107 protein-coding genes, 2 tRNA genes and 1 pseudogene are annotated in these 108954 nt (G+C 61.7%); 41 read left to right on the forward strand and 69 right to left on the reverse strand.

The window, feature by feature from the left end:
• Positions 1-124 precede the first annotated feature (124 nt).
• The 10 genes from JWQ90_RS17950 to ccmA all read right to left on the reverse strand — a co-directional run bounded on the left by JWQ90_RS17950 (position 125) and on the right by ccmA (position 8210).
• Entirely contained in the window at positions 125-976 is an 852-nt protein-coding gene (locus tag JWQ90_RS17950) for a MaoC/PaaZ C-terminal domain-containing protein (protein ID WP_299696376.1), read from the reverse strand.
• Positions 977-1035: 59 nt separating this feature from the next.
• A complete protein-coding gene (gene ccmI / locus JWQ90_RS17955; protein WP_299696377.1) occupies positions 1036-2295 on the reverse strand; it encodes a c-type cytochrome biogenesis protein CcmI in 1260 nt (419 codons plus the stop codon).
• Positions 2295-2726, reverse strand: coding sequence for a cytochrome c-type biogenesis protein (locus JWQ90_RS17960; protein ID WP_299696378.1), 432 nt, complete (start codon positions 2724-2726; stop codon positions 2295-2297). Before JWQ90_RS17960 ends, ccmI begins: the two co-directional genes overlap by 1 nt.
• A gap of 32 nt (positions 2727-2758) precedes the next feature.
• Positions 2759-3280 (reverse strand): DsbE family thiol:disulfide interchange protein, encoded by a 522-nt coding sequence (locus tag JWQ90_RS17965; protein ID WP_299696379.1) that lies wholly within the window; start codon positions 3278-3280, stop codon positions 2759-2761.
• A gap of 3 nt (positions 3281-3283) precedes the next feature.
• Positions 3284-5254, reverse strand: coding sequence for a heme lyase CcmF/NrfE family subunit (locus JWQ90_RS17970; protein WP_299696380.1), 1971 nt, complete (start codon positions 5252-5254; stop codon positions 3284-3286).
• A gap of 284 nt (positions 5255-5538) precedes the next feature.
• Positions 5539-6024, reverse strand: a complete 486-nt coding sequence (gene ccmE / locus JWQ90_RS17975) for a cytochrome c maturation protein CcmE (RefSeq protein WP_299696381.1) — start codon at positions 6022-6024, stop codon at positions 5539-5541.
• The gene (ccmD, locus tag JWQ90_RS17980) at positions 6021-6185 is read right to left on the reverse strand and encodes a heme exporter protein CcmD (RefSeq protein WP_299696382.1); all 165 of its coding nucleotides are present in this window, start codon (positions 6183-6185) and stop codon (positions 6021-6023) included. The genes ccmE and ccmD overlap by 4 nt, the downstream gene beginning before the upstream one ends.
• Positions 6178-6933, reverse strand: coding sequence for a heme ABC transporter permease (locus JWQ90_RS17985; RefSeq protein ID WP_299696383.1), 756 nt, complete (start codon positions 6931-6933; stop codon positions 6178-6180). The genes ccmD and JWQ90_RS17985 overlap by 8 nt, the downstream gene beginning before the upstream one ends.
• A 21-nt stretch (positions 6934-6954) precedes the next feature.
• On the reverse strand, positions 6955-7623 hold the full coding sequence (gene ccmB, locus JWQ90_RS17990; RefSeq protein WP_299696384.1) for a heme exporter protein CcmB: 669 nt from the start codon (positions 7621-7623) through the stop codon (positions 6955-6957).
• Positions 7623-8210, reverse strand: a complete 588-nt coding sequence (gene ccmA, locus JWQ90_RS17995) for a heme ABC exporter ATP-binding protein CcmA (protein ID WP_299696385.1) — start codon at positions 8208-8210, stop codon at positions 7623-7625. Before ccmA ends, ccmB begins: the two co-directional genes overlap by 1 nt.
• 268 nt (positions 8211-8478) lie before the next feature.
• Here ccmA and JWQ90_RS18000 point away from each other — a divergent pair, with 268 nt between their 5' ends.
• The 3 genes from JWQ90_RS18000 to JWQ90_RS18010 all read left to right on the forward strand — a co-directional run bounded on the left by JWQ90_RS18000 (position 8479) and on the right by JWQ90_RS18010 (position 10543).
• Positions 8479-9813: a site-specific integrase gene (locus tag JWQ90_RS18000; protein WP_299696386.1), complete on the forward strand. Its 1335-nt coding sequence runs from the start codon at positions 8479-8481 to the stop codon at positions 9811-9813.
• A 74-nt stretch (positions 9814-9887) separates the two neighbouring features.
• Entirely contained in the window at positions 9888-10211 is a 324-nt protein-coding gene (locus JWQ90_RS18005; RefSeq protein ID WP_299696387.1) for a type II toxin-antitoxin system RelE/ParE family toxin, read from the forward strand.
• Positions 10208-10543 (forward strand): addiction module antidote protein, encoded by a 336-nt coding sequence (locus tag JWQ90_RS18010; protein ID WP_299696388.1) that lies wholly within the window; start codon positions 10208-10210, stop codon positions 10541-10543. Before JWQ90_RS18005 ends, JWQ90_RS18010 begins: the two co-directional genes overlap by 4 nt.
• A 14-nt stretch (positions 10544-10557) precedes the next feature.
• Here JWQ90_RS18010 and qatD read toward each other — a convergent pair whose 3' ends face one another.
• The 13 genes from qatD to JWQ90_RS18075 all read right to left on the reverse strand — a co-directional run bounded on the left by qatD (position 10558) and on the right by JWQ90_RS18075 (position 22745).
• Positions 10558-11301 carry a Qat anti-phage system TatD family nuclease QatD gene (gene qatD, locus JWQ90_RS18015; protein WP_299696389.1) on the reverse strand — a complete coding sequence of 248 codons (744 nt, stop codon included), beginning with the start codon at positions 11299-11301 and terminating at the stop codon, positions 10558-10560.
• Positions 11298-12575: a Qat anti-phage system QueC-like protein QatC gene (gene qatC, locus JWQ90_RS18020; protein WP_299696390.1), complete on the reverse strand. Its 1278-nt coding sequence runs from the start codon at positions 12573-12575 to the stop codon at positions 11298-11300. Before qatC ends, qatD begins: the two co-directional genes overlap by 4 nt.
• Positions 12572-13534: a Qat anti-phage system associated protein QatB gene (gene qatB, locus JWQ90_RS29235; protein WP_366919540.1), complete on the reverse strand. Its 963-nt coding sequence runs from the start codon at positions 13532-13534 to the stop codon at positions 12572-12574. The genes qatC and qatB overlap by 4 nt, the downstream gene beginning before the upstream one ends.
• A complete protein-coding gene (locus JWQ90_RS18030; protein WP_299696392.1) occupies positions 13419-15317 on the reverse strand; it encodes a P-loop NTPase fold protein in 1899 nt (632 codons plus the stop codon). Before JWQ90_RS18030 ends, qatB begins: the two co-directional genes overlap by 116 nt.
• Positions 15318-15341: 24 nt before the next feature.
• Positions 15342-16274, reverse strand: coding sequence for a restriction endonuclease (locus JWQ90_RS18035; RefSeq protein WP_299696393.1), 933 nt, complete (start codon positions 16272-16274; stop codon positions 15342-15344).
• Positions 16275-16299: 25 nt separating this feature from the next.
• Positions 16300-16875, reverse strand: a complete 576-nt coding sequence (locus JWQ90_RS18040; RefSeq protein ID WP_299696394.1) for a PIN domain-containing protein — start codon at positions 16873-16875, stop codon at positions 16300-16302.
• Entirely contained in the window at positions 16872-17339 is a 468-nt protein-coding gene (locus JWQ90_RS18045) for a helix-turn-helix domain-containing protein (protein ID WP_299696395.1), read from the reverse strand. The genes JWQ90_RS18040 and JWQ90_RS18045 overlap by 4 nt, the downstream gene beginning before the upstream one ends.
• Positions 17340-17576: 237 nt before the next feature.
• Positions 17577-18206, reverse strand: a complete 630-nt coding sequence (locus JWQ90_RS18050) for a hypothetical protein (protein ID WP_299696396.1) — start codon at positions 18204-18206, stop codon at positions 17577-17579.
• 33 nt (positions 18207-18239) lie between these two features.
• Complete coding sequence (locus tag JWQ90_RS18055; RefSeq protein ID WP_299696397.1) at positions 18240-19517, reverse strand: DUF4417 domain-containing protein; 1278 nt, start codon at positions 19515-19517, stop codon at positions 18240-18242.
• Complete coding sequence (locus tag JWQ90_RS18060; protein WP_299696398.1) at positions 19514-19867, reverse strand: hypothetical protein; 354 nt, start codon at positions 19865-19867, stop codon at positions 19514-19516. Before JWQ90_RS18060 ends, JWQ90_RS18055 begins: the two co-directional genes overlap by 4 nt.
• A complete protein-coding gene (locus tag JWQ90_RS18065) occupies positions 19867-20436 on the reverse strand; it encodes a hypothetical protein (RefSeq protein ID WP_299696399.1) in 570 nt (189 codons plus the stop codon). The genes JWQ90_RS18060 and JWQ90_RS18065 overlap by 1 nt, the downstream gene beginning before the upstream one ends.
• A 138-nt stretch (positions 20437-20574) precedes the next feature.
• Entirely contained in the window at positions 20575-21882 is a 1308-nt protein-coding gene (locus tag JWQ90_RS18070) for a hypothetical protein (protein ID WP_299696400.1), read from the reverse strand.
• 77 nt (positions 21883-21959) lie between these two features.
• Positions 21960-22745 (reverse strand): HNH endonuclease signature motif containing protein, encoded by a 786-nt coding sequence (locus tag JWQ90_RS18075; RefSeq protein ID WP_299696401.1) that lies wholly within the window; start codon positions 22743-22745, stop codon positions 21960-21962.
• 426 nt (positions 22746-23171) lie between these two features.
• Here JWQ90_RS18075 and radC point away from each other — a divergent pair, with 426 nt between their 5' ends.
• The 5 genes from radC to JWQ90_RS18100 all read left to right on the forward strand — a co-directional run bounded on the left by radC (position 23172) and on the right by JWQ90_RS18100 (position 27854).
• Positions 23172-23681 carry a DNA repair protein RadC gene (gene radC, locus JWQ90_RS18080; protein WP_299696402.1) on the forward strand — a complete coding sequence of 170 codons (510 nt, stop codon included), beginning with the start codon at positions 23172-23174 and terminating at the stop codon, positions 23679-23681.
• A 385-nt stretch (positions 23682-24066) separates the two neighbouring features.
• Positions 24067-25947: a ParB/RepB/Spo0J family partition protein gene (locus JWQ90_RS18085; protein ID WP_299696403.1), complete on the forward strand. Its 1881-nt coding sequence runs from the start codon at positions 24067-24069 to the stop codon at positions 25945-25947.
• A gap of 598 nt (positions 25948-26545) precedes the next feature.
• Entirely contained in the window at positions 26546-26851 is a 306-nt protein-coding gene (locus tag JWQ90_RS18090) for a DUF736 domain-containing protein (RefSeq protein ID WP_299696404.1), read from the forward strand.
• Between the two features lie 12 nt (positions 26852-26863).
• Complete coding sequence (locus tag JWQ90_RS18095) at positions 26864-27157, forward strand: hypothetical protein (protein WP_299696405.1); 294 nt, start codon at positions 26864-26866, stop codon at positions 27155-27157.
• 349 nt (positions 27158-27506) lie between these two features.
• Positions 27507-27854, forward strand: coding sequence for a DUF2958 domain-containing protein (locus JWQ90_RS18100; protein ID WP_299696406.1), 348 nt, complete (start codon positions 27507-27509; stop codon positions 27852-27854).
• 66 nt (positions 27855-27920) lie between these two features.
• On the opposite strand, the gene JWQ90_RS18105 is transcribed toward JWQ90_RS18100, so the two are convergent.
• Both JWQ90_RS18105 and JWQ90_RS18110 read right to left on the reverse strand, forming a co-directional pair.
• Complete coding sequence (locus JWQ90_RS18105; protein ID WP_299696407.1) at positions 27921-28313, reverse strand: HU family DNA-binding protein; 393 nt, start codon at positions 28311-28313, stop codon at positions 27921-27923.
• Between the two features lie 112 nt (positions 28314-28425).
• Complete coding sequence (locus tag JWQ90_RS18110) at positions 28426-28734, reverse strand: helix-turn-helix transcriptional regulator (protein ID WP_299696408.1); 309 nt, start codon at positions 28732-28734, stop codon at positions 28426-28428.
• Between the two features lie 284 nt (positions 28735-29018).
• Between JWQ90_RS18110 and JWQ90_RS18115 the strand changes: the two genes are divergently transcribed.
• From JWQ90_RS18115 to JWQ90_RS18155, 9 genes are all read left to right on the forward strand, one after another.
• Positions 29019-29369, forward strand: a complete 351-nt coding sequence (locus JWQ90_RS18115; RefSeq protein ID WP_299696409.1) for a DUF2958 domain-containing protein — start codon at positions 29019-29021, stop codon at positions 29367-29369.
• Between the two features lie 263 nt (positions 29370-29632).
• Entirely contained in the window at positions 29633-30388 is a 756-nt protein-coding gene (locus JWQ90_RS18120) for a DUF2285 domain-containing protein (protein ID WP_299696410.1), read from the forward strand.
• A gap of 116 nt (positions 30389-30504) precedes the next feature.
• A complete protein-coding gene (locus JWQ90_RS18125; protein ID WP_299696411.1) occupies positions 30505-30765 on the forward strand; it encodes a helix-turn-helix domain-containing protein in 261 nt (86 codons plus the stop codon).
• A gap of 15 nt (positions 30766-30780) precedes the next feature.
• Complete coding sequence (locus JWQ90_RS18130) at positions 30781-31635, forward strand: replication initiator protein A (RefSeq protein ID WP_299696412.1); 855 nt, start codon at positions 30781-30783, stop codon at positions 31633-31635.
• A gap of 199 nt (positions 31636-31834) precedes the next feature.
• Positions 31835-32473 (forward strand): ParA family partition ATPase, encoded by a 639-nt coding sequence (parA, locus tag JWQ90_RS18135; protein WP_299696413.1) that lies wholly within the window; start codon positions 31835-31837, stop codon positions 32471-32473.
• On the forward strand, positions 32470-32715 hold the full coding sequence (locus JWQ90_RS18140) for a chromosome partitioning protein ParB (protein ID WP_299696414.1): 246 nt from the start codon (positions 32470-32472) through the stop codon (positions 32713-32715). The genes parA and JWQ90_RS18140 overlap by 4 nt, the downstream gene beginning before the upstream one ends.
• Positions 32712-33254, forward strand: coding sequence for a DUF2840 domain-containing protein (locus JWQ90_RS18145; protein ID WP_299696415.1), 543 nt, complete (start codon positions 32712-32714; stop codon positions 33252-33254). Before JWQ90_RS18140 ends, JWQ90_RS18145 begins: the two co-directional genes overlap by 4 nt.
• Complete coding sequence (locus JWQ90_RS18150) at positions 33251-33775, forward strand: S26 family signal peptidase (protein ID WP_299696416.1); 525 nt, start codon at positions 33251-33253, stop codon at positions 33773-33775. Before JWQ90_RS18145 ends, JWQ90_RS18150 begins: the two co-directional genes overlap by 4 nt.
• 307 nt (positions 33776-34082) lie before the next feature.
• Entirely contained in the window at positions 34083-36032 is a 1950-nt protein-coding gene (locus JWQ90_RS18155) for a relaxase/mobilization nuclease and DUF3363 domain-containing protein (protein WP_299696417.1), read from the forward strand.
• A gap of 302 nt (positions 36033-36334) precedes the next feature.
• Here the strand turns inward: JWQ90_RS18155 and JWQ90_RS18160 are convergent, their stop codons facing one another.
• Genes JWQ90_RS18160 through JWQ90_RS18180 form a run of 5 tightly spaced genes read right to left on the reverse strand, consistent with a single transcriptional unit; the run spans position 36335 to position 41344 of the window.
• On the reverse strand, positions 36335-37117 hold the full coding sequence (locus JWQ90_RS18160; protein WP_299696418.1) for a glucose 1-dehydrogenase: 783 nt from the start codon (positions 37115-37117) through the stop codon (positions 36335-36337).
• A gap of 31 nt (positions 37118-37148) precedes the next feature.
• Positions 37149-38306, reverse strand: a complete 1158-nt coding sequence (locus JWQ90_RS18165) for an iron-containing alcohol dehydrogenase (RefSeq protein ID WP_299696419.1) — start codon at positions 38304-38306, stop codon at positions 37149-37151.
• A gap of 41 nt (positions 38307-38347) precedes the next feature.
• Positions 38348-39229 (reverse strand): MBL fold metallo-hydrolase, encoded by an 882-nt coding sequence (locus JWQ90_RS18170; RefSeq protein ID WP_299696420.1) that lies wholly within the window; start codon positions 39227-39229, stop codon positions 38348-38350.
• 59 nt (positions 39230-39288) lie between these two features.
• Positions 39289-40608, reverse strand: coding sequence for a thiolase family protein (locus JWQ90_RS18175; protein ID WP_299696421.1), 1320 nt, complete (start codon positions 40606-40608; stop codon positions 39289-39291).
• Positions 40553-41344: an enoyl-CoA hydratase/isomerase family protein gene (locus JWQ90_RS18180; RefSeq protein ID WP_299696422.1), complete on the reverse strand. Its 792-nt coding sequence runs from the start codon at positions 41342-41344 to the stop codon at positions 40553-40555. Before JWQ90_RS18180 ends, JWQ90_RS18175 begins: the two co-directional genes overlap by 56 nt.
• A gap of 160 nt (positions 41345-41504) precedes the next feature.
• Between JWQ90_RS18180 and JWQ90_RS18185 the strand changes: the two genes are divergently transcribed.
• Positions 41505-42290, forward strand: a complete 786-nt coding sequence (locus tag JWQ90_RS18185; RefSeq protein ID WP_299696423.1) for an SDR family NAD(P)-dependent oxidoreductase — start codon at positions 41505-41507, stop codon at positions 42288-42290.
• Positions 42291-43145: 855 nt separating this feature from the next.
• Here the strand turns inward: JWQ90_RS18185 and JWQ90_RS18190 are convergent.
• From JWQ90_RS18190 to JWQ90_RS18215, 6 genes are all read right to left on the reverse strand, one after another.
• Positions 43146-43445: a DUF1330 domain-containing protein gene (locus JWQ90_RS18190; RefSeq protein WP_299696424.1), complete on the reverse strand. Its 300-nt coding sequence runs from the start codon at positions 43443-43445 to the stop codon at positions 43146-43148.
• A 6-nt stretch (positions 43446-43451) separates the two neighbouring features.
• Positions 43452-44510 carry an NADP-dependent oxidoreductase gene (locus tag JWQ90_RS18195; protein WP_299696425.1) on the reverse strand — a complete coding sequence of 353 codons (1059 nt, stop codon included), beginning with the start codon at positions 44508-44510 and terminating at the stop codon, positions 43452-43454.
• A 206-nt stretch (positions 44511-44716) separates the two neighbouring features.
• Positions 44717-45625, reverse strand: coding sequence for a LysR family transcriptional regulator (locus tag JWQ90_RS18200; protein ID WP_299696426.1), 909 nt, complete (start codon positions 45623-45625; stop codon positions 44717-44719).
• A 101-nt stretch (positions 45626-45726) separates the two neighbouring features.
• The gene (locus tag JWQ90_RS18205; protein WP_299696427.1) at positions 45727-45978 is read right to left on the reverse strand and encodes an SDR family NAD(P)-dependent oxidoreductase; all 252 of its coding nucleotides are present in this window, start codon (positions 45976-45978) and stop codon (positions 45727-45729) included.
• On the reverse strand, positions 45975-46361 hold the full coding sequence (locus JWQ90_RS18210; RefSeq protein WP_299696428.1) for an SDR family NAD(P)-dependent oxidoreductase: 387 nt from the start codon (positions 46359-46361) through the stop codon (positions 45975-45977). Before JWQ90_RS18210 ends, JWQ90_RS18205 begins: the two co-directional genes overlap by 4 nt.
• Positions 46348-47301, reverse strand: a complete 954-nt coding sequence (locus JWQ90_RS18215) for an AraC family transcriptional regulator (RefSeq protein ID WP_299696429.1) — start codon at positions 47299-47301, stop codon at positions 46348-46350. Before JWQ90_RS18215 ends, JWQ90_RS18210 begins: the two co-directional genes overlap by 14 nt.
• Positions 47302-47546: 245 nt before the next feature.
• Between JWQ90_RS18215 and JWQ90_RS18220 the strand changes: the two genes are divergently transcribed.
• Positions 47547-48380: an oxidoreductase gene (locus JWQ90_RS18220; RefSeq protein WP_299696430.1), complete on the forward strand. Its 834-nt coding sequence runs from the start codon at positions 47547-47549 to the stop codon at positions 48378-48380.
• A gap of 137 nt (positions 48381-48517) precedes the next feature.
• Here the strand turns inward: JWQ90_RS18220 and JWQ90_RS18225 are convergent, their stop codons facing one another.
• Positions 48518-49660 (reverse strand): NADH:flavin oxidoreductase/NADH oxidase, encoded by a 1143-nt coding sequence (locus JWQ90_RS18225; protein ID WP_299696431.1) that lies wholly within the window; start codon positions 49658-49660, stop codon positions 48518-48520.
• A gap of 651 nt (positions 49661-50311) precedes the next feature.
• Positions 50312-51130 carry an enoyl-CoA hydratase/isomerase family protein gene (locus tag JWQ90_RS18230; protein WP_299696432.1) on the reverse strand — a complete coding sequence of 273 codons (819 nt, stop codon included), beginning with the start codon at positions 51128-51130 and terminating at the stop codon, positions 50312-50314.
• Between the two features lie 329 nt (positions 51131-51459).
• Between JWQ90_RS18230 and JWQ90_RS18235 the strand changes: the two genes are divergently transcribed.
• The 3 genes from JWQ90_RS18235 to JWQ90_RS18245 all read left to right on the forward strand — a co-directional run bounded on the left by JWQ90_RS18235 (position 51460) and on the right by JWQ90_RS18245 (position 53532).
• Complete coding sequence (locus tag JWQ90_RS18235; RefSeq protein ID WP_299696433.1) at positions 51460-51795, forward strand: muconolactone Delta-isomerase family protein; 336 nt, start codon at positions 51460-51462, stop codon at positions 51793-51795.
• 447 nt (positions 51796-52242) lie between these two features.
• Positions 52243-53088 (forward strand): AraC family transcriptional regulator, encoded by an 846-nt coding sequence (locus tag JWQ90_RS18240; RefSeq protein WP_299696434.1) that lies wholly within the window; start codon positions 52243-52245, stop codon positions 53086-53088.
• 33 nt (positions 53089-53121) lie between these two features.
• Positions 53122-53532: a DUF2000 domain-containing protein gene (locus JWQ90_RS18245; protein WP_299696435.1), complete on the forward strand. Its 411-nt coding sequence runs from the start codon at positions 53122-53124 to the stop codon at positions 53530-53532.
• 58 nt (positions 53533-53590) lie between these two features.
• On the opposite strand, the gene JWQ90_RS18250 is transcribed toward JWQ90_RS18245, so the two are convergent.
• The 15 genes from JWQ90_RS18250 to JWQ90_RS18320 form a co-directional block, all read right to left on the reverse strand.
• Positions 53591-54091, reverse strand: coding sequence for a DUF2867 domain-containing protein (locus tag JWQ90_RS18250; protein ID WP_299696436.1), 501 nt, complete (start codon positions 54089-54091; stop codon positions 53591-53593).
• Between the two features lie 126 nt (positions 54092-54217).
• On the reverse strand, positions 54218-54871 hold the full coding sequence (locus JWQ90_RS18255) for a TetR/AcrR family transcriptional regulator (RefSeq protein WP_299696437.1): 654 nt from the start codon (positions 54869-54871) through the stop codon (positions 54218-54220).
• Positions 54871-56034 (reverse strand): saccharopine dehydrogenase NADP-binding domain-containing protein, encoded by a 1164-nt coding sequence (locus JWQ90_RS18260; RefSeq protein WP_299696438.1) that lies wholly within the window; start codon positions 56032-56034, stop codon positions 54871-54873. The genes JWQ90_RS18255 and JWQ90_RS18260 overlap by 1 nt, the downstream gene beginning before the upstream one ends.
• Before the next feature lie 34 nt (positions 56035-56068).
• Positions 56069-57868, reverse strand: a complete 1800-nt coding sequence (locus JWQ90_RS18265) for an acyl-CoA dehydrogenase (protein WP_299696439.1) — start codon at positions 57866-57868, stop codon at positions 56069-56071.
• Between the two features lie 27 nt (positions 57869-57895).
• Positions 57896-59917 carry an NADPH-dependent 2,4-dienoyl-CoA reductase gene (locus JWQ90_RS18270; protein ID WP_299696440.1) on the reverse strand — a complete coding sequence of 674 codons (2022 nt, stop codon included), beginning with the start codon at positions 59915-59917 and terminating at the stop codon, positions 57896-57898.
• 114 nt (positions 59918-60031) lie between these two features.
• Entirely contained in the window at positions 60032-61252 is a 1221-nt protein-coding gene (locus tag JWQ90_RS18275) for an acyl-CoA dehydrogenase family protein (RefSeq protein ID WP_299696441.1), read from the reverse strand.
• A 58-nt stretch (positions 61253-61310) separates the two neighbouring features.
• On the reverse strand, positions 61311-62393 hold the full coding sequence (locus JWQ90_RS18280) for a phosphotransferase (RefSeq protein ID WP_299696442.1): 1083 nt from the start codon (positions 62391-62393) through the stop codon (positions 61311-61313).
• A 7-nt stretch (positions 62394-62400) separates the two neighbouring features.
• Positions 62401-63588, reverse strand: coding sequence for an acetyl-CoA C-acyltransferase family protein (locus JWQ90_RS18285; RefSeq protein ID WP_299696443.1), 1188 nt, complete (start codon positions 63586-63588; stop codon positions 62401-62403).
• Between the two features lie 40 nt (positions 63589-63628).
• The gene (locus JWQ90_RS18290; RefSeq protein WP_299696444.1) at positions 63629-65182 is read right to left on the reverse strand and encodes an AMP-binding protein; all 1554 of its coding nucleotides are present in this window, start codon (positions 65180-65182) and stop codon (positions 63629-63631) included.
• 165 nt (positions 65183-65347) lie between these two features.
• A complete protein-coding gene (locus JWQ90_RS18295) occupies positions 65348-66514 on the reverse strand; it encodes a CaiB/BaiF CoA-transferase family protein (protein ID WP_299696445.1) in 1167 nt (388 codons plus the stop codon).
• Between the two features lie 60 nt (positions 66515-66574).
• Positions 66575-69004 (reverse strand): MMPL family transporter, encoded by a 2430-nt coding sequence (locus JWQ90_RS18300; protein ID WP_299696446.1) that lies wholly within the window; start codon positions 69002-69004, stop codon positions 66575-66577.
• 88 nt (positions 69005-69092) lie between these two features.
• On the reverse strand, positions 69093-70217 hold the full coding sequence (locus JWQ90_RS18305; RefSeq protein ID WP_299696447.1) for a YCF48-related protein: 1125 nt from the start codon (positions 70215-70217) through the stop codon (positions 69093-69095).
• Between the two features lie 69 nt (positions 70218-70286).
• Positions 70287-71672, reverse strand: a complete 1386-nt coding sequence (locus JWQ90_RS18310; protein WP_299696448.1) for a DUF1329 domain-containing protein — start codon at positions 71670-71672, stop codon at positions 70287-70289.
• Positions 71673-71704: 32 nt separating this feature from the next.
• On the reverse strand, positions 71705-73390 hold the full coding sequence (locus tag JWQ90_RS18315) for a DUF1302 family protein (RefSeq protein ID WP_299696449.1): 1686 nt from the start codon (positions 73388-73390) through the stop codon (positions 71705-71707).
• Between the two features lie 311 nt (positions 73391-73701).
• Entirely contained in the window at positions 73702-74526 is an 825-nt protein-coding gene (locus JWQ90_RS18320; RefSeq protein ID WP_299696450.1) for a TetR/AcrR family transcriptional regulator, read from the reverse strand.
• 292 nt (positions 74527-74818) lie between these two features.
• On the opposite strand from JWQ90_RS18320, the gene JWQ90_RS18325 reads away from it, so the two are divergent.
• The 16 genes and pseudogenes from JWQ90_RS18325 (at position 74819) to JWQ90_RS18400 (ending at position 90464) form a co-directional block, all read left to right on the forward strand.
• Positions 74819-75949: an acyl-CoA dehydrogenase family protein gene (locus JWQ90_RS18325; protein ID WP_299696451.1), complete on the forward strand. Its 1131-nt coding sequence runs from the start codon at positions 74819-74821 to the stop codon at positions 75947-75949.
• A complete protein-coding gene (locus tag JWQ90_RS18330; protein WP_299696452.1) occupies positions 75946-76722 on the forward strand; it encodes an SDR family NAD(P)-dependent oxidoreductase in 777 nt (258 codons plus the stop codon). Before JWQ90_RS18325 ends, JWQ90_RS18330 begins: the two co-directional genes overlap by 4 nt.
• Positions 76723-76735: 13 nt before the next feature.
• Positions 76736-77602: an alpha/beta hydrolase gene (locus JWQ90_RS18335; RefSeq protein WP_299696453.1), complete on the forward strand. Its 867-nt coding sequence runs from the start codon at positions 76736-76738 to the stop codon at positions 77600-77602.
• Positions 77603-78504: 902 nt separating this feature from the next.
• The gene (locus JWQ90_RS18340; RefSeq protein WP_299696454.1) at positions 78505-80490 is read left to right on the forward strand and encodes a conjugal transfer protein TraG; all 1986 of its coding nucleotides are present in this window, start codon (positions 78505-78507) and stop codon (positions 80488-80490) included.
• On the forward strand, positions 80487-80957 hold the full coding sequence (locus JWQ90_RS18345) for a CopG family transcriptional regulator (protein WP_299696455.1): 471 nt from the start codon (positions 80487-80489) through the stop codon (positions 80955-80957). The genes JWQ90_RS18340 and JWQ90_RS18345 overlap by 4 nt, the downstream gene beginning before the upstream one ends.
• Positions 80954-81946: a P-type conjugative transfer ATPase TrbB gene (gene trbB / locus JWQ90_RS18350; RefSeq protein WP_366919541.1), complete on the forward strand. Its 993-nt coding sequence runs from the start codon at positions 80954-80956 to the stop codon at positions 81944-81946. The genes JWQ90_RS18345 and trbB overlap by 4 nt, the downstream gene beginning before the upstream one ends.
• 65 nt (positions 81947-82011) lie before the next feature.
• Positions 82012-82272: pseudogene (locus tag JWQ90_RS18355) on the forward strand (TrbC/VirB2 family protein); the annotation flags it as partial.
• Positions 82269-82523 carry a VirB3 family type IV secretion system protein gene (locus JWQ90_RS18360; RefSeq protein ID WP_299696457.1) on the forward strand — a complete coding sequence of 85 codons (255 nt, stop codon included), beginning with the start codon at positions 82269-82271 and terminating at the stop codon, positions 82521-82523. The pseudogene JWQ90_RS18355 and the gene JWQ90_RS18360, both read left to right, overlap by 4 nt.
• A 7-nt stretch (positions 82524-82530) precedes the next feature.
• Complete coding sequence (gene trbE / locus JWQ90_RS18365; RefSeq protein ID WP_299696458.1) at positions 82531-84951, forward strand: conjugal transfer protein TrbE; 2421 nt, start codon at positions 82531-82533, stop codon at positions 84949-84951.
• Complete coding sequence (gene trbJ, locus JWQ90_RS18370; protein ID WP_299696459.1) at positions 84948-85667, forward strand: P-type conjugative transfer protein TrbJ; 720 nt, start codon at positions 84948-84950, stop codon at positions 85665-85667. The genes trbE and trbJ overlap by 4 nt, the downstream gene beginning before the upstream one ends.
• 10 nt (positions 85668-85677) lie before the next feature.
• A complete protein-coding gene (locus JWQ90_RS18375) occupies positions 85678-85926 on the forward strand; it encodes an EexN family lipoprotein (protein WP_299696460.1) in 249 nt (82 codons plus the stop codon).
• A 6-nt stretch (positions 85927-85932) separates the two neighbouring features.
• Entirely contained in the window at positions 85933-87255 is a 1323-nt protein-coding gene (gene trbL, locus JWQ90_RS18380; RefSeq protein WP_299696461.1) for a P-type conjugative transfer protein TrbL, read from the forward strand.
• A 2-nt stretch (positions 87256-87257) separates the two neighbouring features.
• A complete protein-coding gene (trbF, locus tag JWQ90_RS18385) occupies positions 87258-87962 on the forward strand; it encodes a conjugal transfer protein TrbF (protein ID WP_299696462.1) in 705 nt (234 codons plus the stop codon).
• Positions 87959-88936, forward strand: a complete 978-nt coding sequence (gene trbG / locus JWQ90_RS18390; protein ID WP_299696463.1) for a P-type conjugative transfer protein TrbG — start codon at positions 87959-87961, stop codon at positions 88934-88936. The genes trbF and trbG overlap by 4 nt, the downstream gene beginning before the upstream one ends.
• Positions 88933-90204 (forward strand): TrbI/VirB10 family protein, encoded by a 1272-nt coding sequence (locus JWQ90_RS18395; protein WP_299696464.1) that lies wholly within the window; start codon positions 88933-88935, stop codon positions 90202-90204. Before trbG ends, JWQ90_RS18395 begins: the two co-directional genes overlap by 4 nt.
• Positions 90201-90464, forward strand: a complete 264-nt coding sequence (locus JWQ90_RS18400; protein ID WP_299696465.1) for a DUF2274 domain-containing protein — start codon at positions 90201-90203, stop codon at positions 90462-90464. Before JWQ90_RS18395 ends, JWQ90_RS18400 begins: the two co-directional genes overlap by 4 nt.
• A 762-nt stretch (positions 90465-91226) precedes the next feature.
• Here JWQ90_RS18400 and JWQ90_RS18405 read toward each other — a convergent pair.
• From JWQ90_RS18405 to JWQ90_RS18465, 13 genes are all read right to left on the reverse strand, one after another.
• A tRNA-Cys gene (locus tag JWQ90_RS18405) sits at positions 91227-91300 on the reverse strand.
• 77 nt (positions 91301-91377) lie between these two features.
• A tRNA-Gly gene (locus JWQ90_RS18410) sits at positions 91378-91453 on the reverse strand.
• Between the two features lie 80 nt (positions 91454-91533).
• Positions 91534-92103 carry a CDP-diacylglycerol--glycerol-3-phosphate 3-phosphatidyltransferase gene (pgsA, locus tag JWQ90_RS18415; RefSeq protein WP_366919542.1) on the reverse strand — a complete coding sequence of 190 codons (570 nt, stop codon included), beginning with the start codon at positions 92101-92103 and terminating at the stop codon, positions 91534-91536.
• 64 nt (positions 92104-92167) lie between these two features.
• Positions 92168-93988: an excinuclease ABC subunit UvrC gene (gene uvrC, locus JWQ90_RS18420; protein ID WP_299696467.1), complete on the reverse strand. Its 1821-nt coding sequence runs from the start codon at positions 93986-93988 to the stop codon at positions 92168-92170.
• Positions 93989-94110: 122 nt separating this feature from the next.
• A complete protein-coding gene (uvrY, locus tag JWQ90_RS18425; protein ID WP_299696468.1) occupies positions 94111-94767 on the reverse strand; it encodes a UvrY/SirA/GacA family response regulator transcription factor in 657 nt (218 codons plus the stop codon).
• A 62-nt stretch (positions 94768-94829) separates the two neighbouring features.
• A complete protein-coding gene (locus JWQ90_RS18430) occupies positions 94830-95852 on the reverse strand; it encodes an SRPBCC family protein (protein WP_299696469.1) in 1023 nt (340 codons plus the stop codon).
• 146 nt (positions 95853-95998) lie between these two features.
• Positions 95999-97306, reverse strand: a complete 1308-nt coding sequence (gene aceA / locus JWQ90_RS18435) for an isocitrate lyase (RefSeq protein WP_299696470.1) — start codon at positions 97304-97306, stop codon at positions 95999-96001.
• 205 nt (positions 97307-97511) lie between these two features.
• Positions 97512-98774 carry an RNA polymerase sigma factor gene (locus JWQ90_RS18440; protein WP_299696471.1) on the reverse strand — a complete coding sequence of 421 codons (1263 nt, stop codon included), beginning with the start codon at positions 98772-98774 and terminating at the stop codon, positions 97512-97514.
• Positions 98775-98798: 24 nt separating this feature from the next.
• Positions 98799-99149, reverse strand: a complete 351-nt coding sequence (locus tag JWQ90_RS18445; protein ID WP_366919543.1) for a YciI family protein — start codon at positions 99147-99149, stop codon at positions 98799-98801.
• 96 nt (positions 99150-99245) lie between these two features.
• Positions 99246-100622, reverse strand: coding sequence for an MATE family efflux transporter (locus tag JWQ90_RS18450; RefSeq protein WP_299696473.1), 1377 nt, complete (start codon positions 100620-100622; stop codon positions 99246-99248).
• 12 nt (positions 100623-100634) lie between these two features.
• Positions 100635-101117 (reverse strand): ribonuclease E activity regulator RraA, encoded by a 483-nt coding sequence (gene rraA, locus JWQ90_RS18455; RefSeq protein WP_299696474.1) that lies wholly within the window; start codon positions 101115-101117, stop codon positions 100635-100637.
• Between the two features lie 15 nt (positions 101118-101132).
• Complete coding sequence (locus JWQ90_RS18460; protein ID WP_299696475.1) at positions 101133-101651, reverse strand: disulfide bond formation protein B; 519 nt, start codon at positions 101649-101651, stop codon at positions 101133-101135.
• A gap of 107 nt (positions 101652-101758) precedes the next feature.
• The gene (locus JWQ90_RS18465) at positions 101759-103279 is read right to left on the reverse strand and encodes a fumarate hydratase (RefSeq protein WP_299696476.1); all 1521 of its coding nucleotides are present in this window, start codon (positions 103277-103279) and stop codon (positions 101759-101761) included.
• Positions 103280-103462: 183 nt separating this feature from the next.
• Here JWQ90_RS18465 and JWQ90_RS18470 point away from each other — a divergent pair, with 183 nt between their 5' ends.
• From JWQ90_RS18470 to JWQ90_RS18480, 3 genes are all read left to right on the forward strand, one after another.
• The gene (locus tag JWQ90_RS18470; protein WP_299696477.1) at positions 103463-104731 is read left to right on the forward strand and encodes an alkaline phosphatase family protein; all 1269 of its coding nucleotides are present in this window, start codon (positions 103463-103465) and stop codon (positions 104729-104731) included.
• Entirely contained in the window at positions 104728-105942 is a 1215-nt protein-coding gene (locus tag JWQ90_RS18475) for a cytochrome c peroxidase (protein ID WP_299696478.1), read from the forward strand. Before JWQ90_RS18470 ends, JWQ90_RS18475 begins: the two co-directional genes overlap by 4 nt.
• A 502-nt stretch (positions 105943-106444) precedes the next feature.
• The gene (locus tag JWQ90_RS18480) at positions 106445-107311 is read left to right on the forward strand and encodes a hypothetical protein (protein ID WP_299696479.1); all 867 of its coding nucleotides are present in this window, start codon (positions 106445-106447) and stop codon (positions 107309-107311) included.
• Positions 107312-107369: 58 nt separating this feature from the next.
• Here JWQ90_RS18480 and JWQ90_RS18485 read toward each other — a convergent pair whose 3' ends face one another.
• The 3 genes from JWQ90_RS18485 to JWQ90_RS18495 all read right to left on the reverse strand — a co-directional run bounded on the left by JWQ90_RS18485 (position 107370) and on the right by JWQ90_RS18495 (position 108769).
• Positions 107370-107672, reverse strand: a complete 303-nt coding sequence (locus JWQ90_RS18485; protein WP_299696480.1) for a type II toxin-antitoxin system RelE/ParE family toxin — start codon at positions 107670-107672, stop codon at positions 107370-107372.
• Entirely contained in the window at positions 107672-107911 is a 240-nt protein-coding gene (locus JWQ90_RS18490) for an addiction module protein (RefSeq protein WP_299696481.1), read from the reverse strand. Before JWQ90_RS18490 ends, JWQ90_RS18485 begins: the two co-directional genes overlap by 1 nt.
• A 675-nt stretch (positions 107912-108586) precedes the next feature.
• The gene (locus tag JWQ90_RS18495; RefSeq protein ID WP_299696482.1) at positions 108587-108769 is read right to left on the reverse strand and encodes a transposase; all 183 of its coding nucleotides are present in this window, start codon (positions 108767-108769) and stop codon (positions 108587-108589) included.
• Positions 108770-108954: the final 185 nt, after the last annotated feature.

Genomic DNA, 108954 nt, shown 5'->3' on the forward strand with positions numbered 1-108954 from the left:
TCCGGGCCGTGTGCGATGCAAGGAAGAAAGCACAGCAATAGTGGTGACTATTGCGAGCATTTCTGACGCAGCAGCGTGCGCGGAACGGGCGGTCGGGCACATCTGATTTCTCCGATTCAGCGGACTAACGGATCAGCCCGCTCAGATACGTGCGTTCCTTGTTCGCCGCGAGCATCAGGAATTCGTGTCCCTTGCTGGTCACGGAGCGCTTTACCACCGCCTTGGCCGGCAGCATCAGCGGCGCGCGGTACTGCACCTGCAGTTCCCTGGGCGCGCCGTCGAGATCGCCTTCCAGCAGCGCCGCGCAACGCGCGACCGTCCACATACCGTGCGCAATCGCCTGCTTGAAACCGAACAGGCGCGCGGTCAGCGGGAACAGGTGGATCGGGTTGTAGTCCTGCGATACCGCCGCGTAACGGCGGCCCGTGTTGGCCGGTGCATCGATCGGCTTGTAATCGGCAAGGCCGGCCAGCACCGGCTCGGGCATCTTGCCCTTGGGCATGTCGGTCTTCAGCCGCACCAGCGGCGTGGTCACCGACTTGTAGACCACCTCGCCGCTGGCATCGGTGAACTCGGCGAGCAGGTCGAAGATGATGGCGTTGGGGATGCGCCGCGCCGGGCCGACGCTGGCGGTGACCTCGTAGACGCCGTCGATCGGCAGGCCGTGGGTCTGTTCGATCTTGTTGCGCAGATGGACCAGGCCGAGCAGCGAGAACGGGAAATCGGGCTGGGTCATCAGCCACAGGTGCAGCGAAGTCGCCAGCACCTGCGGATAGGTAATCGGCATCGCGCTGGACTCGGCAAAACCGCAGACCGCGCGATAGCGGTCGACCAGCGCAGCGTCGGCCCTGACGCCGGAAACCTTGACCGACAGCGGCGGGATCTTGGCGTCGGCGCCGGGCTTGCGGCTGATCGTGCCCAGCGCTTTCAGCAGCAGCGGGCGGGCGTCCGGCAGTTTGGGCAGCGTTTGCATCATGCGGGCATTCCTGTACGGCCGTCAGGCGGCTCTTCCAATGGGTAAATTGATTGCGGACCTCAGGGCACGACCTGGTCGATCGTCAGCGCCAGTGGTTCGCCGGCCTCGGCCCGCGTCACCACCCGACTGCCCTGCAGATCACCGCTCTGTGCCTTTGCCTGGCCGCTGCCGCTGAGCCTGGCCGTCACGACCCAGCTGTCGAACTGCGACAGCTTCATCGTCGGCATCACCGCCATGCTGTCGTCAAGCCGCACATCCGCCGGCAATACCGGCGCGGGTCCGCGATTGACGGCGACCGGCATGGGCGGCCCGCTCTGGGCACGGGCGAAGACGATCAGGACCGCATCCTTCGGCGCTTTGTTACGCAGTTCTGGTGCCAGGCTCAAATGTACCTGCAACGCAACCGTCGACGGTGTGGCCTGCGCGGGCGCGGATTCTGGCGCAGCGGCCAAGCCGGGCGGCGCCGTGTCGGCCGGCGCGTCGCCGAGTTCCTGCAGGCGCTGCGCGATCACCGTGCGCAATTCGTCGGGGAGTTGCTGCGCCAGCAAGACACTCCAATGCTGACGCGCCAGTGCGGCGTCGCCCGCCTGGGCGGCCGCGAGCCCCGCATACCACAGGCTCTTGCCGTGCATCGGCTCGATCGCCAGCGCCTGGTCGAAAAGCTCGCGCGGACGACCGCTGAGATCGCGGTTGCCGGCCAGTGCCAGTGCCTCGCCTTCGCTGGTCAGTGCATCCGGGTTGCGGTGGTCGGTGATGCGATTGACCTGTGCATACGCGCGCGCCGAATCGGCGTAGCGCTGCAGCACGAAGTACGAGCGGCCGAGCATCGCCCAGCCATCGGCATCTTCGGGAGTCGATTCGAGTTGGCTCGCCAGCGTCGCGACCGCCTGTTCCATCGCCTCGGCGCTCATCGCCTCGGGCTTGGCTTCGCCGCTGACCAGGCGCTGCAGCTGCCAGCTGCCTTGCCAGTAGTAGTAACCGCCGGCAAACACGCCCAGCAGCAGCAACAGGATCAAGGCGGCGCGACGCGGCGGCGACGCAGTGCTGATCGGAGTGGCGGCGGCATCGACGGCGCCGACATCGTCGAGCAGCCGGCCGCCGGCTTCATCGCGCATCGCGGGCGCGGCATCGGCGGCGATCAGCCCGGCGGCGACCTCGTTGTCGATCTCGGTCAGGCGATGGCGATAGGCCTCGACATTGCTGGCGCGGCGCTGGGCCTCGGGGCTCGCGTGGCGCTGCCACCAGGGGCGCGACAGGCTCACAGCGGTGACGATGGTCAGCAGCGTCATCAGTGCAACCAACAGCATCGTTCCCGACATCAACGACCATCCTCTTCCGACAGCAGGCGTTGCAGCGCCTGCTGATCAACCGCAACCGGCACCGGCCGGCGGCGCGAACGGCGCGTGAAAATCACCGCGGTAATCAAAGCCAGGGCCAGCAATACGAACGGGCCGAACCACAGCAGGATCGTGCGCGGTTTCAGCTGCGGCTTGTACAGCACGAAATCGCCATAGCGATCGGTCATGTACTGGCGGATCTGCGCATCGCTGCGGCCTTCGGCGATCTGCCGATGAACCTGCTCGCGCAGATCCAGCGCCAGCGGCGCGGTCGAATCGGCAATAGTCTGGTTCTGGCACACCAGACAGCGCAGCTGGCTGATCAGCTGCTGATAGTGCTCCTGCTGCGCCCCGCTCAACGGCGGCAGCGGATCAATGGCGGCGGCGAACGAAACCGAAACCGCCAGGCTCATCAACAGGGCCGCAACGAGGGACGCAACGCGCATCATGAAGCGCGGCCCGCCGTCATCAGCGGCGCGATGTGCTCACGCCAGGCCTCGAGGGTCATCGGCCCGATCTGCTTGTACAGGATGCGGCCGTCGGCGCCGAGCACGAAGGTCTCCGGCACGCCGTAAACACCCCAGTCGAGGCCGGCCGTGCCCTGCTGATCGGCGATCACGCTGCGATACGGCAGGCCGTGACGGTCCAGCCATTGCTGTGCGGCCTCCTGCGTGTCCTTGTAATCCATGCCGACGATTTCGACGCCGTATTCGTGCGCCAGCTGCATCAACACCGGATGCTCGACCTGGCAGCCGGCGCACCAGCTGGCGAAGAAGTTCACCAGCACCGGCCGGCCCCGCAGATCCAGCGGCGTGACGCGTGCGCTGCCCTGCAGATTCGGCAGATCGAAAGCCGGCGCCGGCTTGCCGATCAGCGGGCTCGGCACCACCCGCGGATCGAGCCTGAGCCCGTAACCGAGCAGCGCCAGCAGGCCGACGAGAACCACGATCGGAATGGCAAAACGCATCGTTCAGACCGCGGCTGTCGCGTCGCTTGCGGCGGCCGCGCGGGCATGACGCGCCAGGCGATAACGGCGATCGCTTGCAGCGAAGATGCCGCCGATGAACATCAGCACGCCGCCGAACCAGACCATGCGGATGAAGGGCTTGTAGTAGAGCCGCAAAGCCCAGTCCTGATCCCCGATCGGCTCGCCGAGCGCGACATACAGATCGCGGCGCGGATTGTGGTCGACCGCGGATTCGGTCATCACGCTGCCCTGCGAGGGATATAGCCGTTTTTCGGGCTGCAGCTTGGAGATCAACCGCCCGTTGCGCTCGACGATCACGCTGCCGGTGTCGGCGCGATAATTGACGCCTTCACTGTGCTGCGTACCCTGAAAAGTGAACGTGTAAGCGCCGATTTCGGCAGCCTGCCCCGGTGCCAGGCGCACGTCTTTTTCGACGCTGAACAAGCTCGCGTAGGTCACGCCGAAGATCCAGAAGCCGAGCCCCAGATGCGCCAGCGTCATGCCCCAGGTTCCGGACGGAATGGAACGCAGGCCCTGCCAGCGATCACGCCTGGCGCGGACACGATGCACGACGTCGAGTAGCGCGCCGATCATCACCCACACTGCAAGCGCAGTGCCGAGTATCGCCATCCAGGCCCAGGAGCGTTCCAGCACGAACGGCAGCAGCACGGCGCAGATCACCGAGCCCAGCGCGATCCAGCGCAGGCTCCAAAGCGCGTCACGCAGGCGCGCTTGTTTCCAGCCGACGCGTGCCGACATGCCGACCAGCACGGCCAGCGGCATCATCAGCGGCAAAAAGATCGAATTGAAATACGGCGGCCCGACCGAGATCTTGCCGATGCCGAGCGCGTCGACGACCAGCGGATAAAGCGTGCCGATCAGCACCGCAGCCGCTGCCGCGACCAGGAACACGTTGTTCAGCAGCAACAGGCCTTCACGCGACATCAGCTCGACCGCGCCGTCCGACACCAGCTTCGGCGCGCGGATCGCATACAACAGCAGCGCCGAGCCCAGCACCACCGTCAGGAACGCCAGGATGAACACGCCGCGCGCCGGGTCGGTTGCGAAGGCATGCACCGACACCAGCACGCCCGAGCGCACCAGGAAGGTCCCAAGCAGCGACAGCGAGAACGCGAGGATCGCCAGCAGCACGGTCCAGGACTTGAGCACGCCGCGCTTCTCGGTCACCGCCAGCGAATGGATCAGCGCGGTGCCGACCAGCCAGGGCATGAAGGACGCATTCTCGACCGGGTCCCAGAACCACCAGCCGCCCCAGCCGAGCTCGTTGTAGGCCCACCAGGAACCCAGCGTGATGCCCATCGTCAGGAACAGCCAGGCGGTCGTCGTCCACGGCCGTGTCCAGCGCGCCCAGGCGACGTCGAGCTTGCCGGTGATCAGGGCCGCGATCGCGAACGAGAACGCGACCGACAGCCCGACATAGCCCATGTACAGCGTCGGCGGATGGATGATCAGACCCGGGTCCTGCAGCAACGGATTGAGGTCGTGGCCTTCCAGCGGCACCGGGAACTGGCGCTCGAACGGATTGCTGGTGAACAGCATGAACAGCAGGAAGCCGACGCTGATCGAGCCCATTGTCGCCAGCACCAGCGCCGCGATGTCCGCCGGCAAACGGCGGCTAGACAGCGACACTGCGAAACCCCAGCCGGTCAGCATCAGCACCCAAAGCAGTAACGAACCTTCGTGCGCGCCCCAGACCGCGGACAGCCGATAGATCAGCGGCAGCGCTGAATGCGAATTGGCCTCGACGTACTTCAGCGAAAAATCGTTGTAGATGAAGGCCAGCGTCAGTGCGGCGTACGCGAGCACGATCAGGCCGAACTGCGTCTGCGCGCCGCTGACGCCGATCGCCAGCCAGCGCGAATCACGGCGCAGGTAGCCGATCACCGGCAGCACGGTCTGGGCGATCGCAACGCCCAGCGCGAGTATCAGGGCGAAGTGTCCGATCTCAGCCATGGCTCAGCGCGCGCCGGCGGTCACAGCGAGACGAGTAGGTTGGGGTGAGCGCAGCGAACCCCAACATTGGCGCCGCGACGAGCGTTGGGGTTCCTGGAAAGCCCCGTGTTCCTTGTCCTTGCAGACCTGCTCACGGACCCTGAACCCCTGCGTAGGCTGGGATGGAGCGAAGCGCAATCCCAGCGCTGCGGCCCGAATCCAGCGCTGGGTTTCCGCTCCGCTGCAACCCAGCCTACGGGTGGGTCGGGCTCTCGATTCATGGAGAGGGAAAACGCCGACCCGCCTCATTCGACAACCCCGGCACTCGCCACATTGCCGTTCACTGACTTGAACGGCGCACAGGAATGCTTGCCGTCCACGGTTTTCAGCGAGCTGGCGAGTTCCGGCGGCATGTAGTTCTCGTCGTGCTTGGCCAACACTTCGTCGGCCCTGAACGAGCCATCGTCGGCCACCATGCCGGTCGCGACGATGCCCTGCCCTTCACGGAACAGATCCGGAAGAATGCCCTCGTAGCGCACTTGCACTTTTTGCGCGCAATCGGCCAGCGTGAAATTGATCAGCAGACCGTCGCCGCGCTTTACGCTGCCGCGCTCGACCAGACCGCCGAGCCGCAGGCGCGCGTGCTTCGGCGCGGTCTGTGCGACCAGGTCACTGGGTGTGTAGAAATACATCATGTTCTTGCGCAGCGCGGTAAAGCCGAGCGCCGCCGCCAGCGCGATACCCGCCAGCAGAGCCCCGATCCACATCATCCTGCCCTGGCGCTTTGTCACTCGTGTTCTCCGGCCGTGTCTTCGTCTTCCGTCAGCTTACGCATCACGCCGGCGCGCGCGATGCCCGGCGTCAATACGTTCCAGATCACCACCGCGGCGAATACGCCGAAGCTGCCCCAGACGTAGGGCGCATAACCGCCCATGGCAATGAACTCAGACATTCCCGGCCGCCTCGCGTTCAAGCCGCCAGTTTCGCACCCAGGCGCTGCGGCGTTCGCGGATCAGCAGCTCGTTCTGTACGCGCTGCAACACCGCCCAGGCAAAGAACGCCATGCAGCCGAAAGTCATCGCCAGCAGCGGCCACAGCATCGCTGGCACGATCGACGGCTTGCCGATCCGGGAGATGGTCGGCCCCTGGTGCAGGCTGTTCCACCACTCCACCGAGTAATGCACGATCGGCACGTTGACCACGCCGACCAGCGCCAGCAGGCCGCAGGCGCGTGCGCCGGCGCGCGGATCTTCGAACGCCTGGTTCAGGCCGATCACGCCGAGGTACAGGAACAGCAGCACCAGCTCCGCGGTCAGGCGCGCGTCCCAGACCCAGTACGCGCCCCACATCGGCTTGCCCCAGAGCATTCCGGTGACCAGGGCCATCGCAGTGAAACTGGCACCGACCGGTGCGATCGCCACGACCACGCACTCGGCCAGCTTGATCCGCCAGATGATCGCGACCACCGCGGCGGCAGCCATCGCAACGTAGCCCGACAGCGACAGCCAAGCCGCCGGCACGTGCACGTAGATGATCCGGAACGCATCGCCCTGCTGGTAGTCCGCCGGCGCCAGCACCAGGCCGCCAACCAGGCCGTAACCGATCAGCAGCGCCGCGATCACCGCCAGCCAGGGCGAAAAGCGATCAGCCAGACGATAGAACGTCGGCGGCGAAGCAAGCCGATGAAACCAGGTCCACATGGAATAGTTGATCGGGTGGGTTCAGTCGAAGCTGTTACGCAAAGCCGCGGTTGCGGCGAGGGGCAAAAGACAGAGCCCGAGGACGAGCAGCGATGCCAGCAAGTATAACGGACCGGCCGCATCCAGACCCGCGGCGGCGGCGCGTGCGGCGCCGGCACCGAAGATCACCACCGGCCCGATCAGGGGCAGCACCAGAACCGGCAGCAGCACCGCGGCGCGCGGCAGCCCGACCGTCAATGCCGCCGCGAAGCCGCCGATCAGGCTGAGCATCGGCGTGCCGAGCAACAGGCCGGCCAGCAGGCTGCCCAGCACCGCGCTCGGAACGCCCAGCTGCAGCGCCAGCGGCATCGCCAGCAGCGCCAGCGGCAGTCCGCCTAGCAGCCAGTGGCCGCTGAGCTTGGCGTAGACCACGGCAATCGGGCCATGCGGCGCCAGGAACATCTGCTCCAGCGTGCCGTCGTCGAAATCGGCGCGGAACAAACGATCCAGGTTCAACAAGGCCGACAGCAGCGCGCCGACCCAGAGCACCGCCGGCGCGAACGCGGCCAGCTGGGGATCATTGGGTTTGCCGCCGAGCGCGAACAGCGTGACCACGATCAGATAAAACAGCGGCGGCAGCAGCCAGTCGCCCTTGTGGCGGGCCGCGACGCGCAGCTCGCGGCGCAGCGCCGCGGCGAAGGCGCGCAACATCAGCCGATCTCCAGCAACTGCAGGCGATCACGGCCCACCGGCAGCGCCTGATGGCTGGTGACCAGCGCCCCGCCGTCGCGCTGCAAATGTTCATCCAGCATCTGCCCGACATAAGCGAGGCCTTCGGCGTCGAGCGCGGCCAGCGGCTCGTCCAGCAGCCACAAGGGACGCGGCGCGATCAGCAGGCGTACCAGCGCCGCCCGGCGTTTCTGCCCAGCCGACAGCGTGCGGCACGGACGATGCCGCAGCTTCGCCAGGCCGAGCCGCTCGAGCGCACCGGCGATGGCCGAAGCATCGCAGTGCTGCAGCGCGCACCAGAACTGCAGGTTCTCCAGCACGCTCAGATCGCCGTTCAGCGCGTTCTTGTGCCCGAGCCAGTGCAGCCCGCCCGCCGTCCGTTCGACTTTGCCGGAAACCGGGGATCGCAGGCCTGCCAGAACCTCAAGCAACGAAGTCTTGCCAGTGCCGTTGCGACCGCGCAGGTGCACCAGCTGGCCGCAGCCGACCGCGATCGTCAGCTCACGCAGCAGCACGCGATCACCGCGGCCGACGCTGAGACTCTCCGTTCGCAGCAGCAGGTCGCTCAAGATCGTCGAGTGGATCGAAAGAAGTGGAAGAAACGCTATGGTGCCCGAGGCCGGAATCGAACCGGCATAACCGCGAGGTCGAGGGATTTTAAGCAGGAGCATGAGGTCAGCGCCAAAGTACGCTGACCTGCGAAAAAGCCCGCCACAGCTGGTTTCTCGGGGGTTTATCAGCAGACATTATACGCAGGCGCCCGATCGAATCCGCCCCGATTCTCTCTCGCCTGGCTCCTAGCTGGCTCCTGGAATCCGGGCTTTCTCAGGAGCATTTATGGCCAAGGTCAAGCTGACAAAAACAGTCGTCGATGCGGCACAAGCCCAATCCACGGACATTGAATTGCGCGACTCAATGGTCCCAGGTTTCCTGTGCAAAGTGACGCCGTCGGGCCGCAAAGTTTTCATGATTCAGTATCGCACGAACGCCGGCGTGCGCCGTAAACCGGCGCTCGGGCAGTTCGGCGAATTGACCGTGGAACAGGCCCGGGTGCTCGCGCAGGATTGGCTGGCCCAGGTTCGCCGCGGTGGTGACCCCGGCGGTCTGAAAGCAAAGGAACGCAAGGCGCCGACCGTCAAGGAGCTGTGCACCCAGTTCATGGAGGACTACTCGAAGACCCGCAACAAGCCGAGCACCCAGCGCTCCAACCAGTTCCAGATCGATCGCTACATCATTCCTGCGTTCGGCAGCACCAAGGTCCATGAAGTCACGCGAACGGACATAACCTCGTTGATGAAGCGCATGGAGAAAGCGCCGAGCAGCGCCAACCATGCGCTCGCCTGCCTCCGCAAGATGTTCAACCTGGCCGAGCTATGGGGCTACCGGCCCGATGGCTCCAATCCCTGCCGCCATGTCCCGAAATACCCGGAAAGGGGAACGACCCGTCTGATCACCGATGAACAGATGGGAAAGCTGTTCGCCTATCTCGACCAGGCCGACGCCGAGGGGCTGGAGAATCCTTCGCTGACGCTGGCGATCCGCCTGCAGTTCGAATTTGCGGCGCGCATGTCCGAAATCCTGCTGCTGGAATGGGATTGGGTCGATCTTGTCCACCGGCGCGTAGTCTGGCCTGACAGCAAGACGGGCGACATGTCCAAGCCCATCAACGAGGAAGCCCACCGGCTGCTCTCGGCGGCACCACACTATAAGGACAGCCGCTACGTTTGCCCGTCGCTGTTCAATCGCCAGCGCCCCATGACCGGCCACGGCTACTACAGCGGCTGGCGACGCATCCTCGGCCGTGCCGGGGTACCGCATGTCGGCACTCACGGTGTCCGCCATCGGGCGACGACGGACATCGCTAACTCGGGCATTCCGGTAAAAGTCGGCATGGCGTTGACCGCACACAAGACCGTTACGATGTTCATGCGCTATGTCCACACCGAAGACGACCCGGTGCGGGCGGCGGCCGAACTGGTGGCCAACCGGCGCAAAACGGTTGTCGAGAACCGTAAGCCCGCTTCTCCAGAGTTCATCGGGTCTGATGCGGACCGGCCCATCAAGGCCGTAATCCCTTACCGTCCCCGACAGCGCCGAAATAGAGGAACGCAGCCGCGCTCATCCGGCAGCCAACATGCAACCGGCACTTCAGCCGAGTCTGCCGAGCCGTGACTGTTCGGCCGCGTCTCACTGTGGCCTCGCGGCCTTGATGCCTGTGAATTATAAGTTACAATGGAGACTGCACCATGATTGACGTGCGCCGGTATCAGCGCCTTGATGGCGTGATACCGCTGACTGAATGGCTGGCTGGATTGCGTGATGCGCGGGCCAGAGCCAAGCTAGAAATCCGCTTCCGGCGGGTGTCGATGGGCATCTTCGGCGACATCAAGCCGGCAGGCGAAGGCGTACTGGAATTGCGTGAAGACATCGGCCCCGGCTACCGCGCCTATCTGGGCCGGCATGGCGCAACGCTGGTCATCTTGCTCTGCGGTGGCGACAAGCGCACTCAGGATGCGGACATTAAACGGGCCAAGGAGTATTGGCTCGATTGGAAACGGAGAAACACATGAGCAAACACAAACACGCCGCTTCGGTTCCTCACTCGGAGGCAACCATCGCCGAGCTGCGTGCTGATCGGGCGTTTGCCGTTGAGTACCTGAAATCAGCTCTGGAAGAGCTGGACGATCCGGAGCACCGTGCGGTCGGCTTGCTCGCCCTGCGTGATGTCGCTGAGGCTCGTGGCGGACTGGCGGCTATCGCTCAAGAAGCAGGGATTACTCGTGAAGCGCTATATCGGGCGCTGTCGCCGAGTGGTAATCCAACGCTCAAGACTTTACTGGCGGTACTACATGCCGTTGGCATGCGGCTGTCTGTGTCGCCGGCCGAGGCGGCGCCAGTTTAAGGCTGAAGCTGGTATCAGCTCGCCATGCTCCCGGTACCAACCAACCTGCGCAGATTTGCATGCAGCAGTCGGTCCGCATCAGAGATGGACATGCCCCAGAGTTCTGCTAGCCCCTCGGTCGCTCGGTGCGCATCCCAGGGCTTGGCCGCAACACCGTCAATCTGGGCAAACGGGCCATCAGTTTCCGTTAGAACTCGCTCTGTCGGCATGTCGCGCACCAGGCCACGACTCTTTTCCGCAACCAACATTGCTGGTCCAACGCTGAACCAACAGCCCAAAGCTACAGCCCGCTCAAGCTCCCGCTTGCTTCCCGAAAACCAATGCAGGATAGGCGTGCCGGCCTCCGAATTTCCTTCAAGATGATCGAGCACTGCAGCGCTGGCCCGGCGGCTATGTATCGACATGATTCGACCACCAGCAGATTGACACGCCTTTAATATATGGTCAAAGACAGCCACCTGCGTCTGCCAATATCGCTTGTAGTCGGGCGCACCATCGAGGCCGATTTCCCCGACATACATCGATTCATTCAAATATTCGTCGAATAGAGGCAACTCGCCAGACCGCAGATGCGCTAGCTGCGGGTGAAGGCCTAGCGCGGTTCGAATCCGTGCGCCCGGCCCAACAAGCGCTGAAGTACCCTTCCAAGCGCTTGGCGTCGTGGTCACCGACAGGACGTACATCCCTCGCTCGACGACCTCCCGGACCACCGAGGCCGGATCAGGATAGAGATCCAGATGGGCATGAAAATCGATCACCGAACACCCAAAGCTAGCATCAGCGACTCAATTTCGGCCAACCCTCGCTCGACCGTGCTTGCAAGCAGGGGCTTGTCGGCGACGAGACCCGAACTGAGGGTGGAGCCGAGCCACCGCGCCGTCCCCGCTTCCTTACGCTCGGCGATAGCGATCAACGCCGAACGAACATCGTCGAATCCTGCGTGCTCCTCGTTATCAATGGCTAAATTGCCGTACACGTAGTTCGTGTCGTCTCGTCCGTTCCATGAATGGAAAGCTGCGCGTCTAACCAAGCACGGAACACATCGACCGCAGTGTTTATAGCCGAAGTGCTTAAAGCGGCCGCAGCTCGTTGTGCTCCATGCGTACGAAGCTAGCAGCGCTTGATCCAAGCATTCATGCAGCATCTCCCCCTTGGTCTTGAATCTGTAGGGATTGACGATTCGAACTCGTAATCCGGCTGCATCGAGCACCTTCTGGAGCAATGAAAGGACTACAGGATGCGTCGTTCGAGTGCTGAGACTGCCGAGCCTGCCGCCTGTCAGCGGGGGATTAAGCGCGATGAACCCGTTTTCACAGATGTACAACGTCACCTCTTCTCCGGCGTGATACCGAGCAAGCGTGGTGGCTATGAACACACCGTATGCGATGAAAATTATCGACCTTGCTCGCTGCGAGGGAGGGTTCTCAGGGTCCGGGACAACGGCATTGTGGTTCGCCTGAAAATGCCGCAAGCCACCACCAATCTTAGCTGCGAATGTGATCTGCTTGTCCCCATCTCCGCGCACCATCTGGCTTACAGCAAGCGGCTTTTTGCCCTGAGCTGCCAGATCGACTGTACCGATGTAACTATCCAGTCCGCCTGACAACAGGACGATGCAGTCTTCTGTCGGGTGTTCTGGCTTGCGAGTAGGTTGAGGAAGAATGCCGCCCTCAATAAATCGCAGCGTCCAACGGTCGGTGCTGAGGTACGCAAGGAACTGCTGTAGCACGGCAGCGTTTGCGTTCCAGAATGGAGCATCGACTACAGAAACCGTGAGGTCGAATTCTCGTGTCCACCCGTCAGGGCTTCGTTCGCGGTGTCCTGCAAAATCTGAAGATACTACTGCCAATGCCAGGGACAAAAGGTCCCATGCTCGTGCCGCAGGAGAAACCTTTTCCTGCATTATGGCGTGCTTTAACGCCACACCAACTGATCCGCGCGTAGGAATGCCAGAATTTCCGAAGAGAACAATGTCCAAATCACTTGGTGTTCCCGAAAAATCGAAATCGGAAAGCGCGCAGGTGATCTTCATTCGGCATACCCCTCGAACACCTGATAGGTCTCGCGGATTGCGCTCTGCACGATCTGCGTAATTCGCCGGGTCGCCAATGACTGCCCAGCTTCGCGCAATCGACGGAACGAAGCAGAAATCGCTTCCCGAACATACTCTCGGACTTCCTTGAGCCGTCCCATGCCGATAACCGCGTTCGGAGCTTTCTCGCGAATTGTCTTCCCGATATCCAAATCGATTCGGCGAAACACATCGCCCGCGACAAACCGCTCGATCGCCAAATCACGCTGCTCTTGTTGGAGATTCAGAAGGTCCGCATCTGGGTATTGATTCAGAACGTCGGCCAACGCGTCTTTTATGGAAGTCCGGCTGGCTTCAGCATCTTGCGTTCCGTCCACGGGACGCACTGCTTCCACCACAGCATCCATGATCTCGTTTGCGGATCGTCCGGCCGTCAATACTGGGTCTAGCGGACCGCCAGCTTCCGAGTAAGAGCTAGCCTCTCCTCCAGAGAGCGCTGAGTACAACGCTTGCGCGGTCTGAACGGTGCCGCCCATTCTTCGGGTTGCGGTCCCGCTCCCTCCGTATCCCTTTTTGACGTATTGTCCGAGACCGCGCTGCATATTCGCGCGATCACCGCTTCGCGCGTACTCGCCCAAGTTCCTATTCGCCCCTGAAAATCGACGCGCCGGTGCGACTGGAATGGGCTGACGGGGCTCCGTGTTCGGCGCGGATGTCGTGTCCTGATCAGGCGCAGCCTCTGGAGGAGCGCCTTCGCCGGCATCCGGCTCGGCGGGAGGCGAAGCAGGAAGAGGCAGGTCCGGCACCCACGGTGGCACCATGGGAACGCCAGATGGCGAGCCGTTACTTGACTGTGAGGTTCCCATGTCCCTTCCTCGCCTTGATCGCGCTCTTGACCGGCTTACTAATTTGATCGTCATCGTCCCAGACGGCAAAAACTCCCTTCGCCCATGGCTCATCCGCAATCTTCGGGACGATGCTGGCCTTGATCTGCAAAGCAGGACGTTCTTGTAGGAAACCTGCCAGGCGTTGACCCTGCGGCGGGTCCGCAGCTACAACGACCATGCACGCTTCCAGAATGGCTGGGGTTCCCCATTCCTGCTCTTGCCGTGCCCGTCCGAGCAATCTATCCATGATCACCGACATTTCAGGTCGTGCCAGCGCAACAAGCCGATCCTTGATGCTCGCGGCCATGTCGGGATGCTCCAAAAGCCCTTCCAGCAAATCCGCAGCCTCGGCTGAAAGACGATCCTCCGGCGTAATCAAAGGGGCGTGCTCTCGACTCACGTAAAGCGCGCCGCGTAAGTCACTGCCACCCAGTAGCGGCGGCAGACGGAGCCATTCGGCGATGAAAGGATCATCCCAAGGCGCCTTGAGGTCCAACTTCTCACCAGAGACTGCTTTCTGCTCCCACTGGGAAAGGAGGTTTGGCTTGCCATCGTCCGCCTCCGTAACCGATTTAATGAGCTCTGCGTAGGCCTTTGGATTCCCGCACCGCTCAAACAGCAGCACCTTGGCGAGTTCAGACTCATCGACGCCGACACCTTGCGCGCGCGACATCGCCATTCGGATCGAGAGCGCATTCAGGAATCGCTTAATCAGTCTTGGATTGCCGGCGATACCGGTTGCAGTCGTCATCAGCGGAGCTAGGCGATCGGCAACGTCGAGACGCGCGACCAGTTCGGCCGGCAAGGTGTCGTGCAAACTTCGCAAGAACTTGAGGTCTACGCGCTTGCCTTGCCAGGTCTTTCCGAGCTGTAAGCAAACACCAGCTCGGAGCACTTCTTTCGTTTCGGGTTTGAGGCCGCTGTTCTCAATAAACAGCAACATCATGTACGCGCGAACCTCTTGCGTTCCCAACGGTGGGACGCGAATGGGAAACTGGATGAGCTTGTCGAAATAGTTGGTGACAAGGTCGTCTTCGACACCTTGAAAGTGCCGCTTGACCGCGTGCTTGATCATCTGATCATCGGCGGCGATCACGAAGGCGGTGTGCTTGAGAAACAGAAGCAGTCTGATCGCCTCCAACGTCGAAATGGTCGTTTCCGGCAAGCATCGATCGAGGTCGTCAATCAACACGATCAAAGTCACGCCCATTTCATCGAGAGCGCCTTCGAAGCTTTCGCGCAAGGCTTCAATCTCTTTTGGCGGAGAAAATGCCTGTTTATCTTTAATCAGCCCTTGGGCAGATTCACCAACCTTGCCTGCTGCTGCATCTACAGTCGTGATTGCCTCCTGATCGATGCCCCCGTTGAATACTTTTCTGCCAACGCCCAACAGCTCACCCAGTAACCCTGCTGGAGGCAACCCCAGTGCGAGCGATGCTGCGGACCCAGCCGTCAACTTAATCGCCCGAAACCAGTTGACTCGTCTCAACAAGTCCTTTGTCCTTTCAACTCCGGTCTTGCGTTTCTCCGCCTCAGTCGCGAGGGCGGATGTGACGACATCAATCAACGCAGCGCGCGCGTCGTCATAACCTTGATAGAGCCATGCATTGAACTCGACAAAAATGAATTTTTTCTCTGTGGACTCAGTATCGGAGCTTGTATGCTCCTTGGCTTTGGCTCGATCTTTTAGCTCACTTCGGATCAGTTTGATCATCGAGGACTTACCTACGCCCCAAGCCCCCGAGACGCCGATTGAGATCGGGCGGGATTGAGCCTGCTCGATGACTTCGGCGACCGTCCGAGCGACGCTACTGAAGTTCAAGAAGTCTTGCGCTGTCTCGTTATCGGTCCACATCGTGCTTCTCTCCGTCGCGCTGGATCAGGCCTTTTTTTCTGCACCCGATATCGGATGCACGTAGATGAGCCCCTTCGTTTGTGCCGCTTTTACTTTTCGGTCCATCATGTCGCGAAAGCTCAGATGCCCTTCCAGGATCAGGATCAGATCTTCGCCATCAACGAAGAGCGTCTGAATCTCCTTGCCTATGACGAGGCTGCGGACGACTTCCGAGCTGAATCCGTTGACTGAGATGAACAGGCCGCGCCCGTAAAGCTTTCCACCGACCTTGCTGGCAAACTGATAGACCGGCTCGTTACTCGCTGATTTCTCCTGCCATTTGGCTTCTATGAGGTAATGTTCTCCGTCGAACTTAACGGCGCCGTCGATCTGCTCGCCATTGACGCGAAACGCTTCCGTCGTTTCCAGACGCGAGAGCCGCGCAAGTTCGGCCAGAATGCGCTCCAGCGCGTAGCCTCTTTGTTGCCTCGATATCTTGTGGGCTAGCAGATCGAGGTACTCGACGTGTAGTTCGTCCAGCGTCGTCGTCGGCTGCTGACGCGCCGCCTCATGATTTGCTCGACGCTCTCGGTCCACTTTGATCTTGGCATCGCGGATTTCCTGCAGTTGCTTCAGATGATCGAGATTTCTGGTCGCCGCGGCGCGGTCCAATTTACGTAGCGCGTCGAAGTAATAGGGATCAAAGTGTGCCCACGCCAGCAGCGACTGCAGCATGGCCCTGAATGGTCCTAGCCCATTGTCTGGGCGAACGTCCAGCTTTCCAAACAGCACATCAATAATCTCGTGCCGCTTGAGCCCATTCTCCCCTTCGATCTGCAGGCTGCTTAGTTCTGCTTTTGTGCATCCGTGCTTCTCAAAAAAGCCGACTATGTCCTTGCGCGGCCAGAACAAGGACAAGATGCAATCCTTCATGCAGCCCTTGATGTCCGCCGGAAAACTCGTTGCATACTCCTTCATTCGGGGATCACGTCGAATATCTGGTTTATAGAACCAGACGATAGGTAGCTAGCAATTTACTAGTCTGCACGAGACCTTGTCGCAGCAAGATGTCGAGGTAGCGGTCTACATCGATCGGTGGATTCTTGAGCTGCCGCCGCTGGCGCTGCGCGGCTGCCACGACGGCCGCTTGATCGAGATCAAATAGATACTCGGTAAAGACGTCGGGATGCTGACAATCGATGCCGAAGGTCGCGAGCACCTCGGCAGGAAAATCCTTTTCGTTGAATGTCACGATCACGCTGGCGTTGCAGCGGATCGCGGCGGCCAGCACGTGGCGATCATCCGGGTCTGGCAGGATCAGCCCGGCAATCAGATGCTCATGCCCGGTCACCAGAGCATCTGGAATCGCCAGATCCATGAGCGATGACGTGCGATCAAGCTGCTCCGCCGTCAGGTCGAGCCGGTTCGCGAGGAGGTTGCGTTTCCACTCATCATGGATCTGCTGGCTCCATCGCGCCCGGAACCGACCCGTTAAGCCCAACCACATCAGGAAATCGCGAAGGGGCGCGGGATACAGGACGCAGGCGTCATAGACGGCTGTGAATGGCGAATGCCTCATTCGTATCCCATGCCCAGCTCCTGAGCCTGTTTGGTCAGCCCCTCCATCGCCTGCTCGCTAGCGCGGTCGCGCTCCGATTTGAAACTCATCAAATCAGCGAAGCGCACGCGCCGGTGCTTGCCAGTCTTGTGGAACGGCAATGAGTTTGCCTCTAGCAGCTTTACCAAGTGCGGCCGCGAAACATTGAGCAGGTCGGCTGCTTCTTGGGTGGTCAGCTCCGCATGGATCGGTACGACTTGAACGGCATTGCCGTCCGCTAGCTCGGCAAGGATGTCCACCAACAGACGCAGCGCACTAGTCGGTAACTCGACCTGATGCGCCTGATTTTTGTCGTCCAAGATTTGGATGCGCTGGGTTTCAAACTGGGTGGTCAGATACGCGGCCAAGGCTCGCTGGCTCTCGACCGCCGCCTGCACCTCGCGTGCAACGGGGAGATTCATAACGGTTAGGGAGGCATTGCTCATGACGAACTCCGAGGGCTTTAGACGACTCAGGAGAAGCACTTTAAACGAAATAAACGAAAATCGCAATAAACGAAACGCCAATTCCCGTGGGACTTTCCGCCCTCGCCTCCGACATTGAACTGATTGGCAAATTCGGAAGAGTTACAGGACACTCCAGTGTATTGATTCGCAGCCGTTTTTTCATAGCGTTCGGCCGAGGTAGTCCGGATGAAGGGAGAGGGGCAGGATTTTCATTCGCTAGTTGGCGACTTTGCGGGCGCCGATGACCTGCTGTGGGCCGCTCAAACCGGGGAACTGCAAGCCGTCGGAAAAGTCGTGCTTTCGCGGTCGGGCCGCATCGGTCCGCTCGTAGAACTGGAAATGGCTCGACGAGCGTATTCGTCGATCTACTCGGATGTCGTTGTCGCACCGCCTTTCGCGAAGCTCATTCGTGCCGCGATGACCGCTGCCGCCATCAGCGGCACCCATCGTGACGCACGAATAGGCGTGTTCCCTCTCGGAGTTCTTGGACGCGACGGCGATACAACAGATCAATGGACGCTCTGGGCAAGTCGAGCAGATCAAGCGGCAATTTATGCTGGATTTCCCCCGAAAGTGGCAGCCGAAATCGTCGGCGCTTTGGGGGAATTGCAAGACAATATCTTCCGCCATAGCTCCGCATATGAGAGCGGCCTTGTCGCCTTTGCTGCCTCTCGGAACACATTCGAAGTCGTCGCTAGTGATGCCGGAATCGGGGTGCGCGCGAGCCTTCATCAATGTCCCGAATACGCTAACGTTGAAGACGCGGGTGCCGCGTTGAAAGTGGCCGTCATGGACGGCGAGTCCAGGTTCGGTCGCAATAGCGGCTGTGGCTTCGGTATGGGACAAATGTTTCGAGCACTCGCCAATCATGACGGGGAGCTACGATTCCGAAGCGGCGATCACGCCCTTCAAATCTATGGGCACAGCCCCAGCTTGCAGGGACGCCTCGAATTGCTTCACAAAGCTTCTCTGCCAGGGTTGACGATCAGCGTCTTGTGTCGGGCGCCGGGGAGCACGGAAAGCACGCTCTAAAACCACAGGGGCCGCGGAGGTGATTTGACTCAGCACCTCGCGCCGCGTCGCAATGTTGTGCATCAGAAGATCATCGATGGGCGCGTCCCGTGGTGTCTGCGTTTGCACCCAACGCAGGCGTCCGGTTGCCGTTACCGTCGCGCGGCGACGTTTGAGCGTCCGAGCAAACGAGTCCGTGTCGATCAGGATCACGCGCGCGAAATGCTTTCGCAATTGATGTAGGACGTGGACTCCGCCGCGTACCACCAGCGTCAGATTACGCTCGACATTATCTGCAAGCTGGCAAAGCTGCTCGACATGCCAATTGATCCGGCCTGGGTAGCCAGCACCTGTCCCGAATTCGAAGGCAATGCTTTCGACCTCGGCTCGGTCCGCCACAAAGCGCGCCCAGCGGGCATAGTCGTGCTCGGTGCGCGCATTGACATGCAGCGCGGCAGGAATTCCGGCCGACATCAATTGAGCCCAACTCAGGGCAATGCGCTTCATGCCGTGCAGATTGTCCGGCCTCGGCACGTTCGTAAACAGGCTGAAGTTGGGCGTCGTAACGAGCGCAACACCGAGATGGCGCAGCGTCTTGAGAATATTCTGCCGATTCGCCAACGCCCACCAGGCTTCGATCTTGACGTCCCGATCGACGCCCGACACCACGAGTACGGCATCGCGCCGAATGAGAAAGCGATCGGCCAGCTCTTCGCGATTTCGTACCAGCGGCTCGCCCGTGCCCCGGTGAAACAGGTCGAATAGGGATACGGCGACTACTGGCTCCAGAAGTGTCGCCTTGCGGCTGTGCTTGTGGTCGATGAGCGGCACGAAAACCGGTAACGCAGCTGCAGCTACGGACGAGACGCGGGGAACCGTGTCCAGTTCGAAGCCCCCCACTTCCATGAAGCGCTCGAAGAAGGTAACCGGCTTGTTGCGACAGACCATGTCGCAGAGGTCTGGATTGGCGCAGGAACACAGGTCATTGCAGTCATAGACGTCGGCATCGATATTCAGGCCGCCGCAGACCTTGAAGTCAGGGCACGAAGGACAGCCCAGGCACTTCGAATTGCGCGTCGCGTCGTTAAGCAATTTGTGTGACGGGGAAAACTCCCGTGTCGGTTCGTGAGCGGGACGTGCGTTCATTTGAGCCTGAGTTCCACCGTCTGGCCCAAGCCACCGACCCGCTCCACGACAGCCTGGATCATCCCGTGGTGCTGCGTGACATTCGCAGTCACCCCTGCAGGCGGAGCCGCGATACGGGCGACCGCCTTCAGTCCGTCGTAAATAAGGAGATCGCCGGCACCCGTCGCCTGAACCAGAACGGTGACGCCGGTTTTGGGTGCGCCGCCTGGTGTGAGCACCGCCGTGATTGTGCGACTCTCGCCGGCCAGTTCCATCCCGATTAGCTGAGGGCTCTTGGTCCGGTCGAGGCCGTCCGCCCACCGCTTCGCGTACGGCTTACCGCCTCTGCTCCGAATGAATTCGATACCCACTACGTCGCCTCCAGGACAGGAGAAAAGGTCTTCGTCTTGCCGCCGCGTCGCTCCATCAATAAGCCCCGAGCGGCAAGGAACGCCAGCCGGTTATTCCATGCCGTCGGGCTTACCGCGGCGCCTTCAGTGCTTTGAGCGGCCAAGGTTGGGGCGCTGGCCGAACCCAGCTTGATCACCATCTCAAAGGTCATCCGGTGCGCTTCATCCAACTCGCCGAGCAATCGGGGTTCGTTGAGGGCGCCGTGCTTGTCGAGTCGGCAACTCCAAATCGCATCCTTGCGGTGGCGCAGGAAGAAATCGAGTTCTTCTGTGACGCTCGCCGATGCATTTGCGACAACCGGAAAGAGCGCTGGCAACGTAGATCGTGTGTAGTCGCGGAATGCGACGACGCTCTCGCGCAGGAACGAGGCGGTCGCGACAGTCACGCCTGCGAAATCAAGAAAGACAGGCGCCGGCTCGCCGCCCTGCGGCGCAGCAGCAGCGATCAGCTTCGAAAACAGATTCCTGCCCGATTGCGCGCCAGAGAGAATTGCCAAGTTTTCCGTCAGCGCATGGATCTGCAACCGCATCTTCATATCCTCATTGAGTTCAGTGAGGATATTCCCGGCCGTACCCGACGTCAACCCCCGGCTATCTAGCCCCGGCAGTACAAGCGGACAAAGACGGATCGTTTGCCCTTCCGCTGCTCAGGACGTTGGGTGAATTTCCTAGGATTGCGCTAGGCGTTGAACGACCAGAGACACTAAAGCCTCCGCCTCCGCAGGAAGGATCGAGTGAGGTGAATGAGCGCTGGGAATGATGACCTTCGCCAATTCCTCCGGGCTGACGAAACCGTAGCTATCGGTCGGTGTACAGCCAAGCAGTTCAGACACTTCCAGCTTGAGGCTCATCAGTGTCGAGCCGCAGTGATTGCAGATCGTGCTCGCATTGACCCATTTTCCAAATCCCCTGTTGGTTTGGAGATAGAAGCTGATTTTGTTCTTCTCTCCCACATAGGTGGTTTCTTGCTTCGAGCGTCTGCAAATTGGACAGCGCCAATTCTCTGAGACTGAGTTCCATGTTCGGGCACGGGCTTCTTCTGAGCGCAGCATTGCAAGAAAATTGTCCGGCAATGCTTTGCCTGGCTTCGGCACTGTGGTGCGCCAACGCGACAGGTTGCGCGCCGAGGCCGCTTTCCCAGGACCCAGCGCTCTATATAACGCTTCGCCCGATACCCACTGCTGGATCGTGCGATCGCTGCTGCGGTAGATCACTGAATCGCCGTATCCAAAGACCGGAATGGCGCTTGTGCGACGAGGGTATGGTTCGTACCAGTGGGCGTCCGTGGCTGCGGCATGGCCAACAGCCCGGATCAGCTTCATCCTTAGTTCGTATGCCGGCTTCGCCTCCTGCCAGATTTGTTGAGCCATCGTCGCATCGACCTGGTGCGGCTGGTGATCACCGCACCGGATGAATCGCTTGATCTGACCGGGAGAAAACGAGAAGAACAACGGTGACTCGACGAGCTTTTTAGCTTCGGTGTCGGCGTTGTTGCAGTCCTCGCAGATCAGCACTTCCTCGTAAGCCGCGAACGCGCTGCCCATGCGTTCAACGAGCCGTAAGCCCTCAACCTGTTCCACGCTTGTTCCAGCTTTCTCGAAGGCGGCATGAAATACCGCTTCCAGCGCTCCTCCCATGTGGTCGTGGTGAACGACTAATTTGGCCAGAATTTGGCGCTTCTTCCCGACGCGGGCAATCTGGAACTTCGATCTGGAGCAGCATGGGCACATCCAGTCTTGCGACGAGCCGATCCAGTTGGAGTTCATCTCGAAGTTGGCGAGTTGATGATGCGCCTTGATCTTCTTCGACAGTGGGGTATCGATGCCGTCCAGGCTGATGATCTCCCCGGCATTGATGGATTCCACCAGGACGCTGAGGGCCTCCCGTCTCAGCGCTTGCTCTTCGTCATATTTGAGCGGGGCATGCTCGGTACACCAACGGAAGAATCGGCTTTGAAGAAACAGATCATCGGTCATATGCACTCCACGGGCCTGCAGCGAGCATCGCGATTGATCTGCTACTTCCCTCGGATGGTGGGGAACCCACTACGAGTTCAGTCTTCCTGCTCATCGCCTGCCAAGAACTCTTCGTAGCTGCGGAAGGATCGATGCGCCTTTCCTTGGTTGATCCTCGCTTGACGGGTTCTTGCGATGCGGTTCTGAAGATAGTCGAACACGGCGCCCGCTCTTTCGATCGGGAGCAGCTTCCACTGCGAGCCGAAGGTGGTTTCGATGTTTTTCGAGATCGCGCCGTAGCTGAAGCTCGTCTTACGCGTCGGATCATCGGCGCCAAACTTGTTGTAGCGATTGATCAGATATTGAACGTACCGACTCGCCTGCAGATCGGCACCGATCGATCCCGGTGGCGAATTCAGGACTACCTTCTTCTTGCTGGTCTTGACGTTGACGGTATGTCCCTGGATGGCGCCGGGGCTGTTGATGGCGACATTTCCGGAATTGTTCTTGACGACGATCTTCCGGTAATCGTTGATGAGCAGCGACGCGAAGAAGCCATCCTGCTCACGTTCCGGGCGACCCAGCACATTTTCATGGATGGATTTGATTTGCCGGAGCGCCTCCACGGTGTAGACATCCGGCTGAGCATCAACCACCTTATGGTGCCGGCGACACAGCAGAATCAGATTGTCGAAACCATGCCGCTCCGCTTCGGTTTGTGCCGGATCGAACCGAGGTCCGCCGGGGCTGCGGGCTTTGATATGGCACATCTCACCAGTCACGACGCCGCTGTCTTCAAAGATCGGCAGTTGGCAGGACGGGAATGCGCAGCGATTGCCTGAGAGGGCAAACAACCTTTTGACTGTTTTATCGTTAGGTTCCATCGTCACCCCTGAAGTGTCTCTCCGCACCGAGACTGATCCCGCATCAGTATCGGCGATCAAAGCGGGCCGAGTAATTATCGATATTGGCTAGCGTCAAATATCGCAGCAGTGAACAAGGGCGTCCCGGCGTTCCGCCGCTGGGCTCGCGGGCTGCGCCCCGCGACTCGCTGAGTCGCGGCCATCCGGCTTTGATCCCTGACGCCTTCGGCAGCCTCGCTGCCTGCGCGCTCCGCTTGCCGTGGGTTGCAGGGTGGGCGGCTTTGCCTGTCCGTTTCACCGTATCACGTCGTTCTCGCCGTCAAGACGCTGCGTTGCTCGCTGCGCTCCTCTACTCGCCGGGTGGCCGCTGGCCAGTCTGTGACGGCTGCGCTGCGGCGTGAGGGCTCCGGCCTTGGGCAATCCGCCTGAGACCACCGGAGTACGACCATGTCGAACCATCCTTCTCTCGACGCTTCCGCTGAACTGTTCGTTCGCGATGCCGGCGGGGAATACCGCACCGCCACGGGTGATGAGGTGCTGCACCGCGCCCGCAGGGTGCTCAGCCATCGTGTAAGGCGTGGAACCGCATTCAGTTCGCCCCAGGTCTCCCGGGATTACCTGAGCTTGCGATTGGGCTCTCTTGAGCATGAGGTTTTCGTTGTCGTGATGCTAGACACGCAGCATCGGCTGATCGAGGTGCTGGAGATGTTTCGCGGCACCATCGACGGGGCGGCGGTGTATCCACGCGAGGTGGTGAAGGAAGCGCTGGCGCGCAATGCGGCGGCGGTGATCTTCGCGCACTGTCATCCGTCGGGGGTCGCCGAGCCGAGCGCGGCGGATCGGCTGCTGACGGATCGCTTGAAGGCAGCGTTGGCGCTGGTTGAAGTACGGGTGCTAGACCATCTGGTCGTGGGCGGCGACACCATCGTGTCATTTTCCGAACGTGGACTACTTTGATATGTGAAATAGCGACGAGGGGGGCCAAAAGGCCCCCTTTCTTTTTGCTTCGCGTACCGGCGCTCAATCGATCGTTTTCTTCTCCGGCGGCCGGGTGCCCCGGCCGCCTGCGCGCCGCTGAGCGGCTTGCGTGGCCTCTGCGGGCGCTCCTTCCGTCAAGGGTCGCACGAGCCCCCGTGTCCTCGCCTGCGGCTGCGGGCCGCGCCAGGGCTCGTGCTTGTTCCCTTGACGGCGCGCCCGCGCCGGCCGGCGGTTGGCCATGGCCGCGAAGGTCTTCGCGGCCATGGCGAAGGCCCGACTGCCCAAGGAGGACGCCATGCCCTGATCCGTTTCGCTTCTCGATTTCGAGTTCGCTTTTCCTTTTGCTTCCATATGGAGATTCACCATGAACATGCACACCACGATCACCGCTTCCCAAGAACTGCTGTTGATTCCGATGTCGCAGTTGCGGCCTTCGGCCCGCAATGTACGCAAGACCGGCGGCACGTCGATTCCCGAACTGGCATCGAGCATCGCCCGCGTCGGCCTGCTGCAAAACCTCACCGTCATCGCCTGCGACGATGGCGAGCATTACGAAGTCGTGGCTGGCGCTCGACGGCTGGCGGCATTGAAGCTGCTGGCGAAGAAGAAGCGGCTGCCGAGCGCGCACGAAGTGCCTTGCCTCGTCGTACCGGATGCGGCGGCTCGCACGGCCAGCCTTACCGAGAACGTACAACGCGAGGCGATGCATCCGGCCGATCAATTTGAGGCATTCCAGGCGCTGATCGAGGAAGGCCGGCCCATTGAGGACATCGCCGCCGACTTCGGCGTGACACCGCCGGTGGTGCAGCGGCGCCTGAAACTCGCCAACGTCTCGCCTCGCTTGCTGGCGGACTACCGGGCCGATGCGGTCACGCTCGATCAACTGATGGCGCTGGCCATCACCGACGATCACGCGGCGCAGGAGACGGCGTTCTACGAGTCACCGGAGTGGCAGCGCAGTCCGCATGCGCTGCGCGAGCATCTGACCGAACGCGACATTGACGGCCTGCGCGATCCGCTGGCGCGTTTCGTCGGCGTGGCAGCGTATGAAGCCGCAGGCGGCACGGTGCGCCGCGACCTGTTTTCGGAAGATGCGGAGCAGGCGTATCTGACGGATGCCGAACTGCTCGACCGGCTGGCGCGGGAGAAGCTCGCGGCATCGGCCGACGACGTGCGCGCCGAAGGCTGGGCCTGGGTGGACGTGGTGCCGCGTATCATGCCGGCCGATCTGTCCGTGCTGCACCGGGTACGCCCGGATCGGCGCAAGCCAAATGCGAAGGAAGCCAAGCGCATCGCCAAGCTGGAAGCACGGCAGCAGGCCATCGAAGACAAGCTGGAAGGCGGCGATGCGGCCGAGATTGCCGAGGGAAAAGCGCAGACGCTGTGCGACGAGAGCGACAAGCTCGACGCTGAGTTGGAAGCCATTGAGCAGTCGCTGATGGTCTTCTCACCCGACGTGCTGTCGGTGGCGGGCGCCGTCGTCACCGTCGATCATGCCGGCGAAATCGCCGTGCATCGCGGGCTGCTGCGGGAGGCCGATACCGAGGCATTACGGCAAGTGCAGGAGCAAGGCCGGCACACGGATGGCGCGGTCGTGCCGAAGACGCAGACTATGGCGGACCGAACGGTGTCGGCCAAGCTGGCGCGGCAGTTGAGTGCGCATCGCACGGCGGCGTTGCAGGCGGAGCTGGCGCGCCAGCCGGGCGTGGCGCTGGTCGCCGTCGTTCATCGTCTGGTACTGCACACCTTCTACGACGATCGCCACACGGACACGGCGCTGCAAGTGTCCTGCACGCCGCAAGATGCGCTCGACCGCTGCGCGCCCGATCTGCCTGAATCGCGGGCCGTCACGGCATTGGCAGATGCCCGGCAGGTTTGGATGGACGAGCTGCCTGTGAAAACGGAAGGACTGTTCGCCGCGCTGCAAGCGCTTTCGCAGGACGACCTGCTTTCTCTGCTGGCGGTCTGCGTTGCCGGCTGCATCGATGCAGTCAGCCCGCATGAGACGGACGGCAAGGCCAACGAACTGGCATCGGCGCTGGGCCTCGATATGGCGAAGTGGTGGACGGCGACGGCGGCCGGCTACTTCGCTCAGGTGTCCAAGGCCCGCGTGCTCGAAGCGGTGCAGTGCATCGCGCCGGATCAGGTGCGCGCACTCGGCTTGAGCAAGAAGCCGGAACTCGTCGCCGCCGCCGAGCGGCTGGCGGCGGGCACCGGCTGGTTGCCGGCGATGTTGCGGTCGTAGGCAAGGAAAGCCGGCGGCGATGCCTCATGCATCGCCGCCGGATCACTTACCACCAAAAAACGCGCCCCGCCGTCAGGCGGGGCGCCGAACTGCGCTGGAACTCGCCGCGCTGGGTTGTCGGATGTGTTGCCGTCCCCGACGCTGACGGCCGGGTCGCCAGGAACGAGGGGCAGCTCACCGACAGAGCCGTTGTCATGCCGAGCATCTTCCACGCAGCGCCGATCAAGCCCGCGCAGAAGCCGGGCGCCTTCAAGGCTATCGGCCGGCGCCGGCCTTGTCTGCGTCAGAACCATGCCGATCAAGCCGTCCGTGCGGCATGCCGAAGTCATGGTTCCTTTCGGCAAGGATCGTCCATTGCGGCCATGGCTTGTCGTAAATCCTGGCGACGAACCGGCTGCGCCTCGGGCTATCGGCTGCAACCCTGCGGCGCAAAGATTTTCCCCGGCGCGATGCGCCTTCCTCGCGGAACAAATTCTTTGCGCCTCCGGGTCCTCCGCTGCGCTGCGGTCGCAGGCGATGCAACCCGCCCGTCCGTCGCCCCTTCGGATTCCGACAAGGCCGCAAAGGGCGACCTTGCAACCACAAAAGGAGATTCACCATGACCACCATCGGCACCTTCACCGCTCAGAACGACGGCTTCAACGGCACGGTTCGCACCCTGACGCACAACGTCAAGGTCAAGATCACGCCGGCCGACAAGGAAAGCGAGAACGCCCCTGACTTCCGCATCTACGCGGGCAACTACGAGATCGGCGCGGCCTGGAAGAAAGTCTCGCGGGCGGACCGGCCCTATCTGTCGGTGACCCTCGACGACCCCTCGTTCCCGGCGACCCTCTACGCCCGTCTGGTCGAAAGCGAGGACGGCACGCACAACCTGATCTGGTCGCGAGCCAAGGGCGATTAATCGCCCGCCTCAGTGCCCCGCCTGACGGCGGGGCGCTTTTCTTGCAAGCTCTCCGATGCCAACGGCTACTTCGACAGCTCGGGCAAGCAATCCGTGAAGTCGTGCGGAATTCTGCTCGCAGGGTTGGCGATGCTCACTTCGCCGGTCAGGATCGACAGCGTCATGCTGGGATCGTATGAGGGGTCTTTCTTTTCCGGCTACTTCTGCACGGATGAGCGATGGGCGTCTCCCGAAACTCCGGGCCGCGCTGTCGTGCTGCGCATCGAGCCGCCGATGGCGTCTCGCCCCTCCGGCATCCATCGCTGACGCTTAATCGTTCCATCTGAAGCGTCGGCTGCGTATCGACCGGAATCCGCTTCTGCTGATTTCAGGATTTCCCCAAAAGCGCATCGGCTGATCTGTGTTCTTGCGGATCAGCGGGTTTGTGCGAAGCCGGGCGCCGCGAATCCATCGCGGCAGTGCTGCCGATCCTGGTCGCTTCCCGGCATCACTCCACGTCGAACAGAGTCGCGAGCCTGGCGCACGCCGCTTGCCGTCAACCCCGGTCCGTTCCGGACCCCGCACACCCGTGTCCGGGGTATGACGGCCGCGCTCGATGCGTGCGCCCCCGTCGCCTCGCTCCGCCGTGGAGCGAACCCTCAAAAAGGAAGCGACCATGAAGACTCTGATCACCAACGAACAACGCGCACAGTTGCTCGCCAACTGGGCCGCGAGCAGCCTCGACGAAAACCACGATCCGATGCCGGTTGTGAAGCTGTTTACGCCGGATGCAGGCGCGACTTGGCTCCTGACTGAGCTGAAGCCGGAAGACGGCGATACGGCCTTCGGCCTATGCGACCTTGGATTCGGCACGCCCGAACTCGGCTACGTGCGGCTTTCGGATCTGGCGACGATACGCGGGCCGATGAGGCTACCGGTCGAGCGCGATCTGCATTTCGTTCCGAAGCGGACACTTTCGGAATATGCCCGACTGGCGCGGGCCGACGGATCAATCAAGGACTGATCCGTCGTTATGGATGGCTCGCCGCCGGCGAGCCATCTTTTTGCTGCCGCCCGCTGCGGTGCGATATCAGGCCGCGGCGTCCTTCAACTTCTTCAGCGCGCGGACCTTCACCTTCAACGAGGCCGGCTTCGCTGCGAACACCTGTTCCAGACCGGTAAACCGGTTGATGCCCTTGCGCTTGGGCTTCGCGGCGACCTTCGTGGCGCTGACCTTGAAAAAGCCCGGCAGCACGAAGGCGCCCGCGCCTTTCTTGCTGACCGATGCAACGATGGCGCCTTCGAGACCGGCGATCACTTTCCGCACGAGCTTGGCATCGACGCCGCTGCTATCGGCGACGTGCGCGATCAGACCGGTCTTGCCCAAAGTCTCCTTGATCGGTTTGACGGTCGCCGTTTTGGCGACAGCCTTGCTCGGGGCTTTCTTCGTCGCCGCTTTCTTGGACACTTTCTTGGTTGCCATTATTTTTCAGGTGCTCGGTAGAGGGTTGAGTGCCCCGATACGGGAGAGGCAGGCGGAATGTAGGGCAATCGCAGCGTGACGCCAACTTGTCACCGGCGAGAGCCGGCGCCTTTCAGGTTTTTCCGGCCGCCGGTTGCCAGGTCTTCGGCAACAGCGCTTCGGTCGCGAGCATCAGATCGGCCGAGCTGCAGCCCAGCGCTTTGGCGATCTTGAGCACGAGCGCGAGCGTCGGCATATGCTCGCCGCGCTCGATCTTCCCCATGTGGGAGCGCTCGATGCCGGCGCGATGCGCCAACAGCTCCTGGGCGACGCCGAGTTCCGTTCGTGCCGCGCGTACCGCGGCGCCGAACGCCAGCGCGGGCTCGACGTCGAAGGTCATTGCGCCCTTCGGTCGGCCTCGCTGGATGGTGCGCTTCTGCATGGACAAAAGCGTCGGCGACCACCACAATTAAAACCACGTTATCTTTAACTCATTCAGGCGGATCAGGACGCTGCCCGAGAACCTGTAGGAACATTCTGGCAGCCTGAAACCCGCATTCGCGTAAGCCCCTGTTTCTGGCTTTGCGAATCGGCGGTTCCAGGTTCTTGCGGGGATGCGGATTTACGTCTTTACGGATAGGGGCAGACGCGGGTTTCATCATCGGCGCAATGGCACATACCCACTTTTCCAAGTTTTCGGATCGGCGACGTTCCGCAGCTATTCAAATGATCATGACACTGCTTACCGACGAACAACGCCAGCAACTGCTCGCCAACGGTGCGCTTACCGCCCGTGGCGAGCCGCACGACCCGGTGCCGGTAGTGAAGCTCTACACGCCGGACGCGCACGCAACCTGGCTGCTGACCGAACTCGATCCGCGGGACGGCGACACTGCTTACGGGCTCTGCGATGCCGGGCTCGGCAATCCTGAGCTGGCCCATGTGCGAATCTCCGATCTGGAAAGCATCCGTGGCCCGCTCGAACATCGGGTCGTACGCGATCTGCACTTCAAACCCAGCAGCACCCTGTCCGAATACGTCCGACTGGCGCAGTCGGACGGCTCGATCAACGACTGAACCAAATTCGAAATTCTATCGTCACACCAGTGACGCGCACGCCGCCCTCAGGGATGATCGAAGTATCGAAGTGCTGCGATCCCGAATCGATCTGCATTTCGAAGCGGCGAGTCTCACACTGAAGGCCGATTCCTCAACATTTGGTGAGATTCCGCATTTTCGGTGAATCGTTGATACTGAAAACCTGAGTTCGTCCGAGCTCAGCAGCGCCGGCCAGTGTCCCGTGGCGATCCACTCCTGCCGTTGTAGAGGAAGGATTTGGTATGAGTGTCTTGCATGCGCACTGGATTCCCATCGCGGGCTATCTCCACATCCTGTTGCTCGACGGGCCGTCACTCGCTTGGGAATATCTGCGGCGCAACCCGGAATATCGCAGGGACTGGCAACGCTATCTCCGCCGTCCAGACGCCTTGCTTCCTGAACGCTGGGGACTTCGGCTGTTTGAAGACCCGGCGAGTGATGCACGCCGGGTGCAGCCGGCTTGGCTACCTGACCCCGATGGACTCGTGCCATTGCACGCCGACGACAACCCGGGCGCGGAAGCGCCGCCGTTTCGGCTATGGGGAATTCCAGGCCGCAAGCAAATGACCCATGACGGCCGGCGGCTGGTATTGGCAAGCTTTCTCGGCAACCAAGTCATCCGCCTAGCGATTGCGCGCGAGCTGCGGGACGGCATGCCCTACAGCTATGCAGTACGAGCCGGGCTGGATGCGCGCAGCCGCTGGCGCGCCGTCGAAGCACAGCTGGCATTGCTCGATTCCGGATCGGCCGAGCCTGCGGTTCCACGGCCGACGCGGGTGCTGATGGCTCACATGCGCTCCATCCAGGCCCTCGATGGCGTCCAGGCCGGCGCTTCGCAGCGCGAAGTCGCCGAAGCCCTGTTTGGCGCTGACGAAGTTGCGGATCGCTGGCACGCCGACGGCGAGTTGCGCGCCCAAGTACGACATCTGATTGGGCGCGGTCGCGAGTTCATGACGAATGGATACCGCCGCCTGTTGCGGCTTCGCAGTCATCCATAGGGAGGCGAGCACCGGCCTGCCGAATCTCCCTGAGCAATGCGCCGTCGCGCTCGGACACTTCCTTCACCCGGCTGCGCTTCGCCTGCCGGCGATCTCCATGGATGGAGGAAGACCGAATGTCCGCACTTGGATTGCAGCCCCCTCAGCTTGTCACCAAACAGCCGAGCCGCTACCTGACCAACGACGAGGCCGCAGAGTTCCTGCGGCTCTCGCCACGCACGATGGAGAAGCAGCGCGTCATCGGCGGTGGACCGCGCTTTAGGAAGTTCGGCCGGCGCGTGCTCTATGCCATAGAAGACCTCGAAGCCTGGGCCAGCTCCCGGTCCTTCGAGATGACGTCCGATCCGGAGTACATCGACACCGTCGCTGGCCGCTGACGCGGACATCGCGCCATGTCGCTCATCGACCCTCGCGATGCCAAGCGCGAGCAGCTGGAGTTGTTCAACGCCCTGCCGGGCGACATGGCGCCGCGCGATGCGCAGGACCTGATGACCTGGCCGTTCTTCTCGCTGGCGAAGTCCCGGCGCACCGTCCCGATCGATTTCGGTTCCGGTAGCGTCACGGTCCGCGTCGAGGGCACGGTCGAACATGGCCTGGCGACGATCTGGGACGCCGACGTGCTGATCTGGGCCGCGAGCCAGATCGTCGAAGCTCGCGACGTTGGCATTCGCACGTCGCGCCTGATGCGCGCGACGCCGCATGAAATCCTGACCTTCATCGGTCGCGGCACTTCGGTGCGCGACTATCTGCGATTGAAGGCCTCGCTGGACCGGCTGCAATCGACCAGCATCGCCACGTCGATCCGCCAGGCCGCGGGCCGGCGCCTGCACCGCTTCTCCTGGATCAACGAGTGGAAAGAGCTCGCTGACGCAACAGGCCGGCCGCTCGGCATCGAGCTGATCCTGCCGGACTGGTTCTATGCCGGCGTGATCGAAGAAGCGCTGGTGCTGACGATCGATCCGGCCTATTTCCGGCTCACCGGCGGCATCGAGCGCTGGCTCTACCGCTTGGTGCGCAAGCACGGCGGCCGGCAGCGGCAAGGCTGGCAGTTCGACTTCGAGCACCTGTATGCGAAGTCGGGAAGCATGGCGCGCTTCTCCGACTTTGCGTTCGACATTCGTCGCATCGCGACACGACAGACCCTGCCCGGCTACCAGCTCGCGGTGAGCCGTGCCTTCGGCGGCACGGAAGTGTTGTGGTTCCGCGCGAAGTCCTCCATCGGTGCAATCGCTGGGGGCAAGCTGTGAATCCGGTCGTGCTATCAGGCGCACGAAGGCACGTGCCATCAGGCGCATTTCACTCGTGCTATCAGGCGCACGAAACCTCGAATGCCTCTTTCGATTCAATTCACTGCGCGACCGCTAACTTATATAACAAGAAAAGAATAACGATTAGTAGAAGGCTCCGGCGCTGTGGAAAACCCCGTCTAATCGGGTTTTCAACGCCATGATCATCGCCTTGCTCAACCAGAAAGGCGGTGTCGGTAAAACGACGCTCGCCACGCACATCGCCGGCGATCTGGCACTTTCAGGCAGCAGCGTGCTGCTCGTCGACGCCGATCCCCAAGGGTCGGCACTCGACTGGACGCAGCGGCGCCAGCAGACGGGCTCGCGGCGATTGTTCGGTGCGGTTGGACTCGCACGCGAGACGTTGCACCAGGAAGTTCCCGAACTCGCCAGGAGAGTCGATCACCTCGTCATCGACGGACCGCCTCGCATTGCGGCGCTCGCGCGTTCTGCGCTGCTGGCGGCTGATCTGGTGCTGGTTCCGGTACAGCCGAGCCCCTACGACATTTGGGCTAGCGCCGAGATGGTGGCCTTGATCCGCGAAGCACAGATCTTCCGGCCGTCGCTGCGCGCGGCCTTCGTCATCAATCGCCGCGTCAGCACCACGCTGATCGGACGCGAGGCCCGCAGCGCCCTCGCCGACCAACCGCTGCCCGCGCTGCTGTCGGAGGTCCGGCAGCGCATCGTCTTCGCCGACAGCGTCGCCGCAGGCCAGCTTGCACGCGAACTCGATGCTGAAGGCCTCGCAGCCGGAGAGATCGCAGCGCTGACGACCGAAGTCTTGAAGCTCGCACCATGAGCAGCGGCAAGCGCGTTGCCATCGGTGGTCGTCCGCCTGCGAACCCGCAGGCCGAGGCCTGGGTGCGGCAAGGTGACGGTGCCGACATCAGCAAAGCGGATCTCTACACCGCTCGACTGACCATCGACGTGATGCCGGCGCTGCGCGCCCGCATCAAAGTAGTGGCGTTCACGCAGGGCCTGACGGTTGCCGAAATGTTGCGTGAACTACTGGAGCGCGAGTTCCCGGAGAAGCACCCGTGAACACGCACTCCATGCCGACACCGGCGGCAGCGCCGGCTTCGCCAGCCCCACCGCAGCTGCTTTCAGACGCATCGGCGTACACGCCGACTACACGGGTTCTGCTCGCCTATGTCGAGCAGCGCATCAACCTCTACTTGCGCTTCGGTCATCCGGTTCGTGAGCAGCGCCTCGATCGCCAACGGCGCATAGCATGGTTCACGCCGACGGCGGTGTTCTGTCGAATCCGCTGGGAAGCGAACGATTACGGAACGACCCGATGGCAGCTGATGGTGCTGCAAGCCGGAGCCGTACTCGATGCCGTTCAACGCATCCCGGGCATTGCGCCGGGCGCGTCGCTGCTGCTGCGCGCAGAAGGTGAGCGACAGGTGCAGCCGGTGTTGCAGCTGATCGACGGCATCGAAGCGCGCGGCATCGATCCTGCGGCGGTGTCGCCTGCTTACTGGCGCACGCTGTGCAACCGGCTTGCTGCGCGCATGCCGCTACCGATCTACACCGCGGAACGCCACGCGGCGCATCTGGCAGGAGCGGTGTTCCGATGAATGCTTCTGCGCGCAAAGCCCGCTTGCTGTTCTGGTCATTCTGCGGCGTTGCGGCACTCGCCCTGCCACTCTTGGTGACACCCACCGCACTGGTCATTTACAACCCCTCGGACAGCGTGCCGAGAGGTTGGTATCGCGTGACGCAGGCAGCATCGCTACACGTCGGCGACTACGCCGTTGCCGCGCTTCCGCCGGATGCAGCCGCACTGGCAGCACAGCGCGGCTACCTTCCTGCGCACATCCCGGTCATCAAGCGCATCGGTGCTATGCCGCCGCAATGGGTGTGCGTGTCCGACGGCGTGGTCAGCATCGACGGCGCGGCGGTCGCCGCCACTCTCGCTGCTGATCCCCGAGGCCGCACCCTGCTCGCCTGGCGGCAATGCCGGCGGCTGATCGATGACGAGCTGTTCCTTCTGAGTGCGACGAACCCGGATTCATTCGACAGCCGATACTTTGGCCCGATCAAGGCATCATCGGTATTCGGCCAAGCGTTGCCGCTTTGGACGAGTGACGCCCCATGACCATGCACTCCGACGTGCAGACCCGCTGCACTTCGATTGCGTCGCCGGCTGCACACGCGGCGCCTCCTTTGTGCAGACCACCGCAGCGCGGACGTCGAAGCCAGACGCGAAAGCGGATGGCGAAGACGGAGGGCAAGATAAAAGGGCGCGGCACGGTAGTGCGCGCAAAGCCTGGTCTGCACATGGGGGAGCGCGGCACGCGCCTGGGGTGGCGACGTGCTGCTGATGGCGCTAAGTCTCCGTCCGACTTGCGGGTTTCGGGTGCCTTGTTTGCTGGAGTTGGCGGGTGTTCGCTGGAGCGCACGGCATGAGTGCCCGCGACGACGACCGCTTCCGTGTGCGTCCCGGGGCTCCGAAGAATCGTCAGCAGAAGTTCGTTTCCCAAGTGATCAGGCAACTCGGCAAGGCCGGTGGACAATCAGCCGGCAAGGTTGGCGCGCAGCCCGGCGCACGTCTCGGACGCGGCCACGTCGCAGCGCAGTTCGCTGGCCGCTCGCTATCTCCGAACGCACGGCGCGTCACCATCAAGACCCGGCTGGTGAATCTCAAGCAGGCCGGGCCGCGGTCGGTCGCCAGGCATCTGCGCTACATCGAGCGCGACGGTGTCGGGCGTCAGGATGAGCCGGGGCAGGCATACGGACCTACGGCGGACCATGCCGACCTGACTGCCTTCGAGGTACGCGGCCGGGAGGATCGTCACCAGTTCCGTTTCATCGTCTCACCGGAGGACGCGGAACATCTCGAAGACCTGCGCGGCTACACCCGCCAGCTGATGAGCCGCATGGAGGCCGACCTGGGCACGAACCTGGATTGGGTGGCAGTCGATCACTGGAACACCGACAACCCGCACACGCACATCGTGTTGCGCGGCAAGGTCGACAGCGGCCGGGATCTGATCATTTCCCGCGATTACATCGCCAGGGGCATGCGGGAGCGCGCTGCGGGACTGGCAACCGAATGGCTCGGGCCACGTACGGCGCGAGAAATCCAGCGGAGCCTACAGCGCGAGGTCGATCAGGAGCGGTGGACGAGCTTGGATCGCAGGCTGCAGCGCGAAGCGCAGGCCGGCGTGATCCGGCTGCAGCCGCCGGCGCGGGATGTCGAGACACGGCAGCAACGCTCGCTGCTGCTCGGGCGTCTGCAGCGCCTGCAGCAGATGGGGCTGGCGCAGGAATCATCACCTGGCGCGTGGAACCTGCAGGCCGACGCCGAACCGGTTCTGCGAACGATGGGCGAGCGCGGCGACATCGTGCGCACGATGCAGCGGGCGATGCGCGGACTGCGGCGCGAGTTCGCGGTATTCGAGGCGAACGAGAACGCCCACCCGGTGGTCGGCCGGGTGGCGGCCAAGGGCTTGGCCGACGAGCTGTACGACCGCGGCTATTTGGTGATCGATGGCATCGACGGAAAAGCGCACTACTTGGCTCTCAATGCCAAGGCAGAGCTGGGGCAATATCCGGTCGGGTCCGTCGTCGAAGCCTGCGGCTCAACCGAGATCCGCACAGCGGACAAGAACATCGTAGCGCTGGCTGTTGATGGCGTGTACCGGGTCGACCATCACCTGGCATTGGCGCGGGGACAGCCAACTCCGAATCGCAACCCGAAAGAAGTTGTTGATGCGCATGTGCGCCGGCTGGAAGCGTTGCGCCGAGCCGGCCTCGTGGAGCGTATTGCCGAAGGTGTCTGGCGAGTGCCTACGGATTTGCCCGAGCGCGGCCGGCAATACGATGCTCAGCGCTTGGGCGGCGTGTCGGTGGAACTGCGCTCACACCTGCCGATCGAGCGGCAGGCGCGCGTCATCGGAGCGACCTGGCTGGACCAGCAGTTGATCCGCGGCGCCACGGGCATCGGCGATCAGGGTTTTGGCGGCGAGGTGCGCGCAGCGCTGCGCCTACGTTCGGATTTCCTGATCGAACAAGGGCTGGCCGAGCGGCGCGGACAACGCGTGATCGTTGCGCGCAACCTGTTGGCGACGCTGCGCGACCGCGAAGCTGTAGCAGCGGCGCAAGACATCGCCTCAGAGACTGGATTGGTGCATCGGCTGGTGACCGACGGAAATCGGGTCAGCGGCGTCTATAGGCGCAGCGTGATGTTGGCTAGCGGGCGCTTCGCCATGCTTGATGACGGCACCACGCTAAGCCTTGTACCCTGGAAGCCGGTCATCGAGCACAGGCTAGGACAGGCGATGACTGCAATGGTACGAGGCAATAGTGTGAGCTGGGAGTTCGGACGACAGCGAGGCCTGCCTACTCAATAGAAACCGCCGCCCTGCAATATCGTCATCCTGTCCGATAACACGTCGTATCCTTTGCCAAATCGACCGCGATGGTTGTAGCGTCTTTGATCATGACCGCTCTCCTGAGATTGGAATCATCAGACAGCCGCAAAAAGACCGGGGCGAGAGCCATTTCATCACTCGCACGCATCGGCTTGGCACAACCGTGTTCATTGACACTCAGAGCGGCCGCGGCTGTGGCTCTGCAGCACCACAGTGGCATCGACAAGCGGGCCTTTTTTGCCAGGGACGAGACGCTCCTGACTACGAGGCTCGCCTGAGTTCTAAATCACCGAGACCGATAGACCGCCATCGACCACGAGATCTGCGCCGGTCATATAAGAGCTCAGCGGAGAGCAAAGGAACAGGATCGTACGGGCAATCTCCTCGGGGGCACCGAATCGACCCAGCGGCGTCTTATTGATCATTCGCTCTGCCGCCTGCCCTTCGAATGCATCGGCCAGCTTCGTCAGGATGACTCCGGGCGACACCGTATTGACTCGGACTCCGCTGGCTCCGTATTCGAGCGCGAAAGATCGACTCATGCCGATCGTTGCGGTCTTCAGAGTCGAATACAGACTGAGCATTCTCTCGGGGTGCCAACCTGCGATCGAGGACACATTGACGATGGAACCGCCGCCTCGCGGCCGCATCAGCCGAACAGCGGCGGCCGATATGTACCAGTTCCCCTTGAGGTTGACTTCCACGGCCTTGTCGAACAACGGCACATCGGTGTCGTCGATGCTGCGCCATGGGCTCAGAACCGCGTTGTTCACGAGGATATCGAGTCCGCCATGCGCTTCGTTCAAATGCTGCTGCATTGCTGCGATGTCTTCGCTACGACCGATATGACATGCGCGAGCTTCAGCGCTCAATCCCGATGCTTTGAACTCTGCCACCACCCGCTCGCATTCGGCCTGTTTCCGGCTGCTGATCACAACGTGCGCGCCGGCCTCGGCGAGCATTCGGGCAGTCGCCTGCCCGATGCCGCCCGTAGAGCCCGTCACCAGTGCGATCTTTCCCTTGAGCGTGATCAGATCGAGCAATGCGGCATCTTGTTTCGTCATGGGACTAGCGGCCTGAAAGGTAGCTCGACGATCACCATGCGAGCTCAAGGATTTCTTCGACTTCGCGGGGGGAACTGATCTTTCTCGCGTTGCCTCGGGTGCTGTGGTGTTCCAGCATCGGCATGGAGTATTCGGCGACCTGTGAAAGTTGAGAGCGCTGAACACCTGCCTCGGACAATCGTTTGGGCTGCCCCAGTCTGGTCAAAAGCTCGCGCACGGCGTCCGAAAGACTGGCGGAAGGACCTCCGAGCGCCTGGAGCAGTTTCTGTTGTCGTGCGGCGGCAATCGGCTCGGCAGCATTCCACTTCAGAACCGCCGGCAGCAGCAGGGCCGACGTCTGGCCATGAGCCACATTTGCAAGCGCACCGAGGACTCGCCCTATCGCGTGGCTTGCGCCGACGGGCACACCCGCCGCCGGGCCCGAGATTGCCATCCAGGCTGCCGTCTGCAGATTCATGCACGTCTGCAATGTGGCGCGTCCACTTGCCACCTCGGATAGGCCATGTACCAGCAGCTTCAAACCTTCGGATGCCAGCGCATCGAAGTATGGGCTCGCCTCGCTCGAGCAGAACGTTTCGACGCAGTGATCGATCGCCCGAACGCCCGTCATCACAACCAGTTCCGGCGGAGCATCGGCGAGCGCCTGCGGGTCCAGAATCACGAATCGCGGAACCATCAATGGGTGCTCGAACGGTTCCTTGCGCCCCGTTGCTGAAAGGGTCATCCCGGCGAATGGGGTGAACTCTGCAGCCGAAAGCGTCGTGGGAATCGCGATCATCCGCAGACGACATGCGGCGGGATCCACCGCCGCACCTTTCGGGCCAACGACGTTATCGAGGTCGTCTACCTTGTGGATACCCGCCCAGATCGTGAGCTGCATCACCTTGGCAGCGTCGATCACCGAACCTCCGCCGACCGCCACGATGATGTTCGCCTCGGCCTTTCGGATTTCGTCTGCACCGTCAATGACGCATTCCCGAGGAGAATGTGGTGTCACTCCTGCAAAGACGCCCACGCAACCTTCGCCAAGGCGAGACTGGATGCCTTGAACCAGAGCACTACCGGCAACCGATTTCGACGTGACCAGGAAAATCCTGTCCAACCCGTGCGCCGACGCAAGGTCGGCGACGGCTTTTGCCGCCGGCACCCCCAGGACCAGTTGGTCCTGAAGCTGGAATTTATGGCTCATCGCTCTGACGTCTCCGGATTGCTCGACGACGCTCGGCGCGGTCACGCCTCCTCCACGCGCCAGACATCGCCATGCGGCGTGACGCGTACCCCGGTAGGTTCAGCGAAGTGAGTCCCGAGGACGACCGCGGACGTGCCGCTGTATTTTCCGAGAAAGCTCTTGCGAGTGCGGCGCGCTTGGTCTTGGTCTGCGCAGAAAGTGCTGCAGACGTCAGGCTCACAGATCTGCACCGGGTGATGCATCATGTCGCCGGTGATGAGCGCTTCCTGGCCCTTCGAGCTGATGTGGATGCAGCAGTGGCCCGCCGTATGGCCCGGCGTCGAATCGATCCACACTTCGTCGTTGATGTGATGGTCGAACTCGACCAGCGTGACCAAGCCCGCATCGACGACCGGCTTGATTGAATCGAGGTACGTGGCTTCCGCTTCGGGACCCTTGTCGACTTTGGCGTTCTCGTACTCCACGCGGGCGAAAAGGTATCGCGCATTGGGGAAAGTCGGAACCCACTTTCCCTCCACCAGACGCGTGCTCCAGCCGACATGGTCCACGTGCAAATGGGTGCACAGCACGATATCGATCGACTCCGGTGGGAAACCGGCCTGCGTCAGATGCTCGAGAAACGGCCCCTTGTGCATGGCGAAGAGCGGGCTCTCACGTGGCTTGTCGTTGCCGATGCAAGGATCCACCATGATCTTCAACCCACCGGCTTCGATGATGAACGCCTGAATGTTGACGATGATCTGCCCTTCTTCTGTCGCGAAGTTAGGCTTGAGCCAAGCGTGTTTCTTCACCGTCTCGACGTCGGTCTTGAGCAACCACTCCGGCGCTATAGTGAGCGGGTCCATCTCCAGAACGCGGGTCACGGTCACATCGCCGACCTGCCACTTCTTGAACGTTAGTGTCGTCGCCTTGTTGTTGGTCATCTGTACTCCTCCACCTATATCAACTGGGTTTGAACAACGCTTACTCGATCTTTCCTGCCCTATCGCCCGAGAATCGTGACGGCGGCGACTGCTTCCTCGACCCCTTGAAAACCACCTCCGTTCTCTGCCAAGGCGAATCTCGATCCGCTGACCTGCCGGGCACCGGCGATGCCGCGCAGATGAAGAGCAAGCTCATAGATTTGCCCCAGCCCGCTTGCAGCAATCGGATGCCCTTTCGATTCAAGCCCACCTGAAGGGTTGATCGGAATGCTGCCGCCGAGACTCGTCTCACCACGTTCGGCGAACCAGCCGCCTTGGCCCAGCTCACAAAAGCCGAGGTTCTCGGTCTGAATGATTTCGCCGAAGGAAGACGCGTCATGGACCTCGGCTACTGAAATGTCTTTCGGGCCAATTCCGGCCAGGTCGTAAGCTTTGTTCGCTGCATTGCGGCACAGGTGATTGCCGAAGTCGCTCCAATCGCGATCACTGCCACTGACTAGTACGGAGGCAAGTACTCGTAGCGCGCGCGACTTGGAAAAGCGCTCGAGTGCCGAGCGCGTACAAACGATGGCCGCGGAGGCGCCGTCACTGATAGGTGAGCACATCGGCAACGTCAGTGGCCAACAGATCAGCGGTCCGGCCAGCACTTCTTCGACCGACATGCTCTTCTGATACTGGGAGAGTGGATTCATCGTGGAATGCTGATGATTCTTCGAGGCCACGATGGCCAACTGGCGTTCCGTCGTGCCGAACCGAGCCATGTGGCCGCGGGTTATGGATGCGTAGAGCTCCATGAAAGGACTCTTGACACCCGATTCCTTGCCTGCCGGCACCGGCATTCCGTTACCGATGGAGCCGAGCGCCTCTGCAACTGCACCGGTCTCATGAACATCCCAGGCTCCATCGAAGATGGCTGTGGACTTTCTCTTGTCCGGATCCACCATTTTTTCGACGCCGACCGCGAGAGCGACATCGGCGAGGCCGGCCTTCAAATACGCTATTGCCTGGTGCAGAGCGGTTGCACCGCCTGCGCAGGCGTTCTCGACATTGATGATCGGGATGTTTTGAAAGCCCATCGAGCGAAGCGCCATCTGCCCGCGAACCGAGTGCTGGCCATCGATGATGGCCTGCGTGCTGTTGGCATAGAACGCGACACCGACATCCGGGATGGTCGCGTCCGCATCGGACAGAGCGTCGCCGACCGTTTGGGCAACCAGTGACTTCACTGATCGATCGAGCAGCTTGCCGAACGGCGTCATCGACACGCCAATTAGAAAAATATCATCCCGCATAAATAGTCGTCCTGGATCGCTAGAAATGGGTTCAACATCCAGTGAAAATCGGGCGGCGCTTTTCGTTGAAGGCTGCGATGCCTTCATTACGGTCCCGACTCGTGGTGTGCAGCTGGGAGACCAACTGTTCTAGGCGAATGCTGGCTGCCATGGGCTGGTCAAGACTGCTTACCGCCAGCATCTTCATTCGACTGAGACCGATCGGACTCTTGGTCGCGATCTTCGCGACGACTGCGTCTACCGCAGCCACCAGCTCGGCGTCTTCGACGATCTGATTGATCAGTCCGCATTCCACGAATCGCTCCACGGGCAAGAGGTCTCCCGTAAAGAACAAATAGTTCGCTCTGTTGGCGCCGATCTTTCGCGGCAGCCGCGCCGAAGCGCCGGCACCGGGGAGCAGCCCGTAATTGGCGTGTCCATCTCCGATTCGGGCGCTCTTGGCTGCATAAACCAAGTCGCAGCTCAACAGCAGTTCCATGCCACCGCCTGCCGCCAATCCGTTGACTGCCGCGATGACGGGCTTCGGATACGCTTCGAGTCGATCCATCAGAGCCGCAGCACTGGCGATGAAGCGATTACTTTCCGCTTCTCTCTCGTCTTCCTGATACTCGTTGATGAATTTGAGATCGGCCCCCGCGCAGAAGCCGCGGCCATTCGCGGAGAAGACGACAGCGAAGATCGTGGGGTCGGCCATTGCCGCATCCAAGACTTGGTGAGCCTCCGCAATGAAGCCTTTGCTCAGCGGGTTCATCTGGTCCGGACGATTGAGTCGAATCCAGGCCGCGCCGCCGCGGCGCTCGTAAGTCAGATCGTTGAAGTCCACAACACTCCTCGTTATGTTCGTCTGTTGCTATGACTTTAAAGTCAGTTATATGATTACGCAAGTCAGAACTATAGAAGACGCGTAACAAAACCCGCGTGCATCTACTCCGCGCAGCAGCGGCAAACGGGCGAGCCGCCCATCTCAATCAGGAACAACACAGATGACCGATCTACTCGATCTGAAAGGGCGCTACGCGCTCATCACCGGCGCCGGCCAAGGCGTAGGCCGTCAAGCCGCCCTGCACTTCGCGTCTTCTGGCGCGGCAGGAATCGTCGTCAACGACTTTCATCTGGAGCGCGCAGTTTCGGTGGTCAAAGAGATCGAAGAGGCCGGCGGCAAAGCGATCGCTGTTCAGGCCGATATCACCAATCTGGCCGCTGTCGAGGCGATGGTCCAGAAAGGCATCGATGCCTTCGGCCAAATCGACATCCTCGTCAACAACGCCGGAAATGCCGGTCCCGTTCAGGACGTCTCCAAGGTGAAACCGTTTTGGGAGAGTTCTCCGGAGGACTGGAACCAATTTGTCGGCACCAACTTCTTCGGTGTATTGAACTGCTGCAAAGCGGCGTTGCCTGGAATGATGGCTCGAAAGTATGGGCGCGTGATCACCGTAATCTCGGACGCGGGCCGTGTCGGTGAACCGCATCTGGCAGTCTATTCGGGCGCGAAGGCTGGTGCTGCCGGTTTCATGCGTGCGCTTGCCAAGGCAGTTGGACGCGCCAACGTGACGGCCAACTGCGTCGCGCTCTCTGGGATTCGCACACCGGGTATCGCGGGCATGCTCTCAGACGAGAACGTTGCTCAGGCACTCAAGTCCTATGTCATCCGCCGCCTCGGAGAACCAGAGGACGCCGCAAATCTGATCCTCTTCCTCGCCTCGGACGCGGCGAGCTGGATCACGGGCCAGACTTACCCAGTCAACGGTGGATACGCATTCTCAGTGTGATTCGGCAGATACAGGCGGAATGAAGTGCAGCGCCACTCCGGGGCTGCAGAGCACAAAGGAAGCTCGATGAATCGACGAAGCTTCTGCACCGCGTAGGCGGCCGGAGCCAGCGCCCTGACGCTGCCAATGCTGTCTGCGGCCGGTTCCGCACCTGTCTCCGGGATCAGAAGCCGATCGGACGATATCGTCCTGGAAACCTTGACCGGCCCGATGCGCGGGGCGGAAGTCTTCGCACCGAAACTCAGACGAAAGTTTGGTGATCCCGCCGCAAACTCGATCCTTCGCGACAACCTGATCTACGCGTTCCGGCGTGGGGACCACGTGGCTTGATCGATCGAAGGCATCCGAGCACTGACACCACTCCTCTTTTCCGGAATTTCATATGAACGCCCGCCACTATGTTGTTACACGAGTACGCCAGAAAGCGTTCTGTCGGGTCGAGAGGCCTAGCAGCAGTTGGCCCCACGCGGCCATGGGACTTCGGACGATGAACGGCCTTCCGGCTCAAGTGCCGATCGTCAACGACGCCACTCGCCTCCTCCCGACCCGACTATGCAGATGCGTCTGTTGACCCCGATCATCCGTTGCAAGGTTAAGGCCGGCCGATGTCGTGCCATGAGTATGGCTTCTCGGATCGGATGCTAGCCCAGGACGTTTGCAGTGCAGCGATATCTGATGGCTATAACGGACCTTTCTTTGGTTCAGTACTTCCAACGCACAAAGCAGCTATCGAAGCAGTTCTTTCGCGGCACCCCAGCTATTTAGTACCGTCTTGTCAGGCCGCAGCTTAGCGGCTATCCGACGGGGTCGCGATCCGAGTCGGGCAGATTCTCTGATCGCCCGACCTGTTCAATTCTACTTCTCGGACAGGCCCTCGAAGCTGAAAATGAAACTGGTGTCCGCTGAGCCGTGCCGTAACGGTATGGCTTGCTGATATTCCGGCGATAGGTACCACTCCTGCAACGCGGCCTGGTTCTCGAAGCGCAACAAGATGATGCGTTGCGCCGGGACATCACCTTCGATGGCCCTTGGGCTGTCGGACACTGCCAAACACTCTATGCCGTACTTTTCGATGCTCTGAAAGCCTACCTCCTCGTAGCGGGCATAGAGGTCGAGATCCTTTCGATTGATCGCTGCAAAGAAGTAGATGGGCATATGTCCTCAGCTCAGCGTGATGATCATTTTTCCGATGTTCTCGCCACGAAACATTCTCGACACTGCGCTCGGCGCCGAATCGAGCCCTTCTAGGCGCGTCTCCAGCGCGATGATCTGCCCGGCGCGCAGCCAGTACGCGAGCTGTGCAATCGCAGCTGGGAAGAATTTCTGGAAGTGGAACGTGGTATAGCTCTCGAACCGCAAACCGTTGGCGTGGATTGGACGGACATCGACGGTCCAACCGCCGCCGACGTCGTCATACGTCGATATCTGGCCGCATTCCACCACCCTTGATCCGCGGCGCATGAGCCACATCACGGTATTGCTTACAGTCCCGCCGACGTTGTCGAAGTATACGTCCGGTCCGTTCGGCAGCAACTCGAGCAAGTCCGCCTTCAAGGTCGGTGAGCGGTAGTCAAGGGCCGCATCGAAGCCCAGCTTGTCCACCAAAACCCGCCGCTTCTCCTCTGAACTCGCCAAGCCGATGACTCGGGCTCCTTGCAGTTTGGCGATCTGACCAGCGAGGGATCCGATACCACCGGCGGCGCCGGATACCAGCACCGTTTCTCCAGTCTTGGGACGGCCCACCTCAAGGATTCCGAAATAGGCGGTGATACCGTTGACGCCCAAGGCTCCCAGCACCTGCGAAGCTGGCTGGATCAGAGGGTCGATCTTTTCGAGCGTCTCGCCGAGCGGATGCACCTTCTCGAGCAGCTCCTTCCCTAGTGGGTGGTTCGCAAACGGCTGCCAAACGGATGTCTCAGCCCAAGCCAGGAGTCCGGTCACGACATCGCCGGCTTGGAGCCCTTCGATCTTCGATTCCAGGATCTCGGCCACTCCGAACGAATAGACTGAGGATTTCAGCGGCAAACTCGGAACGAAGTCGTTCAAGCCAGTCAGCTGAACGCGCAGAGCTGGATCGACCGACAATGCCAGGGTCCTGAGCTTCGCCTCGCCGCGTTCGAGGGCGGGCAAGTCATGATCGACGATGCTGAAATCGGAGGGCTCTACCGCGCGCCCATTCGAGTAAGAGGTCACCGTTACAGTACGGGTTTTTGAGGTCATTGCCTTGTTCGCGAAGTCGTAGTTGGAGCGCCCGTTCGGAGCGCCGTGACGCGACAGGCAACGCATGCAAGTAAGCCCGAAGGCATTGCATTTGGTTACGAGTCCCGACGTGTAGTGCCGCGACTAACCTACACGTCGAGACCAAAAGAACAAATAGGGCCAGCCTCCCCACTGAAGTGACCCGAAGGACGCAATCTCCCGCTGTTTCAGGCGGTGGCATTTCCCAACGATGGTCCTGCGTTCCGAAGCATGTCGATCAGCACCTTGGCCGCCGGCGCGAGATGCCGTGAGGGTGCATGCACGACACTGATCGGCATGGAAGGCATCGCGTACTCCTGAAGGATTCGAACAAGCTTCCCGCTCTGAACGAGATCATCGACAAGATAATCCGCCACCATGATGATTCCCATCGACTGCAGTGCTGCTGCGACGAGCGCGTCGCCATCGTCGACGGTCAGAGAGCTACCGAATGACAGCGAGGCGACCTCGCCATCGATCATGAAACGATACTTGTATCGATTCGTCGTACCCGGTGTCATAAAACCGACGAACCGATGGTTGACCAAGTCACGGGGGTGAGACGGAACGCCCGCTGACGCCAAGTACTCCGGAGATCCGCACAGCGCAAGCTTGGTCTCGCCGATCCGCCTCGCGATCAAGCCGGAATGCGCCAGGTTACCTATTCGAATCGCCAGGTCCACCCCCTCCTCGACCAGTTCTACGTTCCTGTCGCTGATGCGGGCTTCCACTTCCACCTGTGGGTGCAACCTGATGAACTTGGCAACCACCGGTAGAACTCGATTCCGTACTATTCCCGTGGCCGTGATGCTGATCGTCAGCTTTCCCTGCGGAAGCAATGCAGCCGCCGAAGCCGAGTGTTCCGCATCGGCGAGTTCCGCCAGGATCCCCTTACAACGAGCATGAAACGAATGGCCCGCTGGGGTGAGCCGCACGGACCGCGTTGTACGTGCCAGCAACTGGATACCAAGCCGGTTTTCCAATCGAGCGACGGCCTTGCTGACGCCAGACGAGGTCATACCCAGTACAGCACCGGCCGATCGAAAACCGCCAGTGTCTCCGACCGCCACGAATGCGCTGATCGCTACTAGATCCATTGTGAAGCCGAACAACTCAGCACCGGACCAAAACGAGCCGGTCTCGAGACCGGCCCACTGCGCGACACTGCTTCTTCAATCATCGAGCATCCACCCCGCCGCTACCATGGCTCGACCTTGTCCGCACTGAAGAATCCACCGGTAGGGCCATAGTCGGGAAGAAGCGCGAGTCGAACAGCGGCGGCGGCACCCTCCGGTACCATTTGATATCCACGGTTGTTATTCAGATCGGTTTTGGTGAAACCTGGATCGGAAGAGTTGACCTTCATTCCGGTACCTTGCAGCTGTGCCGCGAGTTGTACGGTCAGCATGTTCAGTGCTGCTTTCGAAGCGTTGTAGCCGATGATCTTCATATGGGAGAACTCCCCGTTCGAATCGCCGTTATGCGTGAGAGGGCCGAGCCACTGGACACGTTGACGATGCGCGCCGATGCCGACTTTTGAAGCAGCGGAAGCATGGCCTGAGTTGCCGCCAGTCTTCCGAAGAAATTGGTCTCGAAGACGCGTCGGACAGCCTCCATACTCGCCGCACCGGGCTGGCCGTCGCTACGATCCGTGATACCGGCGTTGTTCACCGAGATATCGAGACGACCGAAATCGGCTTCGATCGCGGCGGCGGCATCTTCGATGGTCGACGGATTGCCGAGATCGACACGAATACAGCGCGCATCGATGCCCTCGGCGAGTCCGCACCTCCAGGGACGCATGCCGATCGACCGAATATTAATGCGACGCAATGTAGATGGATGAAGGTGCTGGCGCGGGATAAGCAAACGTTCGCTTCATCCGGTCGACTTCCTCGATGGGCGTCTTGCCGAACATCCGCTTGAACTCGCGGTTGAATTGCGAGGCGCTCTCGTAGCCGACTTTACTGCTCGCGAGAGTGGCCGTGATGTCACTTCGAACCATCAAAAGTCTCGCCTGGTGAAGTCGCGTCGATTTCAGGTATTGAATTGGCGAAGTGTTGGTAACCGATTTGAAGTGCGCATGGAACGTGGGCACGCTCATCTTGGCTTCCTTGGCCAGCCTTTCCACGTCCAGATCGTCGGTGTAGGCGATGTGTATTTTTCTGAGTGCTCTCGCGATTTTTCCAAAGTGTCCCTGCTTGGCGAGGGCGGCGCGCATGGTGCCCCCCTGCTCCCCGACGAAAACACGGAAGTAGATTTCCCGAACCAAAGCCGGCCCCAATATGGCAGCTTCGATCGGGGAGGACATCACCTCGAGAAATCTCAAAACAGACTCCAATAGCCGAGGATCCATCAGCGTCGAAACCATGCCTTTCGGCTTCGCCACCACAGGGCTACCGGATTCTTGCAATTGCAACAGCAAATCCGCAGCGACGTTCAGATCGAGGCGAAAGTAGATTGCCAGAAGTGGCTCACGCTCGCTCGCGTCGGTCTCCATCGAGAACGGGATCGGAACGGAGACGACCAAGTAGTGATTCGCGTCGTAAAGATAAACGTCACTTCCGAGGAAGCCCCGCTTTCTCCCCTGACACACGATAACGATGCCTGGATCGTAAAGCACGGGAGCTCGGTCCAATGCTCGATTGGATCTGAGGAAGCGAACGTCCGGCAACGCGGTCAAATTGTAGCCCTCGTTCGGTGCGAGCCCCCCGATGATTGAGATCGTGCGTTGGGTTGTGGCCGATCGGTCCGTCGAATCGTTTTGATTCACTGGGATTTCCCTCCTGGATCTCGGTTTCTCATAGGAATAGGCAATCAATTTAGAGGAACCGGCCTACGCCTGAAACGCATTGACTAATAGCATAGCGATATCGTCGAGCGAGTTGGCATCGGTCCTCTTCAGATAGAGGAAACCCTATTACATGTCGCCGCGGCGAGAATGGCAAACGACCGCTCGACAGTCGAGTCTCAGCCAATCGCCCGTCCGCGGCAGAACGCAAAGTGAGAGAAAACCTGATGAGAAAATCGAAGATCTACTTCATTACGGGTGTGTCCAGCGGTTTCGGCCGAGCTATCGCGACAGCCGTACTGAACGCCGGCCATAAAGTTGTCGGAACCGTAAGAAACGAAGCGGCGCAGCGCAAATTCCAATCACTGAATCCTTCACTCGCCACCGCTTTCATCCATGATGTAACGCATTTCGATGCCACAGACGCGCTCGCAAAATCCGTTGAGTCCACGATTGGTCCGGTCGACGTCCTGATCAACAACGCGGGCTACGGCCACGAGGGAATCCTTGAAGAGTCACCACTGTCTGAGATGCGGCAACAATTCGACGTCAACGTCTTCGGAGCAGTGGCCGTCATCAAGGCGTTCCTGCCCTATTTCCGTAATCGTCGTGCCGGACATATCGTCAATATCACTTCTATGGGCGGTTTTATAACCATGCCGGGTATCGCGTACTACTGCGGCAGCAAGTTCGCTCTGGAAGGAATTTCGGAAGTCTTGAGCAAGGAACTCAAGCCCTTTGGTGTCTTCGTCACCGCCGTCGCCCCCGGTTCGTTCAAGACCGATTGGGCCGGTCGCTCGATGGTGCGTACACCACGCAGCATCTCCGATTACGACGCCATCTTTGAGCCGATTCGCGCAGCACGCATCGAGAAGAGTGGTAAGCAGTTGGGTGAGCCTGCCAAGGCTGCTCTTGCGATCATCAACCTTGTTGACAGCAAAGAGCCACCGGCTCATCTGCTGCTCGGTAGCGATGCGTTAGCCTTGGTCCGCGGCAAACTCGAGCAGATGTCGAGGGAGATCGATGGTTTCGAGGGAATCACTCGATCGACCGACTCGTAGTTCGCTTCGGTAGGCGCATGTCGTATCCGGCCGATGCAAGAGACAGCATCACCTGGATACGACACGAGATTGCAGATGGTTCGACCGCTCCGAGAGAAGGTCAACGACTCCGGCAGAGCGGCTCGGCAAGCGGCGATCTACGCCGCATGCTCCACTTCCTTGCTCTCGCCGAATTGGTCGAGGCATGCAGTGAAGACCGGGCGCTTGAGCCAGGCGCCGTATTGATTGGGGAGAACTCGCCACGGATCCTCCTTCCCAAGAATCTGCGCGGCGTGATACGGCCAGCGAGGATCGGAGAGGATCTGACGCCCGATCATGATCAAATCCGCCTGCTCGTCACGAATGATTCGATCGGCGTCTTGCGGGCGCTCGATGTTCCATCCCGCGGCGACGGGGATCCCGACTTCACGCCTGATCCGTTCTGCCATCGGTACCATGAAGCAGGGACCCCACGGAATTCCGGATACATCGGGCGAGTTGAAACCGATACTGATGTCGAGCAGATCGAGTCCCTCCTGCTTGAGCAGCCGGATCAGCTCAAGAGAGTCCTCGAACTGCAAGCCGTCCGGATGGAAATCACTGACGCCCAACCGTGCAATCAGCGGGAGCCGCTCTGGCCAGACAGCGCGCACTTGACGGAAGGTTTCCAGCAGGAAACGCGAGCGGCCCTCGAAGCTTCCTCCATATTGGTCGGTTCGAAAATTGCCGAACGGCGAGAAAAACGACTGCGCCAAGTATCCGTGAGCGAAATGAATTTCGAGCAGTTCGAAACCGGCGGTGAGCGCGCGTTTGACAGCAGAGACCCATTCGCCTTGCACTCGCTTGATGTCGTCGAGGCTCATTTCCTGCGGGCACCGATCCAGCAGGCCACCGAACGGCCGCGCCGAAGCGGCGATGATAGGCCAGCCACCCTCGCTTTCAGGAATATGGGCGTCGCCAAGCCAAGGAGGGTTCGCGCTTCCTTTCCGCCCGGAGTGCCCCAACTGGATGCCGACAACCGCGCCCTGCCTCTTGCAGAAGCGAACGACTTGCGACCACGCTTCGGCTTGCTTGTCGTTCCACAATCCCGCACAACCCGGCGTCACGCGACCAATCGGCGAAATGGCGGTGTTTTCCGCTATCACCAGACCAGCTCCGCCAACAGCAGGCGCGCCGAGATTCACGACGTGCCAGTCCTGGACAACGCCATCGATCGCTGAACATTGCCCCAACGGCGGCACGGCAATCCTATTTTTCAGGGTCACGCCTTTGAGCTTGTACTCGCTAAACAGATCAGCCATTTGTCTCTCCAGTTTCTCTCGCGTTTTTTTGGCTCGGCTCTAACTGCGCCAGCCACTAACAAGTACTTCGGTCAGCGCCAATAACTTATAAGTAAATTATAATGACTATAAAGTCAATTCCGATTGACTGCAAGGAGAATGGCTTCGGTGATCGAGGTTCCGACTAAAATCGCTGCGCGGATTCGTCTTGGCGAGGATTACGACGCGCGCATTTTGAGCGAGCTAGCGCGCGTTGGTTCGCTGCCTGCTTAGAGCACTCGACTCCGGCCTTTCGCCGATGGTCGCCCCCGACGCGGGGCTACCCGCGCGTTGTCGCTTGATTTACCAGATAGCTCAAGCAGAGAGACTGCAGCTGCTCGCGCAAAACCAGAATCAGCTCCTTTGGAGCGTCCGCCCTCGAGAATCGCCCGAGTCGGCCCCACCATGGCGACGGCGAACATATAGGTAGTCAAGGTAACGTTGTCGAAATGATCGAACTGCTCACTGGCGAACATCGGACGGCCATCAACGGGGCCTACCTCAATTGTACCGACCATGAACTGGAGCTCGTGGCTCCTGCGACCGAACAGTGGGCAGCCGGCGATCTCGTGGCTACGAGCCGATCGTTGATGTCGGCCGATCTCTGGCACCACTCCCCAAGCGCTGCGGACGCTACCGCGTCCGCCGCCTGGCGGCGAACTGAGCCGCCAGCGCTTTCGCTTCCGGCGACGCTGTCATGCGTGAAATCGATCTGGCTTCCATTTCGAGATGCGTCTCCAGCGTTTCCGAGAAAGCCGACAAGAACAGAGTGCGAAGCGCTCCGACTGCCGATGGGCTTCCCTTGGCGAGTCTTTGAGCGGCCGCCAGGGCATCCGGCATCAGCGCATCGTGTACTACGACGCTCGTGACCAATCCCATGGACAGCGCCTCGTCAGCGCCGATCTTCCGATTCCCAAGGGCGAACTCCTGTGCCCGCCGCAGGCCTACGAGACGAGGCAACATCCAGCTCACCCCACCGTCGGGGCTGAGCCCGATCGCGGTGTAGGCGGTAGTGAACGAGGCCCTCTCCGAAGCGATCACGATGTCGCCCAACAAAGAGAGACCCAATCCGGCCCCGGCAGCCGCGCCGTTGACGGCGACGACTAAGGGTTTGTTCATCCTCGACAGTCTCGATACCGCAGCGTTGAGATAGACCGTTATCTCTTTCATGAGCGTTGGCAGTCGGTCACCGGCAGCGGCAAACGACGGGATGTCGCCGCCCGCACAGAACAGCCTTCCCTCGCCCGTCAGAACAACGCACCGAATCGCCTCGTCCTCGTCCACCCGGATCGCCGCCAGCATCAACGCATGCAACGTCGGCCTGTCGAGCACATTACCTACGGATGGACGATCGAGCGTGATGATCGCGATATCGTCGGTCAACTCGAACCTGATTCCGGCATTGGTGCCGCTCTCACCGGACACCGTACTGCTGACTTCACCCGTTTGCATCGTTTGGTCTCCGAATACTGGACACGGCACGGTCATGTCGCGGCGGAGTGGGCGATCGACTGGTGCTACGCATTCATCAATGCCCTCTCCTTATTGGATAATATGACTTTACGGTATTTATTATTGACTGCCACGTCAATTCCATGAATGATGAGCAGCTGCACCGTGGACTGCACACGAATTGATCGCACAGTTCCCGAGGCGGGTTACAGAGGATCGATAAGCCAAGTTCTCAATGGGCGAATGTGCCAAGGAGATAAGGGGCGATCCAGCCTAAAGAAAAGCATGGCCCGGACGCTGACGTCCGCACGTACGTACAGGAGAACCATATGTTGTATCTATTCCAAGCCAGCCTTGAAAAGCCGGCCGACATGACGCGCGCCGACTTCTACCACCTATGGGAGCAGGAATCAGAGGCCGCAATCGCCTTCCTTCAGTCCGGGGAGGCCCTTTCGGCCTACAAGCTTGCGGGCGCTGATGAACTCATCGCAATTTTCGATATCGTTTCGAACGATCGAATCGATCAAATAATGCAGAGCCTACCGATCTGGCGACTCAATGCTCAGCATATGGCGAAGGTACGCTGGACACCCCTCCGCGCTTATGCGGACTGGTACGCTGATCTCAAGATCTTGTCGGGCAGCAAGGCGAAGGCTGAAGCTTAGTTATTGAATGCATCCAGGCGTCTGCGAGATATCTACGAGGAAGCGCAGGCGTACTGGTAAGCGAATAGCTATCATCATTGAAAGTGATGGCGCACTACGCACTTATCGAGTTACGGAGCCGCCGAAGCACATTCACTCCGACAGAGAGCGCTCCGAAAAAAGACTTTCAGTCTACGTCGTTTAGCAAGCGACCGACACACTCCGATGACGATTCAATGCTTCGAGTGGAAAGTCAGTCTGTTTGGCTATGCTCCAGGCCAAGGGCCGCGATCTTCTCGTCGGCCACCGCACGGGCATTGGCGCCGACGACAAGAACGGTCTGAGTCATTGGGATTTTCTCTTGAAGCCATCGCAGCCTTTCGGCCAAGTTGAGAGTGTTCATCGAACCCCTGGTCGCCCACCTCGCCCATCCGCCGGAAAGGGCAAGCCCATCGCGACCTTGTTGAAATGAGAACGCCGAACGATCACGTAGACCTAGTGCGTGATGCCCCGAGCGGCATCGAAGCCATTCGTGCTCGATTTAGCGCGCACGCCTACGACATGCATCGCCACGATGAGTGGCTGATCGGCGTAAAAAACTTTGGAGTGCAGGAGTTTACTTGCCGCGGGGTCCGGTGCCGTAGCACCCTTGGCCGCGTAATCCTGATCGAGCCGGGTGAGGCTCACGACGGCGATGCAGGCAGCGAGGAAGGTTTCGACTACACCATGCTCTATCTACCAAACCAATGGCTGAAAAGCATCGTGCCCTCAGGCATCGGTTCGGCTTGGGGATTTGCAGAAACCCTGATGGCAGACGCCAGCCTCGGCGGAGCAATACGTGAAACCTACGATGCGTTGAGAGCGCCGTCCGCTCGTCTGCACCGGGATGCGCTGCTCGACAAGGTCGTACACCTGCTGCTGCCTCACCTTGGACGCGCAGCGACTCGTTTGAAGGAAGGTCGAGCCGAGCGGGTTGCGCGGCGAGCCCGAGAGCGGCTACATGACATGGTCGAGGACGATATCGGGGCTGATGCGCTCGCCATTGCCGCTGGTGCTGCGGATCGTTTCCAGCTGGCCCGCGCATTTCGAACGGAATATGGCGCCTCGCCTCACGCATACCTCGTGCAAATTCGTTTGATCCGGGCCCGTCAACTATTGGCTGCGGGAAAAACGCCAGTTGAAGCTGCTGCCGCCTGTGGCTTCGCGGATCAGAGCCATCTCGGCCGGTGGTTCCGACGCGCGTTTGCCTTGACCCCGGCCGCCTATCGCGAGCAATGCACGGGCATTCCAGACGGGGGCCGCCAGATCGGCTGAACTACCGCCCCAACCCCGAACGGATTTCATGCCGTGCTCTTCGACACGAAAGTATCAATCCTGATTCTGGATGAGCTGCTGGTCTGGCAAAAGCTCAACGTCACAGCGTTCCTTGCGACCGGTATTGCAGCGGAAGCTCCGGATGCATTGGGCCAACCCTATATCGATGCTGCAGGCAGACGGCATGCCCGATTGCTCGGCCAGCCAATGATGGTTTACGCCGCGCGTCCCGAACAACTTCAGCGTGCATATCGCGTCGGCATAGAGAGAGAATTGACCAGGGCCGTGTACGTCCGCTCAATGTTTTCAACGGGTCACGACGAAGCGAATCGCGCGGCATTTTCCATCGAGCCGGCCGATGCCCCGGACCTAGTGGGCATCGCGGTGCGTGGGCTGAAGAAGGACGTCGACAAGGCAATCAAGGGATGCGCCTTGCATCCATGATCCAATGGGGCTGCACGTACCAGATCGCTGTGCTCTAACCACCGGCAAGCCGTGGCAGCTACCGAGCCGGCCCGTCGCGCTGGGGCCATCCGATTCTTGCTGCCCGACGCAAAACGGACCGCACGACCTGGCGATGAAACGGAGCAATCAGCCAGATATAGATGCGCCCTAGACAATTGTGGCACTGCACAACCGTAGAAACGATCAAGCGAGGCGGACGTTCTGCATTCCCGCTGTCGGGCCGGTAAGAGATCGACAACCGAAAGTCCAGGTGCTCGTCATTCTCTCCGAGAATCACCTCGTCGTTGTGGCTCTCATAGATCTTGAAAATATGGATCCTGTCTTTCGGCTGATACCGATCGAGTGCTTTCAATTGCTTCGCAGTTTTAAGTCCGAAAACGGCAGCGATCAGGTCCCGAAACTTCATCAGCGAAACAATCCATCGAGGCTGGTTTTCGAATAGAAAGCGCGCCAACAACTCTGGATCGCTTACCGTTCCTTCGGGCAGATCAATGGAAAATGCGTCCCTCAGATCTTCAGCCCCGTAGATGCCGTTCAACCGGCAATCCAGTGGTATGTCGACAGCCGTGACCGCTTGCCCTTTGTCCTTCATAGCAATCCAATCAAGTGGCCGTGGTTGGCGCGCGTCGACGCAGGACACCGACGCATCCGGGTCAGCTACCGCTCAGCGATGCAATTCATTGGTGAAGAGTGTCACGACACTGTCGAGATGCTCGCGCCTCTGTAAAGGCGTAAGGTCGAATGGTAGCCCCATCGCCTTGCGGAGAAACGCCTCCCCGATCAGCGAGAAGTAGAATAATTCTGCAGCCTTCCGAGGCAAATGCGTTTCTTGCTTACGCCGAGTCCAGGCCTGCGCGAAAAAGGCGGCCAATTTCGAGAGCAGAAGATCAGAACCCGAATCCCAGAACAACTGCGACAGATCGGAAGCGCTGCGCTCCGAACCGGTGAGCAGCCGGATCAGCTGAGTCGATTCAGGCGCCATGGAGAAATCAAAGACAGCTTCGGCGATCTTCGACAGCCTGCCGCTGAAAGTCTCCTTGTCCTGGAGCTCAAAGACGTCACCAGGAACCCGCCTGGAGCCCAGTTGGCGGACCACGGCGACGTACAGGGCGTTCTTATCCTCAAAGTGGCTGTAGAGCGTGACCTTGGCCACGCCAGCCTTTTGCGCGATCGCGTCCATGCTAGTCGCGTAAAGCCCGTCGCTCGCGAATAGCTCTCGCGCCGCATCGATGGCAGCCTGATGTTTGGGCGTGTTTCGCGGGCGTCCCTTGAATGCGCTCCCGTTCACATCAGCGGTGTTTGCAGAGCGCTGCAGCATCAGTCTTCTCGTGTAAAGGCCAGTCCGGCGTGCGTTTCGAGCCGGTCTATCAGCTTCGTCCCGAGTGCCGCACCAGGCAACCAAAAGCCGCCGCCTGGCTGGCCGTGGCTCTCCAGCAGCATCAGCGCTGTCTCCGAAACCATTTTCGCGGTCGAGCCATATCCAGGATCACGGTCTCCTCGTACCGCTATCTTCAGCAGTTCGCCGTCTTCATGGCGACCGTAGAACAGGATGTCGTAGGAGCCCGTTTCCCGCTCGTGCTTGCTCGGGCCCTCGCCCGGCTTCGGAGCGTTGGGACCTCCGAAGCGGTCTTTCTGCATCAGTTCTTCGGCGCGCTGTCGTCCGGGCTCTCCAGAGCCGGCTATCTCCATTTCGTCGTACTGGAATTGCTCGCCATAGGCGTGCCCCATCAGATAGCTCGACCGATGCAGGTTCTTCGTATTGATCGGCGCCATCATGAACGGGGTCAGCCACACGCCGAGAGCGTCGTCGTATCTGATCTTGTGCATTGCCGGCTGCTTGGGTCCTTCGAACCCGGGGGTCAGTGCAAACGGATTCATCAACACGGCGCGCACCGCTTCATCCTTCGCGAGTTGCTGACTGACGAGTCCAGCCGCGATGGTGCCGCCCGACAATGTGCCGTTGAACGCGCGCACCCGGCCCGACACACTCGACAACGCCTTGCCGCTTCTCGCCACTGCGAGGCGCTGAAGCGCCAGCACGCCGAGTTCGAAGGGGATGGAATCGAAGCCTGCCGACAACAGGAGTCGCGCGCCACTCGCTTGGGCTGCCGGCTGATGCCGGAGAATCATATCGTGCGCCCATGCCGGCTCGCCCGATATGTTGACGTAGTCTGTTCCCGCAGCCGCGCAGACTGCCACCAGCGGCGAGCCATAGAGGTGGAAAGGCCCGGCCGTTGCAAGCACCAGCCGGGTACGCCTGACGAGTTCGCCGAGTGCAGCCTGATCGTTCGCATCGGCGAGCAATATCGGCAGGCCAGCGTGACCGATCTCAGCCGCCAGAGATTCCAGCCGTTCGCGATCACGTCCGGCCAGCGCCCATTTCAAGCCGTGATCGCGCGTGGCGAGATATTCGGCAACCAAACGGCCGGTGAAACCGGTGGCTCCGTACAAAACCAGGTCGAACTCGGGCTTGGCGCTCATAGACTCCACTTCCAATCAGTTTTTAGACAAAGGCTCAGGCAGCCTCTTCAACATCGATAAAGACCGAGCCGCCCGACACCACACCGGCAAGCAATGCGGATGAGCCGGGCAACACGTGCTCCGCATAGAAACGGGCAACGGCGATCTTGCTCCTGCAATAAGCAGTGCCCACTTCGGCATTCGATAGCGCCCTTGCCGCCACGGCCGATCGAAGCAGCTGCCAACCGCCGCAGACAATTCCAAACAGGTCCAGCAAGGGAGCAGCCCCCGCTAGAACGATATCCTGCGATTGCTTGAAGTTTGAGACGACATAGTCGACCCCTTCTTCAAGGCAGAGCATCGATTCTTCGAAGTGGCGTTTGATCGCCAGCAGATCGGCGCCGTCATCGACTCCGACCGATGCGAGCGTGGCACGCATCTGCAACAGCAAAATCTTGGCTGCCTTTGCTCCATCGCGCGCGATTTTCCGCCCCACCAGATCATTCGCCTGGATGCCGGTGGTTCCTTCATAGATCGCCGTAATGCGGGCATCACGAAGATGCTGCGCTGCGCCGGATTCTTCGACGAAGCCCATGCCGCCATGGACTTGGATCGCGATCGACGCGATCTCGGTAGAGCTCTCGGTAAACCAACCCTTGACCACCGGAATCATCAGATCGACGAAGGCCTGTCGCTCGTCTCTCACCGCCGCATCGGGATGCAGGTGAGCCAGATCCATTGCCTCGGCGACCACGACCGCGAGCGCGCGCATCGCCTCGGTACGAGAACGCATCGTCAGCATCATGCGCCGCACATCGGGATGATGAGCGATCGACACCTTGCCGCCTCCGGGTCCCGAACGCTCACCCTGTATGCGTTCACTCGCATACGCGGCAGCTCGTTGATAGGCACGCTCGGCGATTCCCAGTCCCTGCAATGCCACGCCAAAGCGTGCGGCATTCATCATGATGAACATGATCTCCAGGCCACGGTTTTCATCGCCGATACGCCAACCGATCGCGCCACCGCTTTCCGTGCTATCCGTGCCGAACTGCATGGTGCAAGTCGGGCTGCCGTGGATGCCAAGCTTGTGTTCGATCGACGTGCAAAGCAGATCGTTACGGGCTCCCAATATACCGTCGGCGTTGACCAGGAATTTTGGCACCAGGAACAGCGAGATACCCTTGACGCCCGCCGGTGCGCCAGGCGTACGCGCGAGCACGAGGTGCACGATGTTTTCGGTGAGATCGTGTTCGCCGTAGGTGATGAAGATTTTCTGGCCGCTGATCCGATAGCTGCCATCAGGCTGCGGTCGCGCTTGCGACCGAATCATAGACAGATCCGAGCCCGCCTGCGACTCCGTGAGATTCATTGCACCGGCCCACTGGCCGGTGATGAGCTTCTCCAGATAGACGCGCTTAAGTTCATCGGACCCTCGAAGCAGCACAGCCTCGGCAGCGCCGCGAGTGAGCAGTGGACATAGCGCAAACGCCATGTTCGCCGAGTTCCACATCTCTTCGGTCAGCGTCGCCAGCACCATCGGCAAACCCTGGCCGCCAAAATCTGTCGAACCCGCCAGACCGTTCCAGCCGCCGTCGACGAAAGCGCGGTACGCATCGATCCAGCCTGGCGTGGTCACCACCTCGCCGTCCTTGCAGCGAGCCCCGTCCAAATCACCGCGACGATTCAACGGTGACAGCACACCGCTCGCAAAGCGACCGGCTTCATCGAGTACAACCCGGGCGAGATCCGCGCCGAAGCCGTCCAGCCCGGGCAGCTGTGCCAACGCGGCCATATCGACCAGATGGTCGAGCACGAAACGCATGTCCTGAATCGGCGGCTGGTATTCCTGCATTGCTCTTTCCTTCAGCTGGTGACGACGTCAAAGACTTGCCGCGAGACGCGCGCCTTGATTGATGGCGCGCTTGGCATCGAGTTCGGCGGCGACGTCAGCACCGCCAATCATGTGGACTCGGGCACCGCCCGCTGACAGGGATTGGAACAGTTCGCGTTGCGGCTCCTGGCCCGCACACAACACGACGTGGTCAACCGCCAGTGTTTTTTCCTGACCATCGACGCTGTAATGCAGGCCGGCGTCGTCGATGCGCCTGTAAGTGGCTCCTGCGATCATCTGTACGCCCCGGCTTTTTAGCGAAGTGCGGTGTATCCAACCGGTGGTTTTGCCCAGGCCGGCACCGAGCTTGTCGGCCTTGCGCTGTAGCAGATAAACGGTGCGCGCCGGCGCCTCAATCTTCGAATCACGCAAGCCACCGGGACGCTTGTACTCAGGGTCGATACCCCATTCCGCGTAGAACTTCTCTGGCGCCAGGCTCGGACTTTCGCCGGAATGGACCAAGTATTCGCTGACGTCGAAGCCGATGCCGCCAGCGCCGATAACCGCGACCGTTTTACCTACCGGCGCCGCGTCTCTGAGCACGTCGAGGTAGCCCAGCACCTTCGGGTGATCGATTCCTTCGATCGGCGGGCGGCGTGGAACTACGCCGGTCGCGAGCACGATCTCGTCGAATGCCCCATCCAAAAGCTCGGCCGCGCCGACGCGCCGTCCGAGGCGCTGCGTCACACCTCGGCGCTCTATCTCGCCTGCAAAATAGCGAAGCGTTTCGTGGAACTCTTCTTTTCCGGGGACACGCTTGGCGACATTGAACTGGCCACCGATTTCGTCGCTGGCGTCGAACAGCGTCACATCGTGGCCGCGCTGAGCGGCAACCGATGCGAAGCTCAGGCCCGCCGGGCCGGCACCGACGACAGCAATGCGCCTCGGCGCCGTTGTCGTGCGATAGACCAATTCGGTCTCGTGGCAGGCCCGAGGATTCACCAGGCATGATGTGATCTTGCCGCCGAAGGTGTGATCCAGGCAGGCCTGATTGCAGGCAATGCAAGTATTGATCTCCTGCGAGCGGCCAGCAGCCGCCTTCGTAACGAACATCGGATCCGCCAATAGCGGCCGAGCCATCGATACCATGTCGCAGGTGCCTTCCTGCAACAGCCGCTCGGCAATCTCCGGCGTGTTGATGCGGTTGGTGGCGATCACGGGGATCCCCACTTCGCGCTTGAGTCGCTTGGTCATCCAAGTGAAGGCGGCTCGCGGCACCTTGGTGGCGATCGTCGGAATCCGCGCCTCGTGCCAGCCGATGCCGGTGTTGATCAGATCGGCACCCGCCGCCTCGACGGCTCGTGCCAGTTCGATAACCTCCGGCAAGGAAGATCCGCCTTCGACCAGGTCAAGCATCGACAGGCGGTAGATCAGAATGAAATCGCGGCCCACGAGGTCGCGTGTACGGCGAAGGATCTCGACGGGAAAGCGCATGCGGTTCGCATAAGTGCCGCCCCATTCGTCGTCTCGGATATTGGTCCGCCGCGCGATGAACTCGTTGATAAGGTAGCCTTCCGAGCCCATGATCTCGACCCCGTCGTAACCCGCCGATCGAGCCAGTGCAGCGCAGCGTGCGAAGTCCGTTATGGTCTGCTCGACTTCTTCGCTGCTGAGAGCGCGTGGCGTCAACGAATTGATCGGTGAACGGATCGCACTGGGAGCCACCAGATCGGCGTGCTCGGCGTAACGACCGAAATGCAGAATCTGCAGGGCGATCTTCCCGCCCTCGCGATGCACGGCATCGGTGACCACGCGATGCTGCTGCGCTTCCTTCTCGCACGCCAGCATGGCGCCGGATTCGATCCACCTTCCCTGCTCGTTCGGCGCGATACCGCCGGTGACGATCAACGCAACGCCGCCCCGAGCACGCTCGGCATAGAAAGCGGCCATGCGCTCGAATCCGTTCTCTGCCTCCTCGAGTCCGACATGCATCGAACCCATCAGGACACGGTTACTCAGCGTCGTGAATCCGAGATCCAGCGGCTGTAGCAGTCGAGCGAAATTCGTCATGGATGGGACCGGCCGCAGGTAGCATCGTCGTCAAAAAAAGGAGGCAGTGACCATTTCGGCAATGCCAAGGCTCGGAGCGCCAGGAAGCTGTTCCTGCAGCGCTTACGAGCCGACTCAGTGAGCCTTCGCCGGCTGGTAGGCCGCGAGTTCAAGTCGACCGATCTGATTCCGATGCACTTCGTCGGGTCCATCGGCAAGGCGCAGTACACGCGCATGCGCATAGGCCGCGGCAAGGCCGAAGTCGTCGCTGACACCAGCGGCTCCGTGAAGCTGAATCGCCCAGTCGATGACCTTGCAAGCCATGGTCGGCGCCGCGACTTTGATCATCGCGATCTCCTTGGCCGCCACCTTGTTGCCCACCTTGTCCATCATGTAAGCCGCTTTGAGCGTCAGAAGGCGAGCCGAATCGATGAGGATGCGGGATTCCGCTATGCGCTCGAGCGTGACCGTCTGCGTTGCCAGCGGTTTGCCGAACGCAATTCTCTTGACGGCGCGATCGCACAGATTCTCGAGTGCCCGTTCGGCAAGGCCGATCAATCGCATGCAGTGGTGAATGCGCCCAGGGCCGAGACGCCCCTGGGCAATCTCGAATCCGCGGCCCTCTCCGAGCAACATGCTGCTAGCCGGAACACGCACGTCTTCAAAGATCACTTCACCATGGCCATGCGGGGCATCGTCATAACCGAAAACGGGCAAGGGTCGAGAGACTTGAACGCCGGGTGTGTCGCGCGCCACCAAGATCATCGACTGCTGGCGATGACGGTTCGTATTTTCCGGATCAGACTTGCCCATGAAGATGAAAACGGCACAGCGTGGATCGTTGGCACCGGAGATCCACCACTTCCGTCCATTGATCACGTAGTGATCGCCGTCACGCACGATGGAGCTGGTGATATTGGTTGCGTCGCTGGAAGCCACTGCGGGCTCGGTCATGGCGAAGGCAGACCGGATTTCACCTGCGAGCAACGGCTTCAGCCACCGTTCCTGTTGCTCAGGGCTACCGTAACGCGTCAGCACTTCCATGTTGCCTGTATCGGGAGCCGAGCAATTGAACACTTCGCCCGACCAGATCACACGCCCCATGATCTCGCACAGTGGCGCGTACTCGAGATTACTGAGGCCGGCACCATGCGCCGACTCGGGTAGAAACAGATTCCACAAACCAGCCGCCTTGGCCTTGACCTTCAATTCTTCGATGACTGCGGTCGGCTCCCATCTGTCGCCCGTCGCGACTTCCTTGTGAAACCGAGCCTCGTTGGGATAGACCTGCTCGGCCATGAATGCTTGCAGCCGCGTCATCAGCTCGCGTGTTTTGCTCGAATACTCGAAGTCCATGTCACGAATCTCGGTTTGGGCGCCGGTCGATCCCGACGCCGAGAATGAAGCGCGCGCGTTAAGCGGCGCGGCCTAGTCGGATCGATTCGACCTGACGCCATGCGATGTCCGCGATGGGTTCGACGGCCGCCGCCATCTCCATCGCCTGCGGGCTGGCGGCCGTACCCTCGACCACCCGCCCCGCGATGCCCTGCAGAATTCCAGCGAACCGGAACATGTTGTAGGCGAGATAGAACGACCAGTCTGCCGGCGAGATCGGCTCGCGCCCGGCGCGGCGGCAGTAGGTCGCGACGTATTCCGCCTCGTTCGGTATGCCCAGCGCAGCGAGGTCTTGCCCCGCGAGCCCGCGCACCACGCCGGGCTGCAGATGCCAGGTCATGCAGTGATAGGAGAAGTCAGCGAGCGGATGGCCCAGGGTCGACAACTCCCAGTCCAGCACAGCACGCACGCGAGGACCATTGGGTTCAAGCATCAAGTTGTCGAGACGATAGTCACCGTGGACGACTGACACTTCATCACCCGGCGGGACATGCCGAGGCAGCCAGTCCATCAACCTTTCCATCGACGCGATGGCTCGCGTTTCGGACGCACGGTACTGCTTGCTCCAGCGAGAGATCTGGCGCTCGAAATAATTTCCCGGCTTGCCATAGTCGGCCAGACCGACAGCGCCGACGTCGACCGTGTGCAGCGCCGCGATGACGCGGTTCATCTCGTCGAAGATCGCAGCGCGCTCCGAAGGCGTCGCCCCCGGAATCGACGGGTCCCAGAGAACTCTTCCTTCGACCCAATCCATGACGTAGAAGCTGCTGCCGAGAACGCTTTCGTCCTCGCACAGGCACCAAGTACGAGCGACGGGCACTCCGGTATCGCTCAGGGCGGTCAGTACGCGATATTCGCGGTCGACCGCATGGGCGGAGGGCAACAGTTTCCCCAGCGGCTTCCGGCGCAACACATAGCGATGCTTGGGGGTAATCAGCCCGAACGTCGGGTTCGACTGCCCGCCTTTGAATTGCACGACTTTCAGCGGGCCAGCGTACTGCTCGATGTTGCTCTCGAGATACTCGGCGAGACGTGCCTCGTCGAAACGATGCGAGTCGCGAACCTCGGTGGTGTCGGCGTCGAGCCGATGTGTATCGATCACGGCGCGATCACACCCGCTCGAAGATGGCGGCGATGCCCTGGCCGCCGCCGATGCACATGGTCACCAACGCGTAACGGCCGCCGATACGACGCAACTCGTGGATCGCTTTTGTCGCGATGATCGCGCCGGTAGCTCCCACGGGGTGACCGAGCGAGATACCCGAGCCATTCGGGTTGACCTTGGCGGGATCGAAATCCAGTTCGCGAGCGACGGCGCAAGCCTGTGCGGCAAATGCTTCGTTCGCCTCAATGACGTCGATGTCCGCTATGCGCAGCCCCGCGCGTTCGAGCACCATGCGAGTAGCCGGCACGGGACCGATCCCCATGTAGGCGGGCTCTACACCGGCATGCGCATAGGCGACCAACCGAGCCAACGGTGCCCGGCCACCGAGCTTCTTCAGTCCGGCTTCCGACGCGAGCAGCAAGCCTGCGGCACCATCGTTCAATCCTGCAGCATTGCCGGCGGTGACCAAACCATCCTTGCGGAAGGCGGGCTTCATCGCAGCGAGTTGCTCCAGGGTGACACCGGGGCGGACGTGCTCGTCGGTATCGAAAGCCTCGAAGCCCTTTTTCGACGGGACATCGACCGACACGATCTGCCCCTTGAAGCGCCCTTCGGCGATCGCCGCTGCGGCTCGGCGTTGGCTCTCCACAGCCAGCTCGTCCTGCGCCTGGCGAGTGATGCCGTAACGCTGCGCGACGTTCTCCGCCGTGATCCCCATGTGAAAATGCTCGAAGGGGTCCTGCAGGGCTCCAGTCACGTAGTCGAGCATCGGACGGTCGCCGAGGCGAGCTCCCCAGCGAGCTGCCGGAAACAAGTAGGCACCTCGAGTCATCGATTCCGCGCCGGCACCGATCGCCACATCGACGTCGCCCAGCAACACGCACTGCGCCGCGGAGACGATAGCCTGCAAGCCCGATCCACAAAGGCGATTGACGTTGAAGGCAGGGGTCTCTTTGGGTATTCCAGCTTCCATCGCAGCGACGCGACCGAGGTAAGCATCACGCGGCTCGGTCGGGATCACATGTCCCATGACCACATGGCCAACCAGGGCTGGATCGACATCGCTACGCGAGAGCAGCCCTTTGAGCGCCGTCGTCGCGAGTTGCGAAACGGGGACGTCGCGTAGGGCACCACCGAAACTGCCGATCGGCGTACGAACCGCATCGAGGACGTAGACAGGATTCTGCTTCATGGAGTCGACTCGTTAACGGGTTGGGCGCGAGGACATCGCGTCAGATCTGTCGCGCCTTGCCGACCCAATATTTCTCACGAACAACGCGGCGCAGTGTTTTGCCCACGGTGCTCCGCGGCAGTGCTTCCCAGATTTCGACTCGCTTCGGCGCCTTCACGCTGCCCAAACGCTGCTTGCAGAACGCGATGAACTCGGCTTCGTCGAACACGTGCCCGGCCTTGATCTCGACCGCGGCGATCACGAGTTCACCCCACTTCTCATCCGGAACACCGACGACGACGCAGTCCTGCACCGCGGGGAAACCCAAAGCCGCTTGCTCGACCTCGGTCGGGAAGACGTTGAAGCCGCCGCTGATGATCAAGTCGCGCTTCCGATCGACGAGATAGAGAAACCCGTCCTTGTCCTTGATGCCGATGTCGCCGGTGTGATGCCAGCCGAAGCGGCTGATCTCTTCGGTGGCCTTTGGATCCTTGAAGTAGCCCTTCATCACATAGTCGGACTGGAAGACGACCTCGCCCTGCGTCCCGCTCGGAGCGAAGGAACCGTCCTCCAACATAATCTCGATTCGTGTGAACGGCGATTCGCGACCGGCCGCTGCAATGCGGTGACTCACCGCGGGGTTGTTCAAGATTTCGGCGTGTTCGCTCGGCGAGAGCCAAGCGCACATCATCAGTGCCTCGGCCTGTCCGTAGCATTGCGCCATCACCGGGCCAAACGCGGAGACTGCTTCACGCAGTTTGTCGACCGACATCGGCGCCGCACCGTAGATGAAGTAACGCAACGACGAGTAGTCGTATTCCTTCAATTTAGGATGCGCAAGCAGCATGTAGATGACGGTCGGCGGAAGGAACAACACTGAAACGCGGTGCTTTTCGATCGCCTGCATGATCGACTCGGGATCGGTCGATCCCAGGATGACGTTCGTCGCACCCTGTGACAGCAACGTGTAGTGAAAGACGCCGGCGGCGTGCGTCAGCGGAGCGATGACAAGGTGAATCGGCGCTTCGTCGAACTTCAGTTCCGAGCGGAAGCAGGCTGTCATCATTTCGAAAGAGCGGTTGGCATGCACGGCGCCCTTCGGAAGGCCTGTGGTGCCGCTCGTGCTGAGGATCGCCACCGTGTCGGATGCCCGCCGCATCGGGAATGGCAGCGGTTCGCCTTGAGGCGCACTCCATTTCTGCAGTTCCGGCATCCCGTCGACCGCCTGGTCCAGACAGACCACACCCTTGAGCAACGGAAGCTCTTTGCGCATCAACTCGGCCTGATCGATCAGCGAGCTGTGTGCGAACAGCCAGCGCACTTCGAACATGGCCAGCTGACGCACATTGTCGGCCGCCGAGTTTCGGTAGTTACAGGGGACCCAAACCGCGCCAGCCTTGAGAATGGCGTACTGGCATGCCAGTACCATGGAGTGATTGGGCGACAGAATGGCTACCGCGTCATCCGGCGCTACGCCACCACGAATCAAACTCTGCGCGATGTTTTGCGAGAGTCCCCGCATTTGCGCGTAGGTAATCGACTCCGTTCCATCGGTGACCAGCACCCGATCCGGAAAACGGCTCGCACCACGCTCGAATTGTTCAATCGCCAGCATCTCCGCACCTCGCGTTAGGTTACGTTGAAACGTCAATCGGCAATCGAGTGAAGACGAACCCGAGGACCAAATAACTTTTAAGTTGTTTTACTGACTTTAAAGTCAATCACTGAAAAAATCTACTGTGAAAATGAGATTTAGGCACGTACATGCCCGGCTGGACCGCTAGCCGGCACGCAGCAGCGGCGCTGCACTTCTCGCGCGCGCTTCCGCCATGACCTCCGCGGTGTGTTCGCCGAGCGCCGGGGCTGCGCGTGTGATCGCCGTGGTGTAGGCGCTGAACTTCAGAGGCTGAAGCACGTGCCTCTCGGTAGATCCAGAGGCCGTCGGCACGCTCGTGAACAGTCCACGTCCAACGAAATGAGCGTCGGCCAGGACATCTTCCAACTCCTGCACCGGCGACCAGGGAATGCCGTGCGAGTCCAGAAGCTGCTGCCAGTGCCCGAGATCCTGAAGGACGAGTCTGTCTGCGATCCCCCGCCGCAAACTCTCGCAGTTCGCGACGCGCTGGCGACCCTTGAGTGCCGCGTGCTCGGGCATGTTCAGCGCCGCGCACAAGGCGCGCCAGAAGTGGTCTTCGTGGGCGATGCTCAATGTCAGAGCACGACCATCTCGACAAGGGAACGCACCATAGGCGGGTTCGGATGGGCCGAAATCCGGCTGCGGCTCGACCGCCTTGGAGGCGTCGGCGTTCATCGCCGGAGCGAGAAACGGCGTCATCCACGACACAAGACCATCGGTCATCGAGATGTCGATCGCCGTGCCGAGCCCCGTATGCTCGCGACCGTACAACGCAGAGGCCACGGCCAACGCTGCAAACATGGCGGCCGACAGGTCACCGAAGGGAAGCGTCGATGCTTCGATCGGCCCCTGGCCGACCTTCCCGAAGAACAGACCAGCGACCGCCTGATAGGAAATGTCGTGCGCCGTACGGTCGCGATACGGACCGCTTTGGCCGAATCCCGTTATCGAGGCATAAATGAGGCGGGGGGCGACTTCCTTCAAGACCGAGTAGCCGACGCCGAGGCGATCCATAACGCCTGGGCGATAGCCCTCCAAAACCACATCGGCGTCTCGGACGAGTTCGATGAAGTCTGCTCGACCCGCTTCCGACTTCAAATCGACGCATACGCTGCGCTTGTTCCGCGCCATCGCATCGAACGTCGGACGGAAAGCGCGTCCCGGATCGCCGGTGCCTGGACGTTCCACCAGCACGACATCCGCGCCCATATCCGCCAGCAGCATCGTGGCGAATGGGCCCGGATATTGTTCGGCCAGTGAGAGAATTCTCACCCCGGAAAACAGGGACGTTGTCGGGTTTGGCATGTTCATGCGAGGTAGCTCTTAGAATTGAGGAAAGGGTCGATCGGCGCGGCAATGGGAGGCGTATTTTTAAACTAGGACCTCGGCGCCCGTAGATTCCGCCCAACGAACACTCGACTTCTGCAACAGGAAGTGCGACAGCGCTGGGATCAGCACGAGAGCGCCGACCATGTTCCAGAGGAACATGAAGGCGAGCAGTATTCCCATGTCGGCCTGGAACTTGATCGGCGACATCGCCCAAATCGCCACGCCCGCGGCGAGCGTGATGCCGACCAACGCGACGATGCGGCCGGTGAAGTGCACAGACAGTGCATAGGATTCCTTGAGCGGAACTCCACTACGCTGGTGCATCAACTGGATCGACAGCAGATACAGTGCGTAGTCGACCCCGATTCCGACACCCAACGCGGTCACCGGTAGCGTCGCCACTTTGACGCCGATCCCGAGAATCACCATGAGCGCTTCGCACAACACGGAAGTCATCACCAGCGGGATGACTGCCACAAGCGTCGCGCGCCAACTACGGAACGTGATCAGACACAGCAGAACCACCGCTGCATACACCAGCAACAGCATCTCGCGGCTGGCCTGCTGCACCACGATGTTGGTTGCCGCTTCTATACCGGAGTTACCGGCCGCGAGCAGAAACTTCAGATCTTTGGTGTCGTGTGCTTTGGCGAACGCTTCGGAAGCCCGCACGACCTGAGACAAGGTCTCGGCTTTGTGATCCTTCAGATACACGACCAGCGGGGCAACGGAATATTCGGTGTTCACCAACTCCGGATTGCCGACCAGCACATTGTTCAGTGCATCGCCCAGCACGAACTGGCTTCGATTGATGGTCATCCACTTCGGATTGCCTTCGAATGTCGCCGCGGTGTAGCGCCTCAGCAAACCAGCTGCCGAGGCGGTGGTCTGGACGGCCGGGAGATTGCGCAGCTCCTGTTCGAAGCGGTCCATCTCCAGCATTGTGTGATAGGACGCCACACCTGGCGAAGGCGACTTTACGATCACCGCGAACTGATCGCTCGACAGCCCGAAATGAGAGCTGACGAAGGCGTTGTCGACGTTGTAACGCGAGTTGGCCCTTAACTCGGGCGCACCGGGATCTAGATCGCCCACCTTCAATTCCAGGCTGAGCATGGCGCCGGCCAACGTGATGGCCGCGCTGACCACGAGGACCGGAATGGCCCAGGCCCGTTCCGTACAGCGCGCCAACGCCGCGTAAGCGCGGGCGGTGCCCTTCACAGCCCCACCTGCCTTCTCGGAGCTCAAACTGCGTCGGGCTGCCGCCGGACTGACGCCGATGTACGATAGTACGACGGGCAACAAGACGAGATTGGTGAAAATCAGAACCGTGACGCCGATGCTCGCGGATACCGCCAGCTCGCGGATGACCGGAATGTCGATCACCATGAGCACCGCGAATCCGACGGCATCGGCGATGAGTGCCGTCACCCCAGCGAGGAAGAGCCGGCGGAAGGTGTAGCGAGCCGCGACGTACCGATGGGTACCGCGTCCGACGTCCTGCATCACACCATTCATTTTCTGAGCGCCGTGGCTGACGCCAATGGCGAACACCAGGAAAGGAACGAGAACCGAGTACGGATTGATGACGTAGCCCAACAGCCGAATCGTCCCCAATTGCCAGACGACCGCGATGATGGAGCACGAAAGAATCACGGTGGTGCTGCGCAAGCAGCGAGTGAAGAGATAGATGATGATGGCGGCGATCGCCGCGGCGATCGCGAAATAGCCGATCACCTGCCATAGGCCGTCGATGAGATCGCCCACGAGCTTGGCGAAGCCCACCATGTGAATGCCGATCGTATCGGACTGCAGCGAGCGCACCTGGCGCTCGAGATTGTGCGAAAGCTCGACGTAATCGAGCGGCTTATCCGTTGCGGGATCGCGGTCCAGTAGCGGCACGAAGATGATGCTGGAGTGAAGATCGTTCGACACGATCGAGCCGACGATGCCAGCGCGCGCCACGTTCTCACGAAGCTGGGCGATCGCGCTTTCGGAACCGTCGTATCGATCCGGCATCACCGGACCACTGAGCGTTCCCTGCTCGTTGATTTCGGACCACCGAACTACCGGGGTCCACAGCGACTTCATGTAAGAGCGATCCACGCCCTTCATGAGAAACACGGCGTCGTTGATCTTGCGCAGTGTTTCGAGGTACTGCGCGTCGTATACGTCGCCCCTGCGATTTTCGACCACGATGCGGATCGAATTCCCCAGGCCACGCAACGACGCGGCATTCTCCAAGTAATTCCTAATGTACGGGTGCGATTTCGGGATCATCTGCGAGAAGCTCGCATTGACCTCCAGCTTCGACGCGTTCCAAGCGAGCAGGACCGTGAGTAGTGCGAAAACCGCGATCAGCATCTTGCGGTAATTGAAGATGATGCGCTCTAGCAGGTTGCCCGAGCGCGGATCGAAATCTTCGATCGTGCGCGCCATCGCATCCTGATTGCTTGTCGAAGCTACCGACATCGATATTACCTCTCGTTTTCGATCGCCAGCGTTGCCGACGACCGTGCCCTCGCCCGCTTAGCGGTGAAGCGCAGGTTCATGGAACCGGTCATTGCGGGCGTGATGCGGCCGCTAAGATCCTTTTTGCTGCAGGTTCACCAGCGCGCGAAGCCGCCGTGTTCGAACCGGGCGTTGCGCCAGACTTCACCAGGCTCAGGCCGTCACTGCTGGCGTACACCAGCTTACCGTCCTGGGGTTCGACCGCAGTCGCGGGTGCCCCTGCGCCAACCCCGGATGCGCTGAAGCTGAGCCCATCGTCAGAGCTTCGATAGAGTTCGCCGTTGGCGTTTGCCACAACGAAGCTGTGCTTACCGATTGCCGCACCTGCCGTGACCGCCGGGCGAGAAGGCATGGCGATGCTTTGCCACTGCCTGCCCCCGTCCGCGCTGCGATACACCGTGCCCTGCAATCCAAACGCAATCACGGTCTGCCCCTCGCCGGTGAGACCGAAGAAAGTCCCCGCGTAGCCGGTCGAGACGCGCAGGAAGCGCTGGCTCTCCGAATCGAGGCGGAACACCAGACCCTGTTCACCCACGATGAAAATCGTGTCGCCGACTTTTCGGATCGCATTGAGCGTGACGAAATCCGGGTTGTCGACGTGTTCCAGCCACGGGAGCCAACTCGAACCGCCGTCTCGTGTGACCGCGATCATCCCGAACGGTCCGACCGCATACCCGGTTTCCTCGTCCGTGAAGCAGACATCCAGATACGGCAACGATGGACCGTCTTTGTAGTTCAAATGCGTCTGCATGAGCAGCGCCGATCCCTCCTCGGAGCCCGCATCCACGAGGCGCTGATAGTGGGCCGCGAATTCGGTCGCCGCACCACGCCCGTCGAGCTGCTTCTTCCAAGTCTTGCCCCCGTCCTTAGTGGCGAGGATCACGCCATCGTGGCCCACGATCCATCCCGTTGCGGGACCCACGAAGGTAACGGCAGTAAGATCGGACTGAACAGGCGACGGTTGCTGCGTCCAAGTGACGCCACCATCCGCCGACGACACGATGAGCCCACGCATCCCGACACCGACCAAAAGGGGGCCGGCATGCGTGAGCGCTGTAATCGGCGCCTTCGCAGGAGCAGCCAGAGTCAGAGCAGCAACATCCAACGGATCTTCGAACTGTGCATACGCCGCCCCGCTGACTGCGAACAGCAGCAAAAAACCAATCGTTTTCATTTCCGAAGATCCTCTATCAGCAATGGGGCAGATGCCGCCGCGGCGAGAGGTCTCGCCGCGGCATATACCCTACTGGACGCCCATGCCGCTCATGGCTTCTGGAGACAGCGTCGACATGTTCGGCAGCTTGGTGCTGATCTCTATGCGATCGGCGTCGGTTGCGTGGTAGAACACAGCGAGGTAATTGCCCTTGCTGAAGTCATAGACCAAGCCCGCGAAGCCGCCCTCGGCCACCGTCTCGGGATAGAGCAGGAAGCGGGAAAAGCTTCCGACACGCCAGATGTTCCCGGCTTGGTCGTAACTCTCGCTGGCATACAGCGCCCAGGTGTCTTCGTCGAAGTAGAGCGTCTTGCGGCTTGCGGCATGGCGCGCACCGGCGCGGAGCTTGCCCTCGACTACCCAGACGCGATGCTTTTCCCAACGTTCCATGGCCGGGTTTTCGTACTTCGGAGTGAATGCCTGGGTTCGATTGATGACGTTTGCGTTGAGCTTGTAATTGTTGTACTGCAGGTACATCTCTTTTTTTCCAACGATCTTCCATTCGAAGCGGTCCAGACGCCCGGCGATGCCGTCAATTTCGTCGTAAGTGCAAGCGCCGCCGTAAGAAGCTACCGGTGTGTCGTACTTGAACTCCGGGGCTCGCCGTACCCTGCGCTGCCCAGGTGAGTAGAACCAAGTCACTTGATCCTGTTTGGCGAAGTTCAGCGGGTACTGGAAGAGATACGCAGTACCAGCAACCGTCACCGGCGAATCAAACACGGTTTTCGCGACCGTATAGAAGGGCCGGTTGTCCGGCAGGCTGTCCTTGGTCTTGTCGTAGTACGGGTGGGCGTAATAGAAATTCAGATCTCCCAGGTCGGTGACACCACCACCGGTATCAATCAGAAAGTTCTGCGTACGGTTGTACCGATAGGTGCCCTGCCAACGAAGGTAATGGTTCCAAATCACCTCGGTTCCACTCTTCGGGATCGGAAACGGGATGCCGCCATAAGCGCCTTCCACACCATCTCCATCGATGTCGCCCACCAGCTTCGCGTTGGTTGCGTTTTTCAGCGTGTTGGCATTGACCCAATCCGGGTAAGAAGCAGTGCGGCGCGTGGGATAGACGTTGAGGTAATAGTCCGGATAGCGTTTGATCAGCGCTTGCAGACCGGGCGTCACCTGATCTTTGTACTGAGCGATGTTCTGCGCTGTGATCTTAAACAACGGCTTCTCATCGGCGAACGGATCGGGATAGCTGGCTTTCGACGGGTTGGTCTTGGGAAGCGACTTCATAGCGGCCAGACCGCCGTCGTAGGCGGGAATCGATCCGTCGCTGTTGGCGCCAGCCTCGGCGCCGAAGGGCGTGAGTTCGCCACCCAGCTTTTTGGCTTCCTCGGGCGTGGCGCCGGCCAATGCAGCCATAGATATCGTCGCCGCGACGATGCCGGCGAGAATCCGATTTCGATGCATCATGATGGTTCTCCTGTGTCTTTTTGTTTGTGTGTCTAGAACGAGGCTTTGAGTACCAGCGACAGCCAGCCCTTGTCGTTCCACATGTAGGTTCCGGTTCCCGTCGGGACATAGGGACCTGCGCCGGCATCCTGCGAAGGCTGCTTTCCGGGTTCGGCGTAGTAGCCGTTGTAGGCCAATTTCACGCTGTACTTGCCGCGATAGACGGCTCGCACGCCGAGGGAGTACGCCACGGATCCCTGAACATTGCCGGTGAACGCAGTGCCGAGGTACTGACCGTTGCCATACACACCGATGTTGAAATTGAGCGGGAGATCGATGTCGGTTCCCGGAAACACCTGAAGCCATTGCGGATCGATGTTCAACGTCGTGGATACGTTATCCTTCGTCGCACACCCATCGGTTCGTCCCAAGCCCGCGCAAGGTGCATAACCCTCACCGTTGTAGAGTTCCTCGTTCGACGTGACATCAAGCACACGGGTGTAAGCCACCTCGAGGATCACAGCGCCTGTGTCGTAGAGAAAGTTGGGCGTGAGACCATAAATGCCATTGGCGACGACATTCAGCGTGTTGCCCTTGGCGCCATCCGTGTTGGATACACCCCCCGGCATCGAATAGAGCGCCGTGCCCCGACGGTACGAGGCTTCCAAGCCCAGGCTCACCGGTCCCAGATTACGATCCAAACTGAGGCCATACAGATCCACATTACGTGCGAACGAAAGGTGGTAGTACGGCGCAAGCGGATCACCGCCAAGGCCGATGAGGATCGGTGTGTACGGCATCGTTTCGTCGAAGTGCCGATAGTAAAAACCCAGCGTTCCGTAGTCGCCGTCCGGCTGCCACTTCACGTTGACACCGAGGTTGTTGTGGAGATTGTCCGGCTCGTCGTTTGGTCCACGCGGAACCTGGCCTTCGATCGAACCAGATCCAGAGAAAAAGGCCGGATCGACGATTCCGAGAAAGGTGCCACCCTCGGGCAGCCGATTGGCACGCCATTCGAGGAAGTACTGCGCCCCAACCGCCAGCGAATCACTCAACTGCGCATGCAACGATAGCTGCGCACGAGGCAGGAACAGTTCTTTCACCTCGGTTCCTGGCGCCGTCGTCGCCTTGATCACATCGAGCGGGCTTTGCGAATACGAAATGCTCTGAAAGCCGGCAAACAACGCATTGCCCCAGAACTCGGTCAGACGTCCGGCTTTGATCTGAACCGGCGTACCGAAGAGGTCGGTGTTCGAGTAAACGAATGCATCGTCGAGCTGTAACCCTTGGTTGTAGTAGCGCTTGATATAATGCGAGTACTCGTTGTCGGGGTTGCCGGACGAGTAAGCCGCCAGATCGGGATTGGTTTTAATCGTATGGTTGTCATACGCGAAGTCGTGCCAAGCATCGGCGCTGACTCTCAATCCATAGTCGTTGCCATGCCGGATTCCGATCTCGGTCAGCAAGCTGAGACGATTCGTGACGATGTCGCCGACATCGTCGAACTTGTACTCGGAGTTCTGCAGGAGCGGGTTGTTACCGATGCCGGGATCGATGTCCTGCATGCGCATTCCAACCGAATAAGCCGCAGTGTTATTCCACTGCACGCTCCAATCACCGTCGCTGTAGATCTGCGCCGCCTGCGTAGCACACGCCGAAGTAGCCAGCAGAAAACCGAGCGCACCGCGCGCGCAGTCACAACGATTCCAACGATGCAGCATATGCCGCTTGACGTTCATAGCTCTCCTCCCGCTTGGGTTATTGCCGGCCGCTCTTCGACGTCCGGCGGTATAGTGAACTATATATATCAATATTATGACTTTTAAGTCAACATAATGGTTATGTTGGTCAGTTCGACTGTGCCGCCGGGAAGCAAGCGCGCACGAAAGCGCGCTCGGCAAAAGCCGGGCAGCTGCCCGCTGCCGCGTTTCAGCTGGAGGATTTGACGGCGAATCCGCGCCGGCTACGGCGGCGCGGACGGCTTGTCGATCTAAGCTTCTGTGCGAAGCTTTTCCGTGCTCGAAGCGAGGCTATCGCTCGGGCGGACGATCTAGCGCTTGGCGGGGCCCGACTTCTTCGACGAACGGTCCTTCTTGGTTTTCGTGCCGCCCACAGCCGACTTCGATCGTTTGGGTGTCGCGGCCTTTTGGGCGGGCTTGCGCTTCGGCACCGCAACGGCCGGCACTGGCGAGGCAGCTACGGGCTCGCCGTGATCGCTTGCCTCGATCTGTGCGTACGAGGGCAGTTGGTGATCAGACATTTTGGCCGCAGAGGTTCCCAAGCCTTGCATGAGAATGTCGACCATTCCTTCGGCTATCTGCGTACTGCTCAGTGGCCCATCCGGTGAGAACCACAGAGGAATCGAATTCACGGCGCCCATCACGGCGAAGCGCGCCAGTCGAGGATCGACGGCGCGGATGGTGCCATCGGTAATCCCTTCTTCGATGAACGCGATCACGTGCGCATCGACCGCATCGCGCCGTCCGATGATGTTGTTGCGGTCCTCGAGTCGTAGCGCGCCGACGTCGGAGATAATGCCCGCGCCCCCCATGGTCCCGTTCATCCAAGTGACGTAGCACCGAACCATCAGCCGGAGCTTGTCATAGCCCCCCCGGCCCTGCTGATGCGCGTAGCGATAGGAGCGCTCGCTGATATCGAGTGCCATCTTGTGGCACTCGAAGAGAATCTCCTGCTTGTCCTTGACGTAGTTGTAAAGCGTGCCCTTCGACACCTTCAGCGACTCGGCGATGTCGTCCAACGAGGTGTTGTGATAACCGCGGCGCGAGATCGTCCGCGCTGCTTCACTGAGAATGGTCCGGCGCTTGAGTCGATAGATCTCGTCGTCGGTTCGAAGCTCGTTATTCCACCTTGCCACCGCACTCCTCCACACGGCTCGAAGCAGTTTCTTCGGCCGACACCTAGTTATACATAAGGGTCAGAATATTATATCCGGGACGCAAATAGTTAGGGGAGACATTTCTCGGGTGGCGATTTGCCGCAGTATGTGACCCTTAAGTCAATATATTGACTTGATCGTCGATCACGTTTACGTTGCCGCTACAGCTGACCGAGATCGAGCCGAGCGCACCCTTTCGGCCGACCGGACTGGATCTGTCGGGTCGAGGTTCGGCGCAGAGCGTGACCATCAAAAACAGGAGGAGAGAGCCGTGTTGACCGATGACGACCTTCAGATCCAGGACGGCGCGCGCCGGTTCGCGCGCGAACGACTGATTCCGCAGAGCGCCGCATGGGACCGAGGCGAACCGGTACCCGATGCGCTGCTCAGAGAAATGGGCGAACTTGGCTATCTCGGCCTACTGATTCCGGAAGAGTACGGCGGCAGCGGGGCGTGCCTTCTGACCTACGTCGTCGCGCTGGAAGAGATATCGGCCGGCAACGGCGGACTGTCCACGCTCATGCATGTCCATGGCCTGGGCACGGCAGGCCCTATCGCCCGCTTCGGCACTCCTGCGCAGAAACAACGATGGCTACCTGCGATGGCGAGCGGCGAAGCCATTGGCGCGGTATGCCTGACGGAGCCGAACGCCGGCTCCGACGTCGCGGCTATCCGCACCCGAGCGGTCCGCTCGGAGGGCGGTTGGCGACTGAGCGGCGTCAAACAATTCATCTCGAACGGAGCACGCGCGAAGATCGCCATCGTGCTTGCCGTGACCGATCCTCATGCGGGACGCCGGGGCATGACGCTGTTCCTGGTTCCCACCGATACCCCCGGCTTCAAAGTCGGCAAGCCCGAGGAAAAAATGGGTCAGCGAACATCCGATACCGTACAGATCACTCTGGACGACTGCGAGGTGCCCGAGGACGCCATTCTGGGCGGGCTGAACCAAGCATTCGGTCTCACCATGGGTTTGCTATCCGACGGCCGAATCTCGATCGCGGCACAGGCCGTCGGCATGGCGAGCGCGGCACTGGATCATGCGGTTGCCTACGCACGTGAACGCACCGCCTTCGGTAAACCATTGACCGGCCACCAAGCCGTGGCGTTTCGGCTTGCGGACATGGCGACCAGTGTCGAGGTGGCCCGCACCTTCACCCAAGCGACCGCCCGGAAATTCGACGCGGGCGTGGACTGTGTGAGCGAAGCCTCGATGGCGAAGCTTTTCGCCGGCGAGATGGCCGAGCGGGTGTGCTCGGACGCGATTCAGATCCACGGCGGCTATGGCTATTTGAAAGACTACCCGGTCGAACGCATCTATCGTGACGTCCGCGTTTGTCAGATCTACGAAGGCACCAACGACATCCAACGTCTGATCATTTCCCGGAAGGTCTGCGCATGAATCCGATCCAGAAAGATGCACAGATGGAAGGAAAGATCGCCTTCATCACCGGAGCAGGAAGCGGACTGGGTCGTGCTTTCGCCCACGCTTTCGCTGCCAGCGGCGCGACTGTCGCTGCGACGGACGTCGCATTCGATCGCGTGGCCGGCGTGGTCTCCGAAATCACTGGCTTGGGAGGAAAAGCGATTGCATTGCGCCTGGACGTCTCGAGCAAGCAGGAAATCGCTTTGGCCGTTGCAGAGACGGCGGCCCGGTTTGGGCAGATCGACATCGTCGTCAACAACGCCGGCGTTCCGGCCTTCGCTCGATTCGACGACGAGAAGTACGACGAAGTATGGAACCGGGCCATCGCGATCAACCTGACGGCGTATCAGGTGGTTGTCCGTGCAGCACTCCCTCACCTACGCACGTCCAAATCGCCGCGGATCGTGAACATTGCCTCGGTTGAGGGCCTAGGCGCCTCCCCGGACCACAGCGGGTACTGCGCGACCAAGGCCGGGGTCATCGGCTTGACCCGCGCCATGGCCGTCGAACTCGGCCGAGAAGGCATCACGGTGAACTGTGTCTGCCCGGGTCCCATCGACACCGACATGACCGGCTTCGTCTCGGCGGAAGACAAGGTGATCTTCGCCAAGCGTCGGACGGTCCTTCGCCGATATGGGCGTCCCGAGGAAGTGGCCCACATGGTACTGAGCCTTGCGCATCCGAACGCGTCCTACGTCACCGGCTCGATCATAGCCGTCGATGGCGGCTTGACCGCTCGAAATTCTTGAGCAGGGCCGGATCGTGAGCACCGCGGTCGTCAGCCAGCACTTTTCCGGCTCCGAAGGCCTGTCGCTGGCGGCCGACGTCGGAGGCGATCCTAGCCACTCCCCGATCGTGCTGCTGCATGGCGGTGGACAAACCCGGCACGCCTGGCGTTCGACCATGTCCCAGTTGATCTCCAGGGACTACCACGTGATCAGCTACGATGCCCGCGGTCACGGGGACAGCGAGTGGGCGGCCGATGGCAACTATTCACTGGGGAAGCTGACCGCCGACCTACGCTGCCTCGCCCGGCACCTTTCGTCACCGCCAATATTGATCGGAGCTTCGATGGGCGGCATTACATCGTTGCATCTGAGTGCCGACTTGCAGAAGACCGGCGTGGCGGCTCTGGTTCTGGTCGACGTGGTCCCCAAAGCCGATCCGCGCGGCTTGGAGAAGATCAAAGGGTTCATGTCGGCGAATCCGTACGGCTTCGAATCCGTCGAGGACGCGGCTCGAGCGGTCGCCGAATACAATCCCCAGCGGCGATATCAGCGTGACCCGTCCGGACTAATGAAGAACCTGCGCTATCGCGCCGATGGTCGACTTCGCTGGCACTGGGATCCGCGATTCTTGGAGTACCAAATCAAGACGCCGCTCACTGCCGAGCTGATTGTCGATCCGAAGCAAACTATCGACGTGCCGACATTGCTGGTCTACGGCAGTAACAGCGATATCGTCAGTCCGGCAGGTATCGACGATCTGAGAAAGTCGATCCCCAAACTCGAGGTTCGCGAAGTCGGTAATGCCGGTCACATGGTCGTCGGCGACAACAATGAAACCTTCGTCGAGGGCATGGCGAGCTTTCTGAAGGGCCTACCGATGAAAGAGCCTCGGTTGACCTGACTATCGACACGCCCTCCCCGTACCGGAGCGGCAGCTCGCCAAGCGTCATCTCGCCGCGGGGAGAGCGTCCATGGACAGCAGTCAGAAGCTCCAAACAAAGAAAACAACGCAAAGCCGCCTCGCGGATCCCAGGAGGTCGCCTCTTGTCAACCGCCGAGCATCTCTTTAGCAAGCAAGGCTACACCGCTACCGGACTGCAAGAGTGTTGTTGCTCACTGAGAATGGACCATCCTGCTCAACTTGACGATGACCTGTCTCGGCAACGACTTGCTCAATCTCGCCAGCCACCTACCGGGCGCAAACCTGATCAGCAGATGGCCAGCAGTTTCGCCATCAGATGATCACTTTTCAGCGAGCGGCAACACCTCATCGGCAGCGGCGATTCGGACAATGGACCCTCGGTGGAGTCGAGGGCTCAATTGCCACCTGCATGCGCTCGTGGGACGACACCCTTTTGCATTTACCCGGGAGCTGATGATGTCGGCTCCCAATGTTCGATTCGCCCTGGTCACGCACATCATGTCGGCGCTGGCCTTTCACGAAGGCAGCCCGATGACATCCGCGGCCTTGGCGGCGTTCATTGATGCCGGACCGACTTTGGTGCGACGTACGCTGTCGCGGCTTTCGAAGGCGGGTTTGGTCTGTTGCTTGGAGGTGGCCAGTTTTCAGTCGGCAGCAACGCACTTGCGGCCTCCGAACGAGTGGCGGGGCACGCATGCCGCAAACCGATGTAGTACTCCCGAACAGGTTTGTGACGCGAATTGGTTACCCCAGACTACGCATCGTAGTGCTGCGGCTATTTAGTGGCCAAGGTGAAATAGCAGGCCGGGCAGCCCGCAGAGCGCATTGAAGATTGCGTAACTAAGCGTCGTCAGGAAGCTACAACGGAAGAGAGGGCAAGGATGCCGACCGGTATATTCTTCACCCAGATTCTCGCAATAGTCGGAATCATCGCTCTGGGCGTCTGGAGCGCAACTCAATGGACGGCGTCGGCCCTGGGATACCAATTACGTCTGGGTTCCCCTTGGTTCCATCTGTTCGAAACCCCTTTCTACCACCCGTGGCGGCTGTTCGAATGGTGGTACTTCTTCGACGCCTACGCACCGAATATTTTTCTAGGCGGCGGCGCCATCGCTGCGTCCAGTGCCTTAGTTTCTGTCGTGGCGGCAATTAGCCTGTCGGTCTGGCGGGCTCGGCAAGCTAGGCTTGTCACCACATTCGGTTCTGCGCGCTGGGCGCAGCCTGACGAAATTAGGCCCACCGGACTGACGGAGCCTTTAGGCGTTTTCCTTGGCCGCTTTGAGTACCGCTATCTGCGGCATGATGGCCCAGAACATGTCATGGCCTTTGCGCCGACTCGCTCGGGCAAGGGCGTGGGGCTCGTGGTGCCAACGCTGTTGTCGTGGCCCGGCTCAGCCGTGATCCATGACATCAAGGGCGAGAACTGGCAGCTCACCGCAGGCTGGCGCTCGCGCTTTTCTCACTGCCTCCTGTTCAATCCGACCGACACGAAATCGGCTGCTTACAACCCGCTGCTGGAAGTGCGCCGCGGGCTGCATGAAGTCCGCGACGTCCAGAACATCGCCGACATCTTGGTCGATCCAGAAGGAGCATTGGAACGACGTAACCACTGGGAGAAGACCAGCCATGCCTTGCTGGTCGGCGCCATTCTGCACGTCCTTTACGCCGGCACCGACAAGACGCTGCGCGGTGTCGCCAATTTCCTTTCCGATCCCGCGCATCCCTTCGAGCTGACGTTGCACCGGATGATGACGACTTGCCACGTCGGCGACTCGCCCCACCCCGTCGTCGCGTCCGCCGCCCGAGAGGTCCTCAACAAGAGTGACAACGAGCGGTCCGGCGTGCTCTCCACGGCAATGAGCTTTCTTGGCCTGTTTCGCGATCCAACGGTAGCCGAAGTCACGTCGCGCTGCGACTGGCGCATCGCCGACTTGATCGATGGCAATCACCCAGTCTCGCTGTACTTGGTCGTGCCGCCTTCCGACATCAGTCGCACTAAACCGCTGATCCGTCTGCTGCTCAACCAGATTGGCCGGCGTCTCACCGAATCGCTGGATGGCTCGGATGGTATTGCGCGACGACATCGGCTGCTGCTGATGCTCGACGAGTTTCCGGCACTGGGACGGCTCGACTTCTTCGAAAGTGCCCTCGCCTTCATGGCCGGCTACGGCTTGCGAGCGTTCTTGATTGCGCAGTCTCTCAACCAGATCGACAAAGCCTACGGGCAGAACCATTCGATCCTCGACAACTGCCATGTCCGCATCGCGTTCGCAACGAATGACGAGCGCACGGCAAAGCGCATCTCCGATGCTCTTGGCACGGCCACTGAGTTGCGAGCCCAGCGCAACTACGCCGGACACCGGCTTGCTCCCTGGCTCGGGCATCTGATGGTGTCGCGCCAGGAGTCGGCACGGCCGCTGCTGACGCCCGGCGAAGTCATGCAGCTCGCGCCGGACGACGAGATCGTGATGGTCTCCGGTCATGCCCCGATCCGGGCGAAGAAGATTCGCTATTACGAGGATCGAAACTTCTCGAATCGCGTACAGCCTCCGCCGGTGTTGACGCATGGCCTGTATGTCGATGCGCCTCCTGCGCGTCCAGACGATTGGAGTGCGTTGACGCTGCCGCACGTCATGAATGTCGACGCGGACTCCAGAAGCGGCTGTGGCGATTCGGACGATGGCGGCCGACAAACACAGCTCGACTTGAGCGCGGCCACTTCCACGGAACCATCAAAACCCGCAAACGACATCGTCTCGCTAATAGACGACGATGCGCCGATCCGCATGCTCGACCGGAATCGTCGCTGGCCTTCGCGCAATGCACGGTTGGCCGCGCTCGATCCGGACGACGGGATCGCGTTATGAGCCGTGCCCGCCTCAACATCTTTCTCGAACACGAGCACGCCAGGCGCCTGGACGAACTGGCGACGATGAAGGGCTTGTCGAAGTCCTCGATCATCGCCGCGGCACTGGCGTCGTTCCTATCGCCCGATTCCGGCGACCGTCGCGAGGCGGCCATTGCCAAGCGGTTGGACAAGCTGTCGCACCAGTTCGATCGGCTGGAACGCGATCAGAACATCCTGGTCGAGACAGTCGCGCTGTACGTGCGCTACTTCCTGACCGTCAGCACGCCGGTGCCGGAGGCACATCAAGACGCGGCACGGGCGCAGGGCCGCGCCCGCTTCCGGCAGTTCGTCGAACAACTCGGCCGTCATTTGATGCGCGGCAACAGTCTGGTCAAAGAGGTTCACGAGGAGATATTCCCAGATCAGAGCCAGTTCTTCGGCATGGAGAAAGAGCAAGCGGACGAAACGTCGGGTCCGCCGTCATGACACGCCGACCCGAGTCGACCAATCCCGTCATCGCTTCGCTCGACCGCCGCGTCCGAATGCTGCGCACGGCGATGGGGCCGGTGATCGCGCAGGCGCTGGACGAGGCGGACGTGGTGGAAGTGCTGCTCAATCCGGACGGCTCGCTATGGGTGGACCGCCTCGGATCAGGTCGCGCGCCGCTGGGCGTGAGTCTTTCTGCCGAGGATGCCGAACGCATCATCCGGCTGGTGGCGGCGCATGTGAACGCCGAGGTGCATGCGGGCATGCCCATCCTCTCTGCTGAACTACCGGAGACCGGAGAACGCTTCGAAGGTGTGCTGCCTCCCGTGGTGCGCGCGCCAGCGTTCGCGATTCGCAAGCGCGCAGCCGGACTGATCAACCTCAATGACTATGTGAGCGACGGAATCTTGAGTACCGAGCAGGTTGCGTTCTTGCGCACCGCCGTCCACGAGCGCTCGAACATCCTGATCGCCGGCGGCACGAGTACCGGCAAGACCACGCTGGCTAATGCGCTGCTGGCCGAGATCGCCGTGACGGGCGATCGCGTGATCATTCTCGAAGACACGGTCGAGCTGCAGTGTGTGGCCGATGATCATGTCCCGTTGCGCACGCGCCCCGGCGTCGTCTCGATGGCGGAATTGGTGCGTTCGACGCTGCGGCTGCGGCCCGACCGCGTCGTCGTCGGTGAGGTCCGCGGCAGCGAGGCACTCGACCTGCTGAAGATATGGGGCACTGGCCACCCAGGCGGCATCGCCACGATCCACGCCGGCTCGGCGCATGGCGCGCTGACCCGACTGGAACAATTGATTCTCGAAGTGGCAGTCACGCCGCCGCGTGCGCTGATCGCCGAATCCGTCAACGTCGTCGTCTTCATCGTCGGTCGTGGCCGCAGCCGGCGCGTGCAGGAGATCGTGCGCGTGACCAGCTTCGATGACCGCGGCTACCAGCTCGAACCGATTCCTTCTACGCCTAACGGAGATCCGACATGACGGCTTCACGCTTTTCTGTAAATCCGCTTCTACCGATCCTGCTGCTGGTGGTGCTGATGGGCTTCATGCTGCCCGCGCACGCAGCCGGATCGAGCATGCCCTGGGAAGCACCGCTTGAATCCATTTTGGAATCGATACAAGGGCCGGTCGCGCGCATCGTCGCGGTGATCATCATCATCTCCACTGGGCTGGCACTGGCCTTCGGCGATACCAGCGGCGGATTCCGCAAGCTGGTGCAGATCGTCTTCGGCCTGTCGATCGCGTTCGCCGCCTCGTCGTTCTTCCTGAGCTTCTTCAGCTTCTCCGGCGGCGCGGTGGTGGCATGAGTGCCGGCTTCGAAGTCCCGCTGCACCGCTCGCTGACCGAACCGATCCTGCTCGGCGGGGCGCCGCGGACGGTGGCAATCGCCAACGGCACGCTCGCCGCTGCGGTCGGCCTCGGGCTGCAGCTCTGGCTACCGGGTCTTGCGCTGTGGCTGGTCGGCCATTCGCTCGCGGTCTGGGGCGCGCGGCTCGATGCGCAGTTCATGCAAGTCTTCGCGCGGCACATCAAGCACCGCGTGCTGCTGGACGTGTGAGACCGCCGTGCTGAATCTCGCCGAGTTCCGCAAGCGTCCTGCCCTGCTGGCGGATTGGCTGCCCTGGGCCGGGCTGATCGCACCGGGCGTCGTGCTCAACAAGGACGGCTCGTTCCAGCGCACCGCGCGCTTTCGCGGCCCCGATCTCGACAGCGCCACGCAGAGCGAACTGGTCGCCACCTCGGCGCGACTAAACAACGCACTGCGCCGGCTCGGATCTGGATGGGCGCTGTTCGTCGAGGCGGAGCGCTGCGCCGCCGCCGACTATCCCCAATCCGAATTCCCTGAAGGACTGTCCTGGCTGGTGGACGAAGAACGCCGCGCGGCGTTCGAGGAAGGAGGCAGTTACTTCGAGAGCACCTACCATCTGACCTTGCTGTATCTGGCGCCGGAGGAATCGAAGACGCGTGCGGCGAAGCTGCTCTACGAGAACACCGCGCGGCAGCAACTCGACTGGCGCGACCAGCTTGCGGGCTTCGTGTCCGAGACCGAGCGCGTCCATGGCTTGCTCGAAGGCGTGATGCCGGAGATCGCCTGGCTCGACGATAGCGAGACCTTGAGCTATTTGCACCGGACCGTGTCCTCGCAGCGGCAGCCGATCGCCGTCCCGGAGATTCCGTTTCATCTCGATGCACTGCTGGCCGACGAGGCCCTGACTGGCGGCCTGGCGCCGATGCTCGGCACGCAGCACCTGCGCGTGCTGTCGGTACGTGGCTTTCCGACTTCGACCTGGCCTGGACTGCTCGACGATCTCAATCGCTTGGACTTTGCTTACCGCTGGAGCACGCGATTCCTGTGCCTGGACAAGGCCGAAGCCGAACGCGAACTCGGCCGCCTGCGCCGTCAATGGTTCGCCAAGCGCAAGAGCGTCATGGCGCTGCTGCGCGAGACGATCTTCCAACAGGAAAGCCCGCTGGTGGATTCCGATGCCTCGAACAAGGCGGCCGACGCCGACGCGGCACTGCAGGAGCTCGGCAGCGATCAGGTGGCTTACGGCTACGTCACGGCCACCGTTGTCGTGTTGGACGTCAATGCCGAAGTCGCCGATGAAAAGATGCGGGCGATCGAGCGAACGATTCAGGGCCGCGGCTTCGTCACGATTCCGGAAACGCTCAATGCGGTCGATGCCTGGCTCTCGTCGATTCCGGGCAACGCCTACGCCAACGTCCGCCAGCCGATCATCTCAACGTTGAACCTTGCCCACCTGCTGCCGGTTTCCGCGATCTGGGCCGGTCAGTCACGCAACGCGCATCTCGATGGGCCACCGCTGATCGTCACGCGCACCGACGGCGCGACACCGTTCCGGCTCGTGACCCACATCGGCGATGTCGGCCATACGTTGATCGTGGGACCGACCGGCATGGGCAAGTCTGTGCTGCTCGCCACGCTGGCCTTGCAGTTCCGGCGTTACGCCGGCTCGCGCATTTTCGTCTTCGACATGGGACGATCGATGCGCGCGACGATTCTCGGACTCGGCGGCGAGCACTACGACCTGGGGATGGATGGCCAGGTCGCGTTCCAGCCGCTGGCGCATATCGACCAGGACAGCTACCGCAGTTGGGCGGCCGAGTGGATCGAAGGCCGGCTGGCGCACGAGGGGATCGAGGTTGGTCCGGCCGACAAGGAAGCGGTGTGGTCGGCGCTGGGCAGCCTGGCCAGTGCGCCGCCGGAGCAGCGCACCCTCACTGGCCTGTCGGTGCTGCTGCAATCGAATCGACTGCGCCAGGCCCTGCAGCCCTACGTATTGGGCGGCGCGCACGGGCGACTGCTCGACGCCGACCATGACCGGTTGGGCGCGAGCGTCGTGCAGGGCTTCGAGATGGAAGAGCTGATGCACAGCAAGGCGGCGACCTTGGCCGTGCTGCGCTATCTGTTCGTGCGCCTGGAGGCGCGCTTCGACGGTGCACCGACGCTGCTGATCCTCGACGAGTCCTGGCTGTTCCTGGACGACCCGGTGTTCGCGGCGCGCATCCGGCAGTGGCTGAAGACGCTGCGCAAGAAGAACGTCTCGGTCGTCTTTGCGACTCAGTCGCTGGCGGACGTGCGCGACTCGACCATCGCGCCGGCCATCATCGAGAGTTGCGCCAGCCGCATCTTCCTGCCGAGCCCGCAGGCGACCGAACCGCAGATCCGCACGATCTACGAAGGTTTCGGCCTCAACGCGCGGCAGATCGAAATCGTCGCGCAGGCGCAGCCCAAGCGCGACTACTACTACCAGTCGCGACTCGGCAATCGGGTCTTCGATCTGGGATTGGGGCCGGTGGCGCTCGCTTTCGCCGGCGCGGCCTCACCGGACGATCAACGCTCGATCGACGCCGTCGTTGCTGCGACCCAGCCCGAAGCATTTCCGGCGGCATGGCTGCGCCATGCCGGCCTCGATTGGGCCGCCGATTTACTGACCCACTTTCCTTCGGAGGCCTCGCCATGAAAGCACTCGGTGCATTCGTACTCTTAGCCTTGCTGATGACCTCGCCGGTCCGCGCCTTTCCGGTCTTCGATGCCGCCAACTTCGGGCAGAACCTGTTGACGGCAGTCCGCACGCTCGACCAGATCAACAACCAGATTCGGCAGCTGCAGAACGAGGCGCAGATGTTGAGCAACGACGCGCGCAATCTGTCGAGCCTGGACTACAACGCAGCGAACCGGCTTCGCGTGACGCTGGCGACGACGAACCGCCTGCTGCAGGAAGCTCAAGGCCTGGCATTCGACGTGTCGAGCGCGCAGAGCGAGTTCGCACGGATTTATCCCGAGACCTACTCGACGACGATCAGCGGCGACCGCATGGCACAGGACGCCCGTGAGCGCTGGGCCTATTCGCTCAAAGCGCTGCAGACCTCGATGAGCATGCAGGCGCAGGCCGCGCAGAACTTCGTGGTCGACGAGACGACGCTGTCCGACCTCGTCGGCCAGAGCCAGTCCGCCGTCGGCCAGCTGCAGGCGACGCAGGCGACCAATCAACTGCTCGCGCTGCAGGCGCGGCAGTCGATTCAGGAGCAGCAGCTGCGCATCACGCAGGACCGTGCGACGGCGCTGGAGCAGGCGCGCACGGTCGCCGCGCAGGAACGCTCGCGCGAAGTGCGCCGCCGCTTCCTCGGCGACGGCACGCAGTACACGCCGCAGGCGGTCAACTTCTACAGCCACTAAGGAGGTTCTCATGAAGCCGTTTCCGATCGTCATCGCATCCGTCCTGCTGCTGTCGGCTTGCGGAAAATCTTCAGCGCCGCCCGCAGCGACCGACTCGGTGGAATCGCTGGCCGCCGATCCCGCTCGCCTGAAAGAGGTGCAGCGCCGGTGCAAGGAGAATCGCGCTCAGGTCGGCGAAGCCACCTGCATTGCCGCGAGCGAGGCGACTCGCAAACGCTTCATGGGCGACGCCAAGGCCAAGTACACGCCGAAGGACTGATCGGCCGTGGACGATCTATCGGTCATCGACCGCTTCCTCGACGTCTTCTCGCGCTACATCGATTCGGGGTTTGGTCTTCTCGGCGGCGAGGTCGCGTTCCTCACCGCGACGTTGGTCGTGATCGACATGACCCTGGCCGGACTGTTCTGGGCCATGGGCGGCGAGGATGTCATCGGCAAGCTGATCAAGAAGACTCTGTACGTCGGCGCGTTCGCCTTCATCATCGGCAACTTCAACGCGCTGGCCGGGATCGTCTTCCGCTCGTTCGCGGGATTGGGGCTGCTGGCTTCCGGCTCGACGCTGACCCAGGCCGACCTGCTGCAGCCGGGGCGCCTCGCCGCCGTCGGCGTCGATGCAGCACGGCCGATCCTGGAGCAGATCGGACAGCAGTCGGGATTCCCCGAGCTGTTCCTCAACATCGACAGCATCGCCGTGCTGTTCCTTGCCTGGCTGGTCGTGATCGTCAGCTTCTTCGTGCTGGCGGTGCAGCTCTTCGTCACGCTGATCGAGTTCAAGCTGACGACGCTCGCCGGCTTCGTGCTGGTACCCTTCGCGCTTTGGAACAAGACCTCGTTCCTGGCCGAGCGCGTGTTGGGCAACGTCGTGTCGTCGGGCATCAAGGTGCTGGTGCTCGCGGTGATCGTCGGCATCGGTTCGGGAATCTTCGGCGAGTTCCAGACGCCGCCCGGTAGCGAGCCTTCGCTGGATCAGGCGCTGGCCCTGATGCTGGCATCGCTAGCGCTGTTCGGACTGGGCATCTTCGGACCCGGCATTGCAAGCGGGCTGGTGTCAGGCGCACCGCAACTCGGCGCCGGTGCCGCAGCGGGTACGGTGTTGGCCGCTGCCGGCCTTACGGTCGTCGGTGGTGCCGCCGTCGCAGCCGGAGGGTCGGCGGTGGCGGCCGGCGCGCGCCTCGCTCCAGGTGCCGCGCGTACAGCGGCCAGCGGCGTCGGCAGTGCAGCGCGCTCTGCCAGCGTGATGGCCAGCAGCGTGCGCTTCGCCTATCGGGCCGGTGCCGACACTTCGGGCGCCAGCGGCCTGCGCGCCGCCGGCGCCGGGCTAGCCAACGTGGCGCGCACCGGGGCCGCATCCGTCGGTCAGCGGATCGGCGCGGGCGCCCGCGGCGTCCGCGATCATTTGAGCGGCGCGGCAAGCCCAGAAGCATCTGCATCCGGCTCCGCGTCTCCTGGCACGCCAGCCTGGGCTCAGCGCCTGCAGCGCCGCCAGCATCTCGCGCACGGCGCGTCGATGACCGCGCACGTCGTGCGCTCGTCCGATCACGGCGGCAGCGGCGCTAATCCGAGCCTCAAGGATGACGGAGAGAAATGACCATGCGTTTCAAAAGGCCGCAAGTGAAGTATTCGGAAACGCCGGAACCGGTCACGCCTTATCAGGCTGCCGGCCAGATCTGGGATCAGCGGCTTGGCAGCGCGCGCGTGCAAGCGAGCAACTGGCGGCTGATGGCATTCGGCTGTCTGTCGCTGGCCTTGCTGCTCGCCGGCGCGCTCGCCTGGCGTACCGGCCAGTCGCTGGTCACGCCCTACGTCGTCGAAGTGGACAGTGCTGGCCAGGTTCGAGCCGTCGGCGAAGCGGCAACGCCGTACCAGCCCACCGACGCGCAGATCGCGTTCCACCTGGCGCGCTTCATCACCGACGTGCGCTCGCTATCGATCGATCCGATCGTGGTTCGCCAGAACTGGCTGGAGGCATACGACTACGCGACCGATCGCGGTGCGGCGACGCTCAACGACTATGCGCGTACCAACGATCCGTTCGCGCGCGTGGGACAGAACTCGGCCGCGGTTGAAGTCACCAGCGTCGTGCGCATGAGCGACAGCTCGTTCCAGGCGCGCTGGATCGAACACAGCTACGTCGCCGGCACGCTGTCCGGCACCGAGCGCTGGACCGCGATGCTGACCGTCGTGATCCAGCCGCCGCGCAGCGAAGAGCGGCTGCGGCGCAATCCCCTGGGCATCTACGTCAACGGCCTCTCCTGGAGCCGTGAACTCGGCTCGGCCGAAGGAAGGAAACCATGAAGCGCTTTGTTCTTCTCATCGTGGTCATGCTGCTTGCCGGCTGTGCGAGCCGCGGCACGCCGCCGCCGATCTCGCTGGACGAACCCGTTGCAGCGAAACCTGCGGTCGAGCCACCCAAGCCCGTGCAGACGGTGGAAGTGCCAGTACCGCTCGCACTGCCCTGTCAGCTCAAACCACTGACCGCGAGTGCTCCACCGGCGCCGGAGCCGGCCGATCCCGATGAGCGTGTGCGGCAGGCCAACGAGGCGGCCCGCATCGCACCGAGCAGCGAGGCTTACGTCAACGCCATTCAGGTATGGCCGTATACCGAAGGAGCGCTGTATCAGGTCTATGCCAGCCCCGGCCACGTCACGATCATTGCGTTGCAGGAAGGCGAAGAACTCAACGCGGTGTCGGCCGGCGATACCGTGCGCTGGATCGTCGGCGACACCACGAGCGGCAGCGGCGCGAGCCGGCGCGCCACGATCCTGGTCAAGCCGACGCGGTTCGATCTGAAGACCAATCTGGTCGTCACGACCAACCGCCGCACCTATCTGCTCGAACTGACGTCGACCGAACAGGCATGGATGGCGTCGGCGTCCTGGGACTATCCGAAGGATCGACTGCTTGTCTTGCAGAAACAGGCGCAGCAGGCCGAGGCAGCGGAACCAGTCGCCACCGGCCTGCGCTTGGAGGACCTGATGTTCCGGTACTCAGTTCGCGGAGACGATCCGCCCTGGAAGCCGATGCGAGTCTTTGATGACGGCGAGCGCGTGTACATCCAGTTTCCCGAACGGATCGCGCAGGGCGAACTGCCGCCGCTGTTCGTGATCGGTCAGCAAGGCGATGCCCAACTCGTGAACTATCGCTTTCATGCGCCGTACTACATCGTCGATCGCCTGTTCGGTGCAGCGGAGTTGAGGCTGGGCGGGGACAAGGCGGCTGTGGTGCGCATCGAGCGGGTCGATGGAGCGCCGCGCCGAGCCGGATCATGAGCGTGACCCACGCCACTCCCAAAGCCGACCCGGAGAGCCTGGCGTTACGCGCCCGGCCCCGGCCGGTGACGCGACTCAATCGACGTGTCTTAGTCATCGGCGCCGGCGTCGGGGCTGCTGCCGTGCTCGGCGCGACGATCTGGTCGCTGCAAGCACCCAAGCGACGCGGCGGTGAACCACAGTCGGAGCTGTACAACGTCGATCGCGTGTCACGGGCGGACGCCTTCGATCAGCTGCCGAAAAACTATTCCGAGGTATCGAAACCCGAAACTGCACCGGCGCACGAGACACCGGTTCTCGGTGAACCTTTGCCGGGCGACTGGGGTGGGCCGATGCTGCGCGCTCGGCGCAACACGGGGCTCGATGTCGGCGGCTACGGTGGTCCGACGATCGACGGCCAGGTTGGAACTGAAACGGACGTCGAAAGCGCTGCGAAGTCGGCGCTGTTTTTTCGGAGCAGTCGTCAGGACGCGGCGACGGAACGGAACTCGGCGTCGCCGGTTGCGCAAGAACTTCACGATCAACCCTTCGATGCGATGGCAACCGCATCGGCATCGTCGCAAGCAATCGATCCGACGGCAGCGCAGAACCGGCAGGAGCAGAAGCAGGCATTCATGGATCGTCGAGAGAGCGACATCCCGCGCAATTCCGACAGACTGCAGCTTCCCGCTTCTCCCTACCAAGTCATGGCCGGGACGGTCATTCCGGCCGCGCTGGTGACGGGCATCAACTCGGATCTTCCCGGACAAGTCATCGCCAACGTCACCGAGTCGGTCTACGACACGGCCACCGGCCAGCATCTGCTGATTCCGCAGGGATCGCGTCTAATCGGACGTTACGACAGCCAGGTCGCGTTCGGGCAGCGTCGCGTCCTACTGGTGTGGACGCGGCTGATCCTGCCGGACGCCTCGTCAATCCCACTCGACAAGCTGCCCGGTGTCGATCCGGCGGGTTACGCCGGCCTGGAGGACGGCGTGGACTGGCACTGGGACCGCATCCTCGCCGGCGCGGCGCTGTCCACACTTCTGGGCGTCGGCGCCGAACTGGCAGCGCCCGATCGTGGTGGATCGGATGGGCGTGTCATCGTGGCAACGCGCGACAGCGCTCAGGAAACGATCAGCGAGGTCGGGCAGGAAATCACGCGCAGGAATTTGAGCGTGCAGCCAACGCTGACGATCCGCCCCGGCTTTCCGATGCGCGTGATGGTCAGCAAGGATCTCGTGCTGCGCCCCTACCAACCGTTGCTCTTCGACAGGAGCGCGCCATGAGCAACAGCAAGCTGCGCCTGGGACCGCTGCCCAAAACCGAGGCGGTGAAAGTTACGATCACCCTGACGGCAGCCCTCAAGGGCGAGCTCGACCGCTACGCCTCCCTGCATGCGCAGGCCTGGGGCGAGCCGGTCGACGCCGCGACGCTGATTCCGTACATGCTGGAGGCGTTCATGGCGCGGGATCGTGGCTTCAAAAAAGCAAGCTCCAACGGCTCCGCCACCGAATCTGTAGCTGGAACGCCGTCGCGATCCCTTTGATCGCAATACTAAAATGGCCGTCCCGAGTGGTCAGGGACGGCCCTAGAATTGGTGCCCGAAGCCGGACTCGAACCGGCACAACCGCGAGGTCGAGGGATTTTCTTGCCACTTCGGCTTTCGCCGCCAACGCAACCACTGGTCATGGCCGAGCTGTTCGTGGTCTGGAGCACGCCTTCACCGTAGCCTTGCAGCCGTAGGTGCCCGCCGTCTGCTCTCTACACCTTCCCAGGAACCTTGCGGCTCTGGGCTTGGCTCGGCGTTGGCTCAGATGCTCTAGGCATCCAGGGCTTTCGCCGAATTTGACGGGCTTCACCTTCGGGGTTTCCCCCGGAGGGCTCAAATTGTCTCAAGTCCCTTGTGTCTACCGATTTCACCATTCGGGCATGAGGGCATCACGTACCCCCTACTTCGCCCCGCTACCACCGGGGTTGCTGCAACTCTACCTCTCGCCTGGCCCCTAGATGACACCTAGCACGCAAAAAACCGCTGGGACCGATCGCTTGAACGACTCGTAAACCTGCACCGCTTCTAGCTTTTTACCTCGCATGATCGAGGAAAAAAGACTTGACACGGGAGATTTTAAGTCCCTTGTGTCTACCAGTTTCACCACTCGGGCAGCGATCGATCAGCCTGCAATGCGAGCTGATCGTACAGCCGGCCAACGTATAGTATGGCAGCCGCTATTCTGCCATTGTCGTGCGGGGTCCCGTTTGGGATTCGGTCCCGATCGCGGCGCTTTTGGTAAGCGGTGATCCGGAAAGATGGAGGCTGCGGCCGGAGTCGAACCGACGTACGAGGATTTGCAGTCCTCTGCATGACCGTTCTGCCACGCAGCCCTTGAAACCGATTCTAATCGCGCCAGGAGGCGTCGAAAATAAAAAACCCCGGTGTGCTCGGGGTTCTTTTGAATGCCTGGAGCGGGAAACGGGATTCGAACCCGCGACCTCGACCTTGGCAAGGTCGCGCTCTACCAACTGAGCTATTCCCGCGAAGAGGCGCGCATTTTAGCGTCTGCCGGCAGCCTGTCAAGCAACTTACCTCAGCCCTCCCGAACCCACGCTGGGCGCCATTACTGGACCGGGTGATCTTCTTTCATGAACGGCCATGCGGCGCGCAGATAAAGCAGCATCGACCACACCGTCAGGGCCGCAGCCGCGAACAGCAGCACGAAACCGACGTCGTAAATCGGGATGCCCAACAGCGGGATCTCCCACAACATGCAGCCGATCGCGACCATCTGGAAAACCGTCTTCAGCTTGCCGACCCAGCCGACCGCGACGCTGGTGCGCTGGCCGAGTTCGGCCATCCACTCGCGCAATGCCGAAATCGTGATCTCGCGGCCGATGATGATCGCGACCAGCACCGCGAGGATTCCGCCGGGACGCGCTTCCATAATCATCACCAGCGATACCGCGACCAGCAGCTTGTCGGCGACCGGGTCCAGAAATGCGCCGAACTTGGACGTCTGGCCCCACTTGCGTGCGAGGTAGCCGTCGATCCAGTCGGTGACGCAGGCCGCCGCGTACAGGCAGAACGCGACCTGGCGTGCATACGGGTAAGGTAGGTAGAAAAGACCGAGCACCACCGGGATCACGGCGACCCGCAGCAGCGTCAGCACGTTGGGAAGATTCATGCGCATGGCCGGAGTATCGGCTTTTTCAGGCCTCACCGTCAGCGGCAGGGGCGGTACAAGCGGCAGGGGTTCAGTCGCGATAGAACGCGTAAATCCGTTCCGCCAGGGTCTGGCTCACACCCTCGACCTGCGCCAGTTGATCGACCGTCGCACGCCGCAACTGCGCAGTGCCGCCGAAAGCTTTCAGCAGCGCGCGGCGACGTGCCGGCCCGAGGCCATCGATGGTCTCCAGGTCGGAGCTGACACGCGCCTTGTCGCGACGGCCGCGGTGACCGGTGATCGCGAAGCGGTGCGCCTCGTCGCGGATACGCTGGATCAGATGCAGCGCTGGTGAATCCGCGGCCAGCCGCAGCGGGAATTCCATCTCCGGCAGGATCAGTTCCTCCAGGCCCGGCTTGCGTGTCGGCCCCTTGGCGATCGCGACAATGCGCAGATCGTCGATGCCGAGCTCATCGAGCGCTTCGAGTGCGGAGCTGAGCTGCCCTTTTCCGCCATCGATGAACAGGATGTCGGGCCGCTGCACCTCGCCGGCCTTGACCCGCGCGAAGCGGCGGCCGACCGCCTGTTTGATCGCCGCGTAGTCGTCGCCTGGCGTGATGCCCTCGATGTTGAATTTCCGGTAATGCGTTTTCAGCGGGCCGTCTTCGCCGAACACCACGCAGGACGCGACCGCTTTCTCTCCGCGTGTATGGCTGATGTCGAAGCATTCCATGCGCCGCGGCGGATGCTCCAGGTCCAGCACACGCTGCAACTCGAGCAACCGCGCGTCCATGCTGGAGGACTCGACCAATCGGGTGGACAAGGCCTGCGCGGCGGTGTTCTGCGCCATCTCCATCAGTTGCAGCTTCGCGCCGCGCTGCGGCTGCCGGATGCTGACCCGGCGCTTGGCATGCTGGCTCAGCGCTGCTTCCAGCCAGTCGATATCTTCGACCTCGTGGCTGATCAGAATCTCCGGCGGGCACGGCTGCTGGCTGTAGTGCTGGCTGATGAAGCTGTCAAGCAGTTCGGCGACGTCGGTATGCGGCGGATGCTTGGGGAAATGACTGCGGTGGCCGAGGTTCACGCCGTCGCGCACGCTCATCACCACCACGCAGCTGTTCGACGCATGCGGCGCGACCGCGATCAGATCCAGCGCATCGGAGCTTCCGCTGATCACGCGGTTCTCGCGCACGCGCTTGAGCGCCGCGATCTGGTCGCGCACCCGCGCCGCGCGTTCGAAGTCCAGGCTCTCGGCCGCCTGCTCCATCTCGTTGGAAAGCTCGTGCGCCAGCTCGTCGCCACGGCCTTCGAGCAGACGCGCCGCCTTGGACAGGTCGTGCGCGTAGTCCTCGGGCTCGATCAGGCCGACGCAGGGCGCCGAGCAGCGCTTGATCTGATGCTGCAGGCAGGGCCGCTCGCGATGCGCAAAAAAACTGTCGCGGCAGGGCCGCACGCGGAACAGCTTCTGCAGCGTGTACAGCGTTTCGCGTACCGCCGAGGCGCTGGGGAAAGGCCCGAAGTAGCGGTCCGGCGGAGTCTTCGCGCCGCGGTAGAAACTGATGCGCGGGTACGGGTGCGACGAGAAGCGGACGTAGGGATAGCTCTTGTCGTCGCGATACATCACGTTGTAGCGCGGCCCGAACTCCTTGATCAGGTTGTTCTCGAGCGTCAGCGCCTCGTCTTCGGTGCGCACCACGGTGATGTCGATCCGCCGGATCTGCGATACCATCGACTCGATGCGCGCATCGCCGGACGCGCGCAGGAAGTACTGCCCGACCCGCTTCTTCAGATTGCGCGCCTTGCCGACGTACAGCAGCTCGTCGGCGCCACCGTACATGCGGTAGACGCCGGGGTGAGTCGTCAGCTGGGAGAGAAAGGCGCGGGAGTCGAAACTCTCGCTATTGGCTGCCATAGCGCCCAGTTTAACGCCGCCGCCAGCCGTAGGTCGGCAATCCTTTGCCGACGTGAGGCGGTGATTGCGCATCGGGCATCCACGTCGGCAAAGGATTGCCGACCTGCCGGGACTTACGCCGCTCAGCGTATGGCGGTGCCGGCCTTGTCTTCGAGCAGGCCGTAGCGCATCGCCATGCGCGTGAGTTCGACGTCGTTGGTGACGTTCAGCTTCTCGAACAGGCGATAGCGGTAGGTGCTGACGGTTTTCGGAGACAGGTGCAGGCGGTCCGAAATCTCCTGCGTGCCGTAGCCCTTGGTGACCATCAGCATGACCTGGGTCTCGCGCTGCGACAGCTGCTCGAACGGGGAGTTGTTGGCGCCGCGGACCAGACTGGCGGCCAGGTTGCCGGCGACGTCGGCCGCTACGTAATGACCACCCGCGTGCACGCGGCGGATCGCAGAGACGACTTCGTCGGCTGCCGAATCCTTGCTCAGATAGCCCGCCGCACCGCCGGCCAGAAAACGGCTCGGATACGGCTCCTCCATATGCATCGACACCGCGATGACCTTGGTCGCCGGCGAGCGCTGCAGCAGCCGCCGCGTGCATTCCAGGCCACCGATGCCAGGCATGTTGATGTCCATCAGCACCACGTCCGGATTGCTGTCGCGCGCAAGATCCAGAGCCTCCTCACCGGAGCAGGCCTCCGCTACCACCGCCATGTCCGCCGCCTCCTGCAGCACACGGCGCAGGCCGGCGCGTACCAGGCGGTGATCGTCCACAAGCATGATTTTGATCATCAACTCAACCTTCAGATGTCGGATAAATAATGGGGGATAAACTAAAGGGCCGCGGGCCGCGGCTATTTGACCGGCGCGTACAGCAGGGTCAGCAGCGAATCGGGAGCGGTGGTGCCGGGGTCCGTCACGTACTGCTCCCAGTGCGCGCCGTTGTCAGTCAAGCCGGCCACGGTCCTGAACACCGCCAGCTTCGCGTAGCTGCGATCCATGCTCGTGTAGGGGCCGACATGGCGCGCCCGTATCGCCCAGCCTGCATAACTGTTGCTGCACTGGATATCGTCACCTTCGGCAGGCGCGGTGCATTCCTGATCGATCGGGATCACCGCGTCGAACTTCCAGTTGCGGGTCTGCGCGTCGAAATCGCGGGTCACCGTCATTGGCGCATCGACCATGTGGCGGCCGCTGGCCGCCAGGAACCCGCCGATCCTCGCATAGGCGGCAGCGATCACCGGTGCCGCGGAATCGAAAGCCGCCTCGGCAGACAGATAGGCAATCGGCTTGGGCTCCGTCTGGATCAGCTCGGGCTGGATCGCGGTGAAGTCGTCGCGCGGCAGCGATTCGGCAAACGACTTGAGCCTCGACAGGCCCTTGTCGAAGTCCGGGCCGATCATGCGGTCGAGCAGCAGGCCGAAATAGCGGTTCAGTAGATTGCCGTTGAAGTCGCTCAGATAGGTCCAGCTCAGCTGGGTGCCTGCGCCCGCCGCGGTCAGCGTGTAGGTCAGCAGGTTGTCCATGTCCATGCCTTCGAAGCGCAGCCGCACCTTGATTATCGTGTACGGCGTGGCTTCGAGGATCTCCTGGTCGCCGGAGCCGGCTTTCGGATCCTTGCTGCTCCAGGCGCTGCGCGCACCGACGCCGAGCAGCGGGCCCTGGTAGGTGTAAACCGTCTGCGGGTCGATATCCGCCCACGGCGACCAGCGGTTGAACTGGTGAAAGCCGTTCAACACCGTATAGACCGTCGCCGGGCTGGCATCGATGAGTACGGAGCGTTCGACCTTGGCCCGATCGGGCAGCGTGAAACCGACGCCGATTGCGGCGATGACCAGCAGCACGAACACAACCAGCAGCAGCTTCAATACGCCCATCGCCATCCCCCTTTCAAGCACCACAGTACCGCCCCCTGCACTAAGCCTGTATCACCAGCCATGCCAACGGCAAGTGATATCGAAAGCAATAAAAAACCCCCGCACCAGGCGGGGGTTTCTGTACGGCTTGAACTACAAGAATACGACTAGTGAAACTGCTCTTCCTCGGTCGAACCGGTCAGTGCCTTGACGCTGGAAACACCGCCCTGGATCACCGTGGTGACGTCGTCGAAGTAGCCGGCACCAACTTCCTGCTGGTGGCTGACAAAGGTGTAGCCCTTCTCGCGAGCCGCGAATTCCGGCTCCTGCACCATGTCGGTGTAGTGTTTCATGCCTTCGCCGCGCGCATAGGCATGAGCGAATTCGAAGGTGTTGTACCAGTTGATATGGATGCCGGCCAGCGTGATGAACTGGTACTTGTAGCCCAGCGCGGACAGGTCTTCCTGGAACGAGGCAATCTGCTTGTCGTTGAGGTTCTTCTTCCAGTTGAACGACGGCGAGCAGTTGTAGCTCAGCAGCTTGCCCGGGCTGACCTTGTGCACGGCCTGCGCAAATTCGCGCGCGAAGCCGATATCCGGCTTGCCGGTTTCGCACCACACCAGGTCCGCATACGGCGCATAGGCAACGCCGCGCGAGATCGACTGTTCCAGGCCGTTCTTGACCCGGTAGAAACCTTCGGCGGTGCGCTCGCCGGTCAGGAAGGGCTTGTCGTTGGCGTCGTGATTCGAGGTCAGCAGGTTGGCGGCCTCGGCGTCGGTGCGCGCCAGCACGATGGTCGGCACGCCCATGACGTCGGCGGCGAAACGCGCGGCGATCAGCTTCTCGCAGGCTTCCGTCGTCGGCACCAGCACCTTGCCGCCCATGTGACCGCACTTCTTCACGGCGGCGAGCTGGTCTTCGAAGTGCACGCCGGCGGCGCCGGCGGTGATCATGTTCTTCATCAGCTCGAAGGCATTGAGCACGCCGCCGAAACCGGCCTCGGCGTCGGCCACGATCGGCAGGAAGAAGTCGACGTAGTCCTTGGAGCCCGGCTCGATGCCGCGCGACCACTGGATCTCGTCGGCGCGCTTGAAAGTGTTGTTGATGCGGCGAACCATCGTCGGCACCGAGTCGTAGGCGTACAGCGACTGGTCCGGGTACATGGTTTCCGAGCTATTGCCGTCCGCGGCGACCTGCCAGCCGGACAGGTAGACGGCCTCGAGTCCGGCCTTGGCCTGCTGCATCGCCTGGCCGGCGCTGATCGCACCGAAGGAGTTGACATAGCCCTTCTTGGCGCCGCCATTGACCAGCTTCCACAGTTGTTCGGCGCCACGCTTGGCCAGCGTGTAGTCCAGCTGGACGCTGCCGCGCAGACGGACGACGTCAGCGGCGGAATACGTGCGCTTGACGGACTTCCAGCGGGGGTTGGTCGCCCAGTCTTTCTCAAGGGCCTTGATTTGCTCTTCGCGGGTCATGTCAGCTTCCTGTCGGGGATTAGTGAATCGAGCGGTCAACTCGGGGACGGCCGGGCCGTTCGAGGGCGCGAATCATAGCGAAGCTTTTGTGAGTTTTGCAATGCAGCATTGTTGATACTGTTGTCTTCCATATTTAATAAGTATGGAAAATAAGGCAGACCCACAGTGCCGGAAACGGCAGATCGTCCGCCGGGATTCTGCGGATTCAACCCGCCTGAAGGTCGATTTCAGCCAGCCGCTTCGCCAGCAACCGCCTTTCGGGTTCGAGCCTGGCCGAGGCCAGTGCGGAAACGCAGGCCTCGCGTGCTTCCGGAATGCGCCCCAGCCGCCGCAACAGATCGGCGCGGACCGCGTACAGCAAGTGATAGTCGCCGATGCCGCCACGCGCGCTCAGCGAATCCACCAGCGCGAGCGCGCGCGACGGACCGTCGACCATCGAAACCGCGACCGCATGGTTGAGTTCGACGACCGGCGTCGGCTGCAACCGCAACAGCAGCTCATAGAGCCCGACGATCTGCGGCCAGTCGGTGGGCTCGGCCGCGGACGCCCGCGAATGCAGCGCGGCGATCGCCGCCTGCACCGCATAGGCGCTGACCCGTCCGCGCGAACGCAGCGAGCGTTCGACCAGCAGCAGGCCTTCGGCGATCTGATTCTGGTCCCAGAGCCGGCGATCCTGATCGTCGAGCAGAACCACGTCGCCGGCCGGCGACACCCGGGCACTGCGCCGGGCATCGTGCAGCAGCATCAAGGCCAGCAAACCGAGCACCGGCCCGCGCTCCGGCAGCCACGCATCCAGCAATCGGCCGAGCCGGATCGCTTCGCGGCAAATCTCGGAGCGGATCAGCTCCTCGCCCGCGGTCATCGCATAACCTTCGGTGAAAACCAGATAGATCACCGCGAGCACGCCGTCGACGCGCTCCTCGAGCATCGACGGCTCCGGCGTCTCGTAGGGAATGCCGGCGTCGCGGATTTTCTTCTTGGCGCGAACCAGCCGCTGCGCCATCGTCTCCTCAGAGACCAGAAACGCACGCGCCACTGCCGGGGTGGTCAGGCCGCAGACTTCGCGCAAGGTCAATGCAATCCGCGCCTCCATGCCCAGAGCTGGATGGCAGCAGGTGAAGATCAGCCGCAGCGGATCGTCGGCCAGCGGCTCGTCGCTTTCATCGTCGCCGGCGGCGAGCGACAGCTCGGCCTCGACCGCCTCAAGGTGCTGGACCTTGTGGCGATACACCGCGTCCCTGCGTACCTGATCGATCGCCTTATTGCGGCCGACGCCGACCAGCCAGGCTGAGGGATTCGCGGGAATGCCGCTGGCCGGCCATTGCTCGAGAGCCGCCTCGAAGGCGTCCTGCCGCGCTTCTTCGGCCAGATCGAAATCACCGAGCAGGCGGATCAGCGTCGCCAGGACGCGACCCGCCTCCCGTCGAAAAACGGCTTCGATCGCCGCGTTGACCGACAGCTCGGGCATGCCGGCCGGCAGCCTCTCAGCCGATCACATCAAGGGCCAGATCGGACGCACTTCGATGCTGCCGTGGCGCGCGCCGGGGATGCGCGCCGCGATCGCGATCGCCTCGTCGAGGTTCTTCGCGTCCACCAAATAGTAGCCGCCGAGCTGCTCGCGGGTTTCGGCAAAGGGGCCGTCGGTGGTCAGCGTCTTGCCGTCACGAATGCGTACCGTCGTCGCCGTGGCGGTGGGCTTGAGCCGGTCGCCGGCCTTGAACTGGCCGGCCTGGACGATCGCCTTGGTGAAATCGCCGTACTCGTTGGACATCGCGGTCAGCGCGGCGGGGGCCATCGCGGCGAACTCGGACTCGTTCGCGTAGATCATCAGCAGATATTGCATCGGGTACTCCTGGTCGATTGGCGTCATTCGCCGTCTTGTAGTCGAACCGGAGGCGGACAAATCGACAGCCGACGTGTCGGTCTCGCAAATTTAATTCTAAGGTGCGCTGGCGGGATGCGCAGCCGTGGCCGGGCCATCGGCAGCCGGCAGGCGAGAAAACCGGCTCTGCAAGAAAAACAGGTTCATCGCCGCCTGCAGAGTGGTAGCGGCCACCGACAGGTACCAGATCCACAAGGGCGTGAAGCCGGTGCGATGCGACAGCCAGGTCGCGGGCACCAGGATCAGCGCGATGCGGATCGCAGAGCTGATCAGGGACGGACGGGTATCGCCGAGTCCCGAAAACACGCCGAAACAGGCGAACACCACGCCCGAGCCGAGCAGATTCCAGGAGATCAGGCGCAGGAAGTCGGAGCCGGCCTCGATCACGCCGGGGTCCGCCGAGAACGGCCTGATCAGCCACTGCGGTGCCAGATGGAACATCAGCACGAACACGGCGGCGCCGATCAGCGTATAGCGCAGCGACAGCCAGAAGGCTTCGCGGACGCGATCGCCGCGCCCTGCACCGAAGTTCTGGCCGACGATCGCGCCGGCCGCGAAGCTGATCGCCATTGACGGAATCATGCCGGTTTGCAGGATGCGCATGCCGATACCGAATCCGGCCTGCGTTGCCGGGCCGAAAGCCTGCAGCAGGCCCATCACCGCGGCCATGTATGAGGCCATCAAGCCGAGTTCGAGGCCGGAAGGCAGGCCGATGATCGCGATGCGCCGCCACAGCGGAAACTGAACTCGCCAGGCACCCCGCGCCGCATCGAAGTAATGCGGACTGCGGATCACGTGACTGAGCATGCCGGCGAAGCCGATCGCGATCGCCACCAGGGTCGCCAGCGCCGCGCCACCGACACCGAGCGGCACGCCGCTGATCCAGCCGAAAATCAGGAACGGCGCGAACACGATATTCATCAGCACCGTCGCCAGCTGCGCGATCGACGAGATGCGCATATTGCCGACACCGCGCAGCGCCGACGACAGCACCATCATCGGGATCTGCAGCGCCATCGCCGGCGCGAACCAGGCCAGGAATTCGACGGTCAAGGCGATCGTCGCCGGATCGGAGGACAAGGCCGAGGCATACGACTGGCGCGCGGCAAAAAACGCCGCGCCGACCAGCAGGCCCATCAGCGCGGACACCAGCATCGACTGGTTGAACAGCTGCGCCACCGCCGGCATATCCTTGCGGCCCATCGCCTGCGACACCAGCGCGGAGGCGCCGACCGCCAGCACCTGCGACACCGCCATCACCGCCATCATCAAGTTGCTGCCCAGGCTGACCGCGGCGATTGCCTCGCGGCCGAGATGGCCAACCCAGAACAGGTCGATCAGGCCGTAGATCGTTTGCACGATCATCGTCACCAGCATGAACGCGGCCATGCGCAGCAAATGTCCGCGGATCGGTCCGCTGCTGAGATCCTGCATGCCCATCCGGAATCAGCCGTGCAGCGGCTTGTCTGAGACGACAATGCCGTCGCGGTCGGCGTACAGCCAGTGGCCGCTGTGGAAATGCACGCCGGCGAACGTCACCACCTTGTCGACCTGCGCGCTGTGCAAGCCTTTTTCGCTTTTCTTCGGATGCAGGCCGAGCGCTTTGACGCCGATCATCTGCGCACCGATTTCCTCGGAATCACGGATATAACCGTAGACGACGATGCCGGCCCAGCCGTTGTTGACGCCGAGCGCGCCGAGATTGCCGCCGACCAGCGCGCAGCGGTCCGAACCGCCGCCGTCGACGACCAGCACGCGGCCTTCGCCCGGCGTCTCCAGCGTGGCGCGGACTTGTCCGTTGTCCTCGAAAACCTTCAGCGTCTTGATCTGGCCGTGGAACGCGATTACACCGCCAAAGTCGCGAAAGATCGGTGCGCAGACCGGCGCGTCGGGATGGGCGTCGGAAAGATCGGTAGTGGCGTAGGACATGCAGTGATCCTCGGTCTAAAGAATTCGGGACTCGGCTCGCGAACGGCGTGCCAGCAGCGGTACCGCCAGCGCCCATACCGCGAACACGATGAACGCGATCAGCGTCCAGCCAGGCAGCGAGACGCCGAGCCATTGGGCGTCGATCTTCGCGCAGTTGCCGTCGCCTTTCAGAATGATCGTGATCACTTCGTTGAGCGGAAACATGTCCATCAGGTAGGCCAGGGTCGGGCCGCAGGCCGGAACCTGGTCCGCCGGCAGAGACTGCAGCCAGACATGACGGCCGGCGATGCCGGCGCCGACCAGCGCCGCGAGCAGCGCCAACAGCGAATACACCCAGCGCCCCGGACCGCGCGGGCCGTGGATCGCGCCGAGCAGGAAGAAGATGCCGGTCACGAACATCGCCACGCGCTGGAAGATGCACATCGGGCAGGGCTCGAAGCCCAAGGTCTTCTGCAGAAACAGGATCGCGAACAGCAGGCCGCCGATGCAGCCGGCGAAGCCCAGCAGGTTCAGCACGCGGTAGTTGAAGAGCATCAGTGATCCCGGACAAGGCTAGGTTGGGGTGAGCGCAGCGAACCCCAACGTGTGTGCCGCGCAATGTTGGGGTTCGCTGCGCTCACCCCAAGCTACGATTCTACGATTCAGACAACTGTGACCGGGATCTTGCCGATCTTCGCGCGCCAGGTCTTCGGGCCAGTCTCATGCACGGATTCGCCGGTCGAATCCACCGCGACCGTCACCGGCATGTCCTGCACCTCGAACTCGTAGATCGCCTCCATTCCCAGATCTTCGAAGCCGACGACCTTGGCCGAGCGGATCGCCTTGGCGACCAGATAGGCGGCGCCGCCGACCGCCATCAGGTAGGCGCTCTTGTGCTTCTTGATCGATTCGATCGCGGTCGGGCCGCGCTCGGATTTGCCGATCATTGTGATCAGGCCGGTCTGCGCCAGCATCATCTCGGTGAACTTGTCCATGCGCGTCGCCGTGGTCGGGCCGGCCGGGCCGACGACTTCGTCGCGCACGGGATCGACCGGGCCGACGTAGTAGATCGCGCGGTTGCGGAAGTCCACCGGCAGCTTCTCGCCCTTGGCGAGCATATCGGCGATGCGTTTATGCGCGGCGTCGCGGCCGGTCAGCATCTTGCCGTTCAACAGCAGCGTCTGGCCGGGCTTCCAGCTGGCGACTTCTTCCTTGGTCAGCGTGTCCAGATTCACGCGCTTCGAGGTTTCCAGGTTCGCCTTCCAGGTCACCTTGGGCCAATCCTCGAGCTTCGGCGTCGGCAGCACCGCCGGGCCGGAGCCATCAAGATGGAAGTGCACGTGACGCGTCGCCGCGCAGTTCGGGATCATCGCGACCGGCAGATTCGCAGCATGCGTCGGATAGTCGAGAACTTTCACGTCAACCACCGTGGTCAGACCGCCGAGACCCTGGGCGCCGATGCCCAGCGCGTTGACCTTCTCGTACAGCTCCAGGCGCAGTTCTTCGGCGCGATTGGACGGGCCGCGGGCGATCAGGTCGTGAATATCGACCGGCGCCATCAGCGATTCCTTGGCCATCAGCATCGCCTTCTCCGGCGTGCCGCCGATGCCGACGCCGAGGATGCCCGGCGGGCACCAGCCGGCGCCCATCGTCGGGATGGTTTTCAGAATCCAGTCGACCACTGAATCGCTGGGATTCAGCATCGCCATCTTCGACTTGGCTTCGGAGCCGCCACCCTTGGCCGCGCAGATCACCTCTAAATGATCGCCGGCGACGATCTCGTAATGGATCACCGCGGGCGTGTTGTCCTTGGTGTTGATGCGCTTGCCGGCCGGGTCGGCCAGCACCGAGGCGCGCAGCTTGTTGTCCGGGTGCTCGTAGGCGCGCTTGACGCCCTCGTTGACCATGTCGGTGACGCTCTTGCCGGCTTCCCAGCGCACATGCATGCCGACTTTCAGGAAGACCGTGGCGATGCCGGTGTCCTGGCAGATCGGGCGCTTGCCCTCGGCGCTCATCCGCGAATTGGTCAGAATCTGCGCGATCGCGTCCTTGGCGGCGGGGTTTTCTTCACGCTCGTAGGCCTGGCCCAACGCGGTGATGTAGTCGAGCGGATGGTAGTAGCTGATGTACTGGAACGCGTCGGCGATCGACTGTACGAAGTCTTCCTGGCGGATCGTGGTCATTAGACTTAACGGCTGGGAGAGTCGAAATGGGGAGCGCAATGCTACCGGACTTCGTCCCGATTGGCGTCTGCCGCCGGCCGGTCGGGCCCCCTGGACTGTCACGATTCTGAAATCGCCGCGCGCTGAAAATATCCGGATTGCCGGGCCACGCGCGGCATCAATAACGATCAGGGAGGCAATCTTGTGTTGATTCGCATCGGAAAGGCTTTATGTGCGGGACTCGGGCTAGGACTGGGTCTGGCGAGCATCGCGGCATGCAGCCTGATCGCCTCTTGCAGCAATGACGACGAGGCTGGCGTCGAGCAGATCAAGCATGTCTTCGTGATCGCGCTGGAGAACAAGAACTACGACGACACTTTCGGCACCAGCACACAGGACCCCTACCTGCAGTCGCTGAAAACCTCGGGCGCGCTGCTGACGCATTACTACGGCACCGGCCACGCCAGCCTCGACAACTACATCTCGATGATCAGCGGCCAGGCGACGGCGAATGCGACATCCGCCGACTGCGCCAATTACGACGACTTCCTGCTCAACGGCACGACGGCCGATGGCCAGGCGATCGGCGACGGCTGCGTCTACCCGACCAGCATCAAGACCCTGCCCGATCAGCTCAAGGCCGCCGGCCTGTCGTGGAAAGGCTATATGGGCGACATGGGCAACGATCCGGCGCGCGAAAACGCGACCTGCGGCCACCCGGCGATCGGGGCAAAGGATCTGACGCAGACTCCCGAAGCGCCGAGCGCCAGCGTGCCGGCCGGCGACCAGTACGCCGCGCGTCACAATCCGTTCGTGTACTTCCATTCGATCATCGACACGGAGGACTGCGACAAGAACGTGGTCAGCCTGCCGCAGCTCGATACCGACCTGGCGTCGATCGACAAGACGCCCAACTTCACTTTCGTGACGCCGAATCTCTGCGACGACGGCCACGATGGCGACGGCACCGGCGCCGCCGGCAAGGGCTGCGTCGACGGCAAGCCCGGCGGACTGAAATCCTCGGACGAATTCCTCAAGGTCTGGGTGCCCAAGATTCTGGCCTCGCCGGCGTTCAAGAAGGACGGCCTGCTGGTCATCACTTTCGACGAAGGCAACTACACCTCGGTGTCACCGTCGACGGTCGACGGCAAGACCACGGTCACGATCACCTTCCCCGGCGAGTCCTGCTGCAATCAGCCGATCGGGCCGAACATCACCCGGCCCTCGGCGGAGACCATCGCGGTGTCGCCGACGACGACCTACGTGATCAAGATCGATGGCCACGGCGGCGACCGTGTCGGGGCGGTGATGCTGTCGCCGTTCATCAAGGGCGGCACGGTCTCGGATGTGCCGTACAACCATTATTCGCTGCTGAAGACGCTGCAGAACATCTATCGGCTGAGCCCCTACCTCGGCTACGCCGGCCAGGACGGCCTCGCTGCGATGGATACCGACGTCTTCAGCGGTCTGTGAGGGCGGGCGCTGCCTTCGTTCTGGTGATATTCGGCGCACTGTCGCACCCGGCCGCGGCGGCCGGCACGCCGACGCCATCCGAAATGGCAGACCTCGGCCGACAGCTATTCTTCGACGAATCGCTGTCTGCTTCCGGCCGGCAGTCCTGCGCCAGCTGCCACAATCCGCAGCATGCCTACGGCCCGCCGAACGCGCGCTCGGTGCAACTCGGCGGCGCCCGGCTGCAGACACCCGGCCTGCGCACCGTGCCTTCGCTGCGCTACACGCTGGCGCGCACGCCCCGCTGGTTCAAGGAATACCAGGCGAACGAGGTCGAGCGACTGATCGAAACCGACAGCGTGCCCACCGGAGGCTTCGGTTGGGACGGCCGGTTCGACACCTTGCGCGAACAGGCCCGGTTCCCGCTGCTGGCCGCCAATGAGATGGGGAATGCAAACGTCGCCGCGGTCGCGGCCAAGCTTAGACGCGCACTCTATGCCGATCGCCTGCACAGGCTGGCAGGCGACAACGCGATGGCGAACGACGGCGCGCTACTCCGCTTCGCGCTGGCGGCGCTGGAGCGTTTCGAACTCGACGATCCCAGCTTCGCGCCCTACACCAGCAAGTTCGATCGCTACCTGGACGGCAAAAGCGCGCTCAGCGCGCCCGAGCGCCGCGGCCTCGACCTGTTCAACGATCCCAGGCGCGGCAACTGCGCGTCCTGCCATCTCTCCGGCAAGGGCGCGGACGGATCGCATCCGCTGTTCACCGACTTCGGCTTCCAGGCGCTGGGCGTGCCGCGCAATCCGGAGATTCCCGCCAACCAGGACCCGCGCCATTTCGACATGGGCCTATGCGGCCCGCTACGCAGCGACCAACCGAATCTGCGTTACTGCGGCTTCTTCAAGACGCCGACACTACGCAACGTCGCCGCCCGCGGCGCGCTGTTCCATAACGGCCGCTTCCACGATATGCACGAGGCGCTGCGCTTCTATGTGCAGCGCGACGTCGACGCAACGCGCTGGTATCCGCGAATACAGGGCAGACTTCAGATCTACGACGATCTTCCGGAATCCCTGCGCGTCAACGTCGACCTGATCGACTCCCCGCTGGACCGCAAACCCGGGCAGCAGCCGGCCTGGAGCGAAGCGGACATCGACGACGTCGCCGCATTTCTGCGCACGCTCACCGACGAGGATGTACGAGCCGTCGCATCCCGGGCGCGTCACTGAAAAACGCGAGGTCTGCGTAGGGCGACTCTCCATGAACCGAGAGCCCGACCCACCCGTAGGCTGGGTTGCAGCGAAGCGGAAACCCAGCGCTGAATTCGGGCCGCCGTGCTGGGATTCCGCTTCGCTCCATCCCAGCCTACGCAGGGGTTCAGGGTCCGTCGGCAGGTCCGCAAGGAACACGGGGCTCTCCATGAACCTCTCAATCTCTTGTAGGGCGGGAGGAGCGCAGTGCATCCCGCCTTTCGCGAGCTACGAAATCTCCAGTCGCTCGGCGTAGGTGTAGGGTGGGCAAAGCGAAGCGTGCCCACGTGATGCTGCCGCAGCGCCCCGATCCGCGTGGGCACGAAAAAACGTGCCCATCCTACGAGTTCAACCGAACAGTCGAAGATCTCGTCCGAAAAGTCGTGCGGCCGGAGTTTTCCAGAGATCTTCATGAGCGCGTCATATCGGACACCTAGCGTACCGCCGCTGTTTCGGCTATCACGCTCGAAGGTCTACCGCCATGCGCAAGCTTCTACTCGCCACTCTCGCCTTGTTCCCGATGAGCGCCGCCCAGGCGAACCCCGACGTCACGTCGCGCGAGTACAAGCTGATGCTGCTGACCAGCGCGTTCAGCTACAACACCGAAGCGGCGAATGTGGACTCTTTTCTGGACACGGCGGAAAGTACAATCGAAGCGGCGATCAGCCGCACCGTCACCGGCAGCGACTATCTGGCAACCAGCCGCGACCTGAAGTTCTATGACACCGCGGGAAGCTGCGTGCTGGACCACTCCGGCTACGCCTTTCGCGAACGCATCGAGAACGGCAGCTCGGAAGTGACGCTGAAGTTCCGCAGCCCCGACCGCTATATCTCCGATTTCGAGGATCTGTCCTCGACCAGTTCGCAGGCCGAGACCAAGCTCGAAGAAGACATCGGCGCTTCGGCGAGTTCGTTCTTCAAGTCCGTCTACAGCCATTCGACCACCGCACCGAACACCCGAACCATCAACAAGATGGACGACATCAACATCCCGTTCCCGGGCTTCGGCGATGACTACGGTTTCAGCGACAGCCTCGACCTCGTGGCCGTTGGCGGCCTGACGCTGCGCGAGCGCGTATACAAGGGCCGTACGATCGATCTTGGCGATTTCGACGGCGCGATCTCGGTGACCCTGTGGTACAACGGCGCGCCGTCGGGAGCGGTGCATCCCCTGGCGGCGGAAGTGTCCTTCAAGTACGAAGACAGCTCCGCGGACTACACCAAGAGCGTGGTCAACCGCGCCAAAACGGCATTCGCAGCCCTGCAGACGCTGACGGCCTGGGTCGATCCGGATTCCGACACCAAGACCCGCTTCGTCTACAACTACAATCCTTCGTTCTGCTACTGACACTCCCGCCGTAAACCGGTCTGCGCGACCCTCGGGCCAGATTTACGCCGCTGTGCGCCTAGCGCCGCCCGAACCAATAGAACGGCTGGCGTCGCTGATGGGCAACCGCAAGAACGCGAAGTACCGAAGGCTTGATGCAGTAGTGGACCGTATAGCTCCAGCGTCCAGGCGGCTGGACAACGATAGAGCGAATGTTGCCTCTTGTGATGGGAGCCGATTCTGGGAAAGTGCAGAGTTGCTCGATAGCTGCCTGAACTTGATCCGCGAGTTCCAGACCTTTCCCGGCTTGGACGGATTCGTAGTAGCCCACCGCCTCGTCAAGTTCTGCTTCGGCGAGAGGATGGAATTCATAGGGCAGCATTACTTGCCGTAGCGAGCGCGTAGGCGCCTGAAGACTGCGTCCCCCGGGATGCCTTGAATCTGACCGGACTCCATCTCCGAATCGCGGCGCTCGGCCTCAGCCAGCCAAAGCTCGGCCACCTCAGCCTCGGGAAGCGCCGCCAAGCTTTGGATCAGCGCGTGTGTGAGCTGCGCGCGTGCGGCAGGCCGTAGCTTTAAGGCGGCCTGCTGAATGGACTCAATAGTCGGTGTCGTCGTCATGATGGAAGCCTATACCGGCAAAGGCCATTCAGCCAGATCGATCGGGTTGGGAACCTAGACCGCTATAGGCGCTTCGCAGGCTAGAATGCCCCAGGTTCCGGGAATTTCCGCCGTGCAAGTCAACATCCCCGAAAAAGCTGGTCGAACGCCTGAAGCTCATCACCGGCAAGACCCGCGGCCCTGAAGCCGTGCGCACAGCCATTGAGGCCTTCGCAGCAGCGAGGGAATCCGAGCGGCCGCCGATGAAGGCGGCCGATCATAGCTCCGTCTAACAAGGCACCAAGCCCAACGCCAAGACCATCCGCGCGCTGCGCTCCAAGCCTGCGCGCGGCGACAAAACCTTCAAAGATGCCGCGAGCGCGAAAGCCTACTTGCGCGATCTCATCAAAGCCTGAGGAAGATCGTCTTCAAGGGAATGTTGTCGTCCCTTCTCCCTCCGGGAGAAGGTGCCCCGAAGGGGCGGATGAGGGATTCTGAGTTCGCGCGAATGTCAAGTCCCTCACCCCTACCCCGCTCTCGGAGGGCATAGGTATCTACACATCATCCCGCCAGCGTGTAGGTTGGGTGAGCGCAGCGAACCCCAACATGAAGTCCGTGCCGATGTTGGGGTTCGCTGCGCTCACCCCAACCTACTCAGCTGGGTCGGGGTCATCAGTAGATGGACGTGGTTGGTCATCAGTGGTTGGTCATCAGCACATAGGCGTGAACCTCGCACCCATACCGCTCGGCAGCGTCCTTGAGACACTCGCGGTAAAACGGGTAGTCATCGCTTCCGAAGAAGGTCGCTTGCCGGTTGTTACCGCGCTGGACGACATGTTGAGGCACGCCGACGAGTTCGTAGCGAATCGAACGGGGCATGGCGGGCTCCGGGACAGTGGCCGGACGAGCTTAGACTTGCAGGCGGTTTAATTCCAGTCAGACCCTGAGGTTTCCCCTCATTTTCCCCGCAGAAATCCCTTTTCACTCAACTGATTGAAGCGTAGTCTGACGGCAAAAAGATGCACGCGAGAGCGTGCATGGCACGGCTTGTATCTCTGATGACG

Source organism: Hydrocarboniphaga sp., from assembly GCF_028291725.1.
Taxonomy (GTDB): domain Bacteria; phylum Pseudomonadota; class Gammaproteobacteria; order Nevskiales; family Nevskiaceae; genus Hydrocarboniphaga.

Bases quoted from the DNA above. Each gene is read 5' to 3' on its own strand.
- JWQ90_RS17950 (WP_299696376.1), bottom strand. From the start codon at position 976: ATGATGCAAACGCTGCCCAAACTGCCGGACGCCCGCCCGCTGCTGCTG.
- ccmI (WP_299696377.1), bottom strand. From the start codon at position 2,295: ATGTCGGGAACGATGCTGTTGGTTGCACTGATGACGCTGCTGACCATC.
- JWQ90_RS17960 (WP_299696378.1), bottom strand. From the start codon at position 2,726: ATGAGCCTGGCGGTTTCGGTTTCGTTCGCCGCCGCCATTGATCCGCTG.
- JWQ90_RS17965 (WP_299696379.1), bottom strand. From the start codon at position 3,280: ATGCGTTTTGCCATTCCGATCGTGGTTCTCGTCGGCCTGCTGGCGCTG.
- JWQ90_RS17970 (WP_299696380.1), bottom strand. From the start codon at position 5,254: ATGGCTGAGATCGGACACTTCGCCCTGATACTCGCGCTGGGCGTTGCG.
- ccmD (WP_299696382.1), bottom strand. From the start codon at position 6,185: ATGTCTGAGTTCATTGCCATGGGCGGTTATGCGCCCTACGTCTGGGGC.
- JWQ90_RS17985 (WP_299696383.1), bottom strand. From the start codon at position 6,933: ATGTGGACCTGGTTTCATCGGCTTGCTTCGCCGCCGACGTTCTATCGT.
- ccmB (WP_299696384.1), bottom strand. From the start codon at position 7,623: ATGTTGCGCGCCTTCGCCGCGGCGCTGCGCCGCGAGCTGCGCGTCGCG.
- JWQ90_RS18000 (WP_299696386.1), top strand. From the start codon at position 8,479: ATGGCCAAGGTCAAGCTGACAAAAACAGTCGTCGATGCGGCACAAGCC.
- JWQ90_RS18005 (WP_299696387.1), top strand. From the start codon at position 9,888: ATGATTGACGTGCGCCGGTATCAGCGCCTTGATGGCGTGATACCGCTG.
- JWQ90_RS18010 (WP_299696388.1), top strand. From the start codon at position 10,208: ATGAGCAAACACAAACACGCCGCTTCGGTTCCTCACTCGGAGGCAACC.
- qatC (WP_299696390.1), bottom strand. From the start codon at position 12,575: ATGAAGATCACCTGCGCGCTTTCCGATTTCGATTTTTCGGGAACACCA.
- qatB (WP_366919540.1), bottom strand. From the start codon at position 13,534: ATGAGCCATGGGCGAAGGGAGTTTTTGCCGTCTGGGACGATGACGATC.
- JWQ90_RS18030 (WP_299696392.1), bottom strand. From the start codon at position 15,317: ATGTGGACCGATAACGAGACAGCGCAAGACTTCTTGAACTTCAGTAGC.
- JWQ90_RS18035 (WP_299696393.1), bottom strand. From the start codon at position 16,274: ATGAAGGAGTATGCAACGAGTTTTCCGGCGGACATCAAGGGCTGCATG.
- JWQ90_RS18040 (WP_299696394.1), bottom strand. From the start codon at position 16,875: ATGAGGCATTCGCCATTCACAGCCGTCTATGACGCCTGCGTCCTGTAT.
- JWQ90_RS18045 (WP_299696395.1), bottom strand. From the start codon at position 17,339: ATGAGCAATGCCTCCCTAACCGTTATGAATCTCCCCGTTGCACGCGAG.
- JWQ90_RS18055 (WP_299696397.1), bottom strand. From the start codon at position 19,517: ATGAACGCACGTCCCGCTCACGAACCGACACGGGAGTTTTCCCCGTCA.
- JWQ90_RS18065 (WP_299696399.1), bottom strand. From the start codon at position 20,436: ATGCGGTTGCAGATCCATGCGCTGACGGAAAACTTGGCAATTCTCTCT.
- JWQ90_RS18070 (WP_299696400.1), bottom strand. From the start codon at position 21,882: ATGACCGATGATCTGTTTCTTCAAAGCCGATTCTTCCGTTGGTGTACC.
- JWQ90_RS18075 (WP_299696401.1), bottom strand. From the start codon at position 22,745: ATGGAACCTAACGATAAAACAGTCAAAAGGTTGTTTGCCCTCTCAGGC.
- radC (WP_299696402.1), top strand. From the start codon at position 23,172: ATGTCGAACCATCCTTCTCTCGACGCTTCCGCTGAACTGTTCGTTCGC.
- JWQ90_RS18085 (WP_299696403.1), top strand. From the start codon at position 24,067: ATGAACATGCACACCACGATCACCGCTTCCCAAGAACTGCTGTTGATT.
- JWQ90_RS18090 (WP_299696404.1), top strand. From the start codon at position 26,546: ATGACCACCATCGGCACCTTCACCGCTCAGAACGACGGCTTCAACGGC.
- JWQ90_RS18100 (WP_299696406.1), top strand. From the start codon at position 27,507: ATGAAGACTCTGATCACCAACGAACAACGCGCACAGTTGCTCGCCAAC.
- JWQ90_RS18105 (WP_299696407.1), bottom strand. From the start codon at position 28,313: ATGGCAACCAAGAAAGTGTCCAAGAAAGCGGCGACGAAGAAAGCCCCG.
- JWQ90_RS18110 (WP_299696408.1), bottom strand. From the start codon at position 28,734: ATGCAGAAGCGCACCATCCAGCGAGGCCGACCGAAGGGCGCAATGACC.
- JWQ90_RS18115 (WP_299696409.1), top strand. From the start codon at position 29,019: ATGATCATGACACTGCTTACCGACGAACAACGCCAGCAACTGCTCGCC.
- JWQ90_RS18120 (WP_299696410.1), top strand. From the start codon at position 29,633: ATGAGTGTCTTGCATGCGCACTGGATTCCCATCGCGGGCTATCTCCAC.
- JWQ90_RS18125 (WP_299696411.1), top strand. From the start codon at position 30,505: ATGTCCGCACTTGGATTGCAGCCCCCTCAGCTTGTCACCAAACAGCCG.
- JWQ90_RS18130 (WP_299696412.1), top strand. From the start codon at position 30,781: ATGTCGCTCATCGACCCTCGCGATGCCAAGCGCGAGCAGCTGGAGTTG.
- parA (WP_299696413.1), top strand. From the start codon at position 31,835: ATGATCATCGCCTTGCTCAACCAGAAAGGCGGTGTCGGTAAAACGACG.
- JWQ90_RS18140 (WP_299696414.1), top strand. From the start codon at position 32,470: ATGAGCAGCGGCAAGCGCGTTGCCATCGGTGGTCGTCCGCCTGCGAAC.
- JWQ90_RS18150 (WP_299696416.1), top strand. From the start codon at position 33,251: ATGAATGCTTCTGCGCGCAAAGCCCGCTTGCTGTTCTGGTCATTCTGC.
- JWQ90_RS18155 (WP_299696417.1), top strand. From the start codon at position 34,083: ATGAGTGCCCGCGACGACGACCGCTTCCGTGTGCGTCCCGGGGCTCCG.
- JWQ90_RS18160 (WP_299696418.1), bottom strand. From the start codon at position 37,117: ATGACGAAACAAGATGCCGCATTGCTCGATCTGATCACGCTCAAGGGA.
- JWQ90_RS18165 (WP_299696419.1), bottom strand. From the start codon at position 38,306: ATGAGCCATAAATTCCAGCTTCAGGACCAACTGGTCCTGGGGGTGCCG.
- JWQ90_RS18170 (WP_299696420.1), bottom strand. From the start codon at position 39,229: ATGACCAACAACAAGGCGACGACACTAACGTTCAAGAAGTGGCAGGTC.
- JWQ90_RS18175 (WP_299696421.1), bottom strand. From the start codon at position 40,608: ATGAAGGCATCGCAGCCTTCAACGAAAAGCGCCGCCCGATTTTCACTG.
- JWQ90_RS18185 (WP_299696423.1), top strand. From the start codon at position 41,505: ATGACCGATCTACTCGATCTGAAAGGGCGCTACGCGCTCATCACCGGC.
- JWQ90_RS18190 (WP_299696424.1), bottom strand. From the start codon at position 43,445: ATGCCCATCTACTTCTTTGCAGCGATCAATCGAAAGGATCTCGACCTC.
- JWQ90_RS18195 (WP_299696425.1), bottom strand. From the start codon at position 44,510: ATGACCTCAAAAACCCGTACTGTAACGGTGACCTCTTACTCGAATGGG.
- JWQ90_RS18200 (WP_299696426.1), bottom strand. From the start codon at position 45,625: ATGGATCTAGTAGCGATCAGCGCATTCGTGGCGGTCGGAGACACTGGC.
- JWQ90_RS18205 (WP_299696427.1), bottom strand. From the start codon at position 45,978: ATGAAGATCATCGGCTACAACGCTTCGAAAGCAGCACTGAACATGCTG.
- JWQ90_RS18220 (WP_299696430.1), top strand. From the start codon at position 47,547: ATGAGAAAATCGAAGATCTACTTCATTACGGGTGTGTCCAGCGGTTTC.
- JWQ90_RS18225 (WP_299696431.1), bottom strand. From the start codon at position 49,660: ATGGCTGATCTGTTTAGCGAGTACAAGCTCAAAGGCGTGACCCTGAAA.
- JWQ90_RS18230 (WP_299696432.1), bottom strand. From the start codon at position 51,130: ATGCAAACGGGTGAAGTCAGCAGTACGGTGTCCGGTGAGAGCGGCACC.
- JWQ90_RS18235 (WP_299696433.1), top strand. From the start codon at position 51,460: ATGTTGTATCTATTCCAAGCCAGCCTTGAAAAGCCGGCCGACATGACG.
- JWQ90_RS18240 (WP_299696434.1), top strand. From the start codon at position 52,243: ATGAGAACGCCGAACGATCACGTAGACCTAGTGCGTGATGCCCCGAGC.
- JWQ90_RS18255 (WP_299696437.1), bottom strand. From the start codon at position 54,871: ATGCTGCAGCGCTCTGCAAACACCGCTGATGTGAACGGGAGCGCATTC.
- JWQ90_RS18260 (WP_299696438.1), bottom strand. From the start codon at position 56,034: ATGAGCGCCAAGCCCGAGTTCGACCTGGTTTTGTACGGAGCCACCGGT.
- JWQ90_RS18265 (WP_299696439.1), bottom strand. From the start codon at position 57,868: ATGCAGGAATACCAGCCGCCGATTCAGGACATGCGTTTCGTGCTCGAC.
- JWQ90_RS18270 (WP_299696440.1), bottom strand. From the start codon at position 59,917: ATGACGAATTTCGCTCGACTGCTACAGCCGCTGGATCTCGGATTCACG.
- JWQ90_RS18275 (WP_299696441.1), bottom strand. From the start codon at position 61,252: ATGGACTTCGAGTATTCGAGCAAAACACGCGAGCTGATGACGCGGCTG.
- JWQ90_RS18285 (WP_299696443.1), bottom strand. From the start codon at position 63,588: ATGAAGCAGAATCCTGTCTACGTCCTCGATGCGGTTCGTACGCCGATC.
- JWQ90_RS18290 (WP_299696444.1), bottom strand. From the start codon at position 65,182: ATGCTGGCGATTGAACAATTCGAGCGTGGTGCGAGCCGTTTTCCGGAT.
- JWQ90_RS18295 (WP_299696445.1), bottom strand. From the start codon at position 66,514: ATGAACATGCCAAACCCGACAACGTCCCTGTTTTCCGGGGTGAGAATT.
- JWQ90_RS18300 (WP_299696446.1), bottom strand. From the start codon at position 69,004: ATGTCGGTAGCTTCGACAAGCAATCAGGATGCGATGGCGCGCACGATC.
- JWQ90_RS18305 (WP_299696447.1), bottom strand. From the start codon at position 70,217: ATGAAAACGATTGGTTTTTTGCTGCTGTTCGCAGTCAGCGGGGCGGCG.
- JWQ90_RS18310 (WP_299696448.1), bottom strand. From the start codon at position 71,672: ATGATGCATCGAAATCGGATTCTCGCCGGCATCGTCGCGGCGACGATA.
- JWQ90_RS18315 (WP_299696449.1), bottom strand. From the start codon at position 73,390: ATGAACGTCAAGCGGCATATGCTGCATCGTTGGAATCGTTGTGACTGC.
- JWQ90_RS18330 (WP_299696452.1), top strand. From the start codon at position 75,946: ATGAATCCGATCCAGAAAGATGCACAGATGGAAGGAAAGATCGCCTTC.
- JWQ90_RS18340 (WP_299696454.1), top strand. From the start codon at position 78,505: ATGCCGACCGGTATATTCTTCACCCAGATTCTCGCAATAGTCGGAATC.
- JWQ90_RS18345 (WP_299696455.1), top strand. From the start codon at position 80,487: ATGAGCCGTGCCCGCCTCAACATCTTTCTCGAACACGAGCACGCCAGG.
- trbB (WP_366919541.1), top strand. From the start codon at position 80,954: ATGACACGCCGACCCGAGTCGACCAATCCCGTCATCGCTTCGCTCGAC.
- JWQ90_RS18360 (WP_299696457.1), top strand. From the start codon at position 82,269: ATGAGTGCCGGCTTCGAAGTCCCGCTGCACCGCTCGCTGACCGAACCG.
- trbJ (WP_299696459.1), top strand. From the start codon at position 84,948: ATGAAAGCACTCGGTGCATTCGTACTCTTAGCCTTGCTGATGACCTCG.
- JWQ90_RS18375 (WP_299696460.1), top strand. From the start codon at position 85,678: ATGAAGCCGTTTCCGATCGTCATCGCATCCGTCCTGCTGCTGTCGGCT.
- trbF (WP_299696462.1), top strand. From the start codon at position 87,258: ATGCGTTTCAAAAGGCCGCAAGTGAAGTATTCGGAAACGCCGGAACCG.
- trbG (WP_299696463.1), top strand. From the start codon at position 87,959: ATGAAGCGCTTTGTTCTTCTCATCGTGGTCATGCTGCTTGCCGGCTGT.
- JWQ90_RS18395 (WP_299696464.1), top strand. From the start codon at position 88,933: ATGAGCGTGACCCACGCCACTCCCAAAGCCGACCCGGAGAGCCTGGCG.
- JWQ90_RS18400 (WP_299696465.1), top strand. From the start codon at position 90,201: ATGAGCAACAGCAAGCTGCGCCTGGGACCGCTGCCCAAAACCGAGGCG.
- pgsA (WP_366919542.1), bottom strand. From the start codon at position 92,103: ATGCGCATGAATCTTCCCAACGTGCTGACGCTGCTGCGGGTCGCCGTG.
- uvrC (WP_299696467.1), bottom strand. From the start codon at position 93,988: ATGGCAGCCAATAGCGAGAGTTTCGACTCCCGCGCCTTTCTCTCCCAG.
- uvrY (WP_299696468.1), bottom strand. From the start codon at position 94,767: ATGATCAAAATCATGCTTGTGGACGATCACCGCCTGGTACGCGCCGGC.
- JWQ90_RS18430 (WP_299696469.1), bottom strand. From the start codon at position 95,852: ATGGGCGTATTGAAGCTGCTGCTGGTTGTGTTCGTGCTGCTGGTCATC.
- aceA (WP_299696470.1), bottom strand. From the start codon at position 97,306: ATGACCCGCGAAGAGCAAATCAAGGCCCTTGAGAAAGACTGGGCGACC.
- JWQ90_RS18440 (WP_299696471.1), bottom strand. From the start codon at position 98,774: ATGCCCGAGCTGTCGGTCAACGCGGCGATCGAAGCCGTTTTTCGACGG.
- JWQ90_RS18445 (WP_366919543.1), bottom strand. From the start codon at position 99,149: ATGCAATATCTGCTGATGATCTACGCGAACGAGTCCGAGTTCGCCGCG.
- JWQ90_RS18450 (WP_299696473.1), bottom strand. From the start codon at position 100,622: ATGCAGGATCTCAGCAGCGGACCGATCCGCGGACATTTGCTGCGCATG.
- rraA (WP_299696474.1), bottom strand. From the start codon at position 101,117: ATGTCCTACGCCACTACCGATCTTTCCGACGCCCATCCCGACGCGCCG.
- JWQ90_RS18460 (WP_299696475.1), bottom strand. From the start codon at position 101,651: ATGCTCTTCAACTACCGCGTGCTGAACCTGCTGGGCTTCGCCGGCTGC.
- JWQ90_RS18465 (WP_299696476.1), bottom strand. From the start codon at position 103,279: ATGACCACGATCCGCCAGGAAGACTTCGTACAGTCGATCGCCGACGCG.
- JWQ90_RS18480 (WP_299696479.1), top strand. From the start codon at position 106,445: ATGCGCAAGCTTCTACTCGCCACTCTCGCCTTGTTCCCGATGAGCGCC.
- JWQ90_RS18485 (WP_299696480.1), bottom strand. From the start codon at position 107,672: ATGCTGCCCTATGAATTCCATCCTCTCGCCGAAGCAGAACTTGACGAG.
- JWQ90_RS18490 (WP_299696481.1), bottom strand. From the start codon at position 107,911: ATGACGACGACACCGACTATTGAGTCCATTCAGCAGGCCGCCTTAAAG.
- JWQ90_RS18495 (WP_299696482.1), bottom strand. From the start codon at position 108,769: ATGCCCCGTTCGATTCGCTACGAACTCGTCGGCGTGCCTCAACATGTC.